This is a genomic window from Sphingomonas sp. NFR15, assembly GCF_900103265.1.
GTDB classification, from domain to species: domain Bacteria; phylum Pseudomonadota; class Alphaproteobacteria; order Sphingomonadales; family Sphingomonadaceae; genus Sphingomonas; species Sphingomonas pollutisoli.
In genome coordinates this window covers 113,642-226,373 of sequence record NZ_FMWX01000006.1, presented here as the reverse complement: position 1 = coordinate 226,373, position 112,732 = coordinate 113,642, and the positions used below count along the sequence as shown (strand labels likewise).

Sequence of the window (112,732 nt, the reverse complement as noted above, 5' to 3'; positions counted from 1 at the left end):
GTTGAGCACGCACGCGCCGGGGCGGAACAGGTTCTGGATCAGATAGCGGTCGCGCAGCTCGTCGTTGCTGACGCACTCCATCATGTCGGGGTGCGTGCCGTAGAAGGTCTTGTCGAACATATCGCCCTCGCCTGTCGTTTGCCGTCGCATAGCGACAAACCGGCATCGCTGCCAACCAAAATAGGGAACCGGTGTCAGAATGTGGGCCGGGCGCTCTCGGCGATCTCAGAGCGGCAGTTCGACCCGCGCGAGCAATCCGCCATCCGGGTGATTCACGATCCGCGCCGTGCCGCCATGCAGGTGGACGAGCGCACGGACGCTGGCGAGCCCCAGCCCGATGCCGCCGGTATCCTTGTTGCGCGATTGCTCGCTGCGGAAGAACGGCTCGAATACACGGTCGAGATCGGCGTCGGGCAGCCCCGGCCCGTGGTCGCGCACGTCGATGGTCGCCAAGCCGCGATCCCGCGCGATCGACACCTCGGCATCGCCCGCATAGCGCAGCGCGTTGGTCAGCAGATTGTCGAGCACGGCGCGCAGCGAGACCGGATCGCCCTCGACGACGACCGGCGGACCGGGCAGCAACACCACCTGCGCGCCACGATCGAGCAGGCCGTCCACCGCGCTTTCGGCGAGCGCGCGCAGCTCGAGGCGGCGGCGCGTGCTCGGCCCGGTCGCGCCGCGCACATAATCGGTGGTCGCCGCGATCATCGCCTGCATGTCGGCGACGTCGCGCTCGACCCCGCGCCGCAACGCCTCGGGCGCATGTTCGAGCCGCAGCGCGAGCCGCATCAGCGGCGTGCGCAGATCATGCGCGATCGCGCCGATCATCACGGTGCGATCATCGACATAGCGGTTGAGCCGGGTCTGCATCTCGTTCATCGCACGCGCGGCATGGGCGATCTCGGCCGGCCCGGAGACGGCGAGCGGGGCGGTGTGCGGATCGCGGCCGATCCGTTCGGCGGCGTTGGCGAACAGGGCGACCGGCCGCGCCACCCAGCGCGCGAGCAGCCACGCGAACGGCGCGACCGTGACGAGCGAGGCGAGCAGGAACAGCAGCAGCCGCACCCGCCACGCGTCGAGGCCGCTGCGCACCGGCGCCACCGCCAGCCAGCGTCCGTCGCCCCGGCGGAACGCCGCGCTGAAATCGCCGACCAGCACCGCGTCGCGATTCTCCCCGGCGTCGTGCGGCCGCGCCGCCCCGCCGGCCACGCCGTGGCGGAACATCGGCGGATCGGTGAAGGCGAGCCGCACCGCGTCGCGCGACACGCCCAGATCGCGCGCCAGCGCGGCCGCCAGCCATGTCGCGCGGCCGGGACGGGTCGGCTCCGGGGCGTCCGTCACCCGGAAGTGGAACGCACCCGGCGCCTTCTCCCCGCCGCGCAAGGCGGCGGCGACCTGCGCGACCGTGAACAGCGGCGGGCGCGGCAACGGCACGAATTGCAGCAGCGCGAAATTGGCGAGCTGCACCGCGACCACCGCCGCCAGCAGCACCGCCAGCACGCGCGTGAGCATCCCCCAGCTCGCGCCGCGCCCCAAGCTCATCGGTGCGTCATCACCGGCGCGTCACGGCGGGCACGAACATATAGCCCTCGTTGCGGACGGTACGGATCATCTCGTCGCCGGGCGCGCGCAACTTGCGCCGCAGCCGGCTGATCTGCACGTCGATCGCGCGGTCGAACGCGTCCGAATCGGGGCCGCGCGCGCCCTCCAGCAATTGCTCGCGCGACAGCACGCGGCGCGGGCGCTCGACGAACAGGCGAAGCACCGCGAACTCGCCGTCGGTGAGATCGATCAGCACGCCCTCGGGATCGGTCAGTTCCCACGCGCTCAGGTCCATCCGCCAGCCCGAGAACACCAGCACCGCCTCGCGCGCGCCCACGCCTTGATGTGTGCGCAGCGCGGCGCGCACGGTGGCGAGCACCTCGCGCGCGCTGCACGGCTTGGGCAGATAATGGCTCGCGCCGGTCTCGAGCCCGAGGATGCGGTCGCTTTCGCCGCCGCGCGCGCTGAGCAGGATCACGGGCGGGCCGCCCGCCTGCCGCAGCCGCCGGCACGCGGCGATGCCGTCCTCGCCGGGCATCATGATGTCGAGGATGACGAGATCGACCCGGCCGGTCCGCATGAGCGTGTCGAGCTGGCGCGTGTCCGCCGCCATGCTGACGGCGAAGCCATGTTCGGCGAGGCTTTCCCACAGCAGCGTGCGGATTTCGCGATCGTCATCGACGACGACGATGTGCGTGTCCGCATCGGCCGGGGCGGTGTCGATGGTCACGGACTCCTCATCGCGCTCCGATAGCATCACGCCACCGCCGCGATCAAACCGCGCGCGCGGCGCGATCGGCCCGCGATGGCGCACGCCATCTCGGCATGGAGGGTGCAGAGCCGGCGATGCGCGTCCGCCGCGGCCTCGCTGGTGGCGTTGATCGCGGCGATCTGCTCCTGGCGCGCGCGGCGGCAGAAGTGGAGAAAACTCGGTTCGGACATAAGCAACACCTCCAGGCGGGCTGGGTGGTGCCGCGATGTTTCGGCAGAATTTCCGCACGCCCGGCGTGCCGCGCCCGGCGTGCGGCCCGTCTCACGCCGGGAAGCGGTGGATGGTTTCGTCGCGCACGCCGAGCGCCTCGGCCATGCGGACGAGATCGGCGAGCGACTGCGCCGCCATCTTGCGCATCACGTTGCCGCGGTGGATCTTGACCGTGATCTCCGACAGATCGAGCCGGGCCGCGACCTGCTTGTTCATCAAGCCGGTGACGACCAGCGCCATCACCTCGCGTTCGCGCGGGGTGAGCCGGGCGTATGCGTCGCGCAGGCTGGCGTCGCCGGCGGCGGCGGCGCGCCGCGCGCGGTCGGCAGCGATCGCGGTTTCGACCGCCGCCAGCATCTGCTCGTCGCTGAACGGCTTGGGGAGGAAGTCGATCGCGCCGGCTTTCATCGCGCGCACGCTCATCGGAATGTCGCCATGCCCGGTGATGAGGATGACCGGCAGGTCGATGCCGCGCGCCGCGAGCCCCTCCTGGAAATCGAGGCCGTTCTCGCCGGGCAGGCGCACGTCGAGCACCAGACACGCGGGCAGCTCGGGCCGCGCGTCCGCCAGGAACGCCGCCGTGCTTTCATACAGCGCGACGTCGAAGCCGCTCGACCGCAACAGGCTGCCGATCGCGCCGCGCACTTCGGCATCGTCGTCGATGATGCAGGCGCGGCCCGGAGCGATGGTCATGCGGCGATCTCCTCGGATGTGGTGGTGCCGATCGGCAGGCGGAAGCGGAAGGTGGCGCCGCCGCCGGGCCGCTCGGCGGCGGTGAGCGTGCCGCTATGCCGCTCGACGATCGCGCGGCAGATCGACAGGCCCATGCCCATCCCGTCGGCCTTGGTGGTGAAGAAGGGGCTGAACAGCCGCTCGGGCGCGATGCCGGTGATGCCGGGGCCGCAATCCTGCACGTCGACCGTCACCGCCGTGCCGTCGCGACGGGCCCCGACGCAGAGGTGCCGGCGTTCGGCGGGGGTGTCGGCCATCGCCTGGCTGGCGTTGAGCATCAGGTTCATCAGCACCTGCTGAAGCTGGACGCGGTCGCCCGCGACCGGCGGCAGATCGTCCGCCACGTCGAGCCGCAGCGCCACCGCATGCGCGTTCAGGTCGCGCCCGAGCAATTCGGCGGTCTCGGCGATCAGCGCGGCGAGATCGGTGACCTCGCGCCGCGGCTCGCCCTTGCGCGCGAGATCGCGGATGCGTGCGATCACGTCGGCGGCGCGGGTGCCGTTGGTGGCGATATGGTCGAGACAGTCGCCGACCTCGGCCGCACCGGGCGCCTCGCGCGCCAGCCAGCGCCGGCCCGATTTGGCATAGGTGATGATCGCCGACAGCGGCTGGTTGACCTCATGCGCGATCGACGCGGCGAGCTGACCGAGCGTGGTGACGCGCGACATGTGCGCCAGTTCGGCCTGCGACTGGGCGAGCCGCGCCTGCGCGCGGTTGCGCTCGGTCACGTCCAGCGCCATCACCAGCACCTGCCGCCAGCCGTCATGCTCGGGCGGCAGGGTGATGCGCAGCACGACATCGACCGTGTCGCCGGTGCAGGTGAGGAGTTGCAGTTCCTCCTCGATCTCGGTCACGCCCTGTTTGAGCGCGAGGAAGAAGCGCTCGAACATCGCCTGCGCGGCGGGCGTATGGTGGCCGACGATGTTGCGCCCGGCGAGCGCCTCGCGCGTCTCGAAGCCGAACAGCCGCGCCGCCGCGAGATTGCCGGTGCGGATGTGCGCGGTCTCGGCGGCACGCCGGACCAGTTCCGCGTCCGGCGCGTCCACGTCGCGCAACATCGCATAGGCCGCCGACCAATCCGATTCCCAGATCGGAAAGCCGACCGCGTTGAAGATCGTGCGATAGCGCTGGTCGGACTGGCGGCGCGCCGCCATCGCGGTCTGGTGCCGCGCCGTCAGGATCGTGGTGATGGCGATCGCGAGCAGGCTGACGCCGAGCCGGATCGCCGGCGAGCCGAGCGGCGCGCCCCAATGGCCGACGACATAGCCCGCCGCCGCGAGCCCCGCGCAGATCACGCCGGCGGCGATCACCGGCGCGCGGTCCCGCCCGCGCGCGGCGAGCAGCACGACCGTCGTGTAGAGGACGGCGACCGCCCCCTGCAGCGGGCTGAGCGCGTCGAGCACGAAGATGCCGAGCGCGAGCGACAGCGCGGCCGCCGCCCGCAGCCGCCCCGCCAGCCGCTTCGCCTTGGCATCGCCGCGCATCAAACCCTCCCGCCCATTCACCCCCGCCGCTCTACCAAGCGTTACGATCTCGTAACAGCCGCATCATCTTGGTCGCGGCGAATCCACCAAAGCCCAAACCCTGATAGTGCGGAGCCGGCACGAGCGGCACCCCAACGTGCGTATGGTAGCTTTCGTGCAATCGTTGGACGATATCCAGCACCGACGGACCGGCGCGGCGCCGGCATCCAGACCGATGGAGATTAGCATGGCTTATGTGACCACCGCGGACGGCACCGAGATCTTCTACAAGGATTGGGGTCCAAAGGACGCACAGCCGATCGTCTTCCATCACGGCTGGCCGCTGTCGTCGGACGATTGGGACGCACAGATGCTGTTCTTCCTCGCCCAGGGCTACCGCGTGGTCGCGCACGACCGGCGCGGGCACGGCCGCTCGTCGCAGACCCCGATCGGCCACGACATGGACCATTATGCCGCCGACGCGTCGGCCGTTGCCGAGCATCTCGACCTCAAGAACGCCGTCCACATCGGCCATTCGACCGGCGGCGGCGAAGTCGCGCGCTATGTCGCCAAGTTCGGTCAGCCGCAGGGCCGCGTCGCCAAGGCGGTGCTGGTGAGCGCGGTGCCGCCGCTGATGGTGCAGACCGACGCCAACCCCGACGGCACCCCGATCGCCGTGTTCGACGGGCTCCGCGCCGCGCTCGCCGCCAATCGCGCGCAATTCTTCCTCGATCTCGCGTCGGGGCCGTTCTACGGCTTCAACCGTGAGGGCGCGGCAGTGTCCGAAGGCGTGATCCGCAACTGGTGGCGCCAGGGCATGATGGGCGCGGCCAACGCGCATTACGAGGGGATCAAGGCCTTCTCGGAAACCGACCAGACCGAGGATCTCAAGGCGATCACCGTGCCGACGCTGGTGCTCCAGGGCGATGACGACCAGATCGTGCCGTACAAGGACGCATCGCTGCTCCAGGCCAAGCTGCTGCCGAACGCGGAGCTGAAAATCTATCCGGGCTTCCCGCACGGGATGCTGACGACCCATGCCGAGGTCATCAACGCCGATCTGCTGGCGTTCATCCGCGCCTGAAGCGGCGGGGCGGCGGGCGATCGGCCCGCCGCCCCCGTCCCGTCATTCCAGATCATTCTCGCTGATGACGATCACGCTCGCGGCGTTGTTGCGCGCCAGCGCGACCAGTCCGGCCTCGGCGATCGTGTCGCTGAAGCGCGTGAACATATCGATCGCGTCATCCTCGGGCGCGTCGCCGCTCAGCGCTTCGAGCACGGCATATTGGACCGCGAACTCATATTCGTCGCCGTCGACCTCGGCGGTGAATTCGACCACCTGGTCCTCCACGTTGTCGAGCGCAGTCGCCAGATCGATGTCCATCTTGTCGGCAGCCATGAAATCTCCTTCGGTCATTGTCCTCCCGACGCATCGGAGAAGCGAACGCGCCCGTCAACGCCGCGCGTGGGGCGGCGTTCCTCCAAAACGGCTGGGACGCGCCTGACTCAGCGCGGCGCTTGGTGTCCGCCGCGCCCGGTGCCGATCCGCCAGGCATCGAAGTTGAACAGCGATTCGCCCGGCGTGCCGTGGAACACCAGGAAGACATCGTGGACGCCGCGGGTGCGCGCGAGCGGCGCCGATACCGTGCGCCACGTCTCCGGTCCCCCGGTCGCCGGCACCGCGAGCGTGGCGACACGCGGGCCGGCCAGGCCGTCGAGCCGCAGGTCGATGCCCGCGCCCGCGCGCGCCGCCGCGACCGTCGCCTCGAAGGTCTTGCCCGCGCCCGTGCCGAAATCGACCCCGCGCACGACGATATAGCCGCCGTCCAGCACATGCGTGACGTACATGCCCGTGGCGCCGCTCGACGCGGTGCGGACGCCCGGCGCCCACGCGTGCGCGCCGCTCGCCGACGTGTCCGTGGCCGATGTCCAGGCGATCGTCTCGGCTTCGACGCGGCGGAACGGGTCGATCGTGCCGAGTTGCTTGGCGCCGACCGTGTCCCACCACGGCTGCATCGGGATCGTGCCGTCCTTGTTGTAGCGGAATTCGGTGACCGTCACCGAGCGGCGCTCGCGATGCTCGCCGGTCTGCGCATCGTTGAGGCGGTAGTTGAAGCCGAAGACGTAGCTGTGGCCCTTATAGTCGATGATGCCCGGATGGTTGCCCGACGAACGCTTGTCGTGGTCCATGATCGAGCCCTGGTACCGCCACGGCCCGGCCGCATGGTCGCTCATCGCATAGCCGATCCCCTCCGGGCAGCAGGTCGAGGCGTACGCCATGTAATAATGGCCCGCGCGCCGGTAGAACCACGGCCCCTCCTGATAGTCGGTCAGCCGCGGCATCTTCACGATCGGCCCCGCGGTGGAGATCATGTCGGGGTTGAGCTTGACGCGCCACAGATCGGGATTGCCCCAGTAGAGCCAGGCCTGGCCGTCGCCGTCGATCGCCACGGTCGGATCGATATTGTCGCTGGCGGGGGCGATCAGCGGGTGGCCGAGCGCGTCCTTGAACGGTCCGTACGGCGTGTCCGCCACCGCCACGGCGATGACGTTCTTGGGCGATCCCGCCACGCTGATCGGTACGTACAGATAGAATTTGCCGCCCCGCGCGATCACCTGCGGCGCCCAGGCGTCATTGTCCTGCCGCGCCCAGGGGAAGGTCTTGAGCGAGGCGACCGCGCCGTGGTCGGTCCAATTGACCATGTCGGTCGAGGTGTAGAGCCGCCAGTCGCGCATCACGAAGTTGCGCGCGTCGTCCTCGTCATGGCTGGTGTAGAGATAGACCGTGCCGTCGTGGACCAGCGGCGCGGGATCGGCGGTGAATAGCGTCTGGATGATCGGATTGTCGGCGTTGACCGGCGCGGGAAACAGCGCCGTCGCCAGCAGGGCGCACAGCCCGGTGATGATGGATCGGATACGCACGGTCTTTCCCCCGGTTTCGAGCCTCAATCGAAGCGCACGCGCGCGGCGCGGCCGTCATAGTCGATCGCGCGCGACGCCGCGGTCGCCCCGGCCAGCACGATGTTGAGCCGGCGCTTCGCGACCAAGCCGGGGTACGCACCCTTGCGCGCGCCCACGCTCAGCGTACGGGCCTTGTCGTCCCAGACGAGATCATAGGTCGCGAACTTGCCCTTCTCGTACGCATACGTCTCGTTATCGTCCTCATAGACGGTGAAGGTCGCATCGGCGCCCGGATAGACGCGGATCTCATAGGGCGCGTCCGGGCTTTGCGTGGCATATTGCAGCGCCGGCCCCATCGGCACGATCGAGCCGGCGCGCACGTAGAGCGGAACCACGTCGAGCGGCGCCTCGCGGGTCACGCGCCGCCCCCCGTCGAAACGCTGGTTGGTCCAGAAATCATACCAGCCGGCGCTCTGCGGCAGATACGTCTCGACCGTGGTGTCGAGCTTGCCCGCGACCGGCAGCGCCTGCCGCTCGCTCGGGCGGCGCCAGCCGAAGCGCAGCCCGCGATTGCCGTCGGCCTGGAAATAGTCGATCACGACCTTGACGACCTGCCCCTTGCGGAAGCTCCGTTCGGTGCTCTTGTACCGCGTCGCGCCCTTCTGCCAGCTCTCGATCGCCGGCGTGCCGTCGAGCGTCAGGCGGAAGCCGTCATTGCCCTCGATCCCGAGTTCATACGTCCCGTCCTCGGGCGCGGTGAGCGTGCCCTGCCAGCGCGCCGAGAAATTGCTGAGGCTGGTGAGCCCGCCCGGAATGTCGGCGAACGGCGGGTCGGGCCAATTGTGGTCGATCTTGGTATCGACGAATTTGCCCTTCGGCGTCTCGAAATTCTGGCCCTCGAAATATTGCCCGGCCAGCCCCGGCTGGCCTTCGGGCGTGCGCAGATACTCCGCCGGCACCGTGACCGGCGGCGGCGGCACGATATGGTACATCGCGCGCGTGACGGGATGGACGAGCAGCGACGGCCCGAACATGAAGCTGTCGTCGATCGTGTCGGTGGCGCGATCGTCGGGGAAGTCCATCATCAGCGGGCGCATCAGCGTATAGCCCGCCGACGTCACCTTCCAGCTCAGCGGATAGATATAGGGGAGCAGGCGATAGCGTAATTGCGTGCTCTTGAGCAGCGACTCATAGACCTGCGGATCGAGCGTCTTGAAGCGGTACGGCTCGCGATCGACATCGGTGCCGTGGATTCGCATCAGCGGGTTGAACGCCGAGAATTGCAGCCAGCGCGCATAGAGTTCGCGCCACGCCGGGTTCTGCGCGCCGCCGATGAACTCCGAGACGAAGAACCCGCCGGTGTCGTTGGTCCAATAGGGGTTGCCGGTGACGGTGACATCGACGCCACCCGCGATCTGCTGTTTGAACGTCTTCCAGCTTGCGTAGATGTCGCCGCTCCACGAGGCGGCGGCGGTGCGCTGCGCGCCGGCCCAGGCCGAGCGGGTGAGCGTGAAGACGCGCTTGTCGCTCGTCGCGCGCTCGCCGTCATAGGTGCCTTGCGTCGTCAGCAGCGAATAAGGGTTCAAGTAGCGCGTGAAGTCGCCGAGCGCGTTCGATCCCAGCGCCTTGGTGTCGCGGACATTGTCGGCCGCGTTCCACATCGCGCTGCTGACCTCGACCTCGGTGCCGTCCATCCACAAGGCGTCGACACCCTTGTTGAGCAGCCCGGTCTTGATCGCGTTGAAATAGATCTGCCGCCCGAGCTTGCTGTACGCGTCATAGACGCGCGCGTGCTTGGAAATCCAATGGAGCGGCTCGAAGCGCAGGTTATGCGCGTCCAGCTCGTGCGCGAGCGCGGTGTCGTTGCCGACCGACGGCCAGATCGAGACCATCAGCTTGAGGTTCATGTCGTGGAGCTGGCGGCTCATCCCGGCGGGATCGGGGTAGCGGGTCTTGTCCCACGTCATCCCGCTCCAGCTCCCGTCCTTGTCGGAGCCCCAATATTGCCAGTCCTGCACGATGTAATCGAGCGGGAAGCGTTCGCGGCGGAAGGTCCGCGCGACATCGAGCAACTCGTCCTGCGTCTTGTAGCGTTCCTTGCTCATGAACAGGCCGAATGCCTGTTTGGGGAACATCGGCGCGGCGCCGGTCAGCCGGCGATAGGCGCCGACGACCTCGTCGGGCGTGCCGCCGGCCATGAAGTAATAATCGACCCCGCCCGGCGCGCTCTCCGCCCACAGCGACGCACCGCCCGCGTCGTCCTTGAAGCGCATCTGCGAATAGGTGTCCCACATCACGCCGTAGCGGCGCGACGACATCATCACCGGAATGATGATGCCCATGTTGGTCTGGACGAGCAGCAGATCCTTGCCGCGCCGGTTGCTGGTGTCGTCGGCGGTGAAGCCGAAGCCGTACAGCGCCTCGTCCGGGCGTAGTGTGAAGGTGTTGGTCGCCTCGTAGCTCGGCTTGCCCGAGATGGTGACGGGCTTGAGCGCCTGGGGCGCGTCGGCCTTCTCCTCGGTGTAGAGTTTGCCGGCGCCGTCGAGGAAACGCAGCGCGCCGTTCGCCTTGCTGATCTCGATCCGCAGCATCTTCGCGGTGATGACGAGCGCGTCCGGCGTTTCGCGGAGCGTGAACGGCACGGCGGCGGGGTTTTCGGTGACGACGATGCTCGGCGCGGTCCAGTGGTTCGCGCCGAGATTGGCGTTCACCCGCACCGTGTCCGGCCCGTAGAAGATCACGTTCTTGGTGACGCCGCCGACGCGCACCTGCACGCCGTCACGCAGCCGCACATAGGCGAAGGCGGCGGAGGACGGCTGCGGTAGCGCAACCAGATGCCCCTTGGCGTCGAGCCCGGTCGCGGTCTGCGCAAGCGCGGGAGTCGCGAGCGCTGACGCGCACAGCATGAAGAGGGCCGAACCGCGTTTCGCCACATGCATCTCCCAGAATCGACCGTAAACGTTTTCCCCCAAGGTCTTATCGGTGGCCCTCAGCCTGTCAAGGCGCGACGGCACCAAGCGCGGTAGCGATCCCATCGGCGTTGCCGCACGAGCCGGCTTACCGTATTTCCGGCTTCCGCCATCGGATGGGCCGTGCGTCGCGCGCCCCCTTCCGGATCACCCGCTCCAGACCAAGGGCCAGCATCATGATCGAACACCGCCGGACTCCATGCTGCGGCCATTCACGCCGGGATTTCCTCGCCACCGCCGGCGCCGGGGCGCTCGCCACCGGCGTGACCGGGGCGATGCCCGCGCGCGCCGCCACGCTGGAGCGGGGCGCCGGCCAGCCGGCCGCCGCGCTGAAGCCGTTCGACATGGCCGACGTGCGCCTGGCCGACGGCCCGTTCCTGCACGCGCAGCGCATGACCGAGGCGTATCTGATGCGGTTGCAGCCCGACCGGATGCTGCACAATTTCCGGGTCAACGCCGGGCTGAAACCCAGGGCGCCGGTCTATGGCGGGTGGGAATCGGAGCCCACTTGGGACGACATCAACTGCCACGGCCACACGCTCGGCCATTATCTGTCGGCCTGCGCGCTCGCCTATCGCGCGACCGGGGACGCGCGCTACAAGCAACGAATCGACTATATCGCAGGCGAACTCGCCGCGTGCCAGCAGGCGGCGGGTTCGGGGCTGGTCTGCGCCTTTCCCAAGGGCGCGGCGCTGGTCGCGGCGCATCTGCGCGGCGAGAAGATCACCGGTGTTCCCTGGTACACGCTGCACAAGGTCTATGCCGGGCTGCGCGACGGCGCGCTGCTGGCCGACAGCGCGCCGTCGCGCGCGGTGCTGCTGCGGCTGGCGGACTGGGGCGTGGTGGCGACCAGGCCGCTGTCGGACGCCGAGTTCGAGACGATGCTCGAGACCGAGCACGGCGGCATGAACGAAATCTACGCCGACCTCTTCGTCATGACCGGGAATGACGACTACCGGACGCTCGCGCGGCGCTTCTCGCACAAGGCGATCATGGAGCCGCTGGCGCGCGGGCGCGACCATCTCGACGGGTTGCACGCCAACACGCAGGTGCCCAAGATCGTCGGCTTCCAGCGCGTCTATGAAATCACCGGCGACGCCCGGTATCGCGATGCGGCGGCGTTCTTCTGGCGCACCGTGGCGAAGACCCGTTCGTTCGCGAGCGGCGGGCACGGCGACGAGGAGCATTTCTTCGCGATGGCCGATTTCGACAAGCACGTCTTCTCGGCGAAAGGATCGGAGACATGCTGCCAGCACAACATGCTCAAGCTGACCCGCGCGCTGTTCCTGCACGATCCGCGCCCCGAATACGCCGATTATTACGAACGCACGCTCTACAACGGCATCCTCGCCTCGCAGGATCCCGACACGGGCATGGCGACCTATTTCCAGGGCGCGCGGCCGGGCTACATGAAGCTGTACCACACGCCCGAGGACAGTTTCTGGTGCTGCACCGGCACGGGCATGGAGAACCATGTCAAATATCGCGATTCGATCTACTTCCACGACGATGCCGCGTTGTACGTGAACCTGTTCGTGCCCTCGGCGGTGACATGGAAGGAGAAGCGCGCGGTGCTGGCGCAGACCACGACCTTCCCCGAAACCCCGACGACCACCTTGCGCTGGACGCTCGCGCGCCCGACCGCGCTGACGCTGAAGCTGCGGCATCCGGGCTGGAGCCGGACCGCGACGGTGCTGGTCAACGGCGAGGAGGCGGCGCGGTCGGCCGCGCCGGGCAGCTATGTCGCGCTCGCGCGGACCTGGCGCGACGGCGACCGGATCGAGTTGCGGCTGGTGATGGAGCCCGCGGCCGAGAGCGCGCCCGCCGCGCCCGACATCGTCGCGTTCACCTACGGCCCGCTGGTGCTCGCCGGCGCGCTCGGGCGCGACGGCCTGGCGCCGGGCGCGGACATCGTCGTCAGCGAACGCAAATACGGCAGTTACAACGACACCCCCGTCGCGGTGCCGACGCTGGCCGGCGATCCGCGGCTGCTGGCGCAGCGCATCCGCCGCGGCGACCGGCCGCTCGACTTCACGATCGCCTCGGCCGAGGGGCAGCCGGTGCGGCTGATCCCGTATCACCGCATCGCGCATGAACGCTACGCCACCTATTGGCGGGTGCAACCGACGGTCGCGTGAACCCGGAACGGCCCCTCCCGCGTTCGTCGGCGGGGCCAGCCGCCGCGCGGGCGGTGCCGCTGCGACAGAGTGGAGCATGTCTCGATGAGTACCGACGACCTGATGATCGACACGCCCGACGGCCCGATGACCTTCGCGGAATGGAAGAAGAAGCACCCGGTGCAAATCCCCTCGCGCCGCACCAAGGGCAAGGATCTGCCCGTCAAGGTGAAGCGCTTCACCGACCGGTGAGGCGCGCGGGTAAGAGCGCGTTCGGCTGGTTGTCGCCGAGGTGACCCAAGATTCAACTTCTCCTTGACATTTTCACATGCTGGATTAAATCCATTCCCGTCTCATCCACCATGCGTGGAAGGAGCAACGGGGTCGCCTTTGGGCGGCCCTTGCCATTTCTGAGCTATAGCTTCCAGAAGCTGGCATGCTCAGCGGAGAAAGTCCGCGCTCGATTCGATTTCACGCAGTATGCTGTCCAGAACAGCCAAAACTGCTCTCGTTCCTCCAACACTATAGCGTAGTTGTCACCACGCAGCCAAACAACGACGCGCTTCCTTACCCTTGGAGGACGCCACCAAACAATGTCCCCGCATGAGCCATCATTACCCACCGCCTCCAACATGTGGGCGGCCCATGTGATCCGCTCGCATCGACGAAGATCGATAGTTCTATCATCTTCGCGCTCTGTTTCACCTGCCTCCGATACGGCGTGCCAAAAAGCAAATCCCTTACCGTCGGTCGCCGGCGCATGCTTGAAGCTTATGGGCTTTCCAAGAAATGTTAGATTTCCTCGAACCAGGGCGTCCACATAAGCAGCGTAAACAGCATCAATATACCGCTCAAAGTCGCCGCCAAAACCGGAAAGCTCGATGAGGTCGGGATACGACATATTCTAGGCTGCTGCGGACCAATAAAAAAGGTCAAACTTTTCCTCGGATAGAAACGACGTTTCTCCTAATTTTCTGGGGTACCGCCGCTTATATGTAGAAAGAGTATCTATAAGCTTGAGTTTGGCCTCGCTACCATCTTGCTGCCTATTGTAATAAGAAACAGCCCCTAAAATCAAATCGCAAAGCTGCAAAAGCTCGGATTCTTCGGATCTAATTTGCTCAACATGCTTGAGAACCATCTTCTGGTCATCTCTTAACTTTGTGCATAGAAAATCATGCAGACGCCTAGTTTTCGAGCCCCCACGTGTATCTTTTATATCGAGATATACATTGTACTCGTTGTTTTTCTTTTCAAGAATTCTCAAAAGAAGTCGATAATACAGCTTATAATAAAAATCATCGTGCGTCTGATCGAAGGCACTGTGATCTAGAAGATTTTTATCTCGCACAATTATAGATCGGAAATGCAATCTATCATCGTCGAGAAATAGCCGAATCAAACTGTCATAGAAGTGCAACTGCGCAGGGCCGACTTTCGTCCATTTGACTTCAAAACCCCGCGACCGGGCATCAGGGATTTTTAGTCCGTGCTCGCGCTTCAACGCCCTGATTGACTCTGATATCGAGCGGACCGCTCCTCGATCGCACCATATTGCGCCGAGCAGCATCACCCTCTGATTATCATGCTCCAAATGGCACGATTCATCACAGAAAATGCTTATTTCCACAAAAACCGGGCCTTTGATCCAAAGGGCGAACGTGGTGCCACTTATCCGATGTCCGTTAAACGGCCAAGCGCCGTACGACACTTCGACGAACCCAGAATTGCAGCAAATCCAGTATTGAGAAGCAGGCGAAGTTCAGAGTCCCAGCGAGCTTGGTATCCGCTCCCGCTGTGGTCAGCGAAGGCGGGGCCATCGCCATTCGTTGTCTACCATCAAGTACCACCAAGTCGCCCCATCCCGGGCAGACGATCTTGATGAGCGGATTCCCGCGCCGAACACTTCAATGACCCCACATCCTGACCGTTGCGTGTGCGTCCGGGTGCGGTTCCTGGAGGGCGGAGCGGGCGCGCGCCGCTGCGGAGCAGCCTAGATCATGGCTCAGCATCAACCCAATCAGAGCTCCTTGGCGTGAGTGGTGCCCGATAAATGAAACGATCCGCTGAGCACCGCGTCCTTCCGAGCCCGGCTTCAACATCAGCCGCCAACCGGTGGATGCGCCGTAGCGCTGCCGCGTAGCTATCAGTGCCGAGCAAGCGCTATACTTCGCTGACCGGGGCGGTGAGGAGATCGATCGACACTCATCGTCGTTAGCGGAAAATCCTCGCTATGAGCAACGACCGACCACCGATTGTGGAGACGCCTTATGTGAAACGAGGCGGCGATCTTTTCCCGATAATTTACCGGGACTTGAGCCATCTACACCCACATCATCGCGGAAACGCTCAGCGGGAAGGAAACTGGCGCTGAACCATCAGCCGACGGCTTTGCGAGAACGTCCAATACATTGGAAAACGCTGGAGCGGGCGAAGGGATTCGAACCCTCGACCCCAACCTTGGCAAGGTTGTGCTCTACCCCTGAGCTACGCCCGCTCTGGCGACTGCCTGCCGGTGTGAACCGGAAGGCGGGTGAGGCGCGGCTGATACCGATGGGTTGGGGGGCTGGCAAGCCCCTTCTTCACGCTTTTCGCATTCCGCGCGAAAAACTTGGCCGCGCGAAAAGCCTTGGCTTGTGCGCCCGAGCGCCCACATAAGGCGCCATATCTTCGATCCCCCTGACCTTCAGACATTGGAGCGCATTTTGGCTACCCTGGGAATGAGCGCCGCCGAACGCGAGGCCGTCGAGAGCTTCCGCCGCGACGTGGTCGAGCCGTCGATGACCAAGCTCGTCATCATCGATTTCTGGGCGGAATGGTGCGGGCCGTGCAAGGCGCTCGCCCCGGTGCTCGAAAAGGTCTCCGCCGCCTATGCCGACAAGGGCGTCGTGCTCGCCAAGGTCGATACCGACAAGAACCAGTTCATCGCCGCGCAATTCCAGATCAAGTCGATCCCGACCGTCTATGCGATGTTCCAGGGCCAGCTCGTCGCCGACCTGACATCCGCGCGCACCGAATCGCAGTTGCGCGCGATGCTCGACCAGATCCTCAAGCAATTGCCGATCGAGAGCGAGGAGGCGTCGCTCGAAGCCGAGCTCGAGCCGCTGCTCGCGATGGGCGAGCAGGTGCTGGCCGAGGGCGATGCCGAACGCGCCGTCAGCATCTTCGCGCAGATCGTCGAAATGGCGCCCGAGCATCCCGGCGCGCTCGCCGGCCATGTCCGCGCGCTGGTCGCCGCGCATCGTGTCGACGAGGCCGACGCGGCGATCGCCGCGCTGCCCGAGGCGGTCGCCAAATCGCCCGAGATCGAACGCGCCAGGGCGGCGCTCGCGCTCGCGCGCGATGCGAAGCCGGTCGATGATCTGGCGGCGCTCGCCGCCGAGGTCGCCGCCAACCCGCACGACATGGCCAAGCGCTTCGAACTCGCCGGCGGGCAGATGGCGGCGGGTGACCGCGAGGCCGCCGCCGCCACGCTGCTAGCGATGATCGCCGAGGACAAGGCATGGAACGAGGCCGCCGCGCGCACCCAGTTGCTCAAGCTGTTCGAAGTGGTCGGGCTTGAAGACCCGTGGGTCTCGGCGCAGCGCCGCAAGCTCTCCGCGATCCTGTTCGGATGAGCGGGCCGGGCGGGAGCGACGCGGCGAAGACCACGCGCCTGTCGGTCTTCCCGCTGCCGGGCGCGCTGCTGTTCCCGCGCATGCACTTGCCGCTGCACATCTTCGAACCGCGCTACCGCGCGATGGTGTCCGACGCGATGGCGCGCGACCGGCGGATCGGGATGATCCAGCCGCGCACCGACAAGGGCGGGCGCAAGGACAAGCCGCCGCTGTTCGCGATCGGCTGCGTCGGCAAGATCGGCGAGTTCGAGGCGAGCGAGGACGGGCGCTACAATCTCGTGCTCGAAGGCGTCGCGCTGTTCCGCATCGTGCGCGAACTCGATGTGACGACCGCGTTCCGTCAGGTCGAGGCCGAGCTGCTGCCGCTCGCCGAAGAGCCCGAAACCTTGTCGCTGTCCCGCCGCTCGCTGCTGGAAAGCGAATCGCGGCGCTTCGCTGATGCGCAGGGCTATGCGGTCGATTGGAAAGCGGTGACCCGGCTCGACGACGAGGCGCTGGTCAACGGCATCGCCCAGATCGCCCCGTTCGACGCGGCGGCGAAACAGGCGCTGCTCGAGGCACCCGATATCGAGAATCGCGCCGAACTCATCATCCAGCTCATGCAGTTCTTCGGTCGACACGACGGCGAGGATACGGTGACGCTGCAATAGCGGGTGTTCGGGCGATTATAGGTAACGCCGCCGCTATGAAATCCGTTCGTCCCGAGTAGCGGCCGAGTGGCCCGAAGGGCGTATCGAGGAACGGGCCTCGATACGGCGCAAGCGCCTACTCGGCACGAACGGGTGGAGGTGAGGTCGTCGCGCTCTGCTCTACGCTCGTCACTGGCGTCGCGGCGATCGTGCCCGCCGCCTGGCCCGCCATCGCGGCGGCTTCGAGCGTATCGAGCGCGTGGCGCGATTCGATGTAGCGCCGCGCCGCATCGGTCCAGCGGCCCGCGTCGGCCGCGCCGGGCAGCCGCGCGACCTCGCCTAGCGCCGCTTCGATCCGCCCGCCCTCGACCAGCCGGCGCGCGCGCGCGAGCCGGTCGGCGGGCAGCGGCGAGGGCGTGCCGGCGCGGTGGAGCGCGATCAGCCCGGTCAACTCGCGCCGGAAGCTCGCGACCAACCCGCCGCGAAACCCGCCCGTCACCAGATCGGGGCCGATCGCGTCGAGACCGCCGCGCAGATCGTCGAGCGTCACCGGCTCGCGCGCAGCCTGTACGATCGTCGCGACCGCGCCGGGCTGGCTCGCGCCGAAACGATAGCGCAGCCGCTCCTCGAGATAGCCGAGCCCGACCCCGCGATCGAGCGCGCGCCGCGCCGCGAAGGCGATCAGCATCCCCTCCGCGCGCGTCGCGTTGCCGGCGGCGGCCTGCGCATCGGCACCCACGCCGGCGGTGCGCTCCTCGAGCGCGTCGAGCTGCGCGGAGAGCGCGGCCTCGCGCGAGGAAAGCGCGTCGAGATCGATCGTCGATCCTTGCGCGCCGCCCTTGGCGGGAACGATCACGACCGGCGCTTGCGATCCGCCCGCGCCGCTCCCCACCGGCAGCGTCAGCGTGGTCGTCTTGGGCGCGGGGCCGAGCCCGAACATGCGGAACAGCGCGAAGGCACCGGCGGCGCCGGCCAGGATCAGCAGGATCGCGAGCAGCGTGATCGTTCGCCAGCCCGCGCGTCGGGCGGGAACCGTCGGGGTCGGCGGCGCTTGCTCCATGTCACCTTATCTCCGCCGAACGCGAGCCGGTCAACGCCCAAGCGCGTCGATCGCGGCGAACAGCGCCGTATCGCTCGGGCGCGCCGCGACCGCGACCGCGTGCCAGCCCGGACCAGCGGCGGCGGCGATCGCCGCGCTGAACGCACCGATCGTCACGCGCGCGCGCGGCAGCGCCGCCGCGTCGAGCAGCTCCCCCAGCCGCGTCGCCGCGCGCGCCGAATGGAGCAGCGCGACGTTTCCCGCCAGTCCGGCGAGATCGGCGGGCGCGACGGCGCGCGGTTCGCTCGCATAGACCGCGATCGCACGCGTGACCCCATCGACCGGGGTCCGCTCGCGCCCGCCGAGGTGTAGCGCGCGCGTCATGCCCCGCGCCGCGAGCAGGGCGGCAAGCGCTTCCGCGTCGCTGCTTCCGGTCGCCGTCACTGTCAGCCCGGCGGCGCGCGCGGCGGCGGCGGTCTGCTCGCCCACCGCGATCACCGGCAGCGCGGCGAGATCCGCGAGTCCCGCGCCGGCCATGCGGACGATATTGGCGCTGGTCAGCACCAGCGCGTCATGCGCGCGCGCGTCGGGCACGATCCAGGCGAGCGGCACCACCGCGAAGAGCGGCAGCCGCAGCACCGCATAGCCCGCCGCCGCCGCGCGCGCCGCCGTCGCCGCATTGCCCGGTTCCGGGCGCAGCACGGCCAGCGTGCGCGTCATCCCGCGAACAGCCGCCGCACCGAATCTGGCGCGCGATCGAGCAGGTCACGCGCCAGCGCCTCGCCGAGCGCGGCGCCGGGTTCGCCGCGGATTTCGCCGCTGACATGCGCGCTGCCATCCGCGGCGAGCAGTTCGGCGATGATATGCATCACCCCGCCCTCGATCGTCGCGAGCGCGGCAACGGGCGAGTGGCAATCGGCGTTCAGCCGCGCGAGCAACGCACGTTCGGCACCGACGCACGCCTGAGTCACGCCGTCGCCGATCGCCTCGACCAGCGCGCCCGCGCGATCGTCATCGGCACGGACTTCGATGCCGACCGCGCCTTGCGCCGGCGCGGGCAACAGCACAGCGATATCGACCGACACGCCGACATCGTCGCGCCCGAGCCGCTCAAGCCCCGCCGCCGCGAGCAGGGTGGCATCGGCCTCCCCCGCCGCGAGCTTCGCCAGCCGCGTATCGACGTTGCCGCGAAACACCACGATCGTCACGTCGGGCCGCAGCCGTCGCACCTGCGCGGCGCGGCGCGGGCTGCTGGTGCCGAGCACCGCGCCAGGGCGCAGCGCGGCGATGCTGTCCGCGCCGACCAACCGCTCGCGCACATCGGCGCGCGGCAGCAACGCGGCGATCCGGATCGCCTCGGGCCGGATCGTCTCGACGTCCTTCATCGAATGCACCGCGCAATCGATCTCGCCGCCGAGCAGCGCGCGGTCGAGTTCCTTGGTCCACAGCGCCTTGCCGCCGATCTCGGCGAGCGCGCGGTCCTGCACGCGATCGCCGGTGGTGCGGATCACGACGATCTCGACTGCGCTCTCGCCCCAGCCATGCGTGGCGCACAGCGCATCGCGCACCATATGGGCCTGAACCAGCGCGAGCGGTGATCCGCGGGTTCCGATCCGGAAGGTCATTTGGCTTCCCGAAAAAATGTGCGCCAGATCGATCTTACTCCCGTTCGTCCCGAGCGAAGTCGAGGGACAAGCCCGAAGCGCAGGTGCCTCGGCTTCGCTCGGCACGAACGGTTCTGTTTGGGCGCTCGCTGTACGGGAAAGTGCCGCCCTTCGACAAGCGGGCGACGACACGTTAGGGACGAACGGATCATGACCAAGCTCATCCTCGGCCTCGAATCGAGTTGCGACGAGACCGCCGCCGCGATCGTCACCTCGGACCGCCGTGTGCTCTCGCACCGCCTCGCCGGGCAGGAAGCCGCGCACCGGCCCTATGGCGGCGTCGTGCCGGAGATCGCCGCGCGCGCGCATGTCGAGGCACTGACGCCGCTCGTCCAAGGCGCGCTCGCCGATGCCGGCGTGACGCTGGCGGATGTCGATGCGGTCGCCGCGACGGCGGGACCGGGGCTGATCGGCGGGGTGATGGTCGGGCTGGTCACCGGCAAGGCGCTCGCGCATGCGGCGGGCAAGCCGCTCGTCGCGGTCAACCACCTCGAAGGCCACGCGCTCTCGCCCCGCCTCGCCGATCCCGATCTCGACTTTCCCTATCTGCTGCTGCTCGTCTCGGGCGGCCATTGCCAGTTATTGCTGGTCGAAGGCGTCGCGCGCTACCGCCGGCTCGCCACCACGATCGACGATGCGGCGGGCGAAGCCTTCGACAAGACCGCCAAGATCCTCGGGCTCGGCTTCCCCGGCGGCCCGGCGGTGGAACGCGCCGCCGCGCTCGGCAACCCGAGCGCAGTGCCGCTGCCGCGCCCGCTCAAAGGCTCGGCCGAGCCGCATTTCTCCTTCGCCGGCCTCAAGAGCGCCGTGGTGCGCGCCCACGCGGCGGGCACATGGTCGCCCGAGGATATCGCCGCATCGTTCCAGGCGGCGGTGGTCGATTGCCTGATCGACCGCACCACCCGCGCGCTCGACCGCGCCGAGGACGCGACCGCGCTGGTCGTCGCGGGCGGCGTCGCCGCGAACGGCGCGGTGCGGGCGAGCTTGCAGACGTTGGCGAGCGACAACGCGCTGCGCTTCGTCGCGCCGCCGCTGTGGCTGTGTACCGACAATGCCGCGATGATCGCCTGGGCCGGCGCCGAACGCTTCGCCGCCGGGCTCACCGATCCGCTCGACATGCCGGCGCGTCCGCGCTGGCCGCTCGATCCCTCGGCGGAGGCGGTGCGCGGCGCGGGGGTGAAGGCATGAACATCGGAATCTTGGGTGGCGGCGCGTGGGGCACCGCGCTCGCGCAGGTGATGGCGGCGGGCGGGCATGACGTGCGGCTGTGGGCGCGCGAGGCCGAGGTGGTCGCGGCGATCAACGCCAACCATGCCAACCCGCTGTTCCTGCCCGACATCGCGCTCTCGCCGGCGATCCGGGCGAGCGGCGATCTCGCCGACGTCGCCGATACCGATCTGATCCTCGTCGTCACGCCGGCACAGCATGCCCGCGCGGTGCTGCGCGATCTGCCCAAGCACGGCCAGCCGCTGCTGCTCTGCTCGAAGGGGATCGAGGCGGGCAGCCACAAACTGTTGAGCGAAGTCGCCGTCGAGGAGCATCCCGCCGCGCCGATCGGCGTGCTCTCCGGCCCGACTTTCGCGGGTGAGGTCGCGCGCGGGCTGCCGACCGCGGTCACGCTGGCGATGGCGGACGAGGATGCCGCCGCGCGCATGGCCGAGGCGCTCGCGCTGCCGACCTTCCGCCCCTATGCCTCGACCGACGTGATCGGCGCGGAGATCGGCGGCGCGGTCAAGAACGTGCTCGCCATCGCCTGCGGCGTGGTCGAGGGTGCGGGGCTCGGCCAGAACGCGCGCGCCGCGCTGATCGCGCGCGGCTTCGCCGAGATGACCCGCTTCGGCCTCGCCCGCGGCGCCCGCGCCGAGACGCTCGCCGGGCTGTCGGGGCTCGGCGACATGGTGCTGACCTGCTCCTCGGTCAGCAGCCGCAACTTCTCGCTCGGGCTGGGCTTGGGTCAGGGGCGCAAGGCGGCCGAGCTGATGGCCGATCGCCGCACCGTCGCGGAGGGCGCGTTCACCGCGCCGGTGCTGTGCGCGGCGGCGGCGGCGGCGGGCGTCGCGATGCCGATTGCCGAGGCGGTGGCAGCGCTGCTGGCGGGGGCTGAGGTGGGCGCGGAGATCGACACGTTGCTCGCAAGGCCGCTGACCCGCGAACACGCCTGATTGGGGTCATCGCCCTCACCCTTCCGTCGCTTCGCTCCTCCCTCCCTCTCCCGCTGGGAGAGGGAAGGGGCCCGCCCGGCGCAGCCGGGTGGGAAGGGTGAGGGTGACCGCGCGGAATTAAAAATCGACCGCGATGCCCTTCAGCGTCCAGTCGCCATACCGCGTCGGATCAAGCGTGAGCGGGTCTTTGGTCTCGACCTTCGGCTGCGGCTCGGGCACCGGCGTGGTCTTGGAAAGATACGCGGGTGGCTTCACATGGGGCGGTCGGCGGCTCATGGAGGCTCCTTTGGCGCGGGACTCCCCAGATCGCGCGCCCAACGTGAGAGTTCAAGACCCGTGGCCGTTCCGAAATCGTCCTCCGCCAAACCCACCGACCCGCCCGGCGTCCCCGCGCGCCGTGCCGCGCTGAAGCTGCTCGATGCGGTGCTGCGGCAGGGGCTGCCGCTCGAGGCCGCGCTCGGCCGCGCCACGGCGGGAATCGAGCGCGCCGACGACCGCGCGCTCGCCCATGCCATCGCCGCCGAGGTGCTGCGCCGGCTGCCCGATCTCGACGCGCTGATCGATTCGGCGACGCCGCGCGCGTTGCCCGACGACGCCAAGGCGCGCTTCGTGCTGCGGATCGCGCTGGTGCAGACGCTGTCGCTCGGCACGCCCGCGCACGCCGCGATCGCGACGGTGCTGCCGCTCGTCGATGGCGGGCCGAAGAAGCTCGTCCACGGCGTGTTCGGCGCGCTCTCGCGGCGCGGCGACACCCTGCCCGAGATTCCGGCGCTGCCCGATCCGGTCGCGATCCGCTGGCACTACGCCTGGGGTGACGACATGATCGAAGCGGCCGAACACGCCATCGCCGCGCCGCCGCCGCTCGACCTCACGCTCGCCGACCCCGCCGCGACCGCGCAATGGGCCGAACGGCTCGGCGGCACGTCGCTGCTGCCCGGCCATGTCCGGCTCGACTCGGCGCACGTTCCCGAGCTGCCCGGCTTCGAGGAGGGCGCGTGGTGGGTGCAGGATATCGCCGCCTCGCTGCCGGCGCGGCTGATCGGGCGTGGTGAGGGCACCGCGCTTGACCTGTGCGCCGCGCCGGGCGGGAAGACGATGCAGCTCGCGCATGCCGGCTGGTCGGTGATCGCGGTCGATGCGTCGGAGGCGCGCCTCACCCGGCTGCGCGCCAACATCGCGCGCACCGACACCAAGGCGCGCGTCATTACCGGCGACGTGCTGCACTGGTCGCCGCCCGAAAGCGCAGATGCGGTGCTGCTCGACGCGCCGTGCAGCGCGACCGGCATCTTCCGCCGCCACCCCGATGTGCTCTACCGCACGCGCCCCTCGGTGATCGCGCAGATGGCGGCGACGCAGGCGAAGCTGCTCACGCGCGCCGCCGGCTGGGTCAAGCCGGGCGGGACGTTGGTGTATGCGACCTGCTCGCTCGAACGCGACGAGGGCGAGGCGCAGATCGACACCTTCCTCGCCGACCATCCCGAATATGCGATCGATCCGGTCCGCCCCGACGAACTGCCCGCCGGCGTGACTCCGCACGAACGCGGCTGGGTCCGCCTGCTGCCGGGGCAGGTGCAGCCCGGCGGCAACGACGGCTTCTTCATCGCCCGTCTGCGGCGCGGATAGCCGTTCCGGTCGATACGTGGGTTGCGGGTGGTCGGTTGCGTGCCTACAGATTCGGGCATGCCGAACCCCGTCCGCATCGCACCCTCGATCCTCTCGTCCGACTTCGCCAAGCTCGGTGAGGAGGTGCGCGCGATCGACGCCGCTGGCGCCGACTGGATTCATGTCGACGTGATGGACGGGCATTTCGTCCCCAACATCACGATCGGCCCGCAGGTGGTGAAGGCGCTGCGCCCCCACACGGCCAAGCCGTTCGACGTCCATCTGATGATACAGCCGGTCGACGCCTATCTCGATGCGTTCGCCGAGGCGGGCGCCGACACGCTCAGCATCCATGTCGAGGCCGGGCCGCACACGCACCGCAGCCTCCAGCATATCCGCAAGCTCGGCAAGCGCGCGGGCGTGGTGCTGACCCCGCAGACCCCGGCCAAGGCGCTCGACTATTTGATCGATTCGGTCGATCTGGTGCTGGTGATGAGCGTCAACCCCGGCTTCGGCGGGCAGAGCTTCATCCCGAGCGCGCTTCGCAAGATCGAAGCGGTGCGCAAGATGATCGACAAGGGCGGCTATAGCGTCGATCTCGAGGTCGATGGTGGCATCGACGTCGAGACCGCGCGCGACGCGATCAACGCGGGCGCCGACGCGCTGGTCGCGGGCACCGCGAGCTTCCGGGGTGGCCCGGAGCGTTATGCCGAGAATATCCGGGCGCTGAGGGGCGCGTGAACGATTCCCCGTCGCAGGACGACGCGGACAAGCCTGCAGGTGCTGAAGCGGCCGAGGGCAAGTGGCTGGTCCGGGCCGACGGCGACAGGGGGCTGTCGCTCGCCGAGCGGATCAGCGAACATTTCCACCGGCTGACCTGGCGCACGCCGATCCACGGCTTGCGGCTGAGGGGGCGGCATCCGCTCAAGTTGCTCACGGTGCCCGACGATCCGTTCCTCGGCGATGCCAGGCGCGGTCACGCGCTGCTCGCCGGGCGGATCACCTTCCGGGGCGAAACCCGCGCGATCGACTCGCTCAACCTCCTCAAGCCCGATTTCTCCGCCGCCTTTGCCGACTATCTGCACGGCGGCGCCTGGCTCCGCGATCTCTCGACCGTGGCGACGCGGGTCCAGGGCGTGCCGGTCGCCGAGGCGATCCTGCGGCAGTGGCTCGCCGCGCATGCCGAGATCGTCAGCGAGCCAGCGTGGCGGGCGGATCTGTGCGCGCGGCGCATCCTCGCCTGGTCCGCGCACGCGCCGCTGATCCTGTCCTCGGCCGATCTGGTCTATCGCAGCGCGGTGCTCAACGCCTTCGCACGCTGCGCGCGGCATCTCGATCGCGGCGCGGAGAAGGTCGCGCCCGGCGCCGCGCGAGTCGCGACGCTGTGCGGGGTGGTCGCGGCGGGGATGCTGCTGCCGGGCGGCGACGCACGCCGCGCCGCGACCGAGGCGGCGCTCGCCCGCGCGCTGGCGGTGTCGCTGTTCGAGGACGGCGGCGTCGTCTCGCGCAGCCCCCAGGCGCAGCTCGATGTCGTGATGCTGCTCACCCAGCTTCGCGCGGTCTATGAGGCGCGTCGGATCGAGCCGCCCGCGCTGATCGCCGACGCGCTCGGCCGGCTCGTGCCGGCGCTGCTCGGCGTGTGCCTCGGCGATGGCGGGCTGTCGAGCTGGCAGGGCGGCGGCCCGGTGCCGGGGGACGAGATCGCCGATATCGTCGCCGCGACCGGGGTGCGCACGCGTCCGCTGCGCCAGGCGCGCGAATGGGGCTATCAGCGGCTCGCGGCGGCGGGCGCGGTGCTGGTGTTCGATGCCGCGCCGCCACCGGTCGCGCGGCTGGTCAAGGGCGGCTGCGCCTCGACGTTGGCGTTCGAATTCTCGGATGGCGCGCACCGCATCATCGTCAATTGCGGCGGCGCGCGGGCCGGTATCGCCCAGCTCCCCGCCGAGCTGACCGAGGGGCTGCGCACCACCGCCGCGCATTCGACGCTGGTCGTCGGCGACAGCAATTCCACCGCGATCCACGCCGACGGCACGCTCGGGCGCGGCGTCGCCGAGGTCGAGCTCGCCCGGCAGGAAAGCGAGAGCGTGAGCCGGGTCGAGGCCAGCCACGACGGCTACGCCCGCCGCTTCGGCTTCATCCACCGCCGCCAACTGGTCCTCACCGGCGATGGCCGTGAGCTGCGCGGTGACGACATGCTGCTGCCCGCCAAGCGGCGCGGGCGCATCGCGGCGAGCGGGTTCGTGATCCGCTTCCATCTCGGCGCAGGCATCGAGGTCTCGCCGACCGCCGACGGCATGGCCGCGCTGCTGCGCGTGCCGGGCGGCGCCTTGTGGCAGTTCCGCTGCAAGGGCGGCGCACTCGCCGTCGAGCCGAGCGTGTGGATCGACGGTCAGGGCCGGCCGCAATCGACCTTCCAGCTCGTCGTCACCGGCGACGCGCCGGCCGGCGGCACCAGCGTCGGCTGGGTCTTGAAGCGCGCCGGCTAAGCCGTGAGTGGAACGCCGAGCACCCACTCGCCGTTCGCCCTGAGCGTGTCGAAGGGCGTGCCCCAAGCGCTTCGCCCGTGACACGTGCTTCGACACGCTCAGCACGAACGGATCAAAGACGCGTCAGCCGGCGGCACCACCATCGGCTGGGTCTTGAAGCGCGCAGGGTAAGCGGGCAGGGAGCGCGCGAACTCACACCCCGTTCGTCCCGAGCGAAGTCGAGGGACAGGCCCCGTCCCTCGACTTCGCTCGGGACGAACGGTTGCTAGGATTCCATAATGACCACCATCCCCATCCGCCGCGCGCTCCTGTCCGTTTCCGACAAGACCGGCATCGTCGATCTCGGCCAGTCGCTCGCCAAGGCGGGTGTCGAGCTGGTTTCGACCGGCGGCACCGCCAAGGCGCTGCGCGACGCTGGCCTTGCGGTGCGCGACATCTCCGATCTCACCGGCTTTCCCGAGATGATGGACGGCCGCGTCAAGACGCTCCACCCCAAGGTCCACGGCGGGCTGCTCGCGGTGCGCGACGATGCCGCACACGCTGCCTCCATGCAGGAGCATGATATCGGCGCGATCGACCTCGTCGTCGTCAATCTCTATCCGTTCGAAGCGACCGTCGCGAAGGGCGCCGAGCGCGACGAGGTGATCGAGAATATCGACATCGGCGGCCCGTCGATGGTGCGTTCGGCCGCCAAGAACCACGCTTATGTCGCGATTGTCACCGATCCCGCCGATTACGCGCTGGTCGCCGGCGGCAGCACCACGTTCGAGGATCGCAAGCGGCTCGCCGCCAAGGCGTTCGCCGCCACCGCCGCCTATGATTCGGCGATCGCCCAGTGGTTCGCCTTCGTCGATCAGCGCGAATCCTTCCCGCAGGTGCTGCCGGTCGCGCTCACGCTCGGCACGACGCTCCGCTACGGCGAGAACCCGCACCAGTCGGCGGCGTTCTATGAAACGCGCGGGCCGGTCGCCAACGGCGTCGGTCAGGCGCGGCAGGTGCAGGGCAAGGAACTATCCTACAACAATTTCAACGATGCCGACGCCGCGCTCGAACTCATCAGCGAATTCCGCGACGCCGAGCCGAGCGTGGTCATCGTCAAACATGCCAATCCATGCGGCGTCGCCACCGCCAAGACGCTCGAACAGGCCTATGCCGAGGCGTTCGCCTGCGACACGGTCTCCGCGTTCGGCGGCATCATCGCGCTCAACCGCCCGCTCGACGCGGCGACCGCACGCGCGATCACCGGCATCTTCACCGAAGTGGTGATCGCGCCCGGCGCGGATGAAGAAGCGCTCGCTTTGTTCGCCGCCAAGAAGAACCTCCGTCTGCTGCTGACCGGGGAACTGCCCGATCCGTCGCGGCCCGGCCTGATGGCCAAGTCGATCACCGGCGGCTGGCTGGTGCAAAGCCGCGACAACGCCTCGGCGCCCGACCTCAAGGTCGTCACCAAGCGCGCGCCGACCGCTGCCGAACTCGCCGACTGCCGCTTCGCCTGGACGGTCGCCAAGCACGTCAAGTCGAACGCGATCGTCTATGCCAAGGGCGGCAGCACGGCGGGGATCGGCGCGGGGCAGATGAACCGGCTCGAATCGGCCCGGATCGCCGCGTGGAAGGCGAAGGACGCCGCCGAAAAGGCCGGCTGGGCGGAGCCGCGCACGATCGGCTCGGCGGTGGCGTCGGACGCGTTCTTCCCGTTCGCCGACGGGCTGCTCGCGGCGGTGGAAGCCGGCGCGACCGCGGTGATCCAGCCGGGCGGCTCGATCCGCGACGACGAGGTGATCGCCGCCGCCGATGCGGCCGGGCTGGCGATGGTGTTCACGGGGGTGCGGCACTTTAGGCACTGACGATCGCCCCAAGCCGTAGCGAAGCTACGGCGCGGGCTCGCCGCGATCGGCACGGCCGGCGGCGCTACAGCGCCGTCCGACGTCATGGGCTTTGCCCATGACGTGCTGCCACCCTACCCTTCGTCCTCGTCGAACCCGAAGGGGCGTGCCACGCCGCGCGGGCTTCGACTTCGCTCAGCCAGAACGGAGACTTTGGTTTACCCCGCCGCCGCCTTCGGCGTCCGCCGCAGCAACGCGCGATCCTCCGGCCCGAACGCGAATTTCCACAGCACGAACAGATAGCTCGCCGCGATCGCCGGTTCGCCGAACACCAACTCGGCCCATTCGTAGCGGTGCGGCAGCGAGGTGAAGATCGTCCCCACCGCGATCGCGACGCCGGCCGCGAGCAACAATTGCCAGCGCCAGCCGCGCACCGGCGCGCCGAGCATCCGCGCCAGTACGCTCGACTTGACGATCGAGGACGTTCCCATCGCCAGCAGCAGCGCCACCGCCGGCCCCGCCGCTTGCCACGTATCGGGCCAGCCCAGCCAGCGCATCGCGAAGATCAGCGCGAAGCTGAGCGCCACCTGCAGGCTCAGCGCGGCGATCGACAGCATCAGGTTGAGGTGCCGCGCGATATAGACGAGCGCGCTTTCGCACACCGCGCCGGTCGAGGCGGCGACCTCGGCGGTGAGCAGGAACGCCATCGCCGCCGTGCCCGCGACGAATTGCGGGCCGACCACGCCCATCACCGCCTTGCCCGGAATCGACCCCATCAGCGCGAGGCCCGCCTGCGCCGCCATGATCCAGAAGCCGACCTGCCGCACCTGCTGCGCCACCGCCTTGCGGTCGTTCTGCGCGAGGCTGGTGGTGATGACCGGGCCGAGGATCGGATCGAAACTGGTCTTCAGCTTGCCCGGCAGCGAAGCGATCTGCACCGCCATGTAGTAGATGCCGACGATCGCCGGCGCGAACAGATAGCCGAGGATCGCGCGGTCGACGTTGCGCGATCCCCATTCGATCGCGTCGGCGCCGGCGAGCGGGATGTTGCGCCGCGCGAGCGCGACCAGCCGGCCCGGATCTGGCCGCCAGCCCGAGGGCATGCCGTAACTGCGCAGGAACGGGATCAAAGCCGCCGTCAGCGCGGCGAGCATCGACAGCATGTAGGACAGGACCAGCCCGTCCTGCTTGGTGAAGAACGAGAAGACGAACGCGGCGATGCTGATCGTCCACGGCTCCACGATCGCGCGCGCCGTCACCGAGGCGCCGACGTTGCGGCGATAGGCGAGCGCGGCGAGCGTGATCTCGGTCCAGGCGGTCGCGAACACGACCAGCGGCAGATAATGTTCGAGCCGCCCCATCTCGCCGCTCGGGAACATGATCTGCGGGAAGGCGAACAGGATTACGCTGGCGATCGCCGAGGCGACGCCGGCGACCGCCAGCGCATCCCAGGCGACATGCGTGTGCGGCCGCTCGCCCGAATCGGAGAAGGCCTGCGCCAAGCCCCGCTTGAGCCCGAGCGTGGCGAGCTGCGCGGCGAATTCGACCACCACCACCGCCAGCGCGAAGCGCCCGACCAGATCGGGGCCGTAACTCCGCCCGGCGATGAACAGGAACGGCAACCGCGCGGCGAGCCGCAGCAGGAAGCCAAAGATGTTGGTCCGGCCGCCCTTGGCGAGCGCGTTGATATCGTCGGGGGCGCCCGCCGCCGCCGAAGGTGCCTGACTCAATGCGCCGCGCCCCAACTCGGCCCGACGCCGATCTCGACGCCGAGCGGCACCGACAGCGTCACCGCCGGTTCGGCGGCGCTCGCCATCACGCGCTCGATCACCGGGCGGGCCGCCGCGACATCGCCCTCGGGGAGTTCGAACACGAGTTCGTCATGCACTTGCAGCAGCATGCGGACATGACCCAACCCGGCCTCGGCCAAAGCCGGCCCCATCCGCGCCATCGCGCGCTTGATAATGTCCGCCGACGTGCCCTGGATCGGCGCGTTGATCGCGGCGCGCTCGGCGCCCTGCCGCTCGTGCTGGACCTTCGATGTGATGCGCGGGAAGTGCGTCTTCCGCCCGAACAGCGTCTCGGTATAGCCCTTCTCGCGGACGAACTCGGTGGTCGCGGCGATATAGTTGCGGATGCCGGGGAAGCGATCGAAATAGCGGTCGATCATCGCCTGCGCCTCGTCGGCGGTGACGTCGAGCCGGCCGGCCAGCCCCCAGCGCGAGATGCCGTAGAGTATCGCGAAGTTGATCGTCTTGGCGCGCCCGCGCGTATCGCGGTTGACTTCGCCGAACAGTTCCTGCGCGGTGAGACTGTGGATGTCGGCACCGCTCGCGAACGCGTCGCGAAGCTGCGGCACGTCGGCCATATGCGCGGCGAGGCGCAGCTCGATCTGCGAATAATCGGCGGCGAGGATGACATTGCCATCTTCCGCCACGAACGCATCGCGAATCTGCCGGCCGATCTCGGTGCGGATCGGGATGTTCTGGAGGTTGGGATCGGTCGAGGACAGCCGCCCGGTCTGCGCGCCGGTGAGGCTGTAGCTGGTGTGGACGCGGCCCGTCTCGGGGTTGATCTGCGCCTGAAGCGCATCGGTATAGGTCGATTTCAGCTTCGAAAGCTGCCGCCAGTCGAGCACCTTGGCGGCGATCTCGACGCCCGGCGAATCCTTGTCGGCGGCGATCCGCTCGAGCTCGTTGACGTCGGTCGAATAAACGCCCGACTTGCCCTTGCGCCCGCCCTTGATGCCCATCCGCTCGAACAGCACGTCGCCCAACTGCTTCGGGCTGCCGATCGTGAACGGCCCGCCGGCGAGCGCGTGGATCTCGGTCTCGAGGCCCGCGATCTGCGTCGAAAATTCGGTCGAGAGGCCGGCGAGCTTCTCGCGGTCGACCTTGATGCCGTGCCGCTCCATCCGCGCCACCACCGGCACGAGCGGGCGATCGACCATCTCGTACACGCGCGTCGCGCGTTCGGCGGCGAGGCGCGGCTTGAAGCGTCGCCACAGCCGCAGCGTCACGTCGGCGTCCTCGGCGGCGTAGCGCGTCGCGGCGTCGAGATCGACCTCGTTGAACTGGCGCTGGCTCTTGCCGACGCCGACCACGTCCTTGAACGCGATACAGCTATGCGAGAGATGCGTCGCGGCGAGTTCGTCCATGCCGTGGCCGTGCAAGCCGGCATCGAGATCGAAGCTCATCAGGATCGTGTCGTCGAACGGCGCGATGTCGATGCCGAGCCGCCCCAGCACGATCATGTCGTATTTGAGATTGTGCCCGATCTTGAGCACCGAAGGGTCTTCGAACAGCGGCTTGAGCTTGGCGAGCGCCACCGCGCTGTCGAGCTGCGCCGGCTTTTCCGCGAACAGCCCGGTGCCACCGTGGCCGAGCGGCACGTAGCAGGCGAGGTTCGGATGCAACGCCAGGCTGATCCCGACCAGCTCGGCGCGCGTCGCGTCGATCCCGGTGGTCTCGGTATCGACCGCGATCCAGCCCTGGTGCCGCGCGACCTGTATCCAGCGGTCGAGTCCGGCCTCGTCCACCACGGTCTCATACCCATCATGGTCGCAGGGCGGGTCTTCCTCCTGCGGCACGCTGGTCGGCGTCTCGACCGGCGGGTCGGCGACCGCGCTCAGCTTGGCGAGCAGCGACTTGAAGCCGTGATGTTCGAGGAAGACGCGCAAGGGCGCATCGGGAATGCCCTGAAGTTCGAGATCCTCGAGCGGCTCGGGCAGCGGCGCATCGCATTTGAGCGTGACGAGCACCTTCGACAGCCGCGCATTGTCGGCCTGTTCGATCAGATTGTCGCGCAGCTTGCCCTTCTTCATGGCGCTGGCGGCGGCGAGCACGCCTTCGAGATCGCCATGTTCGAGGATCAGCTTGGACGCCGTCTTCGGCCCGACCCCGGTGACGCCGGGCACGTTATCGACGCTGTCGCCCATCAGCGCGAGCACGTCGCCGAGCTTGTCGGGGCCGACGCCGAACTTCTCCATCACGTGGTCCGGCCCGAGCCGCCGGTTGTTCATCGTGTCGTACATGTCGACCGACGGATCGGTCATGAGCTGCATGAGATCCTTGTCGGACGACACGATCGTCACCTGCCAGCCCTGCGCGAGCGCGGCCTTGGTGTAGCAGGCGATGATATCGTCCGCCTCCAGCCCCTCCTCCTCGATGCACGGCAGCGAGAAGGCGCGCGTGGCGTCGCGGATCATCGGGAACTGGGGGACGAGATCCTCGGGCGGCGGCGGCCGGTGCGCCTTGTACTGATCGTAGAGATCGTTGCGGAACGTCTTCGAGGATTTGTCGAGGATGACGGCCATGTGCGTCGGGCCATCGGCCTTGTGGAGCTCATCGGCGAGCTTCCACAGCATCGTCGTATAGCCATAGACCGCGCCCACCGGCTCGCCATGTTTGTTGGTGAGCGGCGGGAGGCGATGATAGGCGCGGAAGATATAGCCCGAGCCGTCGACAAGATAGAGATGTGGCATTGTGCGCGCGGAATAGCCCAGCGCGAGAAACAGCACAAAGGCTTAGAATCGCCGGGGCCGGGCTGTTGCTTTAAGATCACGCGGAGGCGCGGAGGCGCAGAGAGGTTGCCGATCAAGCAAGCCAGCGCCCCGCCCACGTACCCTCAATCTTCCTTTTTCTCTCTTCGCGCCTCCGCGCCTCCGCGTGCAAAATCGCCCCAAGCGACGCGCTTCCTGATTCGCGCAAAGATCGCCGAAAAGAAGAGAGAGCCCGCGACCGGCCCACCGCCTCTGCGCGACATTTAGGGATCGGTTGACCAATCGCCGCTACGGCGGCGCCATGCCCTATGCCAAACTCTTCCGCAGCCGCTGGGCGGCGCTGCTCTGGGCCGGGGGCATCCTGTGGAGCGCCGTCGAGTTCGTCGGCGTGACGCCGGACAAGCAGGCGGTCGCGGCCAATGCGACGACCGACACCGATGTGACCGGCACGGCGGTGGATGCCAACGATCTCGCCGTCCTCGCCAATGCGATTTCCGAGAAGTGAGGCTCAGCGCCCCTTCGGCTTGACCGGCGGGCGCGGGCGGCGTGTCTCGACCGTAGGCGGCCCGGATTTGGCGCGCGAGCGCGGCGGTGGCGTCGGGCCGCGCGGCGTGGGCGGCGGCGGCGCGCCCCGGCTCGGCGCGACGGTATAGCCTTCCTTGAGCAGCCGCGCGAACGCATCGCGCACGCTGGCGGTGATTGCCGCCTGCACCTCGGCGGGCAGATCGGCGAGCGTGGTGTTGGCGTGAACCGCGTTGAGGTCGCGCACCAGCGCGTTGGGCAGCCCGCCCGACGCCTTCTTGAGCGCCATGAACGCATCGAGCGTCGCGGCGACGAGGATATCCTGCATCAGATCGGTTGCGGACTTTGCCATCCGCGCCCCAAGCCACGCGGTGCGGCGCGGCGCAAGCCAAAATACCCGGTCCCGCAGCGAAAATGCACCGCTCGCACCCAAGCCCGTTCGTGCTGAGCCTGTCGAAGCCTGTCCTGAGCGGCTGGCTTGCCAGCCAGCCGAAGGGCACGTGCTACAGACGCAGCGCTCTTGGCACGCCCTTCGACAGGCTCAGGGCGAACGGGGTTTAGGGCCGGAACCGATTAAATGACGTACTCAACCGTCTTCACCTGCTCGGTCGCCGCCGCCGTCGCCGCGCGCTTCTCGGCGATCTGGCGGTGGAGGCGGATGATCGTGCGGCTGCCGGTCGTCTTGAACGCGAACGGCAGGATGCCGTGGATCAGCGCGGCGACACCGGCGGCGATCATCGTCACGCCGAAGCGCGACGCCACGCCGAAATGCTCGCCATAGCTTTCGCCGACCGAGGCGGGATGATCGAGGAACAGGCGGCGGAACATGGCTGGACTCCTTCGCCCCCTTTTAGCCCGCAGTGGGCCGGGCGGCAATTTGCGTCAGCATGTCGGCGGCGAGTTGGCTCAGCGTGTCGTCGCGCGCGCCCATCACGACGATGCGGTCGCCCGCACGCGCGTCCGCGACCAGCGCGGCAGCGGCCTCGGCGCGATCGGGGATGTGCCGCGCGCGGCCACCGATATCGGCGACCAGATCGGCGCTGGTCACCGCACGCGTCACCGTGCCGCCCTGATAGACCGGATCGGGCAGCACGAGCAGATCCTCCGCCGCCAGCGTCTCGCGGAACATCGCGGCGAGTTCATGCCGCATCACCTTGAGCGGGCCATAGCCGTGCGGCTGGAACAGCACGAGCAATCGCCCCGGGAAGGCATGGAGCGTATCGAGCGTCGCGGCGATCTTGTCGGGATTATGCCCGAAATCGTCAATCACCGACACGCCGCCAGCTTCGCCGACCAGCTCGAAGCGGCGCTTGAGCCCAACGAACCCCTCGATCGCCTCGATCGCCTCGGCGAGCGGCACGCCGGCCGCGCGCGCCGCGCCGATCGCGGCGAGCGCGTTCGAGACGTTGTGCCGCCCCGGCACCGCCAGCCGAACCGGATGGCGCACCCCGTCCGCGACGAGATCGAAGCTGATCGCGAACGGCTCGGGCACGAGATTTTTCGCGACCAGTTCGGCCGTGCCTTCCACCGCGAAGGTGATCGGCGGGGTGGCGAGCGATGCCGCCAGCGCCGCCGTCTCGGCATCGCCGATGTTGAGGATCACCGTCTCCGCCGCGCGCGCGAAATCGCCGAACAGCATGCGCAGTTCGTCGAGCGATTTGTGATCGAGGCTGACGTTGTTGAGCACGGCGATCTTCGGCCGGTATAGCGCGATCGAGCCGTCGCTCTCATCGACCTCGCTGACGAACGCGTCGCCGGCGCCGACCAGCGCGCTCGCGAACGGGGCTTGCGGCGCCACGAAATTCTTCATCACCGCGCCGTTCATCACCGTCGGGTCGCGGTGGCAGGCGTGCAAAATCCAGCCGATCATGCCGGTGACGGTCGATTTGCCGCTGGTGCCGGCGACACCGATCGGCAGCGTGCTGGCGTTGAACAGCTCGGCGAGCAGTTGCGCGCGGCTCAGCCGCTGCGCGCCGACCGCCTCCGCCGCGACGATATCGGCGACGGTCGCTTCGATCGCCGCAGAGGCGACCACGATCTGCTCGGGCGAGGTCACGCCGCTGCCGTCCTGCGCGAACAGATCGATGCCGAGCGCGCGCAGCGCCTCGAACTTGGCGGGCAGCCGCGCCTGATCGAGCGCGCGATCCGACCCCGCCACGCGCGCGCCGCGCGCCGCAAGGATCATCGCCAGCGGCATCATCCCGCTGCCGCCGATACCGACGAAGAAGTAGGGGCGCGAAACGTGGGGTTTGGCGGATTGCATGGCGGCACGCTATCGAAGCTTTCGCAAGCCGGAGCAACCTCGACCGTTCGTGTCGAGCGCAGTCGAGACACTATGCGCCGCGCTTGCCCCTCGACTTCGCTCGGGGCGAACGGAGTTTGCGGCATGGATCAGGGCAAAACATGAAAATCGCCGTCTGCGCGCCAGCGCGCCCGATCGATCCGGTCGTCGAACCGCGCATCAAGGCGCTCGCCGCGATCACCGTCCCCGAGGTGGAGATCGTGTTCCACCCGCAATGCTTCGTGGAGGACGGCCATTTCGCCGGCAGCGATTCGGTGCGCGCCGCCGCGTTCCTGGAGTTCGCCAACGATCCCGCGTTCGACGCGATCTGGTTCGCGCGCGGCGGCTATGGCTCGAACCGCATCCTTCACACCGTCATGCCGCAGCTCGGCCCGGCGGCGGCGCGCAAACAGTATCTCGGCTATTCCGACATGGGCTTCCTGCTCGCCGCGCTCTACGCCCGACGGATCGGCCGCCCCGCGCACGGGCCGATGCCGGTCGAGGTCAACCGCGGCGGCGACCAGGGGCGTGAGGTGATGCGCGCGCTCGCCTGGCTGGCACGCGGCGACCGCGCCGGCCTCGAACCCAGCCTCGACGGCCGCCCCGCCGCCGCCTTCAACCTCTCGATCCTGAACGCGCTGATCGGTACGCCGTGGCTGCCCGACCTGACCGATCACGTGCTGATGATCGAGGAAGTCTCCGAACCGCTCTATCGGATCGACCGCATGCTCTCACAGGTCGCGCATGCGACCCAGTTGAAGGGCATTGCCGGCATCCGGCTCGGCCGCGTCACCGACATCCAGCCCAACGTGCCCGCGTTCGGCGAGACGCCCGAGCAGATGATCGCGCGCTGGTGCGGCGAGATGGGCGTCGCGTATCTCGGCCGCGCCGACATCGCGCATGATGCGGAGAACAAGGTGGTGCCGTTCGGGGTGGCATAGCGTCGCCCCGGCGAAGGCCGGGGCCGCTGGGTTGGGGCAATCCGATCGCCCAGCCATCCAACGGCCCCGGCCTGCGCCGGGGCGACGGCGGTGGCGAGTCGGTCAAACCTTGCCTATATGCCTCCACCCCGCATAAGCGGCATCCTCTCACCTCAAACCGAGCGAACCTCCATGTCCGAAATGTTCCGCATCACGCTGCCCGACGGTTCCGTCCGTGAGGTAGCCCCGGGGACCACCCCGGCGGACATCGCCGCGGCGATCGGGCCGGGTCTCGCCAAGGCGGCGCTCGGCGCGCGCGTCGATGGCGAGTTGCGCGACATCACGCGCCCGTTCGAGCACGATTCGCAGCTCGCGCTGGTGACCGCGCGCGACGAGGCCGACGCGCTCGAACTCGTGCGCCACGATTATGCCCACATCCTCGCCGAGGCGGTGCAGCAGCTCTTCCCCGGCACGCAGATCACCTTCGGTCCCTCGACCGACGACGGCTTCTATTATGATTTCGCGCCAAAGGACCGCCCCTTAACCGAGGAAGACCTCCCCGCGATCGAGGAGGCGATGCGCGCCATCATCCGCGCCGACAAGCCGCTCAAGCGCGAAGTGTGGGAGCGCGAGGCGCTGATCGCGCGCTGGCGCGAGCAGGGCGAGACGTTCAAGGCCGAATGGGCCGCCGAACTGCCCGGTGACGAGCCGCTGACGGTCTATTGGTCGGGCGGCGACTGGCTCGACATGTGCCGTGGCCCCCACCTCGCCTCGACCGGCAAGCTCGATCCCGATGCGTTCAAGCTGACGCGCGTCTCGGGCGCCTATTGGCGCGGCGACCAGAACAACGCGATGCTCAGCCGCATCTACGGCACCGGCTGGCTCAACAAGAAGCAGCTCGCCGAGCATCTCACGCGGCTGGAAGAGGCCGCCAAGCGCGACCACCGCCGCATCGGGCAAGAGATGGACCTGTTCCACCTCCAGAGCGAAGCGCAAGGCTCGGTGTTCTGGCACCCCAAGGGCTTCGTGCTGTGGCGCGCGCTCGAGGCGTATATGCGCCGCCGGCTCGACGCCGCCGGCTATGCCGAGGTCAAGACGCCGCAGTTGATGGACGCGCGCCAGTGGGAGCAATCGGGCCATTGGGGCAAGTACCGCGAGAATATGTTCGTGGTGCCCGACGAAATCCCCAATGCCGAAGAGGACGGCCCGATCCTGTCGGGCAAGGCCGATCTGATGGCGTTGAAGCCGATGAACTGCCCGGCGCATGTGCTGATCTTCCGCCAGGGCATCAAATCCTACCGCGACCTGCCGATCCGCATGGCCGAATTCGGCTGCTGCCACCGCAACGAACCGCACGGCGCGCTCCACGGCATCATGCGCGTGCGCCAGTTCACCCAGGACGACGCGCATATCTTCGTGCGCGAGGACCAGTTGATCGGCGAGGTCCGCGCCTTCTGCGAGCTGCTCGACAGCGTGTACCGCGACCTCGGTTTCGAGGAGTATGCGGTCAAGCTCGCGCTGCGCCCCGACAAGCGCTTCGGCGACGATGCGATGTGGGACAAGGCCGAGCAGGAACTCCGCGAGGCGGTGCTGCAATCGGATTTGAGCGAGGCGATCAAGGCCAGGTTCGAGGAACTGCCCGGCGAAGGCGCGTTCTACGCGCCCAAGCTCGAATTCCACCTCACAGATGCGATCGGGCGGACGTGGCAGGTCGGCACGATCCAGTCCGACCGGGTGCTGCCCGAGCGGCTCGATGCCTCGTACGTCGGCGATGACGGCGAGCGCCACCGCCCGGTGATGCTCCACCGCGCGATCCTCGGCACGTTCGAACGCTTCCTCGGCATCCTGATCGAACACCACGCCGGCCGCTTCCCGCTCTGGCTCGCGCCGGTGCAGGCGGTGGTGGCGACGATCGTGTCGGACGCCGATGAGTATGCCGCCGTGGTCGCGGCCAAGCTCAAGGCGGCGGGGCTGCGCGTCGAGACCGACCTGCGCAACGAAAAGATCAACTACAAGGTGCGCGAACATTCGCTGGCGAAGGTTCCGAACCTGCTGGTGGTCGGCAAGCGCGAAGCCGAGGAAGGCACCGTCGCGCTCCGCCCGCTTGGCGAGGACGCGAAGCAGGAAGTGCTGTCGCTCGACGCGGTGATCGCTCGGTTGAAGGCCGAGGCGACCCCGCCCGATCTGCGGTGATTCAGCCCGTCGTCTCGGTCAATTCGGCGATCTCGAAGCGGTAGCTCCGCCAGCCACGCTGCGCCGCGGCCTCCTTGGTCGCGGCGCGCTTGCCGGTCGCGTCCTTGAGCGATTTTGCATGCCCCCAGAACACCTCGGTCCGCCCGTTCTCAAGCTCGGCGACGATCCGCCAGTAATGCGTGAACGCGGCCGCGGTCGGCCCGATCGTCTTGACGTACCCGTCGGGCATCGTGGCGGTGAGATAGCGCTTCTTCGGCATGGCGCTTCAGATACAACGCCCCGCCCGACACCAGAAGACCGTCGTCGGAGATGTTTCCGTTCAACGGAAGCGCCAATCGCGGCAAAGCTCGTGACCGCCGCTTACGTCTCGCCGAACCGCCGCGAAATCGCCCCCTTGCATGGCAACCGCCGTTCCCCGATTGTTCCGCTTGCCGAATCATCTGACGTGGAGGCGATCTATGCCGGAAATGGACCCTGTGGTTTTGCACGAGGATGAGAAGACGGGCGACCGCTTTCTCGTTTATGGCACCGACAAGGGCATGCGCCTCGACATTCGATATATAGGCGAGGCGCTATGGATGACCCAAGCGCAGATCGCCGACCTCTTTGGGCGGGATGTCTCGGTTATATCCAGGCATATCAGCAATATCCTGGAGGAAGGCGAACTCGACGAATCGACTTCTTTGCAAAAAGCGCAAACATCGACCGGGCGCCCCGCGAACCTCTACAGCCTCGATATGGTCATATCGGTCGGCTATCGGGTGTCGTCGGCTCAGGCTACGCTGTTCCGGCGCTGGGCGACCGAGAAGCTGGTGCAGTTCGCGACCAAGGGTTTCGTGATCGATTCCGTCCGCCTCAAGCAGCCGGAGAATGCGGATCGCATCGCCGAACTGCGCGAGATCATCCGGGATATCCGCTCGGACGAGGCGAACGTCTATCGCGAACTGCGTAAGATCTGCGCCATGTGCCAGGATTATGGTGCCAAATCTGAAGCGTGGCGAGATTTCTACACCAAGACCCAGGCCAAGATCGTCTATGCGGTGACGTCGCGTACGCCCGCTGAAATACTCGCCACCCGCGCCGACGTGACCCAGCCCAACATGGGCCTGACCACTTGGCCGAACGATACCATCAGAAAGGGTGACGTCACCGTCTCCAAAAACTATTTCGGCAATTCGGAGGTCAAGGAGCTGAATCGCCTGACCACCATCCTTCTTGACATCTTCGAGGACCAAGCCGCTGTCGGTCGTTTGGTCATGATGGACGACGCACGCCGCATCTTGGACCGGCAGCTCCAATCTCTCGGCCGCGTCGTGCTCACCCACGGCGGGAGCGTGTCGGCGCCCGATGCGAAGCGGCATGCCGAGCGCCAGTACGAAATCTACAGCGCGGCCCGAAAGGCCGAGCGCCAGATCGAAGCCGATAAGATGATGGCCGCGCTGAAAGCGCAGGACAACGCCCTCCCCAAAACCAGTCGCCCGACGCGTCGATGATCCTGATCGTCAGCGCGCCCAATTGGGGGACTCAATTTCGGCGGCAGTGCCGAGCGCTCGGAGATTGCCGAGCGATCCCATCGATATGACGAGCCGCTGGATGCCCCGTGAGGATTCGAACCTCAATTGACGGAGTCAGAGTCCGTAGTCTTACCTTTAGACGACGGGGCAACGCGGACTGGCCCCTTAGGTGGCGCGCGCTGGGCTGTCAACTGACTCACGTCGCCCGCTTGCCGCATCCGTTCGCCTGCGGTAGCGTGGCACCCAAGCACCGGGCGCGGGCCATTCCGGCACGTCGCAACGGCAGATGATGTAGAGAGTGAGTTGACGGCATGGGGGATCATTCGCCCAGAATGCCGCATCGGCGGGGGCAGTCCTCCGCCCATCCGGCTCCGAAGGAGGCGCGTGCGCAATGGCCGGGAGCGCGCCATTATGCCGCGCTCGATCTCGGCACCAACAATTGCCGGCTGCTGATCGTGCGGCCGCAGGGCGCCGGTTTCGCGGTGATCGATGCGTTTTCGCGGATCGTGCGGCTCGGCGAGGGGCTCGCCTCGTCGGGGCGGCTCAGCGATGCGGCGATCGAGCGCACCGTCGCCGCGCTGAAAATCTGTTCGGACAAATTGCGCCGCCGCAACGTCACGCTGTCGCGCGCGGTCGCGACCGAGGCGTGCCGGCGCGCGGCCAACGGCGCCGATTTCATCGCGCGCGCCTATGCCGAAACCGGCATCCACCTCGACATCATCACCGCCGAGGAGGAGGCGCGGCTCGCCGTGCTCGGCTGCCACGCGCTGATCGAGCCCGGCGAGGGGCCGGCGCTGATCTTCGATATCGGCGGCGGCTCGACCGAACTCGTGCTGGTCGATACGCGCGCGCCCAATCCGGTGGTGCTCGACTGGCACAGCGCGCCGTGGGGCGTCGTGTCGCTCACCGAAAGCCTCGGCCACGGCGACGGCGAGGACGGCCGCCTCGCCGCCTATGCGCGGATGCGCGCGGCGGTGGCGGAAAGCTTCGCGGGTTTCGCGCGGCGCCTGCCCCGCGTCGAGCGGCCGCGGCTGCTCGGCACCAGCGGCACGGTGACGACGCTCGCCAGCGTCCATCTCGAACTCTCGCATTATGATCGCGCCGCGGTCGATGGTCTGATCGTGCCCGCCACCTCGATGCGCAAGATCAGCCGCGACCTCTCGCGGATGAGCCTCGCCGAGCGCGCGCGGCTGCCCTGCATCGGCAACGAGCGCGCCGATCTGGTGGTGGCGGGCTGCGCGATCCTCGAAACCATCCTCGACCTCTGGCCGGCGGAGCGACTCGGCGTGGCCGATCGCGGCATCCGCGAAGGGATTTTACGCCGCCTCATGAACGGACCCGTGTTTTGAGCCATATCCGATGAGCCGCGACGGTGGCGGCCTGCGCACCCGCGTCAAGACCGCGCGCAAGCGCACCGCGCAATCGACGCGCTGGCTCGAACGCCAGCTCAACGATCCTTACGTCAAGCGCGCCAAGGCGGAGGGCTATCGCAGCCGCGCCGCCTATAAGCTGATCGAACTCGACGAGCGGTTCGGTTTCCTCAAGGGCGTCCGCCGCGTCGTCGATCTCGGCGTCGCGCCGGGCGGCTGGGCGCAGGTGGTGCGGCGGCAGGTTCCCAAGGCGAGCGTGGTCGGCATCGATCTGTTGCCGGTCGATCCGCTCGATGGCGTCATCCTGCTGCAAATGGACTTCATGGCCGATGCCGCGCCCGACCGGCTGATGGCCGAGTTGGGCGGCGCGCCCGATCTCGTCCTGTCGGACATGGCCGCCAACACCGTCGGCCATCCGCAGACCGACGCGCTGCGCACGATGGGGCTGGTCGAGGCGGCGGTCGCCTTCGCGGTGGACGTGCTCGAACCCGGCGGCGGCTTCGTCGGCAAGGTGTTCGCGGGCGGCGCCGATTCGGCGCTGGTCGCCGAGTTGAAGCGCAACTTCACCAGCGTCAAACACGCCAAGCCGCCGGCGAGCCGCAAGGGATCGTCCGAATGGTACGTGGTGGCGCAGGGGTTCAAGGGGCGAGCGGCGGCGGAAACTGAGTGACCAATTCCCTCTCCCGGCGGGAGAGGGAGGGAGCCGGCGCAGCCGGCGGAAGGGTGAGGGCGACGGAGCGCGCCCGGCCCCTCCCCATCCGCCTAGGACGAGGCGAAGCCGGTCGAGCGGGACAGCCCCTCCCAGGCGGCGATCTCGGCCCGCATCGCGTCGAGCTTCTGGTCGACCAGGCTCAACGCATCATCGCCCAGGAACAGCCGCGCCGGCGGCGTCTCGGCGTCCACCAGCGCGAGCAAGGCTTGCGCCGCCTTGGCCGGATCGCCCGGCTGGTTGCCGCTCTTGGCCTGGCGCGCCGCGCGGATCGGGTCCATCACCGCGTCATAATCGTCGATGCTGCGCGGCGTCCGGTCCATCGAGCGCCCCGCCCAATCGGTGCGGAACTGCCCCGGCGCCAGCGCCGTCACCCGGATGCCGAAGCTTGCAACCTCCTTGCCGAGCGCTTCGGAAATGCCTTCCAGGGCGAACTTGCTGCCGCAGTAGAAGCTTATCCCCGGCATGGTGATGAAACCGCCCATCGAGGTGACGTTGACGATATGGCCGGCGCGGCGCGCCCGCATTCCCGGCAGCACCGCCTTCATCATCGCCACCGGGCCGTACACATTCGCGGCGAACTGGCGCTGGAGATCGTCGATCGAGGATTCTTCGAGCACGCCTTCATGGCCGTACCCCGCATTGTTGACCAGCACCGCGACCGGCCCGACGGCGTGTTCCGCCGCCGCCACCGCCGCCGGGATCGCCGCGAAGTCGGTCACGTCGAGGATCAGCGGGTGCGCGCGCTCGGGCGCGAGCGCGGCGAACGCGTCGGCGTCGCCCGCGTTGCGCACCGTCCCGATCACCCGGTGACCGGCGTCAAGCGCCGCTTCCGCGAACGCGCGGCCGAGGCCAGAACTGACCCCGGTGATGAGAAATGTCTTGGATTGCGCTGTCGACATGGACCAACTCCGAATTACCGCATATCAATGTATATCATGATATAGATAGGGCCATGGCGCGAGACAAGAGTCAGATACCCGCCCCCGTCCGGGGCGAAGCGGTGCGCCAGCGTGTGATCGACGCGGCGGAGCGGCTGCTGCGGGGTGGCAAGGCCGACTTTTCGATGCGCGATCTCGCCGCCGAGGCCGCCGTCAGCTTCGCGACCCCGTTCAATCAGTTCGGGAGCAAGGGGGCGATCATGCACGCTTTGTCCGACCGCCGGATCGACACGATGATGGCGCGGCTCGCCGAAGCGCGCCAACCGCCGGGGGCGGCGGCGCGCGTCATGCTCGCCGTGGACATGGCGGTCGCGGTGATGCTGGAGGAACCCGACGTGAATCGCGCGGTGATGGGGTGGATCGGCACGGCCAGTCCGTTCCCCGGGCGCGCCTGGTCCCGCTCCACCGCGCTCTGGGTCTCGGCGCTGGCCGGCGGAGAGGGGATCGCGGAGCCCTTGCGGGAGCAGGCGCTCGGCTACCTGCCGAGGCAACTGGCGCTCGGCTTTCGCGGCGCCCTGTCGTTCTGGAGCGCCGGCGAACTGGCGGACGATGCACTCGGCGCCGAGGCGCGGGCGATCGCCGCCACGCTGCTGTTGGCGTTCGCCGATCGCGCGCCCACGCCCGATCCGGCCGGCTAGGCACCCGCGCGCCGGGCCGCCCCCCGTTGCGCCTGTCCTACACGCGCCGCCTCGGGCATGCTCGCGCACATGCTCTTTGACAGTGTCAGCGCCCGCGCCATCACGGCGCTCCGTCACGACCGGTACTTTATACCCGGCCGCCCCGCGCGTCCAAAAGTGACACCTGCGTCACCGTGGCGAGGATGGACAACGTTAGCGATCTTAGGCCGTCGGTCAGTCCCGCTCCAGCGCATTGATCGCCGCATGGACCCGCGCCTCGGCCTCCTTGCGCGACAGCCCCGGCGGGATCGGCTCGCCGAAGCGGATCGTCACCACGCCCGGCCGCTTCGGCCCGCGCCGTGGCCACACCCGCCCGCTGTCGAGCGCGACCGGCACCACCGGCAGCTTGAGCATCTGGTACAGCCCCGCGAACCCCGATTTGAGCGCGGGCCGCTCGCCCGGCGCGACCCGCGTGCCCTCGGGGAAGATCACGATCGAGCGGCCTGCGTCGAGCGCCACCTTGGCCTCCCCCAGCATCCGCCTGAGCGCGCCCGCCGACGCCTCGCGGTCGACCACGATCACGCCGTAGCGCCGCGCCGCCCGGCCCCAGATCGGAATGTCGGCGAGTTCCTGCTTCATCACGATCGCGGGGCGATTCAGGATGCGGCTCAGCTCGAGCGTCTCGTACATCGACTGGTGCTTGGCGGCGTAGAGCGCGGGCGTGCCGAGCTGCGGATCGCCCACGATCCGCGTCTCGATGCCGAGCAGCGCGCGCGCCGCCCAGCGGTGGAACCCGATCCAGGCGCGCGCGAGGCCGAGCAGCGCGGGGCGTCCGATCGCGGCGGCGAGCGGCGACAGCAGCACGAACGCCACCGATCCGCCGTAGAAGACCACCGCGAAGGCGAGATTGCCCAGACCGATCATGCCCCCACTCCCAGCGTCAGCGCCACCCAGCGGACGATCAGCTTGTTGTACTCGGCGACCAGCGTCAGGAAGCGTGGCTTGCTCGCGACGCCGTCGCCATAGGCGATGATGTCGTCTCCCGTCGCATGGACCAGTTCGAGCCGCGCGCGCGGCAGATGCCAGTTGGAGGTGACGAGCCGCACCGTCCGATAGCCATGCTCGCGCAGCCACTGCGCGGTCTCGTCCGCGTTGGAGCGCGTATCCACCGCCTCCTGGCCGAGATCGACGCAGCACGCCAGCAGCGAGGGGGGCACGCGATATTCGAGCGCGAGTTCGATCGGCCGCACCTCGGGCGCCACCCCGGTCACCAGCAGCCGCTTGGCGGCATGGCGCTGGAGGAGAGCGAGGCCGCGGTCGATCCGCCCCGCCCCGCCGGTCGGCACGACGATCGCGTCGGTGCGGCGGTCATCGAGCGGCCCCGGCATCGCCAGGAGGAACACGCCGAAGCCGCCGCCCCACAGCAGCGCGAGCGCGGCGGCGAGCTTGCGGATCATGAGCGGGGCGCTTCCGCGCACGGCATCTGCGAGCCCGTCACAGGATCTTCCTCAGCGCGCCGAGCACGGCGTAGCGCGCCGCGACCGTGGCGAGCAGCGCGAAGGCGAACGGCAGCAGCGCCAGCAGCGCCCAGTCGCGCCGGCCGAGCGCGAGGCCGTCGAGCAGGTCCGATCCGAGCGTCGCCAGCCGTGCGCCCAGCGCCGCCGCGACCGCCACCGCCAGCACCGTGCCGACCGCGCCGCCAAGCAGCGTGTCGAGCGCGATGCGGCGCTGGAACAGCCGCGCGATCTGCATGTCGGTCGAACCGAGCATGTGCATCACCTCGATCGTCTCGCGGTGCGTCTCGAGGCTCGCCCGCGCGGCCAGGATCACCACCGCCGCCGTCGCCCCCGCGATCAGCGCGACCAGCCCCGCCGCCAGCCAGATGACGAGCCGCATGAACCCGCTCACCGGCGACATCCAGCGCTGGTGCCGGTCGACCCGCGCGGAGGGCGCCACGCGCGCCACCGCCGCCGCGACCGAAGCGGCCGCCGCATCGCCGCCCGAGGTGAGATCGACATCGATCATCGCCGGGATCGGCAGATCGGGATCGGCGCCATCCGCCCCGAGCCACGGCCGCAGCAGCGCGGCGAGCCGCGCGCGATCGACCTCGGCCGCGTCGCGCACCCCCGGCGCGGCGCGCAGCGCGGCGAGCGCGGCGGCGGTCTGCGCGGCGCGCGCCGGCGCAGACGGCTCGACGATCTGCACGGTCAGCCGCCCGACCAGTTGCCGGTCGAGCAGCGCCGTCGCCGCCAGCGTGGCGAGGCCGAGCGCGGCGGCGAGCGCGGTGAGGAACAGCATGATCGCCATGATCCACATCATCGCGCGCGTGCCGCCCCGCTCGTCAAGCAGCCGGCGGTCGGCGGCGGCGGTGATGAAGCCGATCCTCATGCCGCCGCCCCCGGCGCCTGGCTTTCGGGGGGCGGGAAGCGCAGCGACCCGGTCGGATCGAGCAGGCGTCCCTTGTCGAGCCGCATCATGTGCGCGTCGGGGATGCGCCCGAGCAAATGGAAATCGTGCGTCGCGACGACGACGGTGGTGCCGAGCCGGTTGAGCGAATCGAACAGGTGCAGCAGCCGTTCGGCCATATCGGGATCGACGTTGCCGGTCGGTTCATCCGCGACGAGGATTTCGGGCCGGCCGATCACCGCGCGTGCGATCGCGACGCGCTGTTGCTCGCCGCCCGACAGCGTCGGCGGCTTGGCGTCGATCCGCCGGTCGAGCCCCACCCAGGCCAGCATCTCGCGGACCGGCGCGTCGATATCGCTCTCGGCTACCCCCGACACGCGCAACGGCAGCGCGATATTGTCATAGGCGGAGAGATGCGGGACGAGCCGGAAATCCTGGAACACCACGCCGATCCGCCGGCGGAAACCCGGCAGGCGCGCGCGCGGCAGCGTTACCGCGTCCTCGCCGAACAGGCGGATGCCGCCGCGCGTCGGGCGCTGCGCGAGATACAGCAATTTGAGCAGCGAGGTCTTGCCCGCGCCGCTCGTGCCGGTGAGGAAATAAAAGGCGCCGCTCGACAGCGTGAAGCTCACGTCGGACAAGGTCTCCGCGCCCGTGCCGTAGCGCAGGCCGACATTCTCGAACTGGACGATGTTCGCCATTGATCCCGGCGCTTGCCGCTCGCTTCCTTGCCGTACCCCAACGCAGGCCCATCGCACGATCGGGCGCGCCGCTTCAAGCCGGGCGACTCGAAAGACTTGCCACCGCGCGCGCCGGATGCTTAGATTCGTAGTGAGGCTGCAGGTGGCCCGCCGCCTCGGACTGCGTATCATGATCCTTGAATGCCCCGATTGTCGTACCCGTTATCTCGTCCCCGATACCGCGATCGGCGTGGATGGACGCACGGTGCGCTGCGCGAATTGCCGGCATAGCTGGTTCCAGCCGGGCGTCGAAACCGTCGAGGAGGACGCCCCCGAACCGCTCGCGCCGGCCCCCGAACCGGAGCCCGTTGAAGCGGCTCCCGAACCGCCGGCGGCGCCGGAAGCGCCGCGCGTGTATGAGGATGCCAGCTACACCCGCGCGATCGACCCGTTCGCGCATCGCCCGCCGTTCAAGCCGCGCCGCAACCCCGCGCGGCGCTGGACCCTGGCGGCGATCGTGGCGGGGCTGGTGATGCTGATCGCGGCGGGAATCGTGCTGTATTCGGGCGCGCCCGGGCTGGCCTCGCAGCTCGGCCTCCCGCTCGGGCCGCGCGACACCCCGCTGCGGATCGTCAGCAAGCCGATCGATCATCACGATCTCGATAACGGCAGCGAGATTTTCGCGATCAGCGGCACCGTGCTCAATCCGACCGATTCGCGGCAGCAGGTGCCCGACATCCGCGCCGAGCTGCGCGACGAGCAAGGCCGGCTCGTCTATAGCTGGACGATCCGCCCCGATGCGATGATGCTCGCGCCGCACGGCCAGGTCGGCTTCAACAGCGCCAAGCTCGACGTGCCGGTCAACGCCAAGAAGCTGGTGCTGAGCTTTTCAGGCGAAGCGCGGGACTGACCGGGCGACGTTTCGTGACGGCGGCAAGCCCTCGATCACGCCAACGTAATCCCATCCGTTCGCGCCGAGCGACGTCGAGGCGCCTGCGTTCCTGGCCTGTCCTTCGACTCCGCTCGGGACGATCGGGTAGAAGCGGGCTGGCGGGTAGGAGCGGGCCGGCGCCGTTTTTCAAACAAAAGATGATTGCTGTTGCCAGCCCGGATTCGCTTTGCTAGTGGCGCTCGCCTGCCAGCCACCGGGGCATCCCGGTGTATCACGTGCGGTCGTGGCGGAACTGGTAGACGCGCAACGTTGAGGTCGTTGTGGCCGAAAGGCCGTGGAAGTTCGAGTCTTCTCGACCGCACCACTCCCGGATCGGCGGGCGCCCGCGCGGCGCCCGCCGCCGGAGCAGGGGGCTTCCCCCTATATAGCCCCGTTGCGGATGCATCATCGGTCTAAATCGTGCGGCCCTTCGCCGGCACATCTTTCGCGTGCGCGCGAAATCCCCTATATAGGCTGATCTAAAACCTCAGGAGCAATACCCATACGTCCTCCCATGATCCGTCGCCCGCAGGGCGCGCCGATGCCGATGAACGGCCCGCGCTTCAATGAATTCATCCAGTCGCCCAAGGTCCGCGTGATCGACCAGGACGGCGAAAACCTGGGTGTGATGTACACGCGCGAGGCGTTCGAACAGGCGCAGGCGGTCGGGCTCGACCTCGTCGAAGTGTCGCCCAACGCCGATCCGCCCGTCGCCAAGTTCCTCGATGTCGGCAAGTTCAAGTACGAGGCGCAGAAGAAGGCCAACCTCGCGCGCAAATCGCAGAAGACGCAGGAGATCAAGGAGATCAAAATGCGTCCGAACATCGACGATCATGATTATGATACGAAGATGAAGAAGATCATCGAGTTCATCGGTGAGGGCGACAAGGTCAAGGTGACGCTGCGCTTCCGAGGCCGCGAATTGTCGCACGGCCAGCTCGGCATGCAACTCCTCCAGCGCGTCCAGGCCGATGCCGCCGAGACCGCCAAGGTCGAAGCCTATCCGCGCATGGAAGGCCGCCAGATGCTGATGGTGCTCTCCCCCAAATAAGCATGCGAAGCGCCCGGCAGTGACGCGAGTCACGCCGGGCGTTTGCGTGCGGTGGCAGGAGGCAGGATCGCGTCGGGCATCCCCACGCGCATCTCATGGCGCGCGGCGGTCACGTGCTTCGACACGCTCAGCACGAACGCAGCGGAGAGCATCGTCTCCAACTCCGCCCAACGTATCGCGCACGCCGTCCCTCGCCGCGGTCAGCGGCTGAGCGCGCCCTTCAACTCATCGATGCGCTTGGACGCATCCGCCTTGGTCAGATCCTCGGGCGGCGGGGTTTCGCCGGCTTCCTCGCTCAGCGTGGTGAGATAGCTTGCCTGCGCGCCGGTCATCGGCTCGCCACCCGAGACCCAGTCGGACGGGTCTTTTTCGGTATTCGATCCAGGATGCTCGTCGAGCTTGGGATTGTGCGGCTGGTCGGTCATCGCTTGCCTCATGTGTTCGTGATATGTTCTGAACGCGAGAACCGGCACGCGGTTCCCGTCAGGTTAAACGCCGAGCCACCTCAGCCCGCTGGGCAAATCGTACGCCGCGAAATCGACCTGGAATACGCGCCGTCGGCCGGGCTCGGCCGCAGCCGCCGAGCCATGCAAGATCGGCGTAGCGTAAAGCCAAACATCCCCAGCGTCCGCCAGGCAGGCGACCGAGCCGTGGTCGGCCACAACCGCCTCGATACGATCCTCGGCGATCCGCCCGAGCCTGTGCGTACCCGGTGCGACGAGCAATGGCGCGTTGGTGGCTGGCACCGCATCGAGATGCACGCGCATTGTCAGCATACCTGCCAGCAACGCCGCTGGTGGAGCGACGTGGAGCATCCCCTGTTTCACAGACCACGGCCCGTAGCCCGGCGTGTCGATCCGCTCGCGCACGGCGATCACGCGGTCCTGATGCCAGCCGAGCGCCCAATTCGTGTCGGCGGTCTTGTCGAAGAGGATCGCGCGAACCGGCCGGGCGCGCGGACCAAGGCGAACGCCGGCGAGATGGCCGAGCGCCGCGTCGGGGGCGAGGAGCGCGGTCAGCGCGGGGATGCCGTGCAGGCGCGTACCGGCGCGCTCAGCCGGCAGCGTATCCGCCAAAGCTAGAAGGTGCGACAGGATCGGAAGCGCGGCGCAGTCCAGGCGTTCGGCACCGTGGCGTTCGAGCGAGAGATTGTCCGCGCTTACCATTCGGTCTGCTCATATGGCAGCGACGCGGGCAAAGCCCGCGTCGTCGGCCGCGGCTATGGCCGCGCCGGCCGGTCGAAATGGTGCATGCGCGCTTCGCTTGCACGCACCGGACCGGAGCTTCGCTCCGATCCTACAATTTCGACGTCAACTCCGGCACGATCTTGAACAGATCGCCGACCAGCCCGATGTCGGCGACCTGGAAGATCGGCGCGTCCTCGTCCTTGTTGATCGCGATGATCGTCTTCGAATCCTTCATGCCGGCAAGATGCTGGATCGCGCCCGAAATGCCGACCGCGATATACACTTCGGGGGCGACGATCTTGCCGGTCTGGCCGACCTGATAGTCGTTGGGGACATAGCCCGCATCGACCGCCGCGCGGCTCGCGCCCACGCCCGCGCCGAGCTTGTCGGCGAGCGGCTCGATCAGCGCGTGGAAATTCTCGCCGTTCTGGAGCGCCCGTCCGCCCGAGACGATGATCTTCGCCGAGGTCAGTTCGGGCCGCTCCGACGTCGCGATCTCGCTGCCGACATAGGTCGAGACGCCCGCGTCGGTCGCGCCCGACACCGGCTCGACCGGTGCCGAGCCCCCTTCGGCCGCTGCCTTCTCGAACGCGGTGCCGCGTACCGAGATCACCTTCTTGGCGTCCTTCGATTGCACCGTCGCGATCGCATTGCCAGCGTAGATCGGGCGCGTGAACGTGTCTGCGCTTTCGACGCTGAGGATGTCCGAAATCTGCATCACATCGAGCAACGCGGCGACGCGGGGCGCGATGTTCTTGCCGTTGGTGGTGGCGGGCACCAGAAACGCGTCGTGATCCGCCATCAGCGTCGCCACCAGCGGCGCGACGTTCTCGGGCAGCGCGTGCGCGAGCGCGGCCTCGTCGGCGACCAACACCTTCGCGACGCCGGCGATCTTGGCCGCGGCGTCGGCCGCTGCGGACACGCCTTCACCCGCGACGAGCAGCACCACGTCGCCGAGCTTGGCGGCGGCGGTCACCGTCGGAAGCGTGGCATCCTTGACGGCGGTGCCGTCATGTTCGACCCAAACCAGAACGCTCATCTATCTCGGTCCTCTCATTCCCGTTCGGGCCGAGCCAGTCGAAGCCCGCGCCCGAAACACGCCCGTCGACACGCTCAGGGCGAACGGTTCGATATGTTCGGCGCGCCTTACTTCGCGACGCCCAGCGCCTTCAGCTTGCCGACCAGCTCATCGACATCGGCGACCTTGACGCCCGCCGAGCGCTTCGCCGGCTCCTCGACCTTCAGCGTGGTCAGGCGCGGCGACACATCGACGCCGAAATCGGCGGCGGTCTTGGTCGCGAGCGGCTTGGACTTCGCCTTCATGATGTTGGGCAGCGAGGCGTAGCGCGGCTCGTTGAGGCGCAGATCGGTGGTCACGATCGCGGGGAGCTTGAGCTTCTCGGTCTCGGCCCCGCCATCGACCTCGCGCGTGACGGTGACGAAATCGCCCTCCACCTCGATCTTCGAGGCGAACGTGCCCTGTCCCCAGCCGGTCAGCGCGGCGAGCATCTGCCCGGTCTGGTTGTTGTCGTCGTCGATCGCCTGCTTGCCGAGGATGACGAGCGAGGGCTGTTCCTCGTCCGCGATCGCCTTGAGCAGCTTGGCGACGCCGAGCGGCTCGACCTTGGTATCGGAGGTTACGAGGATCGCGCGGTCGGCGCCCATCGCCAGCGCGGTGCGCAGCGTGTCCTGCGCCTTGGGTTCGCCGATCGACACCACGACGATCTCGGTGACGACGCCCTTTTCCTTGAGGCGGATCGCCTCTTCGACGGCGATCTCGTCGAACGGGTTCATGCTCATCTTGACGTTGGCGAGGTCGATCCCCGTCCCGTCCGCCTTCACCCGGGGCTTCACATTGTAATCAAGCACCCGCTTGACCGGCACCAGCACCTTCATGCGGCAGTCCTCTCACGTTCCTTCGCGCGACACGGCGCTTCGCGAGACTGCCGTGCGCGATGCGGCGGCCGGTTGGCAAATGTAAAGTTGCAAACCGGCCGGCGCTACCTTTGCAAACCGCTTACGCGGCCTTCTTCACCTCTGCCACGATCTTCTTCGCGGCATCGCCCAGATCGTTCGCCGGAACGATCGCCAGACCCGAATTGGCGAGGATGTCCTTGCCCTGCTGGACGTTGGTGCCCTCGAGGCGGACGACCAGCGGCACCGACAGGTTCACTTCCTTGGCGGCGGCGACGATGCCCTCGGCGATGATGTCGCACTTCATGATGCCGCCGAAGATGTTGACGAGGATGCCCTTCACGTTCGGATCGGCGAGGATGATCTTGAACGCGGCGGTCACCTTCTCCTTGTTGGCGCCACCGCCGACGTCGAGGAAGTTCGCGGGGAACATGCCGTTGAGCTTGATGATGTCCATCGTCGCCATCGCGAGGCCGGCGCCGTTGACCATGCAGCCGATGTCGCCGTCGAGCTTGATATAGGCGAGGTCGTACTTCGAGGCTTCGAGCTCGGCCGGGTCTTCCTCGGTCTCGTCGCGCAGTTCGAGCAGATCCTTGTGGCGGAATATCGCATTGCCGTCGAAGCCGACCTTGGCGTCGAGCACGAGCAACTGGCCCTGCTTGGTGACCGCGAGCGGGTTGATCTCGATCTGCTCGGCATCGGTGCCGAGGAAGGCGGCATACAGCTTCGCCGCGGTCGAGGCCGCCTGCTTGGCGAGATCGCCGGTCAGGCCGAGCGCGGCAGCCACGGCACGGCCATGATGCGGCATGAAGCCGGTCGCGGTGTCGATGTCGATCGCGTGGATCTTCTCGGGCGTGTCGTGCGCGACGGTTTCGATGTCCATGCCGCCCTCGGTCGAGACGACCATCGAGACGCGGCCGGTCGCACGGTTGACGAGCAGCGCGAGGTAGAATTCCTTGTCGATGTCGGCGCCGTCGGTGACGTACAGGCGGTTGACCTGCTTGCCATGCTCGCCGGTCTGGATCGTCACCAGCGTGTTGCCGAGCATGTCGGCCGCCGCCGCGCGGACTTCCTCCTCGTTCCAGGCGAGGCGCACGCCGCCCTTCGCCTCGGGCGGCAGTTCCTTGAACTTGCCCTTGCCACGGCCGCCGGCGTGGATCTGCGCCTTCACGACGTAGAGCGGCCCAGGCAGCTTCTTCGAAGCCTCGACGGCCTCCTCCACGGTCATCGCGGCATAGCCCGCGGGGACCGGCACGCCATATTTCGCGAGCAGTTCCTTGGCCTGATATTCGTGAATGTTCATGGCGCGCGCCTTTTCGAGTTGCGGACAGTTGATCCGCCTAAAGCACAGCGGCCCGCGCGAATCCACCCCTGCAGCGCAGCCGTCGGCGACCGGCCATCAAAGGGTGTTGATATTGCGAAACGTTATCGCGCAAGCCCACTCGCGCATAACGCCGCCGCCGTGGCGGTGACATCGACGATTTCGGGATCGTCGAGCGCGCGCAGTTCGCGGATGAGGCCGTCGATGCCCCGCGCACGGCGCGCCTTGCCGATCTCGCCGAGCCGGCGCAACTGGGCGATCGAAAGCCGGTCGCTCATCCGCGCGGCCATGCACCCCGCGATCGGCTGTGGCACGCCCGCGCTTATCAGCCCGGCGCGCACCTGCCCTTCGGGTGCCGAACAGCCGGCGAGCGCGGCGACCAGCAACAGCGGGATCAGGCGTCGCGTCTTGGCCATTGGGGCGCTATAGCGCCGCCTATGCCGTGGACCAACGCCCTTCTCCTCTTCCTCGCGACGATCGCGGGCATGGAAGTGTTCGCTTATGCCGCGCACCGCTGGGTGATGCATGGCCCCGGCTGGTTCCTCCACGCCAGCCACCACCGCGCGCGCCATGGCTGGTTCGAGCTCAACGATCTCTACGCCGCGATCTTCGCGGTGCCGTCGTTCGTGCTGCTGCTCGGCGGGTTGCAACTCGGCTGGTGGCCGGGCTTCACCTGGATCGGCGCGGGGATCGCCGCCTATGGCGCGATCTATTTCGGCTTCCATGACGTGATCGTCCATGCGCGCGTGCCGCACCGCTACGTGCCGCGATCGGTTTATATGAAGCGGATCGTGCAGGCGCACCGGCTCCACCATGTCGTCGAGACCAAGCACGGCACGGTGAGCTTCGGCTTCCTCTACGCACCCAGGCCCGAAGCGCTCAAGGCCGAGCTCAAGCGGCGCGCGCGCGCCGGCGTGCGGGCGCCGGCCGCGCGGTGAGCGAATCGCTGCTGTTCTATGCGCTGGCGGTGCCGGCGGTGATCCTGCTCGGCCTCTCGAAAGGCGGGTTCGCGGGGATGGGCGCGCTCTCGCTGCCGATCCTCGCGATGACGATCTCGCCGGTACGCGCGGCGGCGATCCTGCTGCCGATCCTGATCGCGCAGGACGTGGTGAGCGTGTGGGCGTTCCGCCGCGACTGGGACGGTTTCGTGCTGGCGTGGATGCTGCCCGGCGCGATCATCGGCATCGCGCTCGCCTATCTGTTCGCCGCGCATGTCGATCCGGACGCGGTGCTCGGCCTGGTCGGCGGGATCTCCATCGTGTTCGGGCTGTACCGGCTGTGGCTCGAGCGGCGCGGCGGCGCGGTGCCGGCAGCCAGGTCGCCCGGCTGGGTGGGGACGCTCGCGGGGGTGGTGTCGGGCTTCACCAGCCAGATCGCGCACGCGGGACAGCCGCCGTTCCAGCTCTGGGTGCTGCCGCGCCGGCTGCCGCGCGACGTGCTGGTCGGCACCACCGCGATTTTCTTCGCCGCGACCAACTGGTTGAAAGTCCCGGCCTATTGGGCGCTCGGCCAGTTCACCGCGCGCAATCTCACGACGGCGGCGCTGCTGATGCCGGTCGCGATCCTCTCGACCGTGGCGGGCGTGTGGCTGGTCCGGCGCGTGTCGCCGCAGCGCTTCTACGGCGCGATCTATGCGCTGATGATCGTCGTCGGTGTGAAGCTAGTGTGGGACGCGGTGGCTTAGGCATCCCGAACCGCTTGCCCCGTTCCCACTGAGCTTGTCGAAGTGCGTGCCCCAGACGCCGCGCATCTGGCACGTGCTTCGACAAGCTCAGCACGAACGGGGGAAGGGGGCGATCAGATCACCTCAGTCGAACAGCGACGACACCGAACTCTCGTCGGCGATCCGCTTGATCGCTTCGCCGAGCAGCGGCGCGATCGTCAGGTGGCGGATTCGCTTGGCGGCGGTGATCGCCTCCAGCGCGCCGATCGAATCGGTAATGACCAGTTCCTCCAGCGCCGACGCCTCGACGCGCGCGACCGCTCCGCCCGAGAGCACGCCGTGGGTGACATAAGCGACCACACCGGAGGCGCCCGCGTCTTTCAGCGCGGCGGCGGCGTTGCAGAGCGTGCCGGCCGAATCGACGATATCGTCGATCAGGATGCAGAACCGCCCCTCGACATCGCCGATGATGTTCATCACCTCCGATTCGCCCGCCCGCTCGCGGCGTTTGTCGACGATCGCGAGCGGCGCGTTGTCGAGTCGCTTGGCGAGCGCGCGCGCGCGGACCACGCCGCCGACGTCGGGCGAGACGACCATCAGGTTGCGCCCGCCGAAGCGCGCCTCGATGTCCGCCGACATCACCGGCGCGGCGAACAGATTGTCGGTCGGGATATCGAAGAAACCCTGGATCTGCCCGGCGTGAAGATCCACCGACAGCACCCGATTCGCGCCCGCGACGGTGATGAGGTTGGCGACCAGCTTCGCCGAGATCGGCGTGCGCGGCCCCGGCTTGCGGTCCTGTCGGGCATAGCCGAAATAGGGGACGACCGCGGTGATGCGTCGCGCCGACGCGCGCTTGAGCGCGTCGATGCAGATCAGCAATTCCATGAGGTTGTCGTTGGCCGGATAGCCGGTCGACTGGATCACGAACACGTCCTCGCCGCGCACGTTCTCCTGGATTTCGACGAACACCTCCTCGTCGGCGAAGCGGCGCACGCTCGCCTGCGTGAGCGGCATCTCGAGATAGGCGGCGATGTCGCGCGCCAGCGGCAGGTTCGAATTGCCGGTGAGGAGTTTCATGGTGGCGGCCCCTTACGCGCGACGTTTGCCGCCCCCTTAGAGGGACGGTAGGGATGGGGGAAGGGCTTGCGGGGCGATTATGACGGGCAGCGTAACATTCACGCCGACGATTGCCGATCACGTGGCGGCGCAACGGCTATGGCTGGTCAGCTCTCTGCGGCGGCCGCTGATAATCTGCTTCTTGATTATAATGGGTCTGTTGGCGGCTGTAGCTATCGCGGTCATCGCTGCCGAGACGCTGATGAATCATGTGACGCTTGGTAGAGCACTAGCCGAAAATATTTGGCCGATGGTCTTCCCGTTGGCGTTCATCGGTCTTCAGGTTCTGGGATGGTGGCGCGTTCCCGGATCAGTGCGCCGGATGAGCAAGCAGCAGCCCACTTTGCTCAGCGAAACGAACTGGCACTGGAGCGACGACTCGATTGTAGCCTCTTCAGCCGCAGGTAGCAGCATCGTCCGTTTGCCCGAGTTGCATCGCTGGCTCATCGGCAAAGCCTCGATCGTTCTGCTGCCTCAGGATCGCATGCTGTTGATTCTGCCGCGACGCGTACTCACCGACGATCAGGCGCGCGACATCGAAGATACGCTTGGACGGTTTGCGAGGAAGACGCGCCGCGCCTAGAGCGACGCGCATGACCGTCCGTACCCGCTTCGCCCCTTCGCCGACCGGCTTGCTCCATGTCGGCAACATCCGCACCGCGCTCCACAACTGGCTGTGGGCGAAGAAACACGGCGGCACATTCTGGCTGCGCATCGACGATACCGATGCCGAACGCAGCGAGGAGCGGTTCGTCGAGTCGATCCGCGCCGATCTCGGCTGGCTCGGGCTGACGATCGATGGCGAGGAGCGCCAGTCGTCGCGGTTCGCGCGCTATGAGGCGCGGTTCGAACAGCTTCGCGCCGCCGGGCGCGTCTATCCGGCGTATGAAACGCAGGCCGAACTCGACCTCAAGCGCAAGATCGCGGCCGGGCGCGGGCTGCCGCCGCTCTACGATCGCGCCGCGCTCGCGCTCACCGATGCCGATCGCGCCGCGCTGGAGGCGGACGGCGTGCGCCCGCACTGGCGCTTCAAGCTCGATCATGACGCGCCGATCGTCTGGGACGATCTGATCCGCGGGCCGCAACGCTTCGATGCCAAGACGATGAGCGATCCCGTCATCCGCCGCGCCGACGGATCGTGGCTCTATATGCTGCCCTCCGCGATCGACGATGCCGAGATGGGCATCACCCATGTCGTGCGTGGTGAGGACCATGTCTCGAACACCGCGCTGCAATTGCAGATGTTCGAGGCGATGGGCGCGACCCCGCCCGCCTTTGCGCATGAAGCGCTGCTGACCGGCAGCGAGGGGAAACTGTCGAAGCGACTCGGCTCGCTTGGCGTCGCGCATTTCCGCGACAGCGGGATCGAGCCCGAGGCGGTGCGCGCGCTGCTCGCGCGGATCGGCACCAGCGATCCGGTCGAGCCGCTGGTCGATACCGCCGCGCTCGTCGCCGGGTTCGATTTCAGCCGCTTCGGCCGCGCGCCGGCGCGCTTCGACGAGGCCGAACTCGCGGGCGTCAACACCCGAATCGTCCATCAGCTCGACTTTGAACGAGTCGCCGGTCGCCTGCCCGCCGGCATGAGACGGGCCGAATGGGAGGCGGTACGCCCCAACCTCACTCGGATCGACGAAGCCGCCGAATGGTGGCGTGTGATCGAGGGGCCGATCACCGCGGAACGCGACCCCGCCGATGCCGCCTTCCTCGCCGAGGCCGCGGCGATCGCCGCGACGCTCGACTGGGGCGCGGACCCTTGGGGCACGCTCACCGCCGCGCTCAAGGCGGCGAGCGGACGCAGCGGCAAGGCGTTGTTCCTGCCGCTGCGCCGCGCGCTGACCGGGCTCGATCATGGCCCCGACATGAAGGCGTTGCTGCCGCTGATCGGCCGCGATCGCGCGATCGCGCGGCTTTCTTGAGGATATAACATCTCTCTTGTCTTCTGTGTAATGATGTAACATCATGCCAGTGCCGTCGAACCGGGCGGCGCGACTCCAGGAGAAGGAGACAGAGGCATGTATGCGGATCGTCACGCACGGCACACTCAGATCAATCCAGGCAGCGCCGCCCTCGCGCTCGCCATAAACGGCGCGATCCTCGGCGGACTGGTGCTGTTCGCCAACCCGACGTTCAAGAAGCATGTCGAGACGATCCTGACGATCAATCCGATCCCGCTCGACCCCGTCAAGCCGCCCCCCCCGCCCCAACCGCAGCCGAAACCCGAAACGATCGAGCAAGCCTCGCCGCAGCCGGTCGATACCAGCACGCCCGTCACCGTTACGAAGATCGCCGATCCCGCCCCGATTTCGCAGCCGACCTTCACGCCGGCTCTCGATGGCGGCGGCACGGCCGGCGCCGGCACGGTCGAAATCGCCAAGCCGGTGCCCCCCGTCCTCGTCGATCCAACGATCGACCCGCGCTACGCCAGCCTGTTCCAGCCGCTGTTTCCGCCCGACGAGCAGCGTGCGGGTCGCGGCGGGCGCGTGGTGGTGCGCGTGCTGGTCGGGGTCGATGGCCGCGTGAAGGATATCGAACAGGTCAGCGCGACCAGCGATTCGTTCTTCGCGGTCACGCGCAGGCGCGCGCTGGAGAAATGGCGCTTCAAGCCCGGCACGCGCGACGGCATCCCGGTCGAGGCGTGGCGCACGGTCGCGGTCAGCTTCGTGCTCGCCGACGCGGAATGAGCCTATGCGGGGCGGGGGCTGGCGCCGTCCCCGCCCCGCCCCTATCTTCAGCCCCATGAAGTTCCGCATGCCCTGGATGTCCGAGGACCTCGCCGCCGCCGCTTCGGTGCGCGGAGCGATCGGCGATTTGCGCGCCTATCTGCGCCGGCGGCCGCGCCATCAGATCGTGTTCCTCACCGCCGCGATCGGGCTGACCTTCCTGATGATCTACGGTTTCGCGATCGAGATGAAGGGCAAGCCGCGCGAATATCACCGCGACATCATCTATTTCAAACAGTGGAACGCCGATCGCACCGACGCCGAGATCGTCGCGCAACAGAAGATCGACGGCCCCGAACAGACCAAGCGCGAAGAGGCCGAAAAACGCCTCGAAGCCGAGAAGCGCGCGATCTTCAAGCGGCTCGGCGATCAGATGAACGCAGTCGGCCTGTACTGATCGTGGCCGACGACGCGCGCTGGATGGCGGCGGCACAGTCGCTGGCCGAACGCGGACGCGGCCGATCGACTCCCAATCCCAATGTCGGCTGCGTCATCGTTCGCGACGGCCGTGTCATCGGGCGCGGCTGGACCCAACCCGGTGGCCGCCCGCATGCCGAGGCGATGGCGCTCGACCAGGCGGGCGAATCGGCCCGCGCCGCGACCTGCTACGTCACGCTGGAACCCTGCGCGCACGTCTCGCCGCGCGGCCCCGCCTGCGCCGATCTGCTCGTCGCGGCGGGCGTCGCGCGCGTGGTGATCGCGCTGCGCGACCCCGATCCGCGCACCGACGGCGATGGCATCGCCCGGCTGGAGGCGGCCGGAATCACCGTCACCACCGGCATCGGCGCGGCCGAGGCGCGGCGGGGCATGGCCGGTTTCCTCACCCGCCTGCGTCTCGGCCGGCCGCACGTCACGCTCAAGCTCGCGCTCTCGCTCGACGGTGCGGCGGCGATGGGTGACGGACGCAGCCAGTGGATCACCGGCGCGGAAGCGCGCGCGCACGCGCATCTCGAACGCGCGCGGCACGATGCGATCCTGGTCGGGCGCGGGACGCTGGCGGCAGACCGGCCGCGCCTCGACGTGCGCCTGCCCGGCCTCGGCGATCGCGCGCCGGCCCGCGTCCTGCTCTCCGCAACGCCCGAGCCCGGATGGACGACGCTCGCCGCGCCGGCCGAGATCGCGACGCTCGCGGGGATCGGCAGCCTGTTGGTCGAAGGCGGCGCCGCGACGGCGGCGGCGTTCCTCGCAGCCGACCTGGTCGATCGGCTGCTGCTGTACCGCGCGCCGATCCTGATCGGCGGCGGGCGCACCCTGCCCGCGATCGGCCTCGACGATCTCGCGCACGCGCACGGCCGTTGGGAGAGGCTTGACGCACGGCAACTTGGCAGCGACCGGCTCGAGGTCTACGAGCGCACGGAGAGAGTCTGATGTTCACCGGAATCATCACCGATGTCGGCACGATCGCGGCCGTCGAGCCGCGCGGCGACACGCGTGTCCGCATCACCACGTCCTATGACACCGCCGATATCGATCTGGGCGCGTCGATCTCCTGCTCGGGCGTGTGCCTTACCGTGGTCGACAAGGCGCCGGGCTGGTTCGCGGCCGACGTGTCGGGCGAGACGCTGTCGCGCACCGCGCGGGGCCAGTGGGCGGAGGGCCGCCGGCTCAACCTCGAACGCGCGCTGAAGCTGGGTGACGAACTCGGCGGGCATATCGTCACCGGCCATGTCGACGGCACCGGCACGATCGTCGATCTCCACGACGAAGGCGGCTCGAAGCGGCTCACCATCCTCGCCGGGCCGGAGATCGCGCCGTACATGGCCGAAAAGGGCTCAATCACGCTCGACGGCGTCTCGCTGACCGTCAACAGCGTCGAGGACGTCGCCGATGGCGTCCGCATCGGCGTCAACATCATCCCGCACACCGCCGAGGTCACCGCGATCGGCGCGGCCCGTCCGGGCGACACGGTGAACATCGAGATCGATGTGCTCGCCCGCTACCTCCAACGCATGGAAGACTATCGTGCAAAACGCTGAACCCCGGTCCGGTGATCTCCACCGGCTTCGCCACGGCTTCCTCTCCAGCCCGGAGGAGATCATTGATGAGGCGCGCAACGGCCGCATGTACATCCTCGTCGATGACGAGGACCGCGAGAACGAGGGCGATCTCATCATCCCAGCACAAATGGCGACGCCCGACGCGATCAACTTCATGGCGACCCACGGGCGCGGGCTGATCTGCCTCGCGCTTTCCAAGGAGCGAGTCGATCAGCTCGGGCTCGATCTGATGAGCCGCAACAACGGCACCCGCCACGAGACCGCCTTCACCATCTCGATCGAGGCGAAGGAGGGCGTCACCACCGGCATCTCCGCCGCCGATCGCGCGCGCACCGTCGCGGTCGCGATCGACGCCAGCCGCGGCCGCGAGGACATCGTCAGCCCCGGCCACGTCTTCCCGCTCGTTGCGAAACGCGGCGGCGTGCTGATCCGCGCGGGCCATACCGAAGCCGCCGTAGACGTTTCGCGGCTCGCCGGCCTCAACCCGTCGGGCGTGATCTGCGAGGTGATGAACGACGACGGCACGATGGCGCGGCTCGACGATCTCGTCGCCTTCGCCCAGCGCCACAACCTCAAGATCGGCACGATCCGCGATCTCATCGCCTACCGCCGCCGTCACGACCATCTGCTCGAACGCCGCAGCGAAATGCGGTTCAGCAGCCGCTGGGGCGGAGACTGGACCGCGATCACCTTCTACAACAAGGCGGTCGGCACGGAAACGATGGCGCTCGTCAAGGGCAGCATCGATCCGAGCAAGCCGACGCTGGTGCGGATGCATACGCTGTCGCTGTTCGCCGACACGTTCGGCGAACGCTCCCCCCGCGAGGGGCTGCTCTCCGGCGCGATGAAGATGATCGCCGAGGAAGGCAGCGGCGTGGTCGTCATCATCAACCGGCCGATGCCCAACTTCGCGTCGCGCCAGATGGAGGTCCACAAGACCGGCACGTTCGACGGCGATTCGGAGGAATTGCGCGATTACGGGATCGGTGCGCAGGTGCTCGCCGAACTGGGCGTGCATGACATGGTGCTGCTCACCAACACCCGCCACACGCTTGTCGCGCTCGAAGGCTATGGTCTGTCGATCATCGGTGAACGCGAAATCGAACGCATCGTCGAGGGAGACGCCTGATGGCGCGGATTCTGATCGTGGAAGCGCGCTTCTACACGCATCTCAACGACCTGCTGCTCGAAGGCGCGCGCGCCGCGATCGAGCAGGCGGGCCATAGCCACGAGACGATCACCGTCCCCGGCGCGCTCGAAGTGCCCGGCGCGATCGGCCTCGCCGCGGAAAGCGGCCGCTATGACGCCTATGTCGCGATCGGCGTGGTGATCCGCGGCGAGACCTATCATTTCGAGATCGTCGCGGGCGAGAGCGCGCGCGGGCTGATGGCGCTGTCGATGGACGGTCTCGCGATCGGCAACGGCATCCTCACCACCGAAAACGAGGCGCAGGCGCTCGCCCGCGCCAAGCCGACCGAAAAGGACAAGGGCGGCGAGGCCGCCAAGGCCGCGCTCGCCATGCTCGCCTTGCGCGAGCGCTTCGCCTGAGCGCCACGATCGTCACCCCAGCTTACGCTGGGGTGACGGTGATGGTTACGCCGCGACGGCTTCGGTCTCGAGCGCGGGATAGTCGGTATAGCCCTTCTCGCCCCGGGTGTACCAGGTCGCGGGGTCCGACGGGTTGAGCGGCGCGCCCGTCCGCAAACGCTCGGGCAGATCGGGGTTGGCGAGGAAGGTACGGCCGAATGCCACCGCGTCGGCCACACCCGAATCGATCACCGCCTGCGCCGCCTCGGCCGTGTCGTAGTCCGAATTGACCACCAGCGGCCCCGCGAACACCTTGCGGATCGCCGGCGACAGCTTCGGGACATCGGTGCTGCCGAAGGTGCCGTGAGGGCCGGGCTCGCGCAGTTCGAGGAAGCCGATGCCGAGATCGGACAGCAGCTTGGCGGCATGGGTGAACAAGGGCTCGGGATCGCTGTCGTTCACACCCTGCGAATCGCCGTTGGGCGACAGCCGAACCGAGGTACGCCCCGCGCCCGCCACCGAGATCACGCGCTCGGTCACTTCGCGCAGCAGCCGCGTGCGGTTTCCGATCGAGCCGCCGTAAATGTCCTCGCGGAAATTGGCGTTGTCGCGCAGGAACTGGTCGATCAGATAGCCATTGGCGGCATGGATCTGCACGCCGTCGAACCCCGCGGCGAGCGCGTTGCGCGTGGCCGTCTCGTAATCGTCGAGGAGGCCGGGGATCTCGTCGAGCCGCAGCGGCCGCGCGGTCTCGGACGGCTGGCGGCCCTCATAGGTGTGCATATGGCCTTCGGTCCTGGTCGCGGAGGCGGACACGGGCTGCTCGCCGGTCACCGACGAATGCACCTGCCGCCCCATGTGCCAGAGCTGCGCGACGATACGGCCGCCCGCCGCGTGGACGGCGTCGGTCACCGGCCGCCACGCCGCGACCTGCTCGTCATTCCACAGACCGGGCGCATAGGGCCAGCCAAGCCCCTGTGGCGAGATGCCGGTCGCTTCGCTGATGATGAGCCCCGCGCTCGCGCGCTGGCGGTAATATTCGATCATGATGTCGGTGGGGACATGCTCGCGCGTGGCGCGGCCGCGCGTCAGCGGCGCCATCAGCACGCGATTGGGAGCCTGGATATCGCCGAGGGCGATCGGGTCGAAGAGCGAAGTCATGGAACGGCACAATCCTTTTGTTGCCTGACGCGGCGGAGATAGGGCGCTAAGGGGCGGCATGCATCGCCGCGCCTCCCCAAGAATTTCTGCTGCACCGCAAACCGGCGGTGTGTTGGCGTTCGCGGCGCTGATCGGCGGCAACGTCGCGCTCGCGTTCGGGCCGTGGCTCGTCCGCCTCGCCGATACCGGGCCGGTCGCGGCGGCCTTCTGGCGCCTGACGCTGGCGGCGCCGGTGCTGATCGCGCTCTCGCTGCGCTCGGGCTGGCGCCCGGCGGCATGGTCGTGGCGGCTTTGGCTGATGACGGCGCTGGGAGCGGCGTGTTTCGCCGGCGATCTCGGCAGTTGGCACCTCGGCATCCTGCGCACCACGCTCGCCAACGCTTCGCTGTTCGGCAATTCGACGACGATCCTCTTCCCGATCTACGGCTTCATCGCCGCGCGCACGCCGCCGACGCGGGCGCAGGCGGGCGCGTTGCTGCTCGCCTTCATCGGCGCGCTGTTGCTGATGGGGCAATCCTATCAGCTCGATTCGAGCCATCTCGGCGGCGATCTGCTCTGCATCCTCGCCGGGCTGCTCTACACGGTCTATCTCGCGCTGATGGCGCATGTGCGCGCCACCACCCCGCCGATGCCCGCGCTCGCGCTCTCGACGGTGATGAGCATCGCGCCGGCGCTGCTGTTCGCGCTGGCGCTCGGCGAGCGCGTTTTCCCGCAGCATTGGGGGCCGCTGGTCGGCCTCGCCTTCGTCAGCCAGATACTCGGACAGGGGCTGATGCTGCTCTCGCTCGGCCGCTTCCCGCCGCTCGTGATCGGGCTCGCGCTGCTGACCCAGCCGATCGTCGCGGCGACGGTCGGCTGGGTCTGGTATGGCGAGGCGCTCGGCCCGGCGGACATCGTCGGCGCGCTGCTCGTCGCGGTCGCGCTGGTGATGGTGCGCGCGCGGCGAGCGCCGGTTGCAACCGAAGGCGCCAAACACCAGAATACGGGCGGAGACCTATGATGCCGATTATCCCCGAAGACGCCACGCTCGACGAGATTGCGGTTCAGCTCGCGCCGCTGATCGCCGCCAACGCCGCCTTCGACGGATGGGGCGCCGCCGCGCGCGATGCCGCCGCCGACGCCGCCGGCGTCGACCGCGACGTCGCATCGCTCGCGCTGCCCGGCCAGATCGAGATGATCGCGGCGTGGTTCGGCAGCATAAACGCCGACATGGTCGAACGCCTGCCGCCCGAGGCGGTCGCCACGATGAAGATTCGCGCGCGCATCACCGCGCTGGTCGAGGCGCGGCTGGCGATCGTCGCGCCCAACCGCGAGGCGTTGCGCCGCGCCTTCGCGATCCTGGCGATGCCGCAGAACATCACCGCCGGCGCGCGGCTCGGCTGGTCGGCGGCGGACGCGATCTGGCGCGCGGCGGGCGACACCGCGACCGACTACAACCATTATACCAAACGCACGATCCTCGCCGCGATCTACGCCGCGACGATGAGCGTGTTCCTCGACGACGAGAGCGAAGGCTGGGCCGACACGCGCGCGTTCCTCGCGCGGCGGATCGAGGGCATCATGCGCTTCGAGAAGACCAAGGCCGGCCTGCTCGCCCGCGCCGCCTACCGCCCGAGCCTGTCACGCTTCATCGGCCGGCTGCGCTACCCGGCGGTGTGAGCGCCGCCGAAAACGGGAAATCCCCTCCTCATCGGGGCTGAGCGCGCCCGAAAGTTCGCCGCGCCGGGGCGGTCAGCGTGCTGATATCGAGAACGGCCGCGCCGCAGCACCGCTGCCCCAAGATGTGTTCGGCGCGGCCGCCATCGTGAAGCGCAACTCCCCGCCGGCCCGAAGTTCCGCGTCGGTCACGAAGCTGCGCGAGAGCGGCGCGCCGTTCAGCGTCACCGCGCCGATATAGGGGTGCGCATCCGACAGGCCATCGGCGACCACCGTGAAGCGCCTGCCGTTCGGCAAGGTCAGCACCGCGCGCGACACGAACGGCCGCCCGAGGACATATTGGTTCGATCCCGGCGCGACGGGGTAGAAGCCGAGCGCGGTGAACACCAGCCACGCCGACATCTGCCCGAGATCGTCATTGCCCGCGAGCCCGTCGGGCGTCGGCTTGTACTGGCTGTCGACGATCTGCTTGAGCCGCGCCTGCGTCCGCCACGGCGCGCCGGCATAAGCGTAGAGATAGGCGACGTGGTGGCTCGGCTCGTTGCCGTGGATATATTGGCCGATCAGCCCGGCGATATCTTCCGCATGGCTGTAATCGACCTTGCTGGTGTCGAAATCGAACATCGCGTCGAGCTTGGCGATCGTCTTCGCATCGCCGCCGAGCAGCGCGATCAGCCCGGCCTCGTCCTGCGGCACGAACCAGCTATATTGCCACGCATTGCCCTCGGTATAGTCCGAGCCATAGTTGATCGCGGTCGGATCGAACGGCGTGCGGAACGCGCCGGTCGAAAGCCGAGCGCGCAGCCAGCCGCTGTTCGCGTCGAAGCTGTTCCGCCAGTTGCCGGCGCGTTTCTCGAATCGGTCGGCGATGTCGGTCTTGCCCATCGCCCGCGCCATCCGCGCGATGCTCCAGTCGTCGAACGCATATTCGACCGTCTTCGAGGCCGCCTCGGGCTCCTTGTCGATCGGCACATAGCCGCGATCGATATAGTCGCCGAGGCCCCCATACGCGCGGTGATCGGCGCTCGCGACCATCGCGGCGAGCGCGGCGTCGGCATCAAACCCGCGCAGCCCCTTCAGATAGGCGTCGGCGATCACCGGCACGGCATGATAGCCGATCATGCACCACGTCTCGCGCCCGGCGAACTGCCACACCGGCAGGATGCCGTCAGGACTAAACTGCTGGCTCGCCACCAGCGATTGCACGACATCGGCGGTGGTCTGTTCCGGCTGCACCAACGTCAGCAGCGGATGTTCGGCGCGGAACGTATCCCACAGCGAGAAGGTCGAGCGGAAGGTGAAGCCCTTGGCCTGATGGACCTGATCGTCCGGCCCGCGATACCGTCCGTCGGCATCGCTCCACACGGTCGGCGCGAGCAGCGCATGATAGAGCGCTGTATAGACGCTGGTGCGGATCGGCGCGGGCGCATCGATCGCCACCGCGCCGAGCGCTTTCTCCCAAGCAGCGGTGGTACGCGCGCGCACCGCATCGAAATCGCCCGACTCGCTGGCGAGATTGGCGACGGCGGCATTCTCATCCACGCCCGACAGCGCGACCTTCACCTCGAGCGGCGCGTTCAGCACGCCGAAATCGAGCCGCGCCTCCAGCGCGCGCCCGAGCTTCTCGGCGAGCGCATCGCTGCCGCGCCCCGGCCCCTGGAAGCCCTTGTAGAGCAGCTTCTCCTCGCGATCGACAAAGGCGTGGTCGGTAAGCGGCGCGGAGAAGCGCATCGCGAAGTACAGCTTACGCCCCGGCGCCCAGCCGCGCGTTTCGCGGAAACCCGTCAGCACGCCGTCGGGGCGGAGATGCAGCCCGGACCACAGCACCTTGCCGGGATAGTTGTAGAGCGACGAGCGCAGATCGATCAGCAGATGCGCCGCCTGGCCGGCCGGAAACGTGTAGCGATGCACGCCGATCCGCGTGCCAGCGGTCAGCTCGGCGCGCACCTTGCTGTCAGCGAGCGTCACCGCATAATAGCCGGGGTGCGCGGCTTCGGTCTTGTGGTCGAAGCGTGAGCGATAGCCGGTGCCCGGCTGCTTGGGATCGCCCGGATCGAGCGCGACGCGCGCACCGACCGCCGGCATCACCAGCACGTCGCCGAGGTCGCTATGCCCCGCGCCCGAGAAATGCGTGTGGCTGAACCCCTGGATGGTCGGGTCTTCGTAGCGATAGCCCGCCGCGTGGCTGTAGCATGCGCGGATCTCGCAGCGCGTATCGGTGTCGGGCGAGAGCTGCACCATCCCGAACGGCGCCGTCGCACCGGGGAAAGTATGCCCTTCGCCGCCGGTGCCGATCATCGGATCGACCGTGTCGATCGGCGCCGGCGTCTGCGCGGCGAGCGGGGTGGTGGCGAGGAGAGCGGCGAGCAGGAGGGGGTGGCGCATTGGGACAGTAGAGCAGCCCGGACCATCCTACGCCATCCCCGTTCGTGCTGAGCTTGTCGAAGCACGTGCCCCAAGCGCTCCCGCCCGGAACACGTGCTTCGACTTCGCTCAGCACGAACGGAATTGAGGCGGGACGATCAAATCGCCGCCAGCGCCTGCTCGAAATCGGCGATCAGGTCGCCGGCGTCCTCAACCCCGATCGAGATGCGCACCAGATTGTCGGTGATCCCCAGCGCCGCCTTGCGCGCGTCGGGCACCGACAGGTGCGTCATGCCGGCGGGGTGGCTCGCCAGCGTCTCGGTGCCGCCCAGGCTGACCGCGAGCTTGGCGATCTGGAGCGCGTCGAGGAAGGCGAAGCTTTCCGCCTCGCCGCCTTTGAGGAACAACGAGAAGGTGCTGCCCGCGCCGGTGCAATGCCGGCGATAGATGTCGGCCTGCCGCGCGTCGCCGTGCGCCTCGAGGAAGCCGAGATAGCCGACCCGCTCGACCTTGGGATGCCCGTCGAGGAACGCGCACACCTTGGCCGCATTCTCGCCCGCGCGGCTCATCCGCAGTTCGAGCGTCTCCAGGCTGCGCAGCAGCATCCACGCGGTATGCGGGTCGCAGATCGTGCCGATCGTGTTGCGCATCGAACGGATCGTGTTGATGTGCGCCTTCGATCCCAGCACGCCGCCCGCGACGAGATCGCTGTGCCCGCCGGCATATTTGGTGAGGCTGTACACCACCAGATCGGCGCCGTGCCGCAGCGGCTGCTGCCAGAGCGGGCCGAGGAAGGTGTTGTCGATGGCGATCGGCGGCTTCTCCTCGCCGTCGGCGAAGATCGCGTCGCGGCTCGCCGCCACCGCCTCGATATCGACCAGCGCGTTGGTCGGGTTGGCGGGGCTTTCGAGATAGATCAGCGCGACCCGGCCCTGCCCCTTGGCCTGTTCGAGCCCCGCGTCGATCTCGGCACGCGTCGCGCCCGCCGGGAAATCGAGCCACTTCACCCCGAACTTGCCGAGGATGCGCGCGATCAGCGTCTCGGTCGCGGCATAGAGCGGCCCTGAATGGACGATCGTGTCGCCGGGCTGCACCATCGCGAGAAACAGCGTCGCGATCGCCGACATGCCGCTGGAGAAGGCGAGCGCGTCCTCGGCCTCCTCCCACACGCCGAGCCGGTCCTCCAGGATCTCCTGGTTCGGCCCGTTGAAGCGCGAATAGACGAGACCGTCCGCACCGCCCGGTCGCTTGCCGGTGACGCCCTCGAAATGGCGCTTGCCGGCGGCGGCATTGGGGAAGACGAAGGTCGAGGTCAGGAAGATCGGGGGTTTGAGCGATCCTTCCGACAGCATCGGGTCATAGCCATGCCCCATCATCCGCGTCGCGGGGCTGAGCTTGCGCGCGCCGATCGATTCGAGCGCGGGCTTGGCGCGGCGCTGGGGCACGCCGCCGGTGAGGTCGGCTTCGGTTTCGTCGGTCATCTTGGTCTCCTGCGCACCCGGCTGAAGCGGGCCTGTCACAGATGTAACGATCTCGCGGACAAAAGGCAGCACCCGTTCGTCGCCCCGGCGAAGGCCGGGGCCGCTCCGTCGTGTTCGACCCGATCACGCCAAACGCCCCGGCGGCCTCCGCCGGGGCGACGTTCAGCTCAGCCCGATGATCGAAATCTGCCGCCCATAGCCCGGCTCGCCGCGATGCGTCGCGCGGCGGAAGCTGAAGAAGCGGTCCTCATCGGCATAGGTGTCGAGCCCGAGCGTCTCGATCCGCCCCACGCCCACGTCGGCGAGCCGATGCGCGACATACGCCTGGAGGTCGAACTGGTGGTGCCCCGCGCGCCCGCTCGTGAAGAAGCGCGCGTTGGCCGGATCGGCGGCGTCGAACGTCCGCAGGAACGCATCATCGACCTCATAGCTGGCGCGCGCGATGCACGGGCCGATCGCCGCGACGATCCGCTCGCGGCGCGCGCCCAGCGCCTCCATCGCGAGCACGGCGGAGGTGGTGACGCCGCCGAGCGCCCCCTTCCACCCCGCATGCGCCGCGCCGACCACGCCGGCGGCCATGTCAGCGAACAGCACCGGCGCGCAATCGGCGGTGAGGATGCCGAGCGCGAGGCCGGGCCGATCGGTGACGAGCGCGTCGGCGCGCGGGCGCCCGAATTGCTCGAACGCCGCGAGCACCGTCACCGCGTCCGACGAATGGACCTGGAACAGCGTGACCAGGCTCGCGCCCGGCAACACCGCCTCGGTGGCGCGGCGGCGGTTCTCGGTGATCGCGTCGGGATCGTCATCCGAACCGACGCCGACGTTCAGCCCCGCATATACGCCGCGCGACACCCCGCCGCGACGGCCGAGGAAGCCGTGCGCGACGCCGTCCAGCGCGGCCGCGCGGTTCACCTCGACGCTCATATCACCAACCGCAGCAGCCGGTCGTCGTCAATCGTTTCGCCGACCCGGAACGCATAGGCGCCGATCTCCTCGAAACCGCGCCGTTCGTAGAACCGCCGCGCGCGATGGTTGTCGACATAGACGCTGAGGATGATCTCGCGCGCGCCGTGCTCGCGCGCGTGGCGGATCGCCCAGTCCATCATCTCCTGCGCGACGCCGCGCCCCTGCCACGGGCCGAGCACGTAAAATTGATAGAGTTCGATCGCGTCGGGCCGCCACTCGCCGGGGAACGTGACCGGTCCCATCTTGGCGAAGCCGATGATCGCCCCCGAGTCGATCGCCAGCCGCACGGTGAAATCGGGGTCCGACAACTGCGCTGCCAGCCCGTTCACGCCAAAGGCATCGTCGAGGAAGGTGGCAAGATCGGACTCGCTGTAGAGCGTGCCGAACGTCTCGATAAACGATTGGCGCGCCATCGCCGACAGCGGCAGCGCATCGGCGGCGCGCGCGTCGCGATAGACGATCACGAAGCAAACCCCGCCGGCAACGGCCAGCCCGGCGCGGTCACGGCAAGCGCCTTGAACAGCGTCCCCATCTCGATCGTCAGCCGGTCGCGGTCGGCGACGATGCCGCGCGCCCGCGCCGGGGCGCCCTTGGCGAGCGCGGCGGCGCGCGCGTCGATGCCGAGCGCGCGCAGAAACGCGCCCTGCGTGACGACCGGCGACGGCCGCGCGCCTTCCTTCATCGCGGCGGCGGCGAGCGTGGCGAAATCGACATGCGCGGTCAGGTCATTCTCTCCCGGCGATTCGAACGGATTGGCGTAGGCGTGGCCGCGCACCGCCTGCAAGGTGTCGCCGATCGCGGGGCCTTCATAGCCATAATCGACCGTCAGCATCGCGCCGCCCTGCTGCGCGATCCGGCGTGCGAGCGCGCGGAAGATCGCGACGCTCGCCGGCGAGGTCTCGATGATCGATCCCGGCGCGGCATCACGCAACGCGGCGGGGATGATCTCGGCGGGCACCGGCTTGCCCGCGACCGGCAGGAACAGCGTGTCCTGGCACGCGACGAACCGCTCCGCCCAGCCGTCCGCCGCGCGCACGAGCTGGCGGATCGGCAGCGCGTCGAAGAATTCGTTGGCGACGACGATCAGCGGCGCGCCGTCGGGCAGCGTCGTCACGTCGTCGTGCCACGTCGCGCCCTCGACGCGCCTGGCCTGTTCGGCGCGCAGCACCGGGCTGGTTTCGACGAAATGGACCGGCGGCGCGAACCCCGCCTTGGCGGCGGCGCGCAGCGCATCGGCGGTGAGCGTGCCGCGTCCGGGGCCGCACTCGACCCACGCCGCATGGGGTCGCCCGGCGCGGTCCCACAGATCGGCCGCGCACAGCCCGAGCAGCTCGCCGAACATCTGGCTGATCTCGGGCGCGGTGGTGAAATCGCCGCCCGCCCCCAGCGGATCACGCGTCGCATAATAATGCGCGTTGGCGGCGGCCATGAACTGCGCGATCGGGATCGGCCCGGCGAGCGTGATCGCGCGCGCCAGCCGATCGGCGAGCGATGCTTCTTCTCCCCGCCCGCTTGCGGGAGGGGTCGGGGGAGGGGCGGTCAAAACGCGGGCCGGGCATGTGTGGACACGCCCTCCCCTAACCCCTCCCGCAAGCGGAAGGGGAATATCGTATGCATCAAGCCACGCTCTCCCCGCCCGCGATCGGCTCGACGCGGGTGCGGCGGCCCTTGGCGGTGGCGACCAGATACGCGCCGGCCAGGATCATCGGCAGCGTCAGCACCTGCCCCATGTGGATCGTGGTCGCGAAGAAGGTGCCGGCGAACTGCGCATCGGGCTCGCGGAAGAATTCGACCGTGAAGCGCGCGAGGCCATAGCCGATCAGGAAGATGCCGACGAGCTTGCCCGGTTCGTAGCGCGCCTTGGTCCGCCAGAAGAAGAACCACAGCACCGCGAACAGGGCGATCCCCTCCAGCCCCGCCTCGTACAGCTGGCTCGGATGGCGCGGAATCTCGCCGCCGCCGCGCGAGAAGATGATCGCCCAGGGCACGTCGCTCGGCTTGCCCCACAATTCGCCGTTCACGAAATTGGCGATCCGGCCGAAGAACAGTCCGAACGGGACGCAGCACGCGAGATAGTCATGCACCCGCAGCCAATCGAGCTTGTGGTTGCGCGCGAACAGGATGATGCCGAGCGAGGTGCCGATCATCCCGCCGTGGAACGACATGCCGCCGTCCCACAGCCGCAGGATGTTGAGCGGGTGGAGGAACATCTCGGGCGCGTAGAACACGGCATAGCCGAGTCGCCCGCCGAGGATGATGCCGAGCGTCGCGTAGAACACCAGATCGTCGGCATGCCGCCGCGCCATCGGCGATCCCGGCTGCGCGATCAGCTTGAGCAGATACCACCAGCCGATCAGGATGCCGGTGATATAGGCGATCGAATACCATTTGATGTCGAAGAAGCCGAGGCTGAGCGCGACCGGGTTGAGGTGCAGTTGCTCGAACCGCAAATGCGTCTGGGTGGGCGTCGCGAGCGCGGCGGCGGCGGCAATCAGGGTCAAGCGCATGTCCTCGAACGTTCGTGCGCTTCCATAGTCCCCGGTGCGGCCACGGCCAAGTGCGGAAGCGGCGGCCACCGACTGCCGCCCACCGCCCACCGCCTACCGCCTACCGTCACCCGCCCCACTCCGTTCGCCCACCCACTCCGTTCGCTTCGAGCGGAGATCGAGCGCAGCCGAGATCGCAGTCGAGAAGGCGCCCCTCGCCACCCGGTTCTCGGCGGCCGCTTCTCGGCTTCGCTCGAAGCTGCTCGAACCGAACGGGGCTTTGCGAGGAAAGCTATGGTGACGCCACCATTCGCCGGGTACAGCAGCGCGATGGCCGCACGCGGAGAGGGAAGCAACGTCAGCCGGCGCGGGCTGTTGGTCGGCGGTGGCGCCGGCGTCGGGCTGCTCGTCGCCTGGGCGCTGTGGCCGCGCGGCTATGCGCCCAACCTGCCGCTCGCGAAGGGGGAGACGCTCTTCAACGCCTGGCTCAAGATCGGCGAGGACGGCACCGTCACCGTCGCGGTGCCGCAGGCCGAACATGGCCAGGGCGTCTATACCGCGCTCCCGCAGATCCTCGCCGACGAACTCGGCGCGGACTGGCGCACCGTCGCGGTGCAACCCGCCCTGCTCAACCCGCTCTATGCCAATCCGCGCGCCGCCGACACGTTGTTCACGGGCGTGTTCGATGCGGTGCCGCCGCCGCTGCGCGAAGCCCATGCCCGGCGCGGCGCGCTGCTGCTCACCGCCGGATCGACCTCGGTGCGCATGTTCGAAGCGCCGCTACGCGCGGCGGGCGCGGCGGCGCGCGTGCTGCTGTGCCAGGCGGCGGCGAAGCGGTGGGGCGTCGATTGGCGGGCGTGCGCGACCGAGGCGGGCTTCGTGACGCACGGCAAGCGGCGGCTGCGCTTCGCGGAGCTCGCCGCGGCCGCCCCCGGCGGCACGCTGCCCGATCCGCTGCCGCTGCGCGCCGATGACACCAACCGGCTGACCGGCCAGTCGCTGCCCCGGCTCGACGCCCCCGCCAAGATCGACGGCTCCGCCAATTTCGCGGGCGATATCCGCCTGCCCGACATGGTGTTCGCCGCGATCCGCCAGGCGCCGCTCGGCGACGCCCGCTTGCTCTCGGTCGATCGCGCCGCCGCCGCGAAGGTGCGCGGCATGCTCTCGGTCGTCACCAACGATGGCTGGGTGGCGGCGGTGGCGAGCAACGGCTGGGCGGCGGACCGCGCGCTCGATGCGCTCGCGCCGCGATTCACGATTCGCGGCACGCCGATCAACAGCGACAGCATCGACGCCGCGCTCGATGCCGCGCTCGCCGGCGACGGCACGCGGATCTGGGCGCAGGGCGATCTCGCGCCGGTGTTCAAGGGCGCGCGGCTCGTCACCGCCGAATATCGCGCCGGGCTCGCCGTCCACGCCGCGATCGAGACGATGACCGCGACCGCGCGGCTCGAGGACGGGCGGCTCGAACTGTGGCTGCCCACGCAGGCGCCCGGTCTCGCCCGCGCCGCCGCCGCCGCCGCGCTCGGCATCGCCGAAGCCGCCGTGACCGTCTATCCGATGCTGATCGGCGGATCGTTCGGCGCCAATCTCGATCACCGCGCGGCGCAGCAGGCGGCGGTGCTCGCGCGCGTGCTCAAGCGCCCGGTGCAGCTCACCTGGTCGCGCCGCGAGGATCTCCAGCACGATCGCTATCGCCCGCCCGCGCTTGCGCGCATGGCGGCGCGGCTCGGCGCCAACGGCCAGATTCTAGGTTGGCAGGCGCGGATCGCCGCGCCCGCCACCGGCCGCGAGCTCGCCGCGCGGCTGCTCGACACCGATGCGGCCGCGCGCGCGGCGCTCGCGCTGCCCGCCACGGGCGATCGCTACGCGGTCGCCGGCGCGCGCCCGTTCTACCGAATCCCCGCCTATGCGATCGACCATCACCCCGCCGACATCGGCGTGCCGACCGGCCATTGGCGCTCGGGCGCGCACAGCTACACCGCCTTCTTCACCGAATGTTTCATCGACGAGCTGGCGCATGTCGCGGGCACCGAGGCGCTGTCGTTCCGCATCGCCATGCTCGGCGGCGATGCGCGGCTGGCGCGCTGCCTGTCGACCGCCGCCGCGCTCGGCGGATGGGAAGGCGGCGTGCCGGGCAGCGGGCAAGGCATCGCCTGCCACAGCTTTCGCGGCAGCCACATCGCGGTGCTGGCCGAGGCGCATATCGACGACGACCGGACGGTCGCGGTCGATCGCATCGTCGCGGCGGTCGATTGCGGGCGGCAGATCAACCCCGATCTCGTCCGCCAGCAGATCGAGGGCGGGCTGATCTTCGGCATGGCGGCGGCGATCGGCGGCGCGACCGGGTTCAGCGAGAATCGCGCCGACGTGCGCACCTTGCGCGACCTCGGCCTGCCGCGCCTCGCCGACACGCCCGACATCACCGTCGAACTGATTTCGAGCGAGGCCGATCCCGGTGGGGTGAGCGAACTCGCCGTGCCCGCGGTCGCGCCCGCGATCGCCAACGCCTTGCAGACATCGACCGGCTACCGCCTGCGTTCGTTGCCGCTCACCGTAGGAAACTCCTGATGCTCCCCGCCAACCATCCCCCCGTCGCGGCGCCGCGCATCGGCGTCCTGATCGTCAACCTCGGCACGCCCGATGATGCCTCGCCGCGCGCGGTGAAGCGCTACCTCGGCGAATTCCTGTCGGATCGCCGCGTCGTCGAAATCTCGCCCCTGCTCTGGCAGCCGATCCTGCGCGGCATCATCCTCAACACCCGCCCCCGGAAGTCGGCGCATGCCTATCGCCAGGTCTGGCGCGAGGACGGCTCGCCGCTCGCGGCGATCACGGCGGCGCAGGCGCGCGCGTTGCAGGGCGCTTTCGGTGACGGCGTCACGGTCGATTGGGCGATGCGCTACGGCACGCCGGCGATCCCCGAGCGGCTGGCGGCGATGAAGGCGGCCGGGTGCGAGCGCATCCTGATCGCCCCGCTCTATCCGCAATATTGCGCCGCCACGACCGCCACCGCCAATGACAGCGCCTTCGCCACGCTCGCGGCGATGCGCTGGCAGCCGGCGCTGCGCACGCTGCCGCCCTATCACGACGATCCGCGCTACATCGCCGCGCTGAAAGCATCGGTCGAGGCGTCGCTCGCCGCGCTCGATTTCACGCCCGATGCGATCCTCGCCAGTTTCCACGGCATGCCCAAGCGCACGCTGGAGCTCGGCGATCCCTATCACTGCCATTGCCAGAAGACCGCGCGGCTGCTCGCCGAGGCGATCGACCGACCGCTCACCATCACCTTCCAGTCGCGCTTCGGCCCCGCCAAATGGCTCGAACCCGCGACCGACACCACGCTGGCCGCCCTGCCCGCGCAAGGGGTGAAGCGGGTGGCGATCGTCGCGCCGGGCTTCTCGGCGGATTGTCTGGAAACGCTCGAGGAACTGGCGATTCGCGGACGCGAGACGTTTCTGGCGGCGGGGGGCACGGACTTCGCCTATCTTCCCTGCCTGAACGATAGCACCACAGGGGTGCAGCTTTTGCGGCAAATACTCAGACAAGAACTTGAAGGGTGGCTCCCCGCCGCCTAGCGTCGAAACGGCCAAACGCAGGAGAGAGACATGGCACGCGTAGGAATTGTCACGGGTGGAACGCGCGGTATCGGCGAAGCGATCAGTCTCGCACTCAAGGAAGCGGGGGTGACGGTCGCCGCGACCTATGCGGGCAACGACGCGCGCGCGCGGGAGTTCACCGAGCGTACCGGTATCGCCGCGTACAAATGGGACGTCGCCGATCACGCGGCCTGCCTCGCCGGTTGCGCCAAAGTGGTCGAAGAACTCGGGCCGGTCGATATTCTCGTCAACAACGCCGGCATCACCCGCGACGGCACCATTCTCAAGATGACCTATGAGATGTGGAAAGAGGTGATGGACACCAATCTCGGCGGCTGCTTCAACATGGCCAAGGCGGTGTTCCCCGGCATGCGCGAGCGCAAATGGGGGCGGATCGTCAACATCGGCTCGATCAACGGGCAGGCCGGCCAATATGGCCAGGTCAATTACGCCGCCGCCAAATCGGGCATCCACGGCTTCACCAAGGCGCTCGCGCAGGAAGGCGCGCGCGCCGGCGTCACCGTCAACGCGATCGCGCCGGGGTATATCGACACCGACATGGTCGCGGCGGTTCCGGCCGATGTGCTCGAAAAGATCGTCGCCAAGATTCCGGTCGGCCGCCTGGGGCAGGCGCATGAGATCGCGCGCGGCGTCGCGTTCCTGTGTTCGGAGGACGGCGGCTTCGTGACGGGCTCGACGCTGAGCATCAACGGCGGACAACATATGTACTGACGGGCGCAGGGCCGGCCGAGCCGCGCCGACGCGCTCCGCGCGTCGCCCGGCACGGCCGGCGGGTCGGCGCCAAGCCGAACCCGGCCGACGGCTTCGCCGTCGGCGCCGGCATGCAAATCACCCGTTTGTGCCAAGCGGAAGGGAAGGTCAGTCCGGGGGCGGATAGTCGACCTGGCCGCAGCTCACCGGGCCGCCCGCGACCGCGTTCACCGTGCAGGCGGGCTTGCCGTACACCGTCACGCCGCCGAGGCCGGTGGTGGTGACGGCAGCGGTGTAGCGCGCCTGCGCGTCGATCGCGCCATTGCCGTCGAGCCGGACGGTGAGATCGTCCGCGACCAGCGGCGCGGCGGCGATGCTGGCGCTGCCGCTCGTCGTCAGCCGCGCCTTGGCGGCGCGCCCGCCAAGGGTCATCGTGCCCGCGCCGAGCACGGTCGCGAAAAGCTGATCGGCGTCGATCGTCGGCGCGGCGAGCGTCCCGCTGCCGGTCAGCGACAGGTCCAGCCGCTGGCCGCGAAACGGGCCGCCGACCGAGACCTGCGCCGCGCCGACCGCCACGATGCTGCGAATCGCCTGGGTCGAGATACGCACGACCGGCGCGGTGTGTCGGGCGCCGCCCTGCTCGCCCCAGCCGTTCACGCCCGCGCGCACGATCAGCGTGGTGCCATCGACGCGCACGTCGAGATCGCCGAGCGCGCGGGGATCGCCCTCGGCGCTGCCGCCGGGCGCGCCGCCGAGCGTCACGATCACGCGGAACGGCCCGTCGATGCGGACCCGGTCGAAGCTGCCGATCGCGAATCCGCGCTGTTCGGCGGCGGCGGGCGCGGGGAGGCAGAACAGCGGCAGGGCGGCGAGAAGACGTTTCACGCGAAGGGCATCGTCCGCTTTGTGCCCCCACACAAGCGCGAACGGGACGTTGCCGTTCGATCAGCCGCCGCAGCGGACCTCGCCGGTGCCGGTGTTGGTGGTCGAGCACCGCGCCGCCGGGCCGAGATCGACGTCGCCGGTTCCGGTGACCGACACCCGCGCCGGCCCTTCGACCGTCGCGCGCACGGAGCCGGTTCCCAGCACCGACACCGTCGCGTTCGTCGCCTTCAGCCCGGCGGCATCGACGTCGCCCGAGCCGGTCAGGTCGATCTTGAGCTGGTGCGCGCTGCCCTTGGCCGACAGCCCGCCGGTGCCCGACAGCGTCAGATCGGCGGATTCGACGCCGAGGGTGCCGATCGCGACGTCGCCCGAACCCTGGCTATGAAGGCGGAAGCGCTCGCCCTCGACCCGGTCGATCGCGAGATCACCGGTGCCGGTGAGATCGGCGCTGGTGATGCGCGGCATCGTCACGAAGATCTTCACATGGGCCTTGTCGCCCCATTGAAAGCCAAACGCCTGCTTGCGGCCGATGCTGAGCACGTCGCCGTCGCGGACGATTCGAAGCGCGTCGAGTTCGGCGGCCGGCCCCTCGGCGCGGACCGAGAAGCCGCTGCCGACGCGGATATCGACGTCATCCGAGCCGCGCAGCGCAACGCCGTTGAAACCGGCCACCTCATAAATGCGTGACGTGCCGCCGCCGGTCGCGGCGGCGGCGTCGCGGTCCTCGGCCGGTGAACAGGCGACCAACGCCATCAGCGCGATGAGAGACGCGAACCGCATGCCATCCTCCTTGTGTATTGTTTTTATAATACACAATCGCGTGAGCCACAACGAAAAAGGGGCGGCCGTCACCGGCCGCCCCCTTTGAACGTCAGGAAAAGGCGCCGCGGATCAAGCGGGAACCTTGTCCTTGTTGTGGATCGCCGCGGCCTTGCGCAGGATCTCGAGGATCTTCTCCTGCGCGGTCGGCTCATCGACCTGTTCCATCGCGGCGAGCTCGCGCGCGAGGCGGCTGGTCGCCGCTTCGAAGATCTGGCGCTCCGAATAGCTCTGCTCGGGCTGGTCGTCGGCGCGGAACAGATCACGGACCACTTCGGCGATCGAGACGAGGTCGCCCGAATTGATCTTCGCTTCATATTCCTGCGCGCGGCGCGACCACATCGTGCGCTTGACGCGCGGCTTGCCGGTCAACGTTTCGAGCGCCTCGCGCAGCGTCTTGTCACTCGACAGCTTGCGCATGCCGACGCTCTCGGCCTTGTTGGTGGGGACGCGGAGCGTCATGCGCTCCTTTTCGAAGCGAAGCACGTAGAGTTCGAGTTGCATCCCGGCGATTTCCTGCCGTTGCAGCTCGATGACACGGCCGACGCCGTGCTTGGGGTAAACGACATAATCGCCGACGTCGAAGGACAGCGCCTTGGCAGCCATTCCGTTAGCCTTTCTGTAGGACCGGTGATCCCGTGCGACAGCACCGCGCGCAAGAGGCTGCGAGGGTGCAAGCGGGTGTGGGTGTGTTAACGTCTCCAGCGGGAGAAACGCGCGACCGCGCCTCCGTCGCCGATGCTATAACACACCAGCAATAAAATTACCAGCCCGCCGTCATGAACGCGCGGGGGCCGCCGTGGCGGGCCGATCCTAGCAAGTGGCGGACGCGATCAGTCGCCGGCGCCCGGCGCCGCCGAAAAATATTTGTCATACTTGCCGGTTTCGTCCTTCATCGCATCGGCGTCGGGCGGCGTCTGATCGAGCTTGCGGGTGACGTTGGGCCATTGCGCCGAGAAGGTGGCGTTGAGTTCGAGCCATTGTTCGAGATTGCTCTCGGTATCGGGCAGGATCGCCTCGGCCGGGCATTCGGGCTCGCACACGCCGCAATCGATGCACTCGCTGGGGTTGATGACGAGCATGTTCTCGCCTTCATAGAAGCAGTCGACCGGACACACCTCTACGCAGTCCATATACTTGCAGCGAATGCAGGCATCGGTGACGACGTAGGTCATTAAACTCACTCCGGGACGGTAATCGCGCCCTGCTATGCGCGGGGACAGGCCCCGTCAATCACCGGGGACAAGATGCGAGCCGTTCTCAAGCAAATCGCTGTAGCACGCGCGTCCCTCCGCTGGCGGCCCACGCCGGGCGGGCAGCGCCTCGACCCGGATCGCGCGGACCCGCCCCGCCGGCGTCGCGAATGCGATCACCGCGCCGATCCGCACCGGCGCGGCGGCACGGTCGATGGGACGACCATCTAGGCGGAGGCGGCCCGCGGTGGCGAGCGCCTGGGCGATCGCGCGCGTCTTGACGATGCGGCTATGCCAGAGGAACACATCGAGCCGCATCGTGCCTTCAGCCAAGCCGTGCTCCCAAATCTGCAAGCGCCGCGAACGCATTGTCGCGCGGCGGCGCGGTCGGCGCCGCGCGGGTGAGGCCGCGCCATGCCCAGCGCGGCCGGCCATCCTCCGGGCGGGCGGCGCGGAAGCCCAACGCCGCCATCAGCCGCGCGAGCGTGTCGGGCGTCATCCCGATCGAGGTGGCGAGCGCGGGATCGGGCGCGAACGGGCGATGGCCGTCACGCGCATCATGCACCGCCCGCGCGACCCGTTCGGCGAGATCGACGCGCACCGCCTGGCTGCCGAGTGGACGATAGCCGTGCTGGAGGTGCGCGCCCGGCGCTTGACGCGGCAGCACCGTCGGGCCGGCGGCTGGTGGCGGCGACACCGCCACCCCGCGCGCGGCAAGCAGCATCCGCCGCCAGCGCGCCGGCTCGGGCTTGAGCAGGCGCGGATCGAACAGGTCGAGCGCGCCGATCGTCACGCCGGCGGCGCGCAACCGCTTGCGCGCGGCGGGATCGAGCGCGTCAACCGCCTGGCCGACGCTCATCCGCGTCGCGATCCCGCCGGCATCGACCAGCCCCGCCGCCACCGCGCGCAGCGGCGGCGACGCGTGCGCGTCGCGCAACACCGCGTCGAGCGTGCCGAGCACGGGCAGCCGCCGCGCGATCTGCGCAGTGACCCAGCGTTCGAGCCGCTCGCGCGCGGCCGTCTGCGCGGGCCGGTCGAGGCAATCGAGCGCGCGATTGAGCAGCACGCGCGGCCGCGCCAGCGAGGGCCCCGGCCCGAGCCGCGCGACCTCATGTCCGGCCCAGCGGATCGCCGGCGCGTCCTCGGCGAGGGTGAAATCGGCGTCGGCCGCATCGGCGAGCGCCTGCGCGCGCCGCGCGCGCTCGGTCCCGAGCCGGCGTTCGGCGGCCGCAAGCAGCAGCCGCTTGTCGGCAAGCCGCGCGTCGGGCGCGACGGTGAAGCGGAAACCGTTCAGCGTGCCGATCGGATGATCCTCTACGCTGACCTCGCCCTCCGGCCCCACAGTGACGGGCAGCGCGCGCGGATCGGCGCCGATCTGCCGCATCAGCAGCGTGGTGCGCTTGTCGACGAAACGTTGCGTCAGGCTGAGGTGGAGCGCGTCGGACAACCGCTCCTCGACTGCGCCGGCGCGCGCGCTCCAATGTGCCGGGTCGGCAAGCCAGTCGGCGCGGTTGGCGATATAGGCCCAACTCCGCGCCGCCGCGATCCGCCCGGCAAGCGTCTCGACATCGCCCGCAACATTGTCGAGCCGGGCGATCTCGTTGGCGAACCATTCGTGCGGGACATGGCCGAGACCGTCGCTCAGATAGCCGAACACGCGCCCGACGAAGCGCGCGTGCGGATCGACCCCGAGCTTGCGGAAATCGGGCAGCCCGCAGGCGGCCCACAGCCGCGCGACCATCTTCGTGCCCCGCACCCGGTCGCGCACCCAATCTTCGCCCGCGAGCCGCTTGAGCACGGCGAGATCGGTCGCCTCCGGCGCGGCGCGCAACACGCGCGCTTCGGGGCGCTGCTCGAGGCTCGCGATCAGCGCGCCGATGCTCGACAGATCGGGCACGCCCTCGCGCCAATAGAGATGGTCGAGCGGGGCGAAGCGATGTTCCTCGATCGCCAGCACCTCCTCGGGGCCGAACGCGCTCGGGCCATCCTCCACCAGCGCGCCGAACGTGCCGTCGCGCTGGTGCCGCCCGGCGCGACCCGCGATCTGCGCCATCTCGGCGACGGTAAGGCGGCGCTGGCGATGCCCGTCGAACTTGTGGAGCGACGCGAAAGCGACATGGCTGACATCCATGTTGAGCCCCATGCCGATCGCGTCGGTGGCGACGAGATAATCGACCTCGCCCGCCTGGAACATCGCCACCTGCGCGTTGCGCGTGCGGGGGGAGAGCGCGCCCATCACCACCGCCGCGCCACCACGCAAGCGCCGCAGCATCTCGGCGACGGCATAGACCTCCTCGGCCGAGAAGGCGACGATCGCCGAGCGCTTGGGCAAGCGGCTGATCTTCCGCGCGCCGGCATAGCTGAGCGTGGAAAAGCGCGGCCGGGTGATGATCTCGGCGTCTTTCACAAGCGCCTTGACCATCGGGCGGAGCGCCTCGGACCCGAGCAGCATCGTCTCCTCGCGCCCCCGCGCGCGCAAAATGCGATCGGTGAAGACATGGCCGCGCTCGGGATCGGCGCCGAGTTGCGCTTCGTCGAGCGCGACGAACGCGACTTCGCGGTCGAGCGGCATGCTCTCGGCGGTGCACAGGAACCAGCGCGCGTCCTTGGGGACGATCTTCTCCTCGCCAGTGATGAGCGCGACCTGGTTGGCGCCCTTGAGTTTGACGACACGGTCGTAGACTTCGCGGGCGAGCAGCCGCAACGGGAAGCCGATCATCCCGCTCGAATGCGCACACAGCCGCTCGACCGCGAGATGCGTCTTGCCGGTGTTGGTCGGCCCCAGAACGGCGGTGACCCGGTGGTCGGCGCGTGACATGACGCTGGTAACATCGGCTGCCGGGAGGGGATGCGCAACCACAAGATCGTCCTTGACCGGCGATTTTCGCGCCGTGATGTTCGCGGGCGTCTTGCGAAAGGCGGCGCGTAACGCCGTACAAAGAGCGCGATATCCGCATGTCGAAACTTCTTGCCCGACTCGGCGAACGCCTCGCCGCAGCGGCGGGAAAGCGGGTGGCGGGTTAAATTGACTTTCATCCTTTGGCGCCACACACATCCTGACCTCACGCCGGGGGTCGATGTATTGGGCGGCGTCATGAGGGGGGCGGTCAGCCGTGTTCTTGCGTAGCGATTCCGGGATCGAACTGGCTGGCGGCACGGCCACCGTGTCGCTCGGCCGGACGCTGTCGCCGCTTCGCGCCCCCACCCCGCTCGAACGCTTTCGCGCCGCGCTGGAGAAGATCGACTGGGTGCCCGACCTGGGCGCGCGGATCGGGTCCGCGGACTGGTGGCGGGGTGCGCTGACCTGCACGCTCTTGTGCGCCGGCGCGGTGGCGCTGGCGCCGCGCATCCACCCGATCGCCGGCACCGTGGCGCCGCCGCTCGCCGGCGCGCAGTGGGACGAAGCGCGCGCGCAATCGATCGCGCCGCTCGCTTATGGCGCCAACACCGGGCATCGGATGGCCGCCAATGATTTCGTCGCGCCGCTCACCGAGACGCCCGAGCGGCCGAGCGTCGACCTGTCGGCAAGCTATGGCGCGGGCGACAGCTTCGCCGCGGTGCTGCGCCGCGCGGGCGTGTCGCAAGGCGATTCGGACGCGGCGATGCGGCTCATCACGGCGGCGACCTCGCTCGACGATCTCAAGCCCGGTACGCAGATCGACCTGACGCTCGGGCGGCGCGCCAGCAAGCGCGTGGCGCGCCCGCTCGACCAGCTCTCGTTCCGCGCGCGCTTCGATCTGCAGCTCTCGCTGAAGCGCGTTGGCGGGGCGCTCACCCTTAGCCGGCAGGTGATCGCGGTCGATCATACGCCGTTGCGCATTCAGGGGCTGGTCGGATCGAGCCTGTACCGTTCCGCACGCGCCGCCGGCGCCCCGGCCAAGGTGGTCGAAGCCTATATCCGCGCGATCGCCAGCCGGCTCTCGGTCGGGCGCGACGTGCATGCGGCGGACAGTTTCGACCTGATCGTCGAGCAGGCGCGCGCCGCCACCGGCGAGGTGCAACTCGGCGGGCTGCTGTTCGCCGGGCTGAAGCGCGGCGGCGGCAAGCCGCTCCAGCTCGTCAAATGGGGCGACGGCGAGCGCGCGCAATGGTTCGAATCGTCGGGCCAGACCGAACGGCGCGGCGCGATGGGAATGCCGGTTTCGGGCCACGTCACCTCCAACTTCGGGCTGCGCATGCACCCGATCCTCGGCATTCTCAGGATGCACAAGGGCATGGATATCGGCGCGCCCTGGGGATCGCCGATCCACGCCGCGACCGATGGCGTGATCCAGTTCGCCGGCCGCACCGGCGGCTACGGCAATTTCGTCAAACTCGCCGGGCCGGGCGGGATCGCGACCGGCTATGGCCATATGAGCCGGATCGCGGTGCGCACCGGCACGCGCGTCGCGCGTGGGCAGGTGATCGGCTATGTCGGCTCGACCGGGCTTTCGACCGGGCCGCATCTACACTGGGAGGTGTGGCGCAACGGCGTGTCGGTCAATCCGCGCACGATCTCGCTGTCGAGCGTCGTGCAGCTTTCGGGCGACGCGCTGCGCGGGTTCAAGGCGCGGGTGGGGTCGTTGTTGGCGGTGAAGCCGGGCGCCCGGTGACAGGCGTCGCCGGGCTTACCGCCCCTGCGCGCGCCAGCGCGTGATCGTACGCGTGATGATCTCGTCCTCGCCGCCGACTTCGGTCCAGAGCGCCGAGAACAGCGGATCCTCGGAGGCCGGGCGTTTCACCTCTTCCAGCCCGTCGAACGCGACGCGGATCGGGATCGCGACGCCTTCGCCGCAGATGATGCATTCGCGGTTGCGCAGAGCGGGGATCGCATCGAGGAAGCCGCGCGCGCCCTCGGGCATCGCCGCGCGGACGAACGCCTGATCGCGATCGTTGTTGAGCCGCATCGCGATGATCGTGCCACATTGTGACAGCACGCCCTCGGCGAGATCGGACGGGCGCTGCGTGATGAGGCCGAGCGAGACGCCATATTTGCGGCCCTCCTTGGCGATCCGGCCGAGGATGCGCCCGACCGACGAGGCATCGGCGTTGCGCTCGTTGGGGATGTAGCGATGCGCTTCCTCGCAAACGAGCAGGATCGGGAGCCGCGGTTCGTGGCGCGACCAGATCGCGAAATCGAACACCATCCGGCTCAGCACCGCCACCACCACGGAGGTGATCTCGGAAGGCACGCCCGACACGTCGATGATCGAGATCGGCTTGCCGCCGCCGGGCAAGCGGAAAATCCGTTCGATGAACCCGGCCATCGTATCGGCGACGAGCAGGCCCGAGAACATGAAGCCGTAGCGCGGATCGGCCTTGATCTCCTCGATCTTGGTCTTCAGCCGCATGTACGGCGCGGTGTCGCCGGCGCGGTCGAGCTTACCCATTTCGAGCTGGATGAAGGCAACGAGATCGCTAAGCAGATAGGGAACCGGCGCATCGACCGTCAGCTTCGCGATGGCCTGCCCGAGCCGGCCCTTGCCGCGCGCGAGCAACAGGCATTTGGCGAGAATGTCGGCATCGGTCTGGCGCGACGATCCGGTCGTGGTGAGAAACACCTCGCAATGCTCGGCGAAGTTCATCAGCCAATAGGGCATCTGGAGGTTCGAGACGTCGAAGATCGCGCCGTTGGTCTTGAACGCGGCGGCATATTCGCCGTGCGGGTCGATCATCAGGATATGGCCCTGCGGCGCGAGATCGCAGATACGGTGCAGGATCAGCGCGGCGCTGGTCGACTTGCCGGTGCCGGTGCTGCCGAGCAGCGCGAAATGCTTGCCGAGCATCGCATCGACGTACAGCGCGGCACGGATATCGCGGGTCGGGTGGACGGTGCCGATTTCGATATGGGCGCGATCTTCGGTGGCGTAGATCTGGCGCAGATCGGTGGTGGCGACCGGATGAACGTGGCAGCCCGGCATCGGATAGCGCGTGACGCCGCGCCGGAAGCGGGCGAGCACGTCGGTTCGCGGGCTCGCATCGCCTTCGCCGAGGAAATCGACCAGCGCGACGATCCGCTCGCCATCGTCGGCGAGTTCGAGCGATCGCACGCTGGCGACCAGCCAGACGCCGCCAACGCGAAGCTTGATCTGGCTGCCGACCGAACCGGCGGCGGCGACGATCGGATCGTCCTGCCGCTCGAGCGCGGCGAGCCGGCCGGGATCGAACACGACCCGCCCGCACGATCCGGCGATCTCGGTGACGATGCCGATCGGATCGCGCGGGCTGACGACGCGCGGCGCGGCGGGTGTGGCGAAGGCGTGGCCGCCGGGCATCTCGGTCATTCGCGGCTCGTCCCAATTCGAGAACGACGTGCTTAACGCTCGAATCGTAAAGATTGGGTTTGGCGCGATCGCTCAGAACCGCCGCGCGATCAGCCCCGCGCCCCAGCCGAACGCGACCGACAGCGCGACCGCGACCAGCCCGTAGAGGACCGCGTTGCGTTCCGCCGAGCGGGCGACGAAGCGTTCGAAGCCCGATTTGCGGATCTCGATGTCGCGCGTCGCCACCGCCAGCACATGGCCGTCGCGCACCAGGAAGGTCTCCGCTGTGAAGCGGCCGACCGGCACGCGCGCGGGGATCGTCACCACCGCGCGGTACAACACGCCGTCGGTGATCTCGACCGCGCCGGGCGCCTCGACATACAGGCCGGCGCGGCGCTTGAGATCGACCAGCCCGCGCGCGAACCGGTCCTGCCGGTCGTCGAGCGCGCTGGTGGCGGGCGAGAGTTGCAGGCTGTCGAGCCCGAGTTCGTAGATCGCGCGGGTGCGCTCGTCGAGCAGGCTGGCGATCGGGCGCGACGAGGCGATCGCGTAAAAGCTCGGTGCCGAGCGATAGCGCAGCCGCGCGGCATTGACCCAGATCAGCCCGCCGAGCTTCTCCTTCTCGCGCACCAGGATCGATTGCGTCGGCCCCTTCACCACCACGACGATGTCGGTCGGCTTGTCGTCGTCGGGCAGGCGCCCGCCGGGATAGAGGATCGCGCCGAACAGCAGCAGGTCGGCGCCGGTGAAGCTGTAGACGATCTCGACATTGCGCTGCGACACGTCGGGGACGAGCACCGGCTTGCTCTCCGCCGCGATCAGCAGCGGCGCCAGCATCAGCGCCAGCCAAAGACGCGTCCCCACGCCCGCTCGTCCCGAGCGAAGTCGAGGGACACGCCCCGGACGGTGCCTCGACGTCGCTCGGCACGAACGGGCGGGCTGTTTCACGACACTTCGACCGAGTAGATTTCGGCGGGCCGCCAACCGAGCCCGATCGCGATCCACACCGCGAGCGACAGCACGATGATCGCGAGGGCAAGCCGCAGATATTCGGGCTTGGCCTTGGCGGCGAAGCGCGCGCCGACCTGCGCGCCGGCGACCGAGCCGATCAGCAGCAGCGCCGCGAGCACGATATCGACCGCCTTGGTGGTGGTGGCATGGACCATCGTCGCCATCGCGGTGACGAACAGCGTCTGGAACAGCGAGGTGCCGACCACCACCTGGGTGGTCATGCCGAGCAGGTACAGCATCGCCGGCACCAGGATGAAGCCGCCGCCGACGCCGAGCAGGATCGTCAGCATGCCGACGAAGAAGCCCAGCAGCAGCGGCGCGAGCGGCGAGATGTACAGCCCGGACCGATAGAAGCGCGTGCGGAACGGCAGCGCCGCGACCAGCGGGTGGTGCCGCCGCTTGCGCGCGCGCGGCGGCACCGCGCCGCGCGCGACGCGGATCGCGCCGATCGACTCGCGCGCCATCATCGACCCGATGAAGCCGAGCAGCAGCACGTAGATGATCGCGATCACCGTATCGATCTGCCCGGTCGCCTGAAGCAGCCGGAACACTTGCCCGCCCGCGACGCTGCCGAGCAGCCCGCCCGCCACCAGCACACCGCCCATCTTGGTATCGACTCCGCCGCGGCGGAAATGCGCGAACACGCCGGAGACGCTCGCGCCGGTCACCTGGCTCGCGGCGGAGGCGGCGGCGACGGTCGGCGGGATGCCGTAGACGATCAGCAGCGGCGTGGTGAGGAACCCGCCGCCGACGCCCAGCATGCCCGACAACAGCCCGACCCCGCCGCCGAGCAGCACGATCACCAGCGCGTTGACCGACAGATTGGCGATGGGCAGGTAGATGTCCATTGCCGCCACGCGATACCCGGTTGCGCGCACGAGGCAAAGCGCGGCCAGGTGTTCGGCCGAAAATTGCCGGGGCGGCTTCGCCGCGCCGCGCCTTGGGCGCGCCGGTCGCGGAAGAACGCCCGGCCCCGCCGCACGATAACGCTGGCGTTACCGCCGCTCTATTGATAATCACTCGCATCATGAACATGTTCTCGCGTGTGGACACACAGCTCAGTCTCGAATCGCTGCCCAATCGCCAGCCCGCGACCGTCGCGGCGATCGACTGGACACGGCTCAGCGTGCCCGAGGCGCGCCGGTTGCGCGAACTCGGTTTCGACGAGGGCGTCGGGGTCGAGGTGCTGCACCGCTCGCTGATCGGCAAGGGGCCGATCGCCTGCCGGATCGGGCGGATGACGGTGGCGTTGCGCCGCACCGTCGCCGGCGCGATCCGCGTGTCGCAGCACGCCGCGTGACGATGGCGGCCTGACCATGAACGCCGCACCGCTGGTGGCGCTGGTCGGCAACCCCAATGCCGGCAAGAGCGCCCTGTTCAACGCGCTGACGGGCGCGCGCCAGAAGGTCGGCAATTATCCCGGCGTCACGGTCGAACGCCACTCGGGCCGGCTGGTGCTGCCCGATGGCCGCCCGGCCGAACTGGTCGATCTGCCCGGCGCCTACAGCCTCGAACCCTCCAGCCCCGACGAGCGCGTGACGCGCGACTTCCTCGCCGGCACGCAAGCGGGCGAGCGGCTGCCCGACGCATTGGTGGTGGTCGTCGATGCCTCCAACCTCGACAACCATCTGCGCTTCACGCTGCAACTGATCGCGCTCGGCCTGCCCGTCGTGGTCGCGCTCAACATGATCGACCTCGCCGAGCGCGACGGACTGAAGCTCGATCCCGATCGGCTCGCGCGCGAACTCGGCGTGCCGGTGGTGCCGACCGTCGCGGTGCGCCGGCGCGGCCTCGACGATCTGCGCGCGCAGGTGGATGGCGTGCTGACCAGCCCGCCGCGTGCCAGGCCGGCAAACGCGGACGCCGAGGACATCGTCACGCTGCAACGCCGCGCGCGGAAAATCGCAGCGCTCGCCACGGTGTCGGAAGCGCCGGTGCGGCGCTGGGGCCATGCGCTCGATTCGGTCGCGCTCCACCCGGTCTCGGGCGTGCTACTGCTGCTCGCGATCCTGTTCGTGATGTTCCAGACGGTGTTCTGGGCCGGTGCCGCCCCCGCCGATGCGATCGCGGACGGGTTCGATTGGCTCTCCGGCCTCGTCAAGCAGGTGATGCCCGATTCGGTGCTGCGCTCGCTCATCACCGACGGCGTGATCGCGGGTGTGGGCGCGGTGGTGAAGTTCCTGCCCCAGATCCTCGTAATGTTCTTCTTCATCCTCGTGCTGGAAGCGAGCGGCTATATGGTGCGCGCCGCGTTCCTGATGGACCGGCTGATGGCGCATGCCGGCCTGTCGGGGCGCGCATTCATTCCGCTGCTGTCGTCTTTCGCCTGCGCGGTGCCCGGCATCATGTCGACGCGCACGATCGACGACGAGAAGGACCGGCTCACCACCATCCTGATCGCGCCGCTGATGACCTGCTCGGCGCGGTTGCCGGTCTACACGCTCATCATCGGCGCGCTGATCCCCAACGTCCGCGTGCTTCCGTTCGTCGGGTTGCAGGGGCTGGTGATGCTCGGCCTGTACGTCATGGGCGTGGCGGGCGCGTTCGTGGTCGCGGTGGTGCTCCGCAAGACGGTGACGCAGGGCGCGTCGTCGGGCTTCATGATGGAGATGCCCAAATACCAGCTTCCCCAGCTCAACCATCTCGCGATCGGACTATGGAGCCGCGCGGCGATCTTCCTCAAGCGCGCCGGCACGACGATCGCCTTCACGACGATCGTGCTATGGGCGCTGCTCAGCTTCCCCAAGCCGCCCGAGGGCAGCGCCGCCTCGCCGGTCAATTATTCGGTCGCGGGCCGGATCGCCAACGGGATCGAGCCGGCATTTCGCCCGATCGGCTTCAACCGTGACATCGTGCTCGCGCTGATCCCGGCGATGGCCGCGCGCGAGGTCGCGGTGGCGGCGCTCGGCACCGTGTACGCGATCGATGAATCGGGCGGCGACAAGGGCGAGGCGCAGATCGCGACGACGCTCGCCAAACGCTGGAGCCTGCCGACCGCGCTCGCCTTCCTGATGTGGTTCGTGTTCGCGCCGCAATGCATCTCGACCATCGCCGTGACGCGGCGGGAAACCAACGGATGGAAATGGCCGGCCTTCATGGTTGGCTATTTGTTCGCACTCGCCTACGGTGCCGCCGGAGCGACCTATTGGGTCGCGAAATCGTTCGGTTTGTAGGAAAAGAAGATGGCGGGCAGCGTCAATAAGGTGATTCTCGTCGGCAACCTCGGGCGGGATCCCGAGAGCCGCTCGTTCCAGAACGGCGGCAAGGTGGTCAACCTGCGCATCGCCACGTCCGAATCGTGGAAGGACCGCAACACCGGCGAGCGCAAGGAAAAGACCGAGTGGCATTCGGTCGCGATCTTCAGCGAGGGCCTCGCCAACGTCGCAGAGCGCTATCTGCGCAAGGGCAGCAAGGTCTATATCGAAGGCCAGCTCCAGACCCGCAAATGGCAGGACCAGCAGGGCCAGGACCGCTATTCGACCGAGATCGTGCTGCAAGGCTTCAACGCCGTGCTGACGATGCTCGACGGACCGGGTGGTGGTGCCGGTAGTGGTGGCGGCGGAGCCGTTCGCGACGATTTCGGCGGCAGCGAGGATTTCGGCGGCGGTGCGCGCGGCGGGTATAGCGGTGGTGGCGGTGGCGGCGGTTTCGGGGCCGGCGGTGGCGGCCGGTCGAACGCCCCGGCCGGCGGCAATCGTGGCGGCGGCTTCGCCGACGATCTCGACGACGACGTGCCGTTTTGAGCGCGCTCGACATGCCTGTGGCCGGCCGCGGCTGGCGGATCGACGAGGCGGCGCGCGCGGAAGCCCTCGCCGCATACGATCTCGCGGCGTTGCGCGGCGCCGCCGCATTGCGCCGCATCACCGATTTCGCGGCGGCGCTATGCGGCACGCCGGTCGCGCTCGTCAGTCTGGTCGAGGAGCATGTCCAGTGCTTCGTGTCGCGCACGGGCACCGACCTCACCGAGACGCCGCGCGATGTGTCCTTCTGCCAGTTCGCGATGACCGGCGACGACGTGATGGTGGTGCCTGACGCCCGTGCCGATCCGAAATTCGCCGACAACGCGCTGGTGACGGGCGAACCGTTCATCCGCTTCTACGCGGGCGCGCCGCTGGTCAGCGACGCGGGCGTTCCGCTCGGCGCGCTGTGCGTGATCGACACGAAACCGCACGACGGTTTGACGCCGCTCCAGCATCAGGGGCTGCTCGTGCTCGCCGAGGATGTGATGGCGCGTTTCCGGGCGGTGGAGATGGCACGGCGGTAAGGCGCTACCGCCTCCTTCTCCTTTCGCACTGAGCCGACCGCGACACGTCCTTCGACTTCGCTCAGGACGAACGGCGTATTCCGTGCCTCACGGCTCGTTGCGCAGCATCTCCGCCATGCCCGGCTGGAGCCGCTCCATATAGCGGTCCGCGCGCGCCAGCGGGTGAAACCCCAAGGCCGCATAGACGCCGTGCGCGTCCTTGGTGACGAGCCCGATGCGACGCAACCCGGCGAACTCGGGATGGTCGAGGAACCACCCGACCATCCGCCGCCCAAGCCCCTCCCCGCGCGCGGACTCCTCGATCCACACATCGGCGAGCCACGCGAAGGTGGCATGATCGGTTATCATCCGCGCGAACCCGACTTGCTCCCCGTTCCGATACGCGCCGAGGCAGTGCGACCCCGCGATCGCCTTCTCGACCACCGCGCGCGCGATGCCGGGTGACCAATAGCTCGACGCCAGCCAGCCGTGGATTCGCGCGACCTGCAACAGCGCGGCGTCGTCGGACAATGTGATCGCGGTCATTAGGACTCCCCCCATCGCTGATAGCAAGCGCGCCCTGATAGCAAGCGCGGGGCGGAGCGCCAGCCCGCGCCCAGCTTGCCTTGACACGCGGCATCCGCCATCTGCGGCACCATGCTGCCCTTTTCCCGCGTCACCATCATCGGCATCGGCCTGATCGGCTCCTCGATCGCGCGCGCGGTGCGCGCGACCATGCCGAGCGTGCGGCTGACCGGATATGACGCCGACGCCGGTGTGCGCGAGATCGCCGATCGGCTCGATCTGTTCGACGACGTCACCGACACGCCGGGCGCGAGTGTGATCGACGCCGATCTCGTCATCCTGTGCGTGCCCGTGGGCGCGATGGGCGCCGCGGCGGCGGCGATCGCCGAGGATCTGCCCGCCGACGCGATCGTCAGCGATGTCGGCTCGTGCAAGGCCGAGGTCGTGCGTGCGCTCGCAGAGGCGCTGCCGGACGCGACCGTCATCCCCGCGCATCCGGTCGCCGGCACCGAGAACAGCGGCCCGGAAGCGGGCTTCGCGACATTGTTCAAGCATCGCTGGTGCATCGTCACCCCGCCCGAGGGCGCGGCCCCCTTCGCGGTCGAGCGGGTGTGCGAGTTCTGGCGGCGGCTCGGCGCGGAGGTCGAGACGATGGCGCCCGACCATCACGACCGCGTGCTCGCGATCACCAGCCATTTGCCGCACCTGATCGCCTACACCATCGTCGGCACGGCGTCGGACATGGAGGAAGTCACCCAGTCCGAGGTCATCAAATATTCGGCGGGCGGGTTCCGCGACTTCACCCGCATCGCCGCTTCCGATCCGACGATGTGGCGCGACGTGTTCCTGTCGAACCGCGAAGCGGTGCTCGACATGCTCCAGCGCTTTTCCGAGGATTTGAGCGCGCTGCAACGCGCGATCCGCTGGGGCAAGGGCGACGAGCTGTTCGACCTGTTCACCCGCACCCGCGCGGTGCGCCGCAGCATCATCGACCAGGGCCAGGACGATCCGGCGCCGGATTTCGGGCGAGCGCGGGAATAGTCGGGATCGTCGCCCCGGCGTAGGCCGGGGCCGCTGCGTAATCTGCCGAGCCGCTCGCCCCATAGCCATCGGCCCCGGCCTTCGCCGGGGCGACGATCTTATTTGCCCGCGCGGAAATCCCCGCCCAGCGCGCGGAACGTGTCGCTCGCCGCCTGCAATTGCCGCGTCCGCAACTGAAGCAGCGCGCGTTCGGCATCCAGCGCGGCGGTCTGCGCGGTCACCACTTCCAGATAATCCGCCGCGCCGTCGCGGTAGCGGATCAGCGCGAGGTCGCGCGTGCGTTCGGCGGCCTTGGCGGCGGCGGCCTGATCGGCTTCGCCCGCGACGAGCAGCCGTTGCGTGGCGAGATCGTCCTCGACCTCGCGGAACGCGTCGAGCACGGTCTGGCGATAGGTGGCCGCGGCCTCGTCGAACTCGGCGCGCGCTTGCCGGACCTGCGCCGCGCGCCGGCCGCCGTCGAACACGGTCAGCGCCGCCTGAAGCGGGCCGAGTGCCCAGAAGCTGCTCGCCGCATTGAGCCAGTCGCCGCCGACCGATTCGAATCCGCCCTGCGCGCCGAGCGTCACGTTGGGGAAGAACGCCGCGCGTGCCACGCCGATCCGCGCGTTGGCGGCGGCGACGCGCCGCTCGGCGGCGGCGATGTCGGGCCGGCGTTCGAGCAGGGTCGATGGGAGGCCGGGCTGGATCGTGGGCGGACGCGTTTGTGGATCGGCGACGGTGATCGAGAAGGTCGCGGGGGCCTCGCCAACCAGCACGGCGATGGCATGTTCGTCCCTCGCACGGTCGATCTCGACCGCCGACAGCTCGGACCTCGCGCTCGACAATTGCGCCTGCGCGCGGCTGACGTCGATGCCGGAGGCGATCCCACCCGAATGGCGCGTATCGGTCAGGTCGAACGCGCGCTGGAACGATTCGACGGTCTGGCGCAGCAGCAGGATGCGCGCGTCGAGCCCGCGCAAATCGAAATAGGTCGCGGCGAGTTGACTCTGCAGGCCGAGCCGCACGCCTTCGACGTCGAATGCGGCGGCGTGCGCGTTGGCCCGGCCCGCGGCGATGCTGTTGCGCACCCGCCCGAACAGATCGAGCTCGTACGCGAGCGAGCCGCCCATGATCTTGTCGGTCTGCGTCGACGCAAGGCCGCGACTGATCGGCCGATTGGCGGAGAGCCGGTTGCGGTCGACGCTCGCGCTGACTCCGATCTGCGGGAAGAGATCGGCGCGCGCCTGCCGCACCAAAGCCTGCGCCTGATCGTAGCGAGCCGAGGCCGCGGCGAGATCGAAATTGCCGGCGTCGATCCGCGCTTCGAGCGCATCGAGCGCGGGATCACCGAACGCCTGCCACCATTTTCCGGCGGGCGCCGGGGTCTTGGTGGCCGCCTGCCACGGTGCGCCTTCCTTGAACGTGGCCGGTGGCGTCATCGCCGGGTGCTGATACGCGGGCGCGAGCGAACACCCGCCGAGCAGCGCCGCCGCGCTCAGCAGCCAGCCGGTCTTACTTGCCACCGGCCGCACCCTGGCGCTGCGCGATCTGCACCTTGTCGCCCGACTGGAGCGAATCGGGCGGGCTGTCGATCACGCGGTCGGTGGCGGAGAGCCCCGCACTGATCTGCACGCGATCGCCGAGATCGTGCGCGATCGTCACGGTCTTGAGCATCGCGCGCCCGTCGTTGCCGACCACGGCGACCTGCGTGCCGTTCTGCCCGACGATCATTGCGCTCGCCGGCAGCTCGACCGCGCCGCCGCTACCCGAAACCGGGAAGCTCGCCTGCGCATAGGCGCCGGGTTTGAGCGCGCGGTCGCCGTTGGGCGCCTGCAACTCGACCAGCACCGTGCCCGAACTGGTATCGACCGCATCGGCCGAGCGCGTCATCGTCGCGGTGAAAGTGCGGCCCGGATATTCGGGCAAGGTCAGCTTCACGTCCATGCCGGGGTGGACCTGCGCCGAATAGGCCTGCGGCACCTTCACATAGATGCGGATGCGGCTGATGTCGGAGACGGTGAACAGCGGCGTCGAGGCGGCGCTTCCCGCCGTCACCAGCGTGCCGACGTTGGTCGATCGCGTCGTCACCACGCCCGAGAACGGCGCGATCAGGCGGGTGAAGCCCTGCGTATAGCGCAACCGGTTGACGTTGGCGCTCGCGGCATTGGCGAGCGCGGTCTTGGCGGCGAGATCGCCGACCTTCTCGTCGGTCTCCTGCTTCGAGACCGCGTCCTTGGCGAGCATCGTCTTCCAGCGCGTCGCGGTGCTGGCGGCGAGCTGCTGGTTGGCGCGAGCGGTCTGGTAATCAGCTTGCGCCGCGGCGAGCTGCTGATCGACCTCGGGCGCGTCGAGCACCGCGAGCACTTGACCACGCCGCACGTCGTCACCGATGTCGACATACCATTTGCGGATATAACCGCTGGTGCGCGCGAAGATCGGCGCGGATTGCAGCGCGGCGAGCTGCCCGGGCAACACCAATGCGCCGGTGCCCTTGCTCACGCTCGGGCGGATCACGGTGACGGTCGGCACCGCCTGCGTGCTCGTCCAGGTCGCGAGTTCGGTCTCGGAATGCGAGCGCGCGGCGATCCCCGCGCCGACCACCGCCACCGCGGCGACCACGCCGATGATGCCGATCCGTTTCAAGTTGCGGGCATCGCCTTCAGGCATTTGCAAGCTCCAGATGGCCCGGCGTCGCGCCAGGTGCGGTTTTGGTATGGCGGCGATGCACCAGGCTGAAGATGACGGGCACGAACATCAGCGTCGCGAAGGTCGCGACGGTGAGCCCGCCGATCACCGCGCGGCCGAGCGGCGCGTTCTGCTCGCCGCCCTCGCCGAAGCCCATCGCCATCGGCAGCATGCCGATGATCATCGCGAGCGCGGTCATCAGCACCGGGCGGAAGCGGACCTGCCCGGCTTCCAGCGCGGCGGCGGTGGCGTCGCCCAGCACCTCGAGCCGCTCGCGCGCGAAGCTGACCACCAGGATCGCGTTCGCGGTGGCGACGCCCATGCACATGATCGCGCCGGTCAGCGCCGGCACCGACAAGGTGGTGCCGGTAATGAACAGCATCCACACGATCCCGGCGAGCGCGCCCGGCAGCGCGGTGATGATGACGAACGGATCGAGCCAGCTCTGGAAGTTGACCACGATCAGCAGGTATATCAGTACGATCGCGGCGATCAGGCCGAAGCCCAGCCCCGAGAAGGCGGTGCGCATCGTCGCATATTGGCCGCGTAGCGTCACCGTCACGCCCTTGGGGGTCTCGCTCTTCAGGCTCGCGATCACCGCGTTGATGTCGCCGGCCACCGCGCCGAGATCGCGGCCGTTGGTGGTGGCGTACACGTCTGTCACCGGCGCGATGTTGTAGTGCGAAACGACCGCCGCCGCGTTGGCGCGGCTGATGTTGCCGATCCCGCCGATGATCTGCGCGCTGCCGCCATTGCCGGCGGTGACCGGCACGTTGGCGAGATCGCTGAGCGAGCCGATCTGATATTCGGGCGTCTGCGCGACGATCGGGTAGGACACGCCGTTCTTCGGATCGAGGAAGAACACCGGCGCGGTCTGCGACGTGCCCGCGAGCGAGCTCGCCAGGCTCGTCGTCACGTCGCGTTCGTTGAGCCCGTATTGGCCGGCGCGGCTGCGATCGATGTCGACGTTGAGCTGCGGATAGCGCGCCGATTGCTGGATCCGCGCGTCGGCGACGCCGGGGATCGTGCCGATCCGCCGCAGGATCGCCTTGGCGAGCTTCTGGTTGTCGGCGTCGTTCTTGCCGGCGATCTGGATGTCGATCGGGGCGGGGGCGCCGAAGTTGAGGATCTGGCTGGTGATGTCGGCGGGCAGGAACGAGAAGGTCGTGCCGGTGAACGCCTTGGGCAGCACCTCGCGCAGCTTGCGTACATATTCGGCGGTCGGCTTGTGATCCTCGCTGAGTTGGATCAGGATATCGCCGTCCTGCGGACCGATCGTGCCTGAGTTGTTGTAAGTCGTGTTGATCGAGCTGACTGGCAGGCCGATGTTGTCGACGATCGAAACCAGCTCTTTCGCGGGGATGATCTCGCGGATCTTGCGCTGGATACGGTCGAACTCGGCCGACGTGTCCTCGATCCGCGATCCCACCGGCGCGCGCACGTGCAGCGCCATCTGCCCGGCATCGACCGAGGGGAAGAAATTCTCACCGAGGAACGGCGCGAGCAGGAACGACAGCCCGACGCAGACGAGGAAGCCGACCACGAACATCTTCCGCGCACCGAGCGCACGTTCGAGCAGGCCGATATAGCCGCTGCGCACCTTTTCGAACTGCCGTTCGAAGCCGCGCTGGAACCGAACCAGCGGGTTACGCGACGCCGGCGTGCCGGCCTCGTGCAGCGATTCGTCGTCGTGACCGGCATGGGGTTTCAGCAGATACATCGCCATCGTCGGCACCAGCGTGCGCGACAGGATGAACGACGCGATCATCGCGAACACCACCGCGAGCGCGAGCGGCACGAACAGGAAGCCCGAGACGCCCGGCAGGAAGAACATCGGTACGAACACGATGCAGATGCACAGCAGCGACACGAACGCCGGCGTCACGATCTGCGCCGCGCCGTCGAGGATCGACTGGGTGACGCCCTTGCCCTGTTCGAGATGCCAGTTGATGTTCTCGATCGTCACCGTCGCATCGTCGACGAGGATGCCGACCGCGAGGCTGAGGCCACCGAGCGTCATCGTGTTGAGCGTGTTGCCCGTCACCGACAGCGCGATGATCGCCGCCAGGATCGACAGCGGAATCGAGATCGCGATGATGACGGTCGAGCGCCACGAGCCGAGGAAAAGCAGGATCATCACCGACGTCAGCGCGGCGGCGATCGCGCCTTCCTTGATGACGCCCTCCACCGCCGCCTTCACGAACAGCGACTGGTCGGCAAGCGGCACGACCTTCAGCTCGGGCGGCAAGGTCGCCTGAATCTTCGGCAGCGCATCCTTGATGCCCTGCACGATCGCCAGCGTCGAGGTCGCGCCGTTCTTGAGGATGGTGATGAGCACCGAGCGCGAGCCATCGACATGGACGACGTTGGTCTGCGGCGCGGAGCCATCGCGGACATGCGCCACGTCACGCATGTAGATGGTCGCGCCGTTGACCACCTTGATCGGCAGCGCGTTGAGTTCCTCGATCGTGCTCGGCGCGTTGTTGAGCTGGACGCTGTACTGGAGGCCGCCGATCTTGGCAAAGCCGGCGGGGTTGATCTGGTTCTGCGCGGCGATCGCGTTGCCGACATCCTGGCCGGACAGACCCTTGGATTGCAGCGCGGCCGGATCGAGGTCGATCTGTATCTGCCGCGTCCGCCCGCCCGAGGGATACGGCACCGCCGCGCCCGGCACCGTCACCAGACCGGGGCGGATCTGGTTCTGCGCGAGATCGAACATCCGCCCTTCGCTCAAGCCTTTGCCCGAGAGCGCGAGCTGGAGGATCGGCACGGTCGAGGCGTTGTAGTTGAGGATCAGCGGCGGCGTGATGCCCGGCGGCAATTGCTTGAGCACGGTCTGCGACACGCTCGTCACCTGCGCCGTCGCGGTGCGGATGTCGGCGCCGGGCTGGAAATAGATCTTCACCACGCCGATGCCGGGCAGCGACTGGCTCTCGATATGGTCGATGTCGTTGACGGTGGTGGTCAGCACGCGCTCGAACGGCGTGATGATGCGCCCGCTCATCTGGTCGGGCGGCAGGCCGCTATATTGCCACGCCGTCGCGATCACCGGCACGCGGATGTCGGGGAAGATGTCGACGGGGGTGCGGATCGCGGTCAGCACGCCGATGATCGCGATCAAGATCGCCATCACGATGAAGGTCAGCGGCCGCGTCAGCGCCATCCGGACGATACCGATCATCGCAGGTTCCCGATGCTGGACTGGTGCGGCGGAGCGACCCGTGCGCGTGTCATGGTGAGCTATCGCCGTCAGATATTGTGCGATGCGGCGAACTGCGCCTCGCAAACATCGCTGTCCAATATTGTTTACGGCATGATTGATATGGTAGCCCTATCAATCATGGAGCTGCGCCACCTCCGCTATTTCGTCCAGGTCGCCGACGATCTGCACTTCGCGCGCGCCGCCGCGCATCTCGGCATCTCGCAACCGCCGCTCAGCCAGCAGATCCGCGCGCTGGAGGACGAGTTGCAGGTGCGACTGCTCGAACGCACCAGCCGCCGTGTCGCACTCACCCCGGCGGGGCGGCTGTTCCTCGATGCCGCGCGCGCGACGCTGCGCGAGGCGGACAACGCCATCTCGGTCGCGCGCCGAGCGGCGCGTGGCGAACTCGGCGAACTTGCGATCGGCTTCAGCGCCTCGGCGCCGTTCGTGCCCGAGATCGCGCACGCCATCTCCAATTTCCGTGATCGCTATCCGCAGATATCTCTGGTGCTGCGCGAGATCGCCGGCTCGGACCATCTCGAACAGATCGAGGATCATCTGCTCGACATCGGTTTTCGGCGGGGGCGCGCGATCCCCGACCTGCCCGATACGGTGATCGCCGAACCGTTCCTCAGCGAACGGCTCTATGTCGCCTGCCCGCCCGGCCACCGGCTCGCGCGGCAAGCCGGCGTACGCGTCGCCGATCTCGTCGACGAACCGATCGTGCTCTATGCGAACGAGCGCAGCACCTTCACCAGCCACCTGCTCGATCTGCTCCGCGAAGGCGGCGTCGAGCCGCGCATCGCCCAGATCGTCACCGACGTGACCTCGCTGTTCGGTTTGGCCGCGGCGGGGATCGGCGTGATGGTGATGGTCGAATCGCTCTGCACCCTCCAGTCGCCGATGCTAACCTACCGGCTGATCGAGGACGACGCTGCGACGATCATGCTCTGGCTGGTCCGCCACCGCGATCCGACGCTGCCGTGCCGCAACTTTCTCGCACTGCTGGATTCGCCCGGCCGGAACCCGTGATTCGCGGGTCGCCCACCCGGACTCGTCGGTCGCCTGCCAAACGCCTCAGAAATCCGCGCCCAGCGTCAGCGCCACGCCGGAGCCAGGCCGCGCCGCGCCGGCGACGCGTTCGCGCCAGTCGAGCGAGAGGCGCGCGGCGCGTCCGGCGATCGGCACGGTCGCGGTGATCGAGGGGCCGACGTCCAACCGCTCGGCGCCGCGTTGCGCGCCGCCCCACAGGCCCGCGCCGAGGTCGATCGGGATTGGGCCGAGCGCGCCGATCGGGTGCGACAGGTGCGCCGCGCCATCGACGAAGCCTTCGGTGCGCTCGCGGTGGATTGCGCCCGCCTGCGCGTAGCTTTCGAGGCGGAACCCGCCGCCGACCGGCAGCGGCCCGAAGCCGCCGACCAGTTCGACCGCGGGGCCGCCCTTGCCATCGGCGATCGCGATGCGCTGCTCCGCGACGATCCGCACCGGCAGCCGCGTCGGCTGCCATTCGACGCCGAGCGCCGCCTCGCGCAGCCCCGATCCGAGCGGGCTGGTGACACGCGCCATCGCCGCGAGACGGTGCTTGCGATCGAGCAGATAGGCCAGCCGCAACCCCGCCTGCGACCCGCCGAGCTGCCCGCCGAGCGGCGCGCTGGTGACGCCCCCGCCGCCGCGCGCGACCAGCCAGAAGCTGCCAGAGAGCCGCGACGCGCGGGCCGTGCCGACAGCAGCCGGGGCGGGACGCGGCAGGCCGGCGATCGGCGGCGCGACTGCTTGCGGACGCTCGGGCGCGTCAATCGCCCCGGCCGAGGGCAGAACGGGCTGGGCGATCCCACCGAGGCGGTTCGCGACCGCGCGCGTGCCATGCCACGGCCCCGCCACCCGGATCGGCGCGATCGGCACTACCGACGGGCCAGCGTCGGTGGCGACCGCCACGCCCGCCGTTCGCGCGCCTGCGATCGGCGCGCGCACCGTCGGCGCGGCGCGGCGCGCGGGGTCCGGGACCGCGTCCGCTTGCGGCCACAGCATCACCGCGCGTACCCCGATCCAACCCGCGACCAGCACGCCGATGAAGCGCAGCGGGCGCCCCCGCCCCGCGATCATGGTTCGATCGCCGCGTCGTCCGGGAAGACATGCGCGGTCTTGTCCCAGCGCACATGCGCGCCGCGCAACATCGCCGCGTAGCGCCAGAGCGCGCGGCGCACCGCGAGCAGCGCGATCAGATTGCCGACGAGCATGCGCGGCAGCGACCACAGCCCCTCGCGCCAGCCGTAATCGCGGGTCGTGAATGCCACGCGCGCGACGATCCGCCACAGCAGCATCGCGGCATTGGCCTGCAACAGCAGCGCGGTCGCGGTGCCCACGCGCGGCATCGGCGCGCCCGCGATCCAGTGCGCGACCTGCGAGGCGCCCCAGCCGAGCAGCGCGACATAGGCCACCGCCAGCACCAGCATCGCCAATGGCGCGCGGCGATCGCGCATCCGCATCCAATGTTCCGACCAGTGCCGCACCCGCCCCCAGCCGAGCCGATCCCAACCGGCGAGCGCGATACCGATCATCCAGCGCGTCTTCTGCCGCACCGCCGTCTCCAGCGTTGCGGGGAAATAGGCGCGTACCGCGACCAGCGGCGTGCCGGCGCCTTCGCGGACGCGCGCGAGCACGCCGGTGGCGCCACGCTGGCTCAGCAGCAGGCCGAGTTCGTAATCCTCGGTGAGACTGCCGCCGTCGAACGGATCGCCGCCGCGCATCGCCGCGACGGCGGCAAGAGCGTCGCACGCGACCGCGCAGCCGACGCCCGCGAGCGGTAACCCAGCGCCAACCGCCTGGCGCACCACTAGATTTTTGGTGTGCGCTTCCGAAAACTCATCGGCGTAGTGGCCCGAGACAAGCCGCGCGCGGCGGTCGATCAACGGCAACACCGGCAGTTGCACGACCGCATAGCGATCGAGCAGCGCGTCGTAGATCCGCAATTCATGGCGATCGACGACATCCTCGGCATCGTGCAGCACGATCGCCGCGGTGCGCGCGCTTTCCGCCGCATCGCGCCGCAACGCGTGCCAGAGCGTGTTGAGACAATCGGCCTTGGTCGTGGGTCCGGCGGCGTCGCCGATCACCAGCCGCACCCGCGAATCCTGTTCCGCGACCGCCGCGACCGCGTCGATCGTCGAGCGGTCATTCGGATAGGTGCCGACGTAGATGCGATAATCGGCCGCGCCGAACCGCGCGAGCGTGGTGCGCAGCATCTGGCCGATCACCGCCGCCTCGTCCCAGGCGGGCACGAACACCGCGAAGCGGCGTGGCAGGGCGCGCGGCGGATATTCGGCGAGCGTCCCGTCGCCGTCCCCCACGCTCGCCGGACTCAGCCGCCGCCGCGCCCACACCGCCAGGAAAACGAGATCGACCGCGAGATCGTCGATCCCGCCGATCAGGAAACCCACGCCCGCGAACAACATGGTTTCCCGCGCGGCCGCATCGAGCGCCGCAAGGACGATATCCCCCATCTCCAACGCCTCACCCCCCGAATCAGCGTTAACGATTCTTCAAGAGTGTTTCGCATTTGCAACGATCGAGCAAGCTACAATCAAGGCTTTACGCCCGCCGTGCCGCCGCCTAGCGTCGCCGCGCTCCTGGGGAGGAACGTTCGATGAAGGTCGTAGGCCGTATCGCGCTGCTGATGATGGCGCTCGCGCCAGTCGCCGCGCTTGGCGACGCCTCTCCGCAAGTCGTGATGGCGACGCCCGGCATCGGTGACGGCGCGATCGAGCGTTTCACCACCCGGTTCAGTCAGCCGATGGTCGCGCTCGGCGATCCGCGCGCGGCGTCGCCCTATGACGTGACCTGCGCTGTCGGCGGCACCGGCCGCTGGGTCGATACCCAGACCTATGTCTATGAATTCGCGAACGGCCTGCCCGGCGGCACGACCTGTTCGTTCACGATCCACGACAAGCTCAAGAGCGTGTCGGGCTATGAGGTGACGGGCCAGCGCGTGTTCAAGGTCGATGCCGGCGGTCCGGTCGCGCGCGCGGTGCTGCCCGCGCAATATGACGGCGAGATCGAGGAGGACCAGACCTTCCTCGTCGCCGCCAACCTGCCCGCTACCCCCGCCTCGATCGCCGCCAACGCCTATTGCGCGGTCGATGGCATTGGCGAGAAGATCCCGGTCGATGTGCTCCCCGCCGATCTGCCCGGCAAATTGCTCGGCGAGATGGGGACGAGCAACTGGAACGTCCGCAACTTCCTCGACAATGGCGGCTTGCCCGCCGCCGTGCCGGCGAGCGCGGCCGACCGCCAGAAGGCCTATGCCGGCGTCACCGCGCTCAAATGCCATCGCCCGCTGCCCCCGGGCCGCGATATGGCGCTGGTGTGGGGCGCGAACATCGCCAGCGCGGGCGGCAAGACCGCCGGCGCCGACCAGCGCTTCGATTACACGGTGCGGAAACCCTTCAGCGCGCGGTTCGAATGCAGCCGAGTCAACGCGCAGGCCGGCTGTTCGCCCGTCGAGAAGGCGTATGTCCGCTTCACCGCGCCGATCGCGATGTCGGCGGCGCAGGCGATCCGCATCACCACCGCCGACGGTAAGGCGATCGCGCCCAAGTTCGACAAGGACGACGCCAAGAAGGCGACGATCAGCGACATCACCTTCGATGCGCCGCTGCCGGCCGCGACCACGGCCAAGGTGACGCTCCCCGCCGGCCTCAAGGACGAGAGCGGCCGCGTGCTGTCCAATGCCGAGCGCTTCCCGCTCGACGTGAAGTTCGACGAGGCACCCCCGCTCATCAAATTCGCCGCGCCGTTCGGCATACTCGAAGCCAAGCAGGGCGGCGTGCTGCCCGTCACCGTGCGCAACGTCGAACCGGCGTTGCAGGGGCAGAGCCTGGCGATGCCCGGCCAGAGCCTGCGCGTGTCGGGATCGGACGGCGAGGTCGCGCAGTGGCTGCGCACCGTCGCCAAGGCGGGCGAAGAGAAGAGCCATGTCGTCAAGCGCGGCGGCAAGGACGTGCGAATCAATGACACCGGCGCGGCGGCGATCCTGAGCGCTGGCCAGGGCAGGGCGCTGTCGCTCGGCCTGCCCGGCAAGGGCAAGGATTTCGAGGTGTTCGGCATCCCGCTTGGGAAGCCCGGCTTCTACGTGGTCGAGCTGGCCAGCCCGGTGCTGGGGCAGGCGCTGCTCGGACGCAATGCGCCGCGTTATGTCGCGAGCGCGGCGCTTGTCACCAATCTGGCGGTGCATTTCAAATGGGGCCGCGAGCGCAGCCTCGCCTGGGTGACACAGCTCGATACCGGCAAGCCCGCCGCCAATGCCGAGGTGCGCGTGACCGATAGCTGCACCGGCGATCTGCTCGCCCGCGGCGTCACCGACAAGGCGGGCGGGCTATATGTGCCCAAGGGTCTGCCCGAGCCGGAAACCTATGCGAGTTGCGACGAGAGCAGTTCCGCCCACGCGCTGATGGTCTCGGCGCGGCTCGCCGACGATTTCAGCTTCACGCTGACCGATTGGGGCGAAGGCATCCGCCCCTATGACTTCGACCTGCCCTATGGCTATTCGGCGGCGGGCGACCTGCTCCATACCGTGTTCGATCGCGCGCTCGTCCGCCAGGGCGAGACGATCCACATGAAGCACATCCTGCGTCAGCAGATCGGTGCGGGCTTTGGCTTCGCGCCCGCCCTTTCGGGCACGCTCAAGCTGTCGCATCGCGGATCGGACACGGTGTTCGAACAGCCGGTGACGATCGACGCCAACGGTATCGGCGAATCGGAATGGACTGCGCCGCAGGGCGCGCCGATGGGTGATTACGACATCAGTATCGAAGCGGGCGGCAAGACGCTCTCGTCGGGCCAGTCGTTCAAGGTCGACGAATATAAATTGCCGACGATGCGCGCGACGGTCAGCGGGCCCAAGGACGCACAGGTGCGCCCCAAGACGCTGCCGCTCGATCTGTTCGTCGGCTACCTCTCGGGCGGCGGGGCGCCCAACCTGCCGGTCGATCTGCGCATCGGCTATTTCGGCCGCGCCGCCACGCCCGAGGGCTATGAGACATACACCTTCGGCGGCGCGGACGTGACCGAGGGCACCAAGCCGCTCGACGGCGACGGCGAGGAGGCCAAGACTCCGCTGCCGCCGACGCAGACGCTGCCCGCCAAGCTCGGCGGCGACGGCACCACCAAGACGAATGTCGATGTGCCGCAAAGCCTCGACGCCGCAACCGACATGCTCGTCGAGATGGATTATCAGGACGCCAATGGCGAGGTGCTGACCGCCTCCAAACGCATCCCGATCTTCCCGAGCGCGGTACAGCTCGGCATCAAGACGGACGGCTGGCTGATGAAGCAGGACTATCTGCGCCTGCGCTTCGTCGCGCTGACCACCGAGGGCAAGCCGCTCGCCAACCAGAAGGTGTCGGTCGCGCTCTATTCGCGCAAGATCCTCACCGCGCGGCGGCGGCTGATCGGCGGCTTCTACGCCTACGACAATCAGATGACGACGACCAAGCTGTCGGCGAATTGCACCGCGACCACTGACGCGCAGGGCCTCGCGAGTTGCAAGATCGACCCCGGCACCTCCGGCGAGGTCTATGCCGTCGCCACCACTGCCGACGCCAACGGCAATGTCGCGCGCGCGACCGCCTCGGTGTGGCTGGCGGGCGACGAGGATTGGTGGTTCGGCGGCGACAATGGCGACCGCATGGACGTGGTGCCCGAGAAGCTCAGCTACGCGGCGGGCGAGACCGGCCGCATCCAGGTGCGCATGCCGTTCCGAAGCGCGACCGCGCTCGTCACGGTCGAGCGTGAGGGCGTGTTATCGAGCTTCGTCACGCGGCTTTCGGGCAAAGACCCGGTCGTCGAGGTGCCGATGCCGGGGGCTTACGCGCCCGACGTGTTCATCTCGGTGATGGTGGTGCGCGGGCGTGTGGAGAGCGGCTTCTGGAGCTGGCTGCACGGCATCGCCCGCTCGCTTGGGCTGGAGAGCGGGCCGCCCGAGGGCCAGGAACCGACCGCTTTGGTCGATCTCGCCAAGCCTAGCTACCGGCTCGGCATCGCCAAGGTGAAGGTCGGCTGGGAGGCGCACACGCTCGCGGTCGCGGTCAAGGCCGATCGCCAACGCTATGCCGCGCGCGATGTCGCGCAGGTCGATGTGTCGGTGAAGACGCCCGACGGCAAGCCGGCGCGCGAGGCTGACGTCGCCTTCGCGGCGGTCGATGCCGCGTTGCTCCAGCTCGCGCCCAACGAGAGCTGGGACGTGCTGAGCGCGATGATGGGCGAGCGTCCGCTCGCGGTGCTCACCTCGACCGCGCAGACGCAGGTGGTCGGCAAGCGCCATTACGGCAAGAAAGCGGTCGAGGCAGGCGGTGGCGGCGGCGCCGATTCCTCCGGGCTCAACCGCGAGAATTTCCAGCCGGTGCTGCTGTGGAAGGGGCATGTCGCGCTCGACGCGAACGGCCATGCGCGGATCGCGGTGCCGATGTCGGATGCGCTCTCCGCGTTCAAGCTGGTCGCGATCGCCACGCAGGGCGCGCAGCTTTACGGCACCGGATCGGCGGAGGTGCGCACCGCGCAGGATCTGTCGATCTACGCGGCGATGCCGCCGCTGGTGCGGTCGGGCGATTATTACGCGGCCGGGTTCACGCTCCGGAACGGCTCGGACAAGCCGATGACCGTCACCGCGAGCGTCGATCTCACCCCACGCATCGCGCAGGGCAAGCCGCTGACGGTGCAGATCCCGGCGGGCGGCGCGGTGCCGATCGCCTGGAACCTGACGGCGCCCGCGAATGTCGCCAATCTGCGCTGGCATGTCACCGCGAAGACGGCGGACGGCAAGGCGGCGGACCAGTTGACCACCAATCAGGACGTGGTGCCCGCCTTCCCGGTCGAGGTATGGGCGGGGACGCTCGCGCATGTCGGCGAGAACACCACCATCCCGATCGCGCCGCCCGCCGGCGCGCTCGCCGGGCGTGGCACGGTCGATATCCGCCTCGACGATAGCCTCGCGCCGCCGCTCGCTGGCGTGCGCGCGTTCATGGCGGCCTATCCCTACACCTGTTTCGAACAGCGGCTATCGCGCGCGGTCGCGCTCGGCGATGCCGGTGCCTGGACGGCGCTGGCGAGCGACATTCCGACCTATCAGGCGCCCGACGGGCTGTTGCGCTACTGGCCGTCGGATACGCTGAGCGGCTCGGAGGCGCTCACCGCCTATGTGCTGTCGATGACCTCCGAAGCCGGTTTCCCGATCCCGGATGCCGCGCGCACGCGGATGATCGAAGGGCTGAAGGCGGTGCTCGACGGGCGGGTACGGCACGAGACCTATGGCGATCCGCGCCCGCAGAAGATCGCGGCGTTCGCGGCGCTCGCCCGCGCCGGCGCGGCGACCCCGGCGATGCTCGGCCAGATCGGGATGACCCCCAAGGAGATGCCGACCGCCAGCCTTGCCGACTATCTGATCGCGCTCGATCATGTGCCCGGCCTCGCCAACGCCGCCGCGCTCAAGGCGAATGCCGAGGCCGAACTGCGCACCCGGCTGGTCTATGAGGGCACGCGGCTCGACCTGTCCGACAAGGCCAACAGCCTGTGGTGGCTGATGTCGTCGACCGACGAAGCCTCGATCAAGGCGGTGATCGCCACGCTCGGCCGGCCCGGCTGGCAGGACGAGGCGGCGAAGATGATGGTCGGTGTCGCGCTGCGCCAGCTCCACGGCCATTGGGATACCACTACCGCCAACGCCTGGGGCACGATCGCCGCGCGGAAATTCGGCGCGCTCTATCCGGCGAGCGCGATCACCGGCGCGACGACAATGACGCTCGGCGCGAAGACGATCAGCAAGAGTTGGCCGATCGCCACCGACCAGCGGCTCGCCAGCTTCGCGCTGCCGGCTGCGCAGATGCCCTTGGTGCTGCGACAGGCGGGTGGCGCGGGGCCGTGGGCGAGCGTCTCGGTGTCGGCGGCGGTGCCGCTCAAGCAGCCCTTGTTCGCGGGCTACCGGATGGTGCGTTCGGTCGAGGTCGTGCAGCGCCGCACCCCCGGCAAACTGACGCGCGGCGACGTGCTCAAGATCACGATCGGCGTCGAGGCGAGCGCCGAACGCAACTGGGTCGTCATCAACGATCCGATTCCGGCGGGCGCGACGATCATCGGCGATCTCGGCGGGCAATCACAGATGCTCGCCGACAAGGGACAGGCGGGTGACGGCACCCGCTTCAACATCCGCGATGCCGACGGCAAGCTCTGGGATGTGCAGGCGGGCGTATCGGCGGCCTATGTCGAGCGGCGCAACGATAGCTGGCGGGCCTATTTCGATTGGGTGCCGCGCGGCAAGTTCGCCGCGTCGTACCTGATCCGCTTGAACGGCGCGGGCCGCTTCCAACTGCCGCCGAGCCGGGTCGAGGCGATGTATTCGCCCGCGATCCGCGCGCAGGTGCCACTCGCGCCGGTGGTGGTGGAGCAGCGGTGATGCCCGCCCGCCTCCCCCGTTCGTCCTGAGCGAAGTCGAAGGACGTGACACAGGCGCAAGCGTTTGAGGCGCGTGCTTCGACTTCGCTCAGCACGAACGGGTGGGGGTTAGGTGCCCTTACTTCGGCATGCGCATAAGCAACGGAAATGATGCGTGTTGAGCCGTAGCGCGATCTTACGGAGGTTCGCGGACCTCCGTTTCGCGGTAAGTCGGCGCGGTGACGCGCTGTTGAAAAGCCTGTGGACAAAGCCGGGCATAACCCTCGCCACGCTCGTTCTCGCGCTACTCGCCTTCGTCGCAATCGACTATGCCACCTTCCCACCGCCGCTCCCCGCCTACGCACAGGTACGCGGCGCGTGGCACCCGTCCGAAGCATGGCTCTACGATCGCAAGGGCACGCTGATCGATTCCGCCCGCGTCGACTTCAAAGCGCGCCGCTTGGCATGGACGCCCCTTTCCCGCGTCGCGCCGATCGCGCGCGACACGATCGTCGCCGCCGAGGACCAGCGCTTCCACGCGCACGGCGGCGTCGATTGGCTCGCCCTGCTCGGCATCGCGCGCGACAAGGCGCGCGGCGAACGTGGGCGCGGCGGATCGACGCTATCGATGCAGCTCGCCGGCTTCCTCGCGCCCGATCTCGCCGCGCCGGGCCGGCGGCATCTGTGGGACAAGCTGCGCCAAATGCGCGCCGCTTGGGCGATCGAGCGCGGCTGGAGCAAGGACCAGATCCTCGAAGCCTATCTCAACCTTGCCGGCTTCCGCGGCGAGGCGCAGGGGATCGGCGCGGCCGCGCTCGGGCTGTTCGGCAAGACCCCGGACGCGCTCGCCCGCGACGACGCGTTGCTGCTCTCGGCACTTCTGCCCGAGCCGCAGGCGACCGCAACCGTCATCGCCCGCCGCGCCTGCGCGATGAGCCGCGACGCCGATTGCGGCCGTTTCGAAGGCGAGGCGGCGGCGATGCTCGGCCCGGCGCGCAGCCTCGCGCTCGACCCGGGCCTCGCGCCGCATCTCTCCGACCGGCTGCTCACCAAGCCGGGGCTGCGCATCACCACCACGCTGGACAAGCGCGTGCAGATGATCGCGATCCAGGCGCTTCGCCGCCAGCTTCAGGGCCTCGGCGGCGCGCGCGCGCGCGACGGCGCGGTGGTGGTGCTCGACAATGCCAGCGGCGACGTGCTCGCCTATGTTGGCGGGATCGGCGGTGCCTCGACCGCGCCGTCGGTGGACGGTGCCAACGCCTATCGCCAGGCGGGGTCGACGCTCAAACCGTTCCTCTACGCCGAGGCGATCGAGAAGGGCTATCTCACCCCCGCCTCGATCCTCGACGATTCGCCGGTGCAACTCGACACCGCCTCGGGCCTCTACGTCCCACAGAATTACGATCGCGGCTTCAAGGGGCCGGTGTCGGCGCGCTCCGCGCTGGCGGGCTCGCTCAACGTGCCGGCGGTGCGGACTCTGCTGCTGGTCGGGGTCGATGCGTTCCGCGACCGGCTGTGGGACAGCGGCTATCGCGGGCTGGTCGAGGATGGCGACTATTACGGCTATTCGCTCGCGCTCGGCTCGGCGGAGGTGACGCTGATCGAACAGGCGAACGCCTATCGCAGCCTGGCGCAAGGCGGGCGCTGGGCGCCGGTACGGCTGACCCGCGACGATCCACGCGAGCCCCCGCGCGCGGTCACCACCCCGCAAGCCGCGTGGATCGTCGCCGACATGATCGCCGATCCCAATGCACGCGCCGCCACCTTCGGGCTCGATTCGGCGCTGCGGCTACCGTTCTGGGCGGCCGTGAAGACCGGCACCTCCAAGGCGATGCGCGACAATTGGTGCGTCGGCTTCACCCGCCGCTACACCGTCGCCGTGTGGGTCGGCAATCTGGAAGGCGATTCGATGCGCGCCGTCTCGGGCGTCAGCGGGGCCGCTCCCGTATGGCGCGACGTGATGGTGGCGTTGGACGACGGACAGGACCGTGGCCCGCCGCCGCGCCCAGCCGGGATCGAGCGCGCCAACGTCCGCTTCGCCGGCAATGTCGAACAGCCGCGCGCCGAATATTTCCTCGCCGGCACCGCGCAGCGCCTGATCGCGTTCGCCCCCGATGCGGCGCGGCGGCCGCGCATCACCAATCCGGTCTCAGGCAGCGTCTATGCGATCGATCCCGACATCCCGCCCGATCGCCAGCGGCTTGCGGTAACGGTCACGGGATCGGCGGCGACGCACCGGCTGCTGCTGGACCGGCGCGATCTCGGCCCGGCGACCGCGCAACCGCAAATATTGGCGCCGCCAGGGCAGCACCGGCTTCGGCTCGTCGATGTTGCGGGTCGTGTCGTCGATCAGGTGCTGTTTACGGTGCGCTGAGACGAAAAAGCCGTGAACCATTCCGGGTGGGCGGCGTTCAACACCACAGTCCCTTTCCCCCCTTTCGGGACTAGTGCCTAGTAGCTTTGACCCGGCACCGGCCGCGCACCTCCCCCACCCTGTGCGCGGCCGACCGGGACGGCTTACCGGTAGAAGCCGCGGATCACGTCGATGACATAGCCGCGCCGGGTATCGACCAGCACCACGTCGTTATAATGCCGCACCCACGTCTGGCCGAAGCGGACCGGCGGCAGGTGATAGCGCCACGGATCGACGATGACGTACCGCGTGCCGTAGTAATTCGGCGCGATCCGCACGCCGGGGCGGAAGGCGGTGTAGCGGAACGGCGCGCGCCAGTCCCCGGCCGCATAGAGCCGCGCGTTGCGATCGCGCCAGCCGCGCCAGTCGTCGCGCCCGAAGCGGCGGTTGCGATCGGCGATGTCCTCGCGATATTCCTGCCGTGCGTCGCGCAGGTCGCGATGTTCGGCGCGGATACGGTCCGGGTCGCCGCTGCGATAGGCGCGATCGAGATCGCGGCGCTGCTCCTGGATCTCGCGGCGATCGTGGCGGAGCTCGCCCGCCGATTGCGCCTGTGCCGCCACCGGCAGCGCGGTCGCCGCCATGAGCGCGGTGATGATGAATGAGCGCATGATGCTGTTCCTTTCCTGACCTGTGGATCGCGGAATGCACCGCGATCACGGGACGGTTCTGGAACGCCCGCGCTGAACCGCGCGGGAATGCCGCCTTCATCAACCAGCAAGGATGGCGTCGCGGCGCGCGCGGCGCCGAAACGGCCCGCCGGTTACGGCCGGTCGCGCCCGCCGCCCTGCTGGCCGCCGCCGCCGCCAACCGCGCCGACCGTTCCGATATTGCCGAACAGCTCGGAGAAGAAGCTGCTCTTGCGCCCGAGCGTCGGGGTAGTCTTCTTCATCGGCGAGATCGACGCGATCTGCTCGGCACCGGTCTTGCGGATGCCGGTGACGACGCCCTTGCCATCGAAGCTGATCCGCAGCGTCGTCTGCGATTTCACATGCGGGTTGTTGTATGCGAAGTTGCGCGCGTCACGGGAGACGTAATACCAGTCGCCCTGGTTGAATTCGCTGGTGAAGGTCGGCTTGCCCAGCACCTGCAACACCGACTGGCGGGTATCGACCCCGGCCTGCACCGAATTGACGAGATCGGCGTCGATCACATAGCCCTGATGCGAGCGAAGCTGCGTGCAGCCGCCGGCGGAGAGGCCGGCGAGGATCAGGGCAGGCCCCAGAAGCGAACGGGCCGAAAACAACGTCATCACAATCTCCCCGGCACGCGGCCATGTCACAAGGCCGCCGCCCGCGCGAAAACCGCGCATTGCATCGTACCGCGATCGCCTCAATATGCCGAGCTTGATGGCCAAACAAGGGCCGCCCTGTCGGGAGTCGATGCGCTTGAACTGGATCGGTCGAATGCTTGGCGCGCGCGATACCGAAGCGTTGCCGCTCTACACCGCGATCGTCGCGCGCGGGCGCGAACCGCATTGGTATGTGGAAGGGCAGGTCGCCGACACGATCGACGGCCGCTTCGACATGATCGCGGGCGTGCTCGCCTTCGTGCTGCTGCGGCTGGAGGACGATCCCGCAGGCGCCGAGACGGTGGCGCGCGTTACCGAACGGTTCGTCGAGGACATGGACGGGCAGCTTCGCCAGATCGGGATCGGCGACATCATCGTCGGCAAGCATATCGGCAAGATGATGAGCATGCTCGGCGGCCGGATCGGCGCGTATCGCGACGCGCTGGCGGCGGGAAATCTCGACGCGGCGCTGGTCCGCAACCTGTATCGCGGCGAGACGCCGTCCGAACCCGGCTTGCGCCATGTCGCCGCGCGGCTGTACGCGTTGCGTGACGCGCTCGCCGCCGCGCCCACGGCCGCGATCATCGCCGGAGACCTGCCATGACCCCAGAATTTTCCCGCCCCGAGCGGATCGACACGATCGGCGCGGGCGAACGCGGCGTGACCATCACCGCCGAGCCCGCCGAACGTGCCGCGCTCGCCGCGCGCTTCGGGTTGCTGGCGGTCGATCGGCTCGAAGCGAGCCTGTCGGTGCGGCGCGAGGCGGGGGGAATCGCGGTGCGCGGGCGGGTCGCCGCCGATGTCGTCCAGGCCTGTACCGTCACCGACGAGCCGATCCCGGTCACGATCGACGAAACCGTGGCGCTGCTGTTCGTCGAGGAGAGAGATGGGGGCGAAGACGACGAGATCGAACTCGACGTCGGCGCGCTCGACACCATCCCTTATGAAGGCGGGGCGATCGATCTCGGCGAGGCGGCGGCGGAGACGATGGCGCTCGCGCTCGATCCGTTTCCGCGCAGCGCCAACGCCGCCGCCGTGCTGCGCGAGGCCGGCGTGCTCAGCGAGGATGAGGTGAAGCCGCTCAATGCGCTCGCGGCTCTTGGCGACTTATTGAAGAACAAGCCTTCGTAAGATCGCGAATACGCTGGCCACCTACCTCAAGCGCGTCGAAGGACGGTCAAGCCTGGTCCGGGCCGAGCGTCGGGTCGAGATCGCGCGGGCGCACGAAGCGTTCGAGCACCGCGCCGCCGGCATTCACGTCCGACCAGTCCATGACGTCGAACGCCATCCGCGCGACGCTCGCGGTCGGGTATTTCCGCTCGACCGATTCGCGCAGCCCGTCGGCGACTTCCGGCACCAGCATCAGCACCAGATCCTCAAGCCCCGGATTGTGCCCGACCAGCAGCACGTCGTCGGTGCTTTCGGGGAGTTCCCGCACGACATCGAGCAGGGTCTCCGCCGAGGCGAGATACAGCCGCCGGTCCCATGCAGTGTTCAGCGCCCTGCCATAGCCGCGCTCGATCTCGTCGAGCGTTTCCATCACGCGCACC

General features: G+C 68.6%; 104 protein-coding genes, 3 tRNA genes and 1 pseudogene (2 of these 108 cut by a window edge). 47 read left to right on the top strand and 61 right to left on the bottom strand.

Annotated features, from left to right (window positions below; all coding sequences use genetic code 11):
- From kduI to BLS81_RS14815, 6 genes are all read right to left on the bottom strand, one after another.
- Positions 1-120, bottom strand: the 5' portion of a protein-coding gene (kduI, locus tag BLS81_RS14840) for a 5-dehydro-4-deoxy-D-glucuronate isomerase (RefSeq protein WP_093224996.1). The gene continues 723 nt to the left of window position 1, outside the view; the window shows 120 of its 843 coding nt (coding positions 1-120); it begins with the start codon at positions 118-120; the stop codon falls past the left edge of the window.
- A 105-nt stretch (positions 121-225) separates the two neighbouring features.
- Positions 226-1,542, bottom strand: a complete 1,317-nt coding sequence (locus BLS81_RS14835; RefSeq protein WP_093224995.1) for an ATP-binding protein — start codon at positions 1,540-1,542, stop codon at positions 226-228.
- A 10-nt stretch (positions 1,543-1,552) separates the two neighbouring features.
- Positions 1,553-2,266: a response regulator gene (locus BLS81_RS14830; protein WP_371128295.1), complete on the bottom strand. Its 714-nt coding sequence runs from the start codon at positions 2,264-2,266 to the stop codon at positions 1,553-1,555.
- 32 nt (positions 2,267-2,298) lie between these two features.
- Complete coding sequence (locus tag BLS81_RS14825) at positions 2,299-2,484, bottom strand: hypothetical protein (protein ID WP_093224993.1); 186 nt, start codon at positions 2,482-2,484, stop codon at positions 2,299-2,301.
- A gap of 91 nt (positions 2,485-2,575) precedes the next feature.
- On the bottom strand, positions 2,576-3,217 hold the full coding sequence (locus BLS81_RS14820; RefSeq protein ID WP_093224992.1) for a response regulator transcription factor: 642 nt from the start codon (positions 3,215-3,217) through the stop codon (positions 2,576-2,578).
- Complete coding sequence (locus BLS81_RS14815; protein WP_093224990.1) at positions 3,214-4,740, bottom strand: sensor histidine kinase; 1,527 nt, start codon at positions 4,738-4,740, stop codon at positions 3,214-3,216. Before BLS81_RS14815 ends, BLS81_RS14820 begins: the two co-directional genes overlap by 4 nt.
- Before the next feature lie 226 nt (positions 4,741-4,966).
- On the opposite strand from BLS81_RS14815, the gene BLS81_RS14810 reads away from it, so the two are divergent.
- Positions 4,967-5,803 (top strand): alpha/beta fold hydrolase, encoded by an 837-nt coding sequence (locus BLS81_RS14810; RefSeq protein ID WP_093224989.1) that lies wholly within the window; start codon positions 4,967-4,969, stop codon positions 5,801-5,803.
- Between the two features lie 42 nt (positions 5,804-5,845).
- Here the strand turns inward: BLS81_RS14810 and BLS81_RS14805 are convergent, their stop codons facing one another.
- The 3 genes from BLS81_RS14805 to BLS81_RS14795 all read right to left on the bottom strand — a co-directional run bounded on the left by BLS81_RS14805 (position 5,846) and on the right by BLS81_RS14795 (position 10,553).
- Positions 5,846-6,118: a DUF1488 family protein gene (locus tag BLS81_RS14805; protein ID WP_093225112.1), complete on the bottom strand. Its 273-nt coding sequence runs from the start codon at positions 6,116-6,118 to the stop codon at positions 5,846-5,848.
- Positions 6,119-6,225: 107 nt separating this feature from the next.
- On the bottom strand, positions 6,226-7,641 hold the full coding sequence (locus BLS81_RS14800) for a glycoside hydrolase family 43 protein (protein WP_256326259.1): 1,416 nt from the start codon (positions 7,639-7,641) through the stop codon (positions 6,226-6,228).
- 23 nt (positions 7,642-7,664) lie between these two features.
- Complete coding sequence (locus BLS81_RS14795) at positions 7,665-10,553, bottom strand: TIM-barrel domain-containing protein (protein WP_256326258.1); 2,889 nt, start codon at positions 10,551-10,553, stop codon at positions 7,665-7,667.
- A gap of 311 nt (positions 10,554-10,864) precedes the next feature.
- On the opposite strand from BLS81_RS14795, the gene BLS81_RS14790 reads away from it, so the two are divergent.
- Positions 10,865-12,727 carry a beta-L-arabinofuranosidase domain-containing protein gene (locus BLS81_RS14790; RefSeq protein WP_371128294.1) on the top strand — a complete coding sequence of 621 codons (1,863 nt, stop codon included), beginning with the start codon at positions 10,865-10,867 and terminating at the stop codon, positions 12,725-12,727.
- 84 nt (positions 12,728-12,811) lie between these two features.
- Positions 12,812-12,958, top strand: coding sequence for a hypothetical protein (locus BLS81_RS20815; RefSeq protein ID WP_176787190.1), 147 nt, complete (start codon positions 12,812-12,814; stop codon positions 12,956-12,958).
- Positions 12,959-13,121: 163 nt separating this feature from the next.
- On the opposite strand, the gene BLS81_RS20455 is transcribed toward BLS81_RS20815, so the two are convergent.
- The 3 genes from BLS81_RS20455 to BLS81_RS14780 form a co-directional block, all read right to left on the bottom strand.
- On the bottom strand, positions 13,122-13,607 hold the full coding sequence (locus tag BLS81_RS20455) for a hypothetical protein (protein ID WP_143023367.1): 486 nt from the start codon (positions 13,605-13,607) through the stop codon (positions 13,122-13,124).
- Positions 13,608-13,610: 3 nt separating this feature from the next.
- Positions 13,611-14,417 (bottom strand): DUF3800 domain-containing protein, encoded by an 807-nt coding sequence (locus BLS81_RS14785; protein ID WP_176787189.1) that lies wholly within the window; start codon positions 14,415-14,417, stop codon positions 13,611-13,613.
- Positions 14,418-15,128: 711 nt separating this feature from the next.
- Positions 15,129-15,203: transfer RNA gene (locus BLS81_RS14780), tRNA-Gly, on the bottom strand.
- Between the two features lie 223 nt (positions 15,204-15,426).
- On the opposite strand from BLS81_RS14780, the gene BLS81_RS14775 reads away from it, so the two are divergent.
- Together BLS81_RS14775 and BLS81_RS14770 are read left to right on the top strand one after the other, a co-directional pair.
- Positions 15,427-16,323 carry a tetratricopeptide repeat protein gene (locus BLS81_RS14775; protein WP_093224982.1) on the top strand — a complete coding sequence of 299 codons (897 nt, stop codon included), beginning with the start codon at positions 15,427-15,429 and terminating at the stop codon, positions 16,321-16,323.
- Positions 16,320-16,973: an LON peptidase substrate-binding domain-containing protein gene (locus BLS81_RS14770; RefSeq protein WP_093224981.1), complete on the top strand. Its 654-nt coding sequence runs from the start codon at positions 16,320-16,322 to the stop codon at positions 16,971-16,973. Before BLS81_RS14775 ends, BLS81_RS14770 begins: the two co-directional genes overlap by 4 nt.
- Before the next feature lie 115 nt (positions 16,974-17,088).
- Here the strand turns inward: BLS81_RS14770 and BLS81_RS14765 are convergent, their stop codons facing one another.
- The 3 genes from BLS81_RS14765 to hemC are packed head-to-tail and all read right to left on the bottom strand — an operon-like array spanning position 17,089 to position 19,616.
- The gene (locus BLS81_RS14765) at positions 17,089-18,012 is read right to left on the bottom strand and encodes a hypothetical protein (protein WP_093224979.1); all 924 of its coding nucleotides are present in this window, start codon (positions 18,010-18,012) and stop codon (positions 17,089-17,091) included.
- Positions 18,013-18,042: 30 nt separating this feature from the next.
- The gene (locus BLS81_RS14760) at positions 18,043-18,711 is read right to left on the bottom strand and encodes a uroporphyrinogen-III synthase (RefSeq protein WP_093224978.1); all 669 of its coding nucleotides are present in this window, start codon (positions 18,709-18,711) and stop codon (positions 18,043-18,045) included.
- Positions 18,708-19,616 (bottom strand): hydroxymethylbilane synthase, encoded by a 909-nt coding sequence (gene hemC, locus BLS81_RS14755; RefSeq protein WP_093224976.1) that lies wholly within the window; start codon positions 19,614-19,616, stop codon positions 18,708-18,710. Before hemC ends, BLS81_RS14760 begins: the two co-directional genes overlap by 4 nt.
- Positions 19,617-19,805: 189 nt before the next feature.
- On the opposite strand from hemC, the gene tsaD reads away from it, so the two are divergent.
- Positions 19,806-20,843, top strand: a complete 1,038-nt coding sequence (gene tsaD / locus BLS81_RS14750) for a tRNA (adenosine(37)-N6)-threonylcarbamoyltransferase complex transferase subunit TsaD (RefSeq protein ID WP_093224975.1) — start codon at positions 19,806-19,808, stop codon at positions 20,841-20,843.
- Complete coding sequence (locus BLS81_RS14745) at positions 20,840-21,817, top strand: NAD(P)H-dependent glycerol-3-phosphate dehydrogenase (RefSeq protein ID WP_093224973.1); 978 nt, start codon at positions 20,840-20,842, stop codon at positions 21,815-21,817. The genes tsaD and BLS81_RS14745 overlap by 4 nt, the downstream gene beginning before the upstream one ends.
- Before the next feature lie 117 nt (positions 21,818-21,934).
- Here BLS81_RS14745 and BLS81_RS14740 read toward each other — a convergent pair whose 3' ends face one another.
- On the bottom strand, positions 21,935-22,093 hold the full coding sequence (locus tag BLS81_RS14740; RefSeq protein ID WP_093225109.1) for a DUF1674 domain-containing protein: 159 nt from the start codon (positions 22,091-22,093) through the stop codon (positions 21,935-21,937).
- Between BLS81_RS14740 and BLS81_RS14735 the strand changes: the two genes are divergently transcribed.
- From BLS81_RS14735 to purH, 4 genes are all read left to right on the top strand, one after another.
- Positions 22,073-23,440, top strand: a complete 1,368-nt coding sequence (locus tag BLS81_RS14735) for an RsmB/NOP family class I SAM-dependent RNA methyltransferase (protein WP_093224972.1) — start codon at positions 22,073-22,075, stop codon at positions 23,438-23,440. The two genes, BLS81_RS14740 and BLS81_RS14735, sit on opposite strands and share 21 nt — an antisense overlap.
- A gap of 57 nt (positions 23,441-23,497) precedes the next feature.
- On the top strand, positions 23,498-24,160 hold the full coding sequence (gene rpe / locus BLS81_RS14730; protein WP_093224970.1) for a ribulose-phosphate 3-epimerase: 663 nt from the start codon (positions 23,498-23,500) through the stop codon (positions 24,158-24,160).
- Entirely contained in the window at positions 24,157-25,905 is a 1,749-nt protein-coding gene (locus BLS81_RS14725) for a heparinase II/III family protein (protein ID WP_256326256.1), read from the top strand. Before rpe ends, BLS81_RS14725 begins: the two co-directional genes overlap by 4 nt.
- Positions 25,906-26,183: 278 nt before the next feature.
- A complete protein-coding gene (purH, locus tag BLS81_RS14720) occupies positions 26,184-27,749 on the top strand; it encodes a bifunctional phosphoribosylaminoimidazolecarboxamide formyltransferase/IMP cyclohydrolase (RefSeq protein ID WP_093224968.1) in 1,566 nt (521 codons plus the stop codon).
- A 197-nt stretch (positions 27,750-27,946) separates the two neighbouring features.
- On the opposite strand, the gene BLS81_RS14715 is transcribed toward purH, so the two are convergent.
- Positions 27,947-29,458, bottom strand: a complete 1,512-nt coding sequence (locus BLS81_RS14715; RefSeq protein ID WP_093225106.1) for a lipopolysaccharide biosynthesis protein — start codon at positions 29,456-29,458, stop codon at positions 27,947-27,949.
- Positions 29,455-32,211: a DNA polymerase I gene (gene polA, locus BLS81_RS14710; RefSeq protein WP_093225104.1), complete on the bottom strand. Its 2,757-nt coding sequence runs from the start codon at positions 32,209-32,211 to the stop codon at positions 29,455-29,457. Before polA ends, BLS81_RS14715 begins: the two co-directional genes overlap by 4 nt.
- A gap of 319 nt (positions 32,212-32,530) precedes the next feature.
- Between polA and BLS81_RS14705 the strand changes: the two genes are divergently transcribed.
- Positions 32,531-32,734: a hypothetical protein gene (locus tag BLS81_RS14705; RefSeq protein WP_093225102.1), complete on the top strand. Its 204-nt coding sequence runs from the start codon at positions 32,531-32,533 to the stop codon at positions 32,732-32,734.
- Positions 32,735-32,737: 3 nt separating this feature from the next.
- Here BLS81_RS14705 and BLS81_RS14700 read toward each other — a convergent pair whose 3' ends face one another.
- The 3 genes from BLS81_RS14700 to BLS81_RS14690 form a co-directional block, all read right to left on the bottom strand.
- Entirely contained in the window at positions 32,738-33,103 is a 366-nt protein-coding gene (locus BLS81_RS14700; RefSeq protein ID WP_143023366.1) for a hypothetical protein, read from the bottom strand.
- Between the two features lie 221 nt (positions 33,104-33,324).
- Positions 33,325-33,579: a DUF6356 family protein gene (locus BLS81_RS14695; protein ID WP_093224965.1), complete on the bottom strand. Its 255-nt coding sequence runs from the start codon at positions 33,577-33,579 to the stop codon at positions 33,325-33,327.
- Between the two features lie 22 nt (positions 33,580-33,601).
- Positions 33,602-35,014, bottom strand: coding sequence for a glutamate ligase domain-containing protein (locus BLS81_RS14690; RefSeq protein ID WP_093224964.1), 1,413 nt, complete (start codon positions 35,012-35,014; stop codon positions 33,602-33,604).
- 140 nt (positions 35,015-35,154) lie between these two features.
- Between BLS81_RS14690 and BLS81_RS14685 the strand changes: the two genes are divergently transcribed.
- Together BLS81_RS14685 and thrS are read left to right on the top strand one after the other, a co-directional pair.
- Positions 35,155-35,973, top strand: a complete 819-nt coding sequence (locus BLS81_RS14685) for an LD-carboxypeptidase (protein ID WP_093224962.1) — start codon at positions 35,155-35,157, stop codon at positions 35,971-35,973.
- 171 nt (positions 35,974-36,144) lie between these two features.
- Complete coding sequence (gene thrS, locus BLS81_RS14680) at positions 36,145-38,145, top strand: threonine--tRNA ligase (RefSeq protein ID WP_093224961.1); 2,001 nt, start codon at positions 36,145-36,147, stop codon at positions 38,143-38,145.
- 1 nt (position 38,146) lies between these two features.
- On the opposite strand, the gene BLS81_RS14675 is transcribed toward thrS, so the two are convergent.
- Positions 38,147-38,404, bottom strand: coding sequence for a hypothetical protein (locus BLS81_RS14675; RefSeq protein ID WP_093224959.1), 258 nt, complete (start codon positions 38,402-38,404; stop codon positions 38,147-38,149).
- Positions 38,405-38,603: 199 nt separating this feature from the next.
- Between BLS81_RS14675 and rhuM the strand changes: the two genes are divergently transcribed.
- The gene (gene rhuM, locus BLS81_RS14670) at positions 38,604-39,638 is read left to right on the top strand and encodes a RhuM family protein (protein WP_093224958.1); all 1,035 of its coding nucleotides are present in this window, start codon (positions 38,604-38,606) and stop codon (positions 39,636-39,638) included.
- A gap of 97 nt (positions 39,639-39,735) precedes the next feature.
- Here rhuM and BLS81_RS14665 read toward each other — a convergent pair.
- A tRNA-Gln gene (locus BLS81_RS14665) sits at positions 39,736-39,809 on the bottom strand.
- A 182-nt stretch (positions 39,810-39,991) separates the two neighbouring features.
- Between BLS81_RS14665 and BLS81_RS14660 the strand changes: the two genes are divergently transcribed.
- Positions 39,992-41,008, top strand: a complete 1,017-nt coding sequence (locus tag BLS81_RS14660; protein ID WP_371128289.1) for a Ppx/GppA phosphatase family protein — start codon at positions 39,992-39,994, stop codon at positions 41,006-41,008.
- 10 nt (positions 41,009-41,018) lie between these two features.
- Positions 41,019-41,699: an RlmE family RNA methyltransferase gene (locus BLS81_RS14655; RefSeq protein WP_093224955.1), complete on the top strand. Its 681-nt coding sequence runs from the start codon at positions 41,019-41,021 to the stop codon at positions 41,697-41,699.
- 92 nt (positions 41,700-41,791) lie between these two features.
- Here BLS81_RS14655 and BLS81_RS14650 read toward each other — a convergent pair whose 3' ends face one another.
- On the bottom strand, positions 41,792-42,640 hold the full coding sequence (locus BLS81_RS14650; protein ID WP_093224953.1) for an oxidoreductase: 849 nt from the start codon (positions 42,638-42,640) through the stop codon (positions 41,792-41,794).
- 53 nt (positions 42,641-42,693) lie between these two features.
- Here BLS81_RS14650 and BLS81_RS14645 point away from each other — a divergent pair, with 53 nt between their 5' ends.
- Complete coding sequence (locus BLS81_RS14645; RefSeq protein ID WP_093224952.1) at positions 42,694-43,317, top strand: TetR/AcrR family transcriptional regulator; 624 nt, start codon at positions 42,694-42,696, stop codon at positions 43,315-43,317.
- A 213-nt stretch (positions 43,318-43,530) separates the two neighbouring features.
- Here BLS81_RS14645 and BLS81_RS14640 read toward each other — a convergent pair whose 3' ends face one another.
- The 4 genes from BLS81_RS14640 to ftsE are packed head-to-tail and all read right to left on the bottom strand — an operon-like array spanning position 43,531 to position 46,403.
- Positions 43,531-44,220, bottom strand: coding sequence for a lysophospholipid acyltransferase family protein (locus tag BLS81_RS14640; protein ID WP_093224950.1), 690 nt, complete (start codon positions 44,218-44,220; stop codon positions 43,531-43,533).
- On the bottom strand, positions 44,217-44,753 hold the full coding sequence (locus BLS81_RS14635; RefSeq protein WP_093224949.1) for a YdcF family protein: 537 nt from the start codon (positions 44,751-44,753) through the stop codon (positions 44,217-44,219). Before BLS81_RS14635 ends, BLS81_RS14640 begins: the two co-directional genes overlap by 4 nt.
- A 37-nt stretch (positions 44,754-44,790) precedes the next feature.
- Positions 44,791-45,684 (bottom strand): cell division protein FtsX, encoded by an 894-nt coding sequence (locus BLS81_RS14630; protein WP_093224947.1) that lies wholly within the window; start codon positions 45,682-45,684, stop codon positions 44,791-44,793.
- Positions 45,681-46,403, bottom strand: a complete 723-nt coding sequence (gene ftsE, locus BLS81_RS14625; RefSeq protein WP_093224945.1) for a cell division ATP-binding protein FtsE — start codon at positions 46,401-46,403, stop codon at positions 45,681-45,683. Before ftsE ends, BLS81_RS14630 begins: the two co-directional genes overlap by 4 nt.
- Before the next feature lie 169 nt (positions 46,404-46,572).
- Between ftsE and BLS81_RS14620 the strand changes: the two genes are divergently transcribed.
- The 3 genes from BLS81_RS14620 (at position 46,573) to infC (ending at position 48,364) form a co-directional block, all read left to right on the top strand.
- Positions 46,573-47,292, top strand: coding sequence for an MJ0042-type zinc finger domain-containing protein (locus BLS81_RS14620; protein WP_093224944.1), 720 nt, complete (start codon positions 46,573-46,575; stop codon positions 47,290-47,292).
- Between the two features lie 259 nt (positions 47,293-47,551).
- Positions 47,552-47,638, top strand: a tRNA-Leu gene (locus BLS81_RS14615).
- A 189-nt stretch (positions 47,639-47,827) separates the two neighbouring features.
- Positions 47,828-48,364, top strand: a complete 537-nt coding sequence (gene infC / locus BLS81_RS14610; RefSeq protein WP_069204113.1) for a translation initiation factor IF-3 — start codon at positions 47,828-47,830, stop codon at positions 48,362-48,364.
- 29 nt (positions 48,365-48,393) lie between these two features.
- On the opposite strand, the gene BLS81_RS21160 is transcribed toward infC, so the two are convergent.
- The 7 genes from BLS81_RS21160 to BLS81_RS14580 form a co-directional block, all read right to left on the bottom strand.
- Positions 48,394-48,516: a hypothetical protein gene (locus tag BLS81_RS21160; protein ID WP_256326255.1), complete on the bottom strand. Its 123-nt coding sequence runs from the start codon at positions 48,514-48,516 to the stop codon at positions 48,394-48,396.
- A 48-nt stretch (positions 48,517-48,564) separates the two neighbouring features.
- Complete coding sequence (locus BLS81_RS14605; RefSeq protein ID WP_093224942.1) at positions 48,565-48,789, bottom strand: DUF3072 domain-containing protein; 225 nt, start codon at positions 48,787-48,789, stop codon at positions 48,565-48,567.
- Positions 48,790-48,852: 63 nt separating this feature from the next.
- Positions 48,853-49,530, bottom strand: coding sequence for a phytanoyl-CoA dioxygenase family protein (locus BLS81_RS14600; RefSeq protein WP_093224941.1), 678 nt, complete (start codon positions 49,528-49,530; stop codon positions 48,853-48,855).
- 130 nt (positions 49,531-49,660) lie between these two features.
- On the bottom strand, positions 49,661-50,590 hold the full coding sequence (locus BLS81_RS14595; RefSeq protein WP_093224939.1) for an electron transfer flavoprotein subunit alpha/FixB family protein: 930 nt from the start codon (positions 50,588-50,590) through the stop codon (positions 49,661-49,663).
- Between the two features lie 107 nt (positions 50,591-50,697).
- Positions 50,698-51,447: an electron transfer flavoprotein subunit beta/FixA family protein gene (locus BLS81_RS14590; protein ID WP_093224937.1), complete on the bottom strand. Its 750-nt coding sequence runs from the start codon at positions 51,445-51,447 to the stop codon at positions 50,698-50,700.
- 121 nt (positions 51,448-51,568) lie between these two features.
- Positions 51,569-52,768, bottom strand: a complete 1,200-nt coding sequence (gene sucC, locus BLS81_RS14585) for an ADP-forming succinate--CoA ligase subunit beta (RefSeq protein ID WP_093224936.1) — start codon at positions 52,766-52,768, stop codon at positions 51,569-51,571.
- A gap of 122 nt (positions 52,769-52,890) precedes the next feature.
- Positions 52,891-53,202 carry a hypothetical protein gene (locus tag BLS81_RS14580; protein ID WP_093224934.1) on the bottom strand — a complete coding sequence of 104 codons (312 nt, stop codon included), beginning with the start codon at positions 53,200-53,202 and terminating at the stop codon, positions 52,891-52,893.
- A 21-nt stretch (positions 53,203-53,223) separates the two neighbouring features.
- Between BLS81_RS14580 and BLS81_RS14575 the strand changes: the two genes are divergently transcribed.
- Both BLS81_RS14575 and BLS81_RS14570 read left to right on the top strand, forming a co-directional pair.
- Positions 53,224-53,724 carry a sterol desaturase family protein gene (locus BLS81_RS14575; RefSeq protein WP_093224932.1) on the top strand — a complete coding sequence of 167 codons (501 nt, stop codon included), beginning with the start codon at positions 53,224-53,226 and terminating at the stop codon, positions 53,722-53,724.
- Positions 53,721-54,470, top strand: a complete 750-nt coding sequence (locus BLS81_RS14570) for a sulfite exporter TauE/SafE family protein (RefSeq protein ID WP_093224930.1) — start codon at positions 53,721-53,723, stop codon at positions 54,468-54,470. Before BLS81_RS14575 ends, BLS81_RS14570 begins: the two co-directional genes overlap by 4 nt.
- A 123-nt stretch (positions 54,471-54,593) precedes the next feature.
- On the opposite strand, the gene BLS81_RS14565 is transcribed toward BLS81_RS14570, so the two are convergent.
- Positions 54,594-55,529, bottom strand: coding sequence for a ribose-phosphate pyrophosphokinase (locus BLS81_RS14565; RefSeq protein WP_093224929.1), 936 nt, complete (start codon positions 55,527-55,529; stop codon positions 54,594-54,596).
- 79 nt (positions 55,530-55,608) lie between these two features.
- Here BLS81_RS14565 and BLS81_RS14560 point away from each other — a divergent pair, with 79 nt between their 5' ends.
- The 8 genes from BLS81_RS14560 (at position 55,609) to ribH (ending at position 61,833) form a co-directional block, all read left to right on the top strand.
- Positions 55,609-56,151: a YcxB family protein gene (locus BLS81_RS14560; protein ID WP_093224927.1), complete on the top strand. Its 543-nt coding sequence runs from the start codon at positions 55,609-55,611 to the stop codon at positions 56,149-56,151.
- 10 nt (positions 56,152-56,161) lie between these two features.
- Positions 56,162-57,484: a glutamate--tRNA ligase gene (gene gltX / locus BLS81_RS14555; RefSeq protein WP_093224926.1), complete on the top strand. Its 1,323-nt coding sequence runs from the start codon at positions 56,162-56,164 to the stop codon at positions 57,482-57,484.
- 96 nt (positions 57,485-57,580) lie between these two features.
- Positions 57,581-58,249: a TonB family protein gene (locus BLS81_RS14550; protein ID WP_093224924.1), complete on the top strand. Its 669-nt coding sequence runs from the start codon at positions 57,581-57,583 to the stop codon at positions 58,247-58,249.
- Positions 58,250-58,304: 55 nt separating this feature from the next.
- Entirely contained in the window at positions 58,305-58,685 is a 381-nt protein-coding gene (locus BLS81_RS14545) for a hypothetical protein (RefSeq protein ID WP_256326253.1), read from the top strand.
- Positions 58,685-59,656 (top strand): bifunctional diaminohydroxyphosphoribosylaminopyrimidine deaminase/5-amino-6-(5-phosphoribosylamino)uracil reductase RibD, encoded by a 972-nt coding sequence (gene ribD / locus BLS81_RS14540; RefSeq protein ID WP_256326266.1) that lies wholly within the window; start codon positions 58,685-58,687, stop codon positions 59,654-59,656. Before BLS81_RS14545 ends, ribD begins: the two co-directional genes overlap by 1 nt.
- Positions 59,656-60,264: a riboflavin synthase gene (locus tag BLS81_RS14535; protein ID WP_093224922.1), complete on the top strand. Its 609-nt coding sequence runs from the start codon at positions 59,656-59,658 to the stop codon at positions 60,262-60,264. Before ribD ends, BLS81_RS14535 begins: the two co-directional genes overlap by 1 nt.
- Positions 60,212-61,414 (top strand): 3,4-dihydroxy-2-butanone-4-phosphate synthase, encoded by a 1,203-nt coding sequence (gene ribB, locus BLS81_RS14530; protein ID WP_093224921.1) that lies wholly within the window; start codon positions 60,212-60,214, stop codon positions 61,412-61,414. Before BLS81_RS14535 ends, ribB begins: the two co-directional genes overlap by 53 nt.
- Positions 61,414-61,833, top strand: a complete 420-nt coding sequence (gene ribH, locus BLS81_RS14525) for a 6,7-dimethyl-8-ribityllumazine synthase (RefSeq protein ID WP_093224919.1) — start codon at positions 61,414-61,416, stop codon at positions 61,831-61,833. Before ribB ends, ribH begins: the two co-directional genes overlap by 1 nt.
- A 45-nt stretch (positions 61,834-61,878) precedes the next feature.
- On the opposite strand, the gene BLS81_RS14520 is transcribed toward ribH, so the two are convergent.
- Positions 61,879-62,973 (bottom strand): alkene reductase, encoded by a 1,095-nt coding sequence (locus tag BLS81_RS14520; protein WP_093224918.1) that lies wholly within the window; start codon positions 62,971-62,973, stop codon positions 61,879-61,881.
- Positions 62,974-63,031: 58 nt separating this feature from the next.
- On the opposite strand from BLS81_RS14520, the gene BLS81_RS14515 reads away from it, so the two are divergent.
- A complete protein-coding gene (locus BLS81_RS14515) occupies positions 63,032-63,973 on the top strand; it encodes a DMT family transporter (protein ID WP_093224916.1) in 942 nt (313 codons plus the stop codon).
- A complete protein-coding gene (locus tag BLS81_RS14510; RefSeq protein ID WP_256326251.1) occupies positions 63,973-64,632 on the top strand; it encodes a COQ9 family protein in 660 nt (219 codons plus the stop codon). The genes BLS81_RS14515 and BLS81_RS14510 overlap by 1 nt, the downstream gene beginning before the upstream one ends.
- A gap of 72 nt (positions 64,633-64,704) precedes the next feature.
- Here the strand turns inward: BLS81_RS14510 and BLS81_RS14505 are convergent, their stop codons facing one another.
- The 6 genes from BLS81_RS14505 to lgt all read right to left on the bottom strand — a co-directional run bounded on the left by BLS81_RS14505 (position 64,705) and on the right by lgt (position 71,947).
- Positions 64,705-67,014, bottom strand: a complete 2,310-nt coding sequence (locus tag BLS81_RS14505) for a GH92 family glycosyl hydrolase (protein ID WP_093224915.1) — start codon at positions 67,012-67,014, stop codon at positions 64,705-64,707.
- Between the two features lie 137 nt (positions 67,015-67,151).
- Positions 67,152-68,474, bottom strand: a complete 1,323-nt coding sequence (locus BLS81_RS14500; protein WP_093225096.1) for a cystathionine gamma-synthase family protein — start codon at positions 68,472-68,474, stop codon at positions 67,152-67,154.
- Between the two features lie 162 nt (positions 68,475-68,636).
- Positions 68,637-69,398, bottom strand: coding sequence for a peptidoglycan editing factor PgeF (gene pgeF, locus BLS81_RS14495; protein ID WP_093224913.1), 762 nt, complete (start codon positions 69,396-69,398; stop codon positions 68,637-68,639).
- The gene (locus BLS81_RS14490; RefSeq protein ID WP_093224912.1) at positions 69,395-69,904 is read right to left on the bottom strand and encodes a GNAT family N-acetyltransferase; all 510 of its coding nucleotides are present in this window, start codon (positions 69,902-69,904) and stop codon (positions 69,395-69,397) included. Before BLS81_RS14490 ends, pgeF begins: the two co-directional genes overlap by 4 nt.
- The gene (locus BLS81_RS14485; protein WP_093225094.1) at positions 69,901-70,869 is read right to left on the bottom strand and encodes a class I SAM-dependent methyltransferase; all 969 of its coding nucleotides are present in this window, start codon (positions 70,867-70,869) and stop codon (positions 69,901-69,903) included. The genes BLS81_RS14490 and BLS81_RS14485 overlap by 4 nt, the downstream gene beginning before the upstream one ends.
- A 187-nt stretch (positions 70,870-71,056) precedes the next feature.
- Positions 71,057-71,947, bottom strand: coding sequence for a prolipoprotein diacylglyceryl transferase (gene lgt / locus BLS81_RS14480; protein WP_093224910.1), 891 nt, complete (start codon positions 71,945-71,947; stop codon positions 71,057-71,059).
- Between the two features lie 309 nt (positions 71,948-72,256).
- Between lgt and BLS81_RS14475 the strand changes: the two genes are divergently transcribed.
- From BLS81_RS14475 to phbB, 3 genes are read left to right on the top strand one after another with little or no spacing between them, the layout of a single operon-like run.
- On the top strand, positions 72,257-74,497 hold the full coding sequence (locus BLS81_RS14475; protein WP_093224909.1) for a xanthine dehydrogenase family protein molybdopterin-binding subunit: 2,241 nt from the start codon (positions 72,257-72,259) through the stop codon (positions 74,495-74,497).
- Positions 74,497-75,501 carry a ferrochelatase gene (hemH, locus tag BLS81_RS14470; RefSeq protein WP_093224907.1) on the top strand — a complete coding sequence of 335 codons (1,005 nt, stop codon included), beginning with the start codon at positions 74,497-74,499 and terminating at the stop codon, positions 75,499-75,501. The genes BLS81_RS14475 and hemH overlap by 1 nt, the downstream gene beginning before the upstream one ends.
- Before the next feature lie 30 nt (positions 75,502-75,531).
- Complete coding sequence (gene phbB, locus BLS81_RS14465; protein ID WP_093224906.1) at positions 75,532-76,254, top strand: acetoacetyl-CoA reductase; 723 nt, start codon at positions 75,532-75,534, stop codon at positions 76,252-76,254.
- A 147-nt stretch (positions 76,255-76,401) separates the two neighbouring features.
- Here phbB and BLS81_RS14460 read toward each other — a convergent pair whose 3' ends face one another.
- The 6 genes from BLS81_RS14460 to BLS81_RS14435 form a co-directional block, all read right to left on the bottom strand.
- Complete coding sequence (locus tag BLS81_RS14460) at positions 76,402-77,118, bottom strand: GIN domain-containing protein (RefSeq protein WP_093224904.1); 717 nt, start codon at positions 77,116-77,118, stop codon at positions 76,402-76,404.
- Positions 77,119-77,178: 60 nt separating this feature from the next.
- Entirely contained in the window at positions 77,179-77,898 is a 720-nt protein-coding gene (locus tag BLS81_RS14455; protein ID WP_093224903.1) for a head GIN domain-containing protein, read from the bottom strand.
- 111 nt (positions 77,899-78,009) lie between these two features.
- Positions 78,010-78,543, bottom strand: coding sequence for a CarD family transcriptional regulator (locus BLS81_RS14450; RefSeq protein WP_069203963.1), 534 nt, complete (start codon positions 78,541-78,543; stop codon positions 78,010-78,012).
- 227 nt (positions 78,544-78,770) lie between these two features.
- On the bottom strand, positions 78,771-79,112 hold the full coding sequence (fdxA, locus tag BLS81_RS14445; RefSeq protein WP_093224901.1) for a ferredoxin FdxA: 342 nt from the start codon (positions 79,110-79,112) through the stop codon (positions 78,771-78,773).
- A gap of 54 nt (positions 79,113-79,166) precedes the next feature.
- Entirely contained in the window at positions 79,167-79,463 is a 297-nt protein-coding gene (locus tag BLS81_RS14440; RefSeq protein WP_371128288.1) for an RNA-binding S4 domain-containing protein, read from the bottom strand.
- A complete protein-coding gene (locus tag BLS81_RS14435; RefSeq protein ID WP_093224899.1) occupies positions 79,456-81,948 on the bottom strand; it encodes a helicase-related protein in 2,493 nt (830 codons plus the stop codon). Before BLS81_RS14435 ends, BLS81_RS14440 begins: the two co-directional genes overlap by 8 nt.
- Positions 81,949-82,243: 295 nt before the next feature.
- Between BLS81_RS14435 and BLS81_RS14430 the strand changes: the two genes are divergently transcribed.
- The gene (locus BLS81_RS14430) at positions 82,244-83,722 is read left to right on the top strand and encodes a M23 family metallopeptidase (protein ID WP_093224898.1); all 1,479 of its coding nucleotides are present in this window, start codon (positions 82,244-82,246) and stop codon (positions 83,720-83,722) included.
- Positions 83,723-83,737: 15 nt separating this feature from the next.
- On the opposite strand, the gene BLS81_RS14425 is transcribed toward BLS81_RS14430, so the two are convergent.
- From BLS81_RS14425 to BLS81_RS14415, 3 genes are all read right to left on the bottom strand, one after another.
- Entirely contained in the window at positions 83,738-85,393 is a 1,656-nt protein-coding gene (locus tag BLS81_RS14425; protein WP_093224896.1) for an ATP-binding protein, read from the bottom strand.
- A gap of 72 nt (positions 85,394-85,465) precedes the next feature.
- A complete protein-coding gene (locus tag BLS81_RS14420) occupies positions 85,466-86,209 on the bottom strand; it encodes a TIGR02186 family protein (protein WP_093225091.1) in 744 nt (247 codons plus the stop codon).
- A 107-nt stretch (positions 86,210-86,316) separates the two neighbouring features.
- Positions 86,317-87,231 carry a sulfite exporter TauE/SafE family protein gene (locus BLS81_RS14415; protein WP_093224895.1) on the bottom strand — a complete coding sequence of 305 codons (915 nt, stop codon included), beginning with the start codon at positions 87,229-87,231 and terminating at the stop codon, positions 86,317-86,319.
- Positions 87,232-87,416: 185 nt separating this feature from the next.
- Here BLS81_RS14415 and BLS81_RS14410 point away from each other — a divergent pair, with 185 nt between their 5' ends.
- The 4 genes and pseudogenes from BLS81_RS14410 to BLS81_RS14395 all read left to right on the top strand — a co-directional run.
- Positions 87,417-87,683: a FeoA family protein gene (locus BLS81_RS14410; protein ID WP_371128293.1), complete on the top strand. Its 267-nt coding sequence runs from the start codon at positions 87,417-87,419 to the stop codon at positions 87,681-87,683.
- Between the two features lie 16 nt (positions 87,684-87,699).
- On the top strand, positions 87,700-89,556 hold the full coding sequence (locus tag BLS81_RS14405) for a ferrous iron transporter B (RefSeq protein WP_093224891.1): 1,857 nt from the start codon (positions 87,700-87,702) through the stop codon (positions 89,554-89,556).
- Positions 89,557-89,565: 9 nt separating this feature from the next.
- Positions 89,566-90,126 carry a single-stranded DNA-binding protein gene (ssb, locus tag BLS81_RS14400; protein ID WP_093224890.1) on the top strand — a complete coding sequence of 187 codons (561 nt, stop codon included), beginning with the start codon at positions 89,566-89,568 and terminating at the stop codon, positions 90,124-90,126.
- 11 nt (positions 90,127-90,137) lie between these two features.
- Positions 90,138-90,617, top strand: a pseudogene (locus BLS81_RS14395) (GAF domain-containing protein); the annotation flags it as partial.
- Between the two features lie 117 nt (positions 90,618-90,734).
- On the opposite strand, the gene BLS81_RS14390 reads toward BLS81_RS14395, so the two are convergent.
- Positions 90,735-91,172 (bottom strand): GNAT family N-acetyltransferase, encoded by a 438-nt coding sequence (locus tag BLS81_RS14390; protein ID WP_093224888.1) that lies wholly within the window; start codon positions 91,170-91,172, stop codon positions 90,735-90,737.
- A 111-nt stretch (positions 91,173-91,283) separates the two neighbouring features.
- Between BLS81_RS14390 and BLS81_RS14385 the strand changes: the two genes are divergently transcribed.
- Positions 91,284-92,192 carry a prephenate/arogenate dehydrogenase family protein gene (locus BLS81_RS14385; RefSeq protein WP_093224887.1) on the top strand — a complete coding sequence of 303 codons (909 nt, stop codon included), beginning with the start codon at positions 91,284-91,286 and terminating at the stop codon, positions 92,190-92,192.
- Between the two features lie 98 nt (positions 92,193-92,290).
- Here the strand turns inward: BLS81_RS14385 and BLS81_RS14380 are convergent, their stop codons facing one another.
- The 3 genes from BLS81_RS14380 to BLS81_RS14370 are packed head-to-tail and all read right to left on the bottom strand — an operon-like array spanning position 92,291 to position 98,037.
- On the bottom strand, positions 92,291-93,703 hold the full coding sequence (locus tag BLS81_RS14380; protein WP_371128287.1) for an efflux transporter outer membrane subunit: 1,413 nt from the start codon (positions 93,701-93,703) through the stop codon (positions 92,291-92,293).
- Positions 93,684-94,838 carry an efflux RND transporter periplasmic adaptor subunit gene (locus BLS81_RS14375; protein WP_093224885.1) on the bottom strand — a complete coding sequence of 385 codons (1,155 nt, stop codon included), beginning with the start codon at positions 94,836-94,838 and terminating at the stop codon, positions 93,684-93,686. The genes BLS81_RS14380 and BLS81_RS14375 overlap by 20 nt, the downstream gene beginning before the upstream one ends.
- Complete coding sequence (locus BLS81_RS14370) at positions 94,831-98,037, bottom strand: efflux RND transporter permease subunit (protein ID WP_093224884.1); 3,207 nt, start codon at positions 98,035-98,037, stop codon at positions 94,831-94,833. Before BLS81_RS14370 ends, BLS81_RS14375 begins: the two co-directional genes overlap by 8 nt.
- A 132-nt stretch (positions 98,038-98,169) precedes the next feature.
- Here BLS81_RS14370 and BLS81_RS14365 point away from each other — a divergent pair, with 132 nt between their 5' ends.
- Positions 98,170-99,090: a LysR family transcriptional regulator gene (locus BLS81_RS14365; protein ID WP_256326250.1), complete on the top strand. Its 921-nt coding sequence runs from the start codon at positions 98,170-98,172 to the stop codon at positions 99,088-99,090.
- A 45-nt stretch (positions 99,091-99,135) separates the two neighbouring features.
- Here the strand turns inward: BLS81_RS14365 and BLS81_RS14360 are convergent, their stop codons facing one another.
- Complete coding sequence (locus tag BLS81_RS14360; RefSeq protein WP_256326249.1) at positions 99,136-100,161, bottom strand: hypothetical protein; 1,026 nt, start codon at positions 100,159-100,161, stop codon at positions 99,136-99,138.
- The gene (locus BLS81_RS14355) at positions 100,158-101,558 is read right to left on the bottom strand and encodes a glycosyl transferase family protein (RefSeq protein ID WP_093224881.1); all 1,401 of its coding nucleotides are present in this window, start codon (positions 101,556-101,558) and stop codon (positions 100,158-100,160) included. The genes BLS81_RS14360 and BLS81_RS14355 overlap by 4 nt, the downstream gene beginning before the upstream one ends.
- A gap of 143 nt (positions 101,559-101,701) precedes the next feature.
- On the opposite strand from BLS81_RS14355, the gene BLS81_RS14350 reads away from it, so the two are divergent.
- Both BLS81_RS14350 and pbpC read left to right on the top strand, forming a co-directional pair.
- Entirely contained in the window at positions 101,702-107,500 is a 5,799-nt protein-coding gene (locus tag BLS81_RS14350) for an alpha-2-macroglobulin family protein (RefSeq protein ID WP_176787187.1), read from the top strand.
- A 228-nt stretch (positions 107,501-107,728) separates the two neighbouring features.
- Entirely contained in the window at positions 107,729-109,852 is a 2,124-nt protein-coding gene (gene pbpC, locus BLS81_RS14345) for a penicillin-binding protein 1C (protein ID WP_371128286.1), read from the top strand.
- A 143-nt stretch (positions 109,853-109,995) separates the two neighbouring features.
- Here pbpC and BLS81_RS14340 read toward each other — a convergent pair whose 3' ends face one another.
- Both BLS81_RS14340 and BLS81_RS14335 read right to left on the bottom strand, forming a co-directional pair.
- On the bottom strand, positions 109,996-110,502 hold the full coding sequence (locus BLS81_RS14340) for an RcnB family protein (protein WP_093224880.1): 507 nt from the start codon (positions 110,500-110,502) through the stop codon (positions 109,996-109,998).
- A 152-nt stretch (positions 110,503-110,654) separates the two neighbouring features.
- Positions 110,655-111,143 carry an outer membrane protein assembly factor BamE gene (locus tag BLS81_RS14335; protein ID WP_093225083.1) on the bottom strand — a complete coding sequence of 163 codons (489 nt, stop codon included), beginning with the start codon at positions 111,141-111,143 and terminating at the stop codon, positions 110,655-110,657.
- A gap of 154 nt (positions 111,144-111,297) precedes the next feature.
- Between BLS81_RS14335 and BLS81_RS14330 the strand changes: the two genes are divergently transcribed.
- Together BLS81_RS14330 and BLS81_RS14325 are read left to right on the top strand one after the other, a co-directional pair.
- Positions 111,298-111,786, top strand: coding sequence for a ubiquinol-cytochrome C chaperone family protein (locus BLS81_RS14330; RefSeq protein ID WP_093224878.1), 489 nt, complete (start codon positions 111,298-111,300; stop codon positions 111,784-111,786).
- Positions 111,783-112,313 (top strand): YceD family protein, encoded by a 531-nt coding sequence (locus BLS81_RS14325; RefSeq protein ID WP_093224877.1) that lies wholly within the window; start codon positions 111,783-111,785, stop codon positions 112,311-112,313. The genes BLS81_RS14330 and BLS81_RS14325 overlap by 4 nt, the downstream gene beginning before the upstream one ends.
- 46 nt (positions 112,314-112,359) lie before the next feature.
- Here BLS81_RS14325 and BLS81_RS14320 read toward each other — a convergent pair whose 3' ends face one another.
- Positions 112,360-112,732 carry the 3' portion of a SixA phosphatase family protein gene (locus BLS81_RS14320; RefSeq protein WP_093224875.1) on the bottom strand. 167 nt of this gene lie beyond the right edge of the window, so the window shows 373 of its 540 coding nt (coding positions 168-540); its start codon lies beyond the right edge, outside the window — the gene reads right to left on this strand; the stop codon is at positions 112,360-112,362.

Excerpts from the sequence above, each read along its gene's own strand:
- BLS81_RS14635 (WP_093224949.1), bottom strand. The coding sequence starts at position 44,753 with ATGATCCGCAAGCTCGCCGCCGCGCTCGCGCTGCTGTGGGGCGGCGGC.
- BLS81_RS14690 (WP_093224964.1), bottom strand. The coding sequence starts at position 35,014 with ATGCAATCCGCCAAACCCCACGTTTCGCGCCCCTACTTCTTCGTCGGT.
- BLS81_RS14425 (WP_093224896.1), bottom strand. The coding sequence starts at position 85,393 with ATGACCGAGATGCCCGGCGGCCACGCCTTCGCCACACCCGCCGCGCCG.
- BLS81_RS14760 (WP_093224978.1), bottom strand. The coding sequence starts at position 18,711 with ATGACGCGCACGCTGGCCGTGCTGCGCCCGGAACCGGGCAATGCGGCG.
- BLS81_RS14565 (WP_093224929.1), bottom strand. The coding sequence starts at position 55,529 with ATGAAACTCCTCACCGGCAATTCGAACCTGCCGCTGGCGCGCGACATC.
- BLS81_RS14685 (WP_093224962.1), top strand. The coding sequence starts at position 35,155 with ATGAAAATCGCCGTCTGCGCGCCAGCGCGCCCGATCGATCCGGTCGTC.
- BLS81_RS14590 (WP_093224937.1), bottom strand. The coding sequence starts at position 51,447 with ATGAAGGTGCTGGTGCCGGTCAAGCGGGTGCTTGATTACAATGTGAAG.
- BLS81_RS14545 (WP_256326253.1), top strand. The coding sequence starts at position 58,305 with ATGAAGTTCCGCATGCCCTGGATGTCCGAGGACCTCGCCGCCGCCGCT.
- BLS81_RS14695 (WP_093224965.1), bottom strand. The coding sequence starts at position 33,579 with ATGTTCCGCCGCCTGTTCCTCGATCATCCCGCCTCGGTCGGCGAAAGC.
- gltX (WP_093224926.1), top strand. The coding sequence starts at position 56,162 with ATGACCGTCCGTACCCGCTTCGCCCCTTCGCCGACCGGCTTGCTCCAT.
- BLS81_RS14655 (WP_093224955.1), top strand. The coding sequence starts at position 41,019 with ATGAGCCGCGACGGTGGCGGCCTGCGCACCCGCGTCAAGACCGCGCGC.
- BLS81_RS14605 (WP_093224942.1), bottom strand. The coding sequence starts at position 48,789 with ATGACCGACCAGCCGCACAATCCCAAGCTCGACGAGCATCCTGGATCG.
- ribH (WP_093224919.1), top strand. The coding sequence starts at position 61,414 with ATGGCGCGGATTCTGATCGTGGAAGCGCGCTTCTACACGCATCTCAAC.
- BLS81_RS14410 (WP_371128293.1), top strand. The coding sequence starts at position 87,417 with ATGTTCTCGCGTGTGGACACACAGCTCAGTCTCGAATCGCTGCCCAAT.
- BLS81_RS14575 (WP_093224932.1), top strand. The coding sequence starts at position 53,224 with ATGCCGTGGACCAACGCCCTTCTCCTCTTCCTCGCGACGATCGCGGGC.
- BLS81_RS14420 (WP_093225091.1), bottom strand. The coding sequence starts at position 86,209 with ATGCTGGCGCCGCTGCTGATCGCGGCGGAGAGCAAGCCGGTGCTCGTC.
- BLS81_RS14600 (WP_093224941.1), bottom strand. The coding sequence starts at position 49,530 with ATGGTAAGCGCGGACAATCTCTCGCTCGAACGCCACGGTGCCGAACGC.
- BLS81_RS14645 (WP_093224952.1), top strand. The coding sequence starts at position 42,694 with ATGGCGCGAGACAAGAGTCAGATACCCGCCCCCGTCCGGGGCGAAGCG.
- BLS81_RS14335 (WP_093225083.1), bottom strand. The coding sequence starts at position 111,143 with ATGACGTTGTTTTCGGCCCGTTCGCTTCTGGGGCCTGCCCTGATCCTC.
- phbB (WP_093224906.1), top strand. The coding sequence starts at position 75,532 with ATGGCACGCGTAGGAATTGTCACGGGTGGAACGCGCGGTATCGGCGAA.
- ribB (WP_093224921.1), top strand. The coding sequence starts at position 60,212 with ATGTGCTCGCCCGCTACCTCCAACGCATGGAAGACTATCGTGCAAAAC.
- BLS81_RS14450 (WP_069203963.1), bottom strand. The coding sequence starts at position 78,543 with ATGGCTGCCAAGGCGCTGTCCTTCGACGTCGGCGATTATGTCGTTTAC.
- fdxA (WP_093224901.1), bottom strand. The coding sequence starts at position 79,112 with ATGACCTACGTCGTCACCGATGCCTGCATTCGCTGCAAGTATATGGAC.
- ftsE (WP_093224945.1), bottom strand. The coding sequence starts at position 46,403 with ATGGCGAACATCGTCCAGTTCGAGAATGTCGGCCTGCGCTACGGCACG.
- BLS81_RS14705 (WP_093225102.1), top strand. The coding sequence starts at position 32,531 with ATGCCCTATGCCAAACTCTTCCGCAGCCGCTGGGCGGCGCTGCTCTGG.
- BLS81_RS14385 (WP_093224887.1), top strand. The coding sequence starts at position 91,284 with ATGCTGCCCTTTTCCCGCGTCACCATCATCGGCATCGGCCTGATCGGC.
- BLS81_RS14435 (WP_093224899.1), bottom strand. The coding sequence starts at position 81,948 with ATGTCACGCGCCGACCACCGGGTCACCGCCGTTCTGGGGCCGACCAAC.
- BLS81_RS14630 (WP_093224947.1), bottom strand. The coding sequence starts at position 45,684 with ATGAGGATCGGCTTCATCACCGCCGCCGCCGACCGCCGGCTGCTTGAC.
- BLS81_RS14640 (WP_093224950.1), bottom strand. The coding sequence starts at position 44,220 with ATGATCGGTCTGGGCAATCTCGCCTTCGCGGTGGTCTTCTACGGCGGA.
- purH (WP_093224968.1), top strand. The coding sequence starts at position 26,184 with ATGACCACCATCCCCATCCGCCGCGCGCTCCTGTCCGTTTCCGACAAG.
- BLS81_RS14370 (WP_093224884.1), bottom strand. The coding sequence starts at position 98,037 with ATGATCGGTATCGTCCGGATGGCGCTGACGCGGCCGCTGACCTTCATC.
- BLS81_RS14375 (WP_093224885.1), bottom strand. The coding sequence starts at position 94,838 with ATGCCTGAAGGCGATGCCCGCAACTTGAAACGGATCGGCATCATCGGC.
- BLS81_RS14355 (WP_093224881.1), bottom strand. The coding sequence starts at position 101,558 with ATGGGGGATATCGTCCTTGCGGCGCTCGATGCGGCCGCGCGGGAAACC.
- BLS81_RS14700 (WP_143023366.1), bottom strand. The coding sequence starts at position 33,103 with ATGGCAAAGTCCGCAACCGATCTGATGCAGGATATCCTCGTCGCCGCG.
- lgt (WP_093224910.1), bottom strand. The coding sequence starts at position 71,947 with ATGCGCTTGACCCTGATTGCCGCCGCCGCCGCGCTCGCGACGCCCACC.
- BLS81_RS14515 (WP_093224916.1), top strand. The coding sequence starts at position 63,032 with ATGCATCGCCGCGCCTCCCCAAGAATTTCTGCTGCACCGCAAACCGGC.
- BLS81_RS14390 (WP_093224888.1), bottom strand. The coding sequence starts at position 91,172 with ATGACCGCGATCACATTGTCCGACGACGCCGCGCTGTTGCAGGTCGCG.
- pgeF (WP_093224913.1), bottom strand. The coding sequence starts at position 69,398 with ATGAGCGTCGAGGTGAACCGCGCGGCCGCGCTGGACGGCGTCGCGCAC.
- thrS (WP_093224961.1), top strand. The coding sequence starts at position 36,145 with ATGTCCGAAATGTTCCGCATCACGCTGCCCGACGGTTCCGTCCGTGAG.
- BLS81_RS14580 (WP_093224934.1), bottom strand. The coding sequence starts at position 53,202 with ATGGCCAAGACGCGACGCCTGATCCCGCTGTTGCTGGTCGCCGCGCTC.
- hemC (WP_093224976.1), bottom strand. The coding sequence starts at position 19,616 with ATGACCTTCCGGATCGGAACCCGCGGATCACCGCTCGCGCTGGTTCAG.
- polA (WP_093225104.1), bottom strand. The coding sequence starts at position 32,211 with ATGCCACATCTCTATCTTGTCGACGGCTCGGGCTATATCTTCCGCGCC.
- BLS81_RS14745 (WP_093224973.1), top strand. The coding sequence starts at position 20,840 with ATGAACATCGGAATCTTGGGTGGCGGCGCGTGGGGCACCGCGCTCGCG.
- infC (WP_069204113.1), top strand. The coding sequence starts at position 47,828 with ATGATCCGTCGCCCGCAGGGCGCGCCGATGCCGATGAACGGCCCGCGC.
- BLS81_RS14475 (WP_093224909.1), top strand. The coding sequence starts at position 72,257 with ATGGCCGCACGCGGAGAGGGAAGCAACGTCAGCCGGCGCGGGCTGTTG.
- sucC (WP_093224936.1), bottom strand. The coding sequence starts at position 52,768 with ATGAACATTCACGAATATCAGGCCAAGGAACTGCTCGCGAAATATGGC.
- BLS81_RS14485 (WP_093225094.1), bottom strand. The coding sequence starts at position 70,869 with ATGGCCGCCGCCAACGCGCATTATTATGCGACGCGTGATCCGCTGGGG.
- BLS81_RS14535 (WP_093224922.1), top strand. The coding sequence starts at position 59,656 with ATGTTCACCGGAATCATCACCGATGTCGGCACGATCGCGGCCGTCGAG.
- BLS81_RS21160 (WP_256326255.1), bottom strand. The coding sequence starts at position 48,516 with ATGCTCTCCGCTGCGTTCGTGCTGAGCGTGTCGAAGCACGTGACCGCC.
- BLS81_RS14735 (WP_093224972.1), top strand. The coding sequence starts at position 22,073 with ATGGGGCGGTCGGCGGCTCATGGAGGCTCCTTTGGCGCGGGACTCCCC.
- BLS81_RS14805 (WP_093225112.1), bottom strand. The coding sequence starts at position 6,118 with ATGGCTGCCGACAAGATGGACATCGATCTGGCGACTGCGCTCGACAAC.
- BLS81_RS14595 (WP_093224939.1), bottom strand. The coding sequence starts at position 50,590 with ATGAGCGTTCTGGTTTGGGTCGAACATGACGGCACCGCCGTCAAGGAT.
- BLS81_RS14505 (WP_093224915.1), bottom strand. The coding sequence starts at position 67,014 with ATGCGCCACCCCCTCCTGCTCGCCGCTCTCCTCGCCACCACCCCGCTC.
- BLS81_RS14740 (WP_093225109.1), bottom strand. The coding sequence starts at position 22,093 with ATGAGCCGCCGACCGCCCCATGTGAAGCCACCCGCGTATCTTTCCAAG.
- BLS81_RS14360 (WP_256326249.1), bottom strand. The coding sequence starts at position 100,161 with ATGATCGCGGGGCGGGGGCGCCCGCTGCGCTTCATCGGCGTGCTGGTC.
- BLS81_RS14340 (WP_093224880.1), bottom strand. The coding sequence starts at position 110,502 with ATGCGCTCATTCATCATCACCGCGCTCATGGCGGCGACCGCGCTGCCG.
- BLS81_RS14675 (WP_093224959.1), bottom strand. The coding sequence starts at position 38,404 with ATGCCGAAGAAGCGCTATCTCACCGCCACGATGCCCGACGGGTACGTC.
- rhuM (WP_093224958.1), top strand. The coding sequence starts at position 38,604 with ATGCCGGAAATGGACCCTGTGGTTTTGCACGAGGATGAGAAGACGGGC.
- BLS81_RS14405 (WP_093224891.1), top strand. The coding sequence starts at position 87,700 with ATGAACGCCGCACCGCTGGTGGCGCTGGTCGGCAACCCCAATGCCGGC.
- hemH (WP_093224907.1), top strand. The coding sequence starts at position 74,497 with ATGCTCCCCGCCAACCATCCCCCCGTCGCGGCGCCGCGCATCGGCGTC.
- BLS81_RS14620 (WP_093224944.1), top strand. The coding sequence starts at position 46,573 with ATGATCCTTGAATGCCCCGATTGTCGTACCCGTTATCTCGTCCCCGAT.
- tsaD (WP_093224975.1), top strand. The coding sequence starts at position 19,806 with ATGACCAAGCTCATCCTCGGCCTCGAATCGAGTTGCGACGAGACCGCC.
- BLS81_RS14790 (WP_371128294.1), top strand. The coding sequence starts at position 10,865 with ATGCCCGCGCGCGCCGCCACGCTGGAGCGGGGCGCCGGCCAGCCGGCC.
- BLS81_RS14350 (WP_176787187.1), top strand. The coding sequence starts at position 101,702 with ATGAAGGTCGTAGGCCGTATCGCGCTGCTGATGATGGCGCTCGCGCCA.
- BLS81_RS14820 (WP_093224992.1), bottom strand. The coding sequence starts at position 3,217 with ATGACCATCGCTCCGGGCCGCGCCTGCATCATCGACGACGATGCCGAA.
- BLS81_RS20815 (WP_176787190.1), top strand. The coding sequence starts at position 12,812 with ATGAGTACCGACGACCTGATGATCGACACGCCCGACGGCCCGATGACC.
- BLS81_RS14660 (WP_371128289.1), top strand. The coding sequence starts at position 39,992 with ATGCCGCATCGGCGGGGGCAGTCCTCCGCCCATCCGGCTCCGAAGGAG.
- BLS81_RS14415 (WP_093224895.1), bottom strand. The coding sequence starts at position 87,231 with ATGGACATCTACCTGCCCATCGCCAATCTGTCGGTCAACGCGCTGGTG.
- BLS81_RS14330 (WP_093224878.1), top strand. The coding sequence starts at position 111,298 with ATGCTTGGCGCGCGCGATACCGAAGCGTTGCCGCTCTACACCGCGATC.
- BLS81_RS14550 (WP_093224924.1), top strand. The coding sequence starts at position 57,581 with ATGTATGCGGATCGTCACGCACGGCACACTCAGATCAATCCAGGCAGC.
- BLS81_RS14520 (WP_093224918.1), bottom strand. The coding sequence starts at position 62,973 with ATGACTTCGCTCTTCGACCCGATCGCCCTCGGCGATATCCAGGCTCCC.
- BLS81_RS14325 (WP_093224877.1), top strand. The coding sequence starts at position 111,783 with ATGACCCCAGAATTTTCCCGCCCCGAGCGGATCGACACGATCGGCGCG.
- BLS81_RS14500 (WP_093225096.1), bottom strand. The coding sequence starts at position 68,474 with ATGACCGACGAAACCGAAGCCGACCTCACCGGCGGCGTGCCCCAGCGC.
- BLS81_RS14825 (WP_093224993.1), bottom strand. The coding sequence starts at position 2,484 with ATGTCCGAACCGAGTTTTCTCCACTTCTGCCGCCGCGCGCGCCAGGAG.
- BLS81_RS14765 (WP_093224979.1), bottom strand. The coding sequence starts at position 18,012 with ATGGAGCAAGCGCCGCCGACCCCGACGGTTCCCGCCCGACGCGCGGGC.
- BLS81_RS14455 (WP_093224903.1), bottom strand. The coding sequence starts at position 77,898 with ATGCGGTTCGCGTCTCTCATCGCGCTGATGGCGTTGGTCGCCTGTTCA.
- BLS81_RS14365 (WP_256326250.1), top strand. The coding sequence starts at position 98,170 with ATGATTGATATGGTAGCCCTATCAATCATGGAGCTGCGCCACCTCCGC.
- BLS81_RS14770 (WP_093224981.1), top strand. The coding sequence starts at position 16,320 with ATGAGCGGGCCGGGCGGGAGCGACGCGGCGAAGACCACGCGCCTGTCG.
- BLS81_RS14775 (WP_093224982.1), top strand. The coding sequence starts at position 15,427 with ATGAGCGCCGCCGAACGCGAGGCCGTCGAGAGCTTCCGCCGCGACGTG.
- BLS81_RS14650 (WP_093224953.1), bottom strand. The coding sequence starts at position 42,640 with ATGTCGACAGCGCAATCCAAGACATTTCTCATCACCGGGGTCAGTTCT.
- BLS81_RS20455 (WP_143023367.1), bottom strand. The coding sequence starts at position 13,607 with ATGTCGTATCCCGACCTCATCGAGCTTTCCGGTTTTGGCGGCGACTTT.
- BLS81_RS14810 (WP_093224989.1), top strand. The coding sequence starts at position 4,967 with ATGGCTTATGTGACCACCGCGGACGGCACCGAGATCTTCTACAAGGAT.
- BLS81_RS14835 (WP_093224995.1), bottom strand. The coding sequence starts at position 1,542 with ATGAGCTTGGGGCGCGGCGCGAGCTGGGGGATGCTCACGCGCGTGCTG.
- ssb (WP_093224890.1), top strand. The coding sequence starts at position 89,566 with ATGGCGGGCAGCGTCAATAAGGTGATTCTCGTCGGCAACCTCGGGCGG.
- BLS81_RS14560 (WP_093224927.1), top strand. The coding sequence starts at position 55,609 with ATGACGGGCAGCGTAACATTCACGCCGACGATTGCCGATCACGTGGCG.
- BLS81_RS14510 (WP_256326251.1), top strand. The coding sequence starts at position 63,973 with ATGCCGATTATCCCCGAAGACGCCACGCTCGACGAGATTGCGGTTCAG.
- rpe (WP_093224970.1), top strand. The coding sequence starts at position 23,498 with ATGCCGAACCCCGTCCGCATCGCACCCTCGATCCTCTCGTCCGACTTC.
- BLS81_RS14815 (WP_093224990.1), bottom strand. The coding sequence starts at position 4,740 with ATGCGCGGCGATGCCAAGGCGAAGCGGCTGGCGGGGCGGCTGCGGGCG.